Origin of the sequence: Streptomyces sp. DH12 (genome assembly GCF_020873895.1) — a bacterium.
GTDB lineage: Bacteria > Actinomycetota > Actinomycetes > Streptomycetales > Streptomycetaceae > Streptomyces.
On the sequence record NZ_JAHWGT010000002.1, the window covers coordinates 115343 to 230685 of the forward strand.

Here is a 115343-nt window from a genome sequence, read left to right on the forward strand (position 1 = left end):
TCCCGACCCGCGGAGACCAGGGCCTGCGCGCCGCCCCAGTCGTTCATCACCAGCGTGACGTCGCGCAGGTCGAGCCGGTCGAGGAACTCCGCGACCAGCCCCGCCACTCCCGCGATCGACAGGTCCGCGTCCGGCTTCATCGGCCGGCGGTGACCACCCAGCGGCAGCGTGGGCACCACGCACCGGAAGTCGGAACGCAGGGACGCCACCACGTTGCGCCACAGGGACCCGTCCATCGCGACCCCGTGCAGCAGGACCACGACCGGCTTCTCACCCCCGGTGTCCTGATACTCCACCGTGCCAGCCGAAAGGTCCACCTCAGCCATTTCACATCTCCTCGGAGCTGTACGGGTTCGGGGGGTCGCGAAGGGATGCGCGCACCGGACACCACACTCGACGCCCAGCTGGGCGGCGTCACTGCCACCCGGACGGGTGAGTGGGGGTAAGCAAAACACCTCGGGCTGCTTTTCGCCAGCAACGACCGCACCAGAAACGATCATTGCCCTTTGGGGCAATGGCCGGCCGGCAGCCGCCTGAGTACTGTGGCGACTTCCGTATCGCAGCCGTCCGCCGCGAGGTGAGCGGCGTGGGCGCGGACGAAGCGGAGAGTCGACGCCGTCCACCCGGACAGGGGTGTTCTCGAATGGCGATTCGACGGGAGCGACGCCGTGAGGCGCCGGAAATCGGCGGTATCCCGCGAGGAGTGCCCAGATGAACACCCACCGGACCGCCGCCCCTCGGCGCGGCGTCGAAACGGGAGCCGCCAGGGTCCCTCTCCGGCAATTCACCGACCGTGCCGTTTCTCCCCGCTTTTTCTCCCGCGTTCTCACCCGCGCCGGCATCGGTGGTGGTGACGGCGGTCTCCCGCGAATGCGGACCGCCGCGTCATTCCGCCGGGCGCATTTCGCGCGAGGCGCCTCCCGGCGAGCCGCGGGGCGTTTCACGTTCCACGGCCTCGACGCACCGGTTGAACACCCGGCGGCGTCCCGCGTCCCTTCCGCGCCGGGTGTCCCGGCGCGTGCGGTGGCCTTCGCGGCGCGCCCGTCGCCCCGGCCGGAAGGGGCCCCCTCATGAGGGCGCGGTCACGGCGTGTCCAGGCCCCGCGGTCCGCTCAGCGGGTGGTGCGCCCACTCCGCCGACAGCAGCGCGGCCTCCACCCGGGACCGCAGCCCGAGCTTCCGCGTGATGCTGGTCAGATGGGCCTTGACGGTCCGCTCCGCGATGCCGAGCCGGCGGGCGAGCTCCCGGTTCCCCTCGCCGTCCGGCAGCACGCTGAACACCTCCAGCTCCCGTGGCGTCAGCACCCGCAGGGCCGACCGTTCCACCGACGCCAGGCGGCCGCCGGCCCCCGTGCGTCTGTCGGCCCCTCCGCCGGTCTGCGGCCTCTCCCCGTGCATGCGTTCTCCCACTCCTTGAGGAAGTCGTCACCTCGGGAGGGGTCGGATCGTCTCGGCTCACCCGACCGGACGCCCCCCTTCGGCCCGACAGCGGACGAGGCGGCCTCCGGACAGTCGGCCGCCTCCGTGGCGTCTGTGACGTACGTCACTCGCACTGTACTCGCGCGGCGAGGGGGCGCCGGTCGAAACCCGGTTCGATCGCCCCGTGCTCCGGACCGCCCAGGGAGCGTAGGGCGCGGCGGTGGTTCCGATCAAGCCGTCGCCTGACTGGTTGACCGTTCAACTCCCGGCGCCCGCAGGGGAATTCCGCGCCCGTCGGGGTGCCGGCTCCATCGGCCTTCCGGCCGTCCACCGTCGCAGAGAGCTTGAGGTGACCGTATGTCCTCCCCTTCCTCCACGCCGACCGGCTCCTCCGCGCCGACCGGCTCCTCCGCGCCGACCGGTTCACGCGCCCCGGCCGGGGCCGGCGCCGTGGCCGGTTCCCGGATCGCGGCCGTCGCCGGCGTCCGCCCGCGACGGATCGTCGGCAACGAGGAGCTGGGCAGGGGACTGGGCGTCACCGCCGAGTGGATCGAGCGGCGGGTGGGCGTCCGTGAACGGCGGTTCGCCGGACCGGAGGAGACCGTCACGGGGATGGCGGCCGGTGCGGCCGCCAAGGCCCTCTCGGCGGCGGGCCTCGCCCCCGCCGACATCGACCTGCTGGTCCTGGCCACCTGCTCCATGCCCTCGCCCATGCCGAGCGGCGCGGCGTCCGTCGCCGCGCTCCTCGGCGTCCCGCACATCGCGGCCTTCGACGTCAACGCCGCCTGCGCGGGGTTCTGCTACGCCCTCGGCGTCGCCGACGGCCTCATCCGCTCACGCACCAGCCGCCGCGCCCTGGTCATCGGGGCCGAGCGGATGACCGACTGGGTGGACCCGGGCGACGTGGACACCGCCACCGTCTTCGCCGACGGGGCGGGCGCCGCGGTCGTCGTCGCCGCGGAACGGGCGGGCATCCACCCGGTGGAGTGGGGCGGGGACGGCGACAAGGCCGGGCTGATCGCCATCCCCGACCGGCACGGCAGCGTGACCATGCGGGGCCAGGCCGTCTACCGCTGGGTGACCTCGGAGCTGACCGCGGTGGCGGCGGCGGCCTGCGCGCGCGCCGGGATCACCCCCGCCGACCTCAGGGGCTTCGTGACGCACCAGGCGAACCTGCGGATGATCGAACGGCTCGCGGCGGACCTCGGTGCCACGAACGCCGCCGTGGCCCGGGACATCGTGGAGACCGGCAACACCTCCGCCGCGTCCGTGCCGTTGGCGCTGTCCCGGCTGATCGACCTCGGCCGGGTCCGCCCCGGGGACCCGGTCCTGCTGATGGGCTTCGGCGCGGGCCTCAGCTACGCCGCGCAGGTGGTCGTCTGCCCCTGACGGCACGGGGCGGGCCGGCGCGGGGTGCGCGCCGGCCCGCCACCGGGGCCGTGGTCAGGTCGGGGGCGCCAGGAGGCGGGCCGGCGTGACGTGGTGGAGGTGGAAGAGGAGGTCGTGGGAGGCCGTCGGGGCCACCTCGTGGGGGCGCTCCGGGTAGGAAGTGCCGATGTTGCGGGTGGGGCGGGGGGTGTTCAGCCACGTGTGGGCCGCGGCCGGGGCCGTCCGCAGGTCCACGAGGTAGTCGCCGGGGCGCACCCGGTTCAGGAAGCGTTCCGTGCTGCCGTTCGGCGGCGCGCCCACGGTGTGGACGCGCGCCCTGCCGTCGGTGCCCGTCGCGTTGAACGAGCCGGCGCCGAACGTCACGGCGGCGCTCACGTACCGCGCCCCCAGCCGCTCCCGCAGGAACGCGCCCTGCATGCGCGGGTAGCGCGGGTCCGAGGTCTGGTACGAGATGTGGCTGTTGTGCGCCGACAGCAGCACCTTGTGACCCGTCCGCTCCTGCCACCAGGCGACGTTGTCCGCCATCAGCCGGTCGCGGTAGCCCATGGACGCCCGCAGCTGCTCCGCGTCGTCGAAGTCGAACGCGTACCCCCGCGCGGTCTGCGCCAGGGCCCGCGCGTGCTGCACGGCCCAGGCGTGGGCGTCCTTCGTCGCGCCCGCCGGGACCGGCTGCCGGGCGAGCAGGGACAGGGCCTCCTCCGCGCGCTCGGCCAGCGCGCGGCGCTCGGCCAGGGGCCGGTCCAGGTACGCCTTCATGTACGCGCCCGCCGATGTGGTGGGCCGCATCCCCCGGTACAGGGCGGTGAGGCGCGGCAGCAGGTCGGGCCGGTACCGGGCCGCGTACCGCAGGACCCGGTCGTACTGCTCCGGCCCCGCGTACGCGAAGTCGTCGCCCATGAACCGCAGCGGGTCCTTCGGGTGCCGGACGTTGTACGCGCGCATCCACTCCACGAGGGCGAGGTACTCCTCGGTGTTCCACCACGCGTACGTGTCCTGGAACTCCTCCCGCATGATCCGCCGCGGGTCGCCCTCGCCGGTCCGCACGTACGCGTCCAGCCGCAGGCCGCTGCTCCAGCTCGTCTCCAGGGCGAAGGTGCGGAATCCCTCGTGCTCCACCAGGTAGCGCAGGACGCGGTGCTTCAGGGCGAAGAACTCGTGCGAGCTGTGCGTCGCCTCGCCGAGCCCGACCACCTTCGCATCGCCCACCATGCGCCCCAGGGGCCGCAGGTCGGCCAGGTCGCCGTCCGGCCCGGTGGTGCGCAGGGGGTGGGCGCCGCTCTCGGCGGCCCGCAGGGCGCGTTCCTCGGGTGGCGGGAGCGTGCCGGAGCCCAGGGCGCCCGCGCAGAGCAGCAGAAGCAGAAACAGGAGGGGTACGGACCGGTTTCGCGTCATACCGACCATGCTCCGCTCCGGCGCGCATCCGGAACATCCGACGCACCCCCGGCTTTTCCGGCGGGCTGACCCGACCGCCGGTATGCCGCTAAACCGGAAGAGGCCGCGCCGGTTCCATGGCGGCTCGGGCCACCCGCCCGACCGCCGGCACCAGGTAGAAGTGGTCGCCCTCCAGCACCGTGAGGGTGAAGGAACCCGAGGTCAGCGCGGACCACCCGGCCGCCTCCTCGGGGGTGACCTGCGGGTCGCGGTCGCCCGTCAGCGCGTGGACGTCGGCGTGCAGCGGGGGAGCGTCGGCCCGGCGGCGGTAGGCGTCGATCAGGTGGTAGTCGTTGCGGATGACGGGCAGCAGCAGCTCCCGCAGGTCGGGGTCGTCGAGCACGGCCGCGTGGGTGCCGCCCAGCGACCCGACCGCCTCGACCACCTCGTCGTCCGTCCGCAGGGCCGGCCCGGCGGCCCCGTCCGGTGACCGCCCGGAGACGCACAGGCGGGTGACGTGGGCGGCCCCCGCCCCTTCGAGGCGCAGCAGCGTCTCGTACGCCACGGCCGCGCCCATGCTGTGGCCGAAGAACACGGTGGGCAGCGGCGGCAGGGCCAGCAGCGCGTCGGCGACGGCCGCCGCGAGCGGGTCCATGGTCGGGACGAGCGGCTCGCGGAACCGGTTCTCGCGGCCCGGGTACTGCACCGCCAGAAGTTCCAGCGAGGGGTCCGCGTACCGGGCCCAGGGGCGGTAGAAGCTGGCCGCGCCGCCCGCGTGGGGGAAGCAGACCAGACGGCGGGCGGCCCGGTCGGGCCGGGTGTGGCGGGTCAGGTACGGCGAGGGGATGGAAGGGGGCATGCGGGGGTCCGATCGTCAGTCGAGGATGGCCTCGCCCAGCGGGGTGAGGCTGTGCACCGCCAGGTTCTGCCGGCGCTCCGTGGTCACGAATCCGGCACGGCGCAGAATGGTGAGGTGTTTGCTCGCGGAGGGGTTGGATATCCGTAGGCGGTCGGCCACCTGACCCGTCGACCGGGTCTCCCGCAGAGCCGCCAGGACGTCGGCCCGCGTACGGCCCAGCAGGGCGTGCAGGGCCTGTTCCCCCTCACCGCCCTGCCAGAGCGAGGCGGCGGCGTCCGCGTCCGGGGTGACGCCGTACACCAGGATCGGCAGGCCCTGCCAGCCCACGCGGTCGTCGATCAGGAGCGGCTGCGGCGCGAACAGGGACGGGACCAGCGTCATGCCCCGGCCGCCCAGGCAGGTGCGCCGGGACGGCTGCGCGTTGTCGACGCGGAGTACCGGGGCCTCCCACCGGATGGCGTCGTGCCGGCTGTTGAGGACCTGCTCCATGCCGCCGGCGAGCATCGCCCGGCCGGCGGCGTCGCGCTCCGCCTTCAGTAATCGCCGGACGCGCTCCCAGAACGGCTCGACGGCCACCGCGGCGAACGTGTCCGTCTCGCGGGGGAGGGGCGAGGTCAGCGTCTCCACGAGGGACGCGGAGGGCTCCGTCACCGGATGCGTGGCGGACGCCCTCCGCAGCCGGTGCCGGACCGCCCGCCGCCATTCGGCCAGCGCGTCACGGCGCTGTTCCCCCAGCCGCCCCCAGGCCATGTGCGTCTCGAACGCCATGCCCAGGGTGCTGATGACGCGCACCCGGGCCAAGTCCTCCACGTTGAGGCACAGTTCCAGCACGACGAAAGCTCCCCCCGGCAGTCGACCAAGATCATATGGACGGGGCGCGGATCAGCGCCAGTCCATGGAGACCCGCAGGCTGCCGTAGCCCTGGACCAGGTTGGACCGCATCCAGCGCACCTCCCCGGCCGCCTCCACGCCCCGCGCCTCGGCGGCCAACTCCTGAAGCAGCGCCCGCAGTTCGAGGCGCGCGAGGGCGGCGCCGAGGCAGTGGTGCGGGCCCGTCCCGAACCCCAGGTGGCGGTTGGGCGTACGGCCCGGGACGAAGCGGTGCGGGTCGGGGAAGAGCCGCTCGTCGCGGTTGGCGGCGGACAGCCACGCCACCACGGGCTGCCCCTTGAGGATCTCCTGACCGCCGATCTCGCAGTCCTCGGAGGCCACCCGCAGGACGTGCGCCGCCGGGGACGTCCAGCGGACCACCTCCTCCACGGCGGGCCCGGCGAGCTCCGGGTCCGCGTGCAGCGCGTCCAGCGTGCCGGGGAACGCCTGGAAGGCGTGGAAGGCGCCGGTGATCGAGTGCCGGGTGGTCTCGTTGCCGCCGATCAGCACGTTGTCGCAGTTGATCAGCACGTCCTCGGTGCTGAGCCGGCCGTCCTCCAGCAGCGCGCTGACCAGGTCGGAGCCGGGCTGCTTGCGGCGCCGCTCGATCAGTTCGTGGAAGTAGAACAGGATCTCCGTGTGCGCCTCGGCCGGCGTCATCTTGTCGAAGCTGCTCTCCTCGCCGCCGAAGGCGTGGTTGGTCAGCTCGATCAGGTGCTCCCGCTCGCTGAGCGGTACGCCGATGACCTCGCAGACGATCGCGGCGGGCAGCCGCGGGCCGATGACCAGGGCGACGTCGGTGGAGTCCTCCGAGCGCAGCCGGTCGACGATGTCCCGGACCTCCCGGTGCAGCACCGACTGCAGTTCGGGGGCGCGCAGCCGGGAGAGGAACGGGCCGATGAGCCGCTTGAGGAGGGAGTGCCAGCTGCCCTCGCTCACCACCAGCATCCGGCCGCCGGAGTTGTCGGGGTGCTCGGCGTCGAAGCCGATCATCATGCCGTACTCGGAGGTGAAGGGCGCCTTGGGGGAGAGGACGGCGGACACGTCGCGGTGGGAGAAGACCGACCAGAAGCCGGACGGGGAGAGGCCGGGGTCGCTCCAGACCTTGGCGTCCGCCTGGACGTACTCCCGCCACATGTCGAAGCGGGCGTCGGTGGTGTAGAGATCGGGGTTGGCCAGGTCGATGGTCATGGTGGGGTGTCTCTGCCTGTCTGTCAGCGGACGGGGGGAGGGGGCGCCGCGACCGGTTCCGCGGCGGGCGGGGCCGCGTCGCCCGCGGCGGGCGGGGCGTCGTCGGTCTCGGTGCCGGTGCCGGTGCCGGTTGCGGGCGGGGCGGTGTCGTGCGCCCCGGGGCGCGGTACGTCGCGCAGGGCCGGGCTCAGGGACGTCAGCAGGGCGATGACCGCCATCACGGCCGTGCAGCCGAGCAGCCCGGCGGACCGGCCCGCCAGGTCCAGCACGACGCCGCCCGCGAGCGGGGCGACGGCGCCGCCGCCGCCGCTCGCGATGGCCGCGACGCTCACCACCCGCCCGCGGTGGCTGTCCGGGGTGAGCAGCAGCTGGTAGCTGGTGAAGTAGGCGTTCGCCGTCGGCGCGGCGAAGGCGATCGCCCCCAGCAGCACGCCCGGCGTCCAGCTGCCCGGCAGGACCGCGATCCCCGCCGTGAGCACGACGAACGTCCACAGCACCACGTAGATGGGCCGGGCACCGGTCAGGACCCGCTGGAGGAGCGGCGCGGCGAGGGCGCCCAGCAGTCCGCCGACGCCGAGCAGCGCCGCCATCATCCCGATGAGCCCGGTGGCCATGCCGCTGGTCTGCGCGGACGCGATGACGACGAAGTAGATGACGCCGAAGAAGAAGTTCGTCGCCGTCGCGCAGACCAGCCCCACCCGCAGGAACGGGTGGGACGCGATCCAGCGGACCCCCTCCAGCAGGCCGCGCCCGCTGACCTCCGACCGGTCGGCCGGGGCGCCGGCGGCCGGCGGCTGCCGCTTCAGGAACAGCAGCAGCACCAGCCCGACCAGGTGCGCCAGGCACCCGACGACGAAGGGCAACGCGTGCTTCACCGCGAGCAGGAACCCGCCGGCGGACGTGCCGGCGAGCTGGCCCGCGTACGTGCGGGCCGCGTTCATCGCCACCGCGTCCGAGACCCGCTCCTCCGGCACCAGGCTCGGGATCATCGCCTCGCCGGCCGCCATCGTCAGCGCGGTCGCCACCCCGTTGACCAGGGCGAGCACCGCCAGCGCGGGCAGCGACACGGCGTCCGCCCACAGCAGCAGGGCGAGCGCGCCGAACACGGCGACCAGCGCCGCCTGGCACCACAGCATCACGGTCCGGCGGTCGTACCGGTCGGCGACGGCCCCGGCGGGCAGCCCCGCCAGGAGCATCGCCGCCGCGTCGACGAAGCCGATGATCCCCGCCTGGGAGGGCGAACCGGTCAGCGCCAGCACGATCAGCGGCAGCACGATCAGCGACGTGCTGTACGCGAACTCGCCGAACGCCGAGCTGACCCACAGCAGCGTGAAGCCGCCGCCCCGCCGCGTCTTCTCCGGCGGCATCAGCCGAGGAGCCGCGAACGCGACTTCGTCCGCACATAGGTGCGTCGCAGGTCGCGGACCAGGCTGGTGCGCTTGAGCCAGCGGTCCGTCCCGTCGTAGCGCGGTGTGAACGTGTCCCGCCCGTGGATGGCCCGGTGGTTGTCGATGAACACGGCGTCGCCGGGGCCGAGGACGACCCGCTCCGCGGCGGCGGCCAGCAGGTCGGCGGCCTCCGCCAGGGCGGCCGCCGCCTCGGTGTCGCCGGGCACCGCGTCCGTGAAGTCCGCGTCGATCCGCAGGTAGGGCGCCTCCTCGGGCCCGAAGAGCACCGACGCCACCTCGTACGGGCGGTCCTCCAGCGCCGAGGGGTTCTCCGCGCTGTGCTGCGGCACCACGTGGTGGGAGTCGTCGGGGAAGAACCGGAAGCGGTCCTGGTGCAGCACCCGCCGCACCGGCTCGGGGAACTCCACCGACTCCACCCGCGCCACCGTCGTGCCCACCGCGTCGGGGTTGCGCAGGCACATCAGGGCCACGTAGTCGCCGCGGCAGGGGTGGAACACGTCCTCCGTGTGGAGGGTGAGCTGCTGACGGCTGCTGGCGCTGGTCAGTGAGTTCTCCTGTCCCTTGGACGGGCACACGTCGTGCACGAGTCGGCCGTTCTGCTGGTTGGCCCAGCCGAACGGCTCGCCGAGCACGGACCCGACGAGCAGCAGCACCAGCTCCTCGCGGATCGCGGCGGCCTCCTTCTCCGCGATCCGCCAGCTCGGCGGGGTCGGTACCAGGCCGTCGTCGACGGGCAGGTTCCCCAGCACGATGACGGCGTCCTCGGCGGCGCGGGACGACACCAGGAACCGGCGCACCCCCACCGGGAGCCGCTCCGCCTCGGCGCGGATGTCGTCCGCGTACTCGAAGGGCGCCCAGACGGGACGGGCGGCGAGGAACCCGTCCGCGAGCGCGGCCAGGTCGTTCTTCTCGACGTCACTCAGCACGTAGCGAGCCACAGCAAAGCCTTCCGATGGGGAGTCAGTTACCGGCCGCGGCGGCGATCTGCCGCAGGGCGGTGGCGAAGTCGTCCGCGAGCCGGCGGACGGTGGCGGGGGTGTGGACGGACGGCGCGTACAGCCAGTCGACGCGCAGCTCGCCGTCGCTGACGGCGGCGACCACGTCGATCAGGTGTGGGCGGGCCTCGTCGGGCGCCTGGTCGGCGCCGAGGCCGTCCAGCCGGCCGCGGACCAGCCCCTCGCCGTCGTCCGCGCCGTCCCACTGCCCGAGGTAGTTGAAGCTGATCCGCGGGTGCGGTGCGGCGGCGAGGGCGGTGTGCGCGGCGCTGCCCGGCTCGGACAGGTAACGCAGCGCCCCGTAGCCGAGCCCGCGTCCCGGCAGCTTGCGCAGGGTCTTCTTGACGGCCTTCAGCGCCGCCTCCCAGGGGCCCTCGGGCACGTCGAGGGCGACGGGGTGGATGGTGGTGAACCAGCCGACCGTGCGGGACAGGTCGACGTCGTCGAACAGCTCCTCGCGGCCGTGGCCCTCCAGGGCGATCGTCACCGGCGCGCCCGCCCAGTCCCGCAGGACACGGCCCAGCGCGGCCAGCAGCACGTCGTTGATCCGGGTGCGGAACGTGCCGGGCACCCGCTGCAGCAGCGCCTCCGTCACGGACCGGTCCAGCACCGACGACGCGGTGGCGACCTCGCCGTACGTACTGGCCGGCGGCCCGTCGCTCGGCCCGTCGCAGGGGACGTCCACGGCACCGGAGACGGCCTTGGCCCAGTACGCCGTCTCGTGGTCGAGACCGCCGGAGCGCACCAGCTCCGTCAGGCGCCGGGCCCACCGCTGGTAGCTGCTGGACTTGGCCCCCAGGTCGGCCGGACCGCCCGCGGCGAGCTGCCGGTACGCCGTGGCCAGGTCCTCCAGGACGATGCGCCACGACACCCCGTCCATCACCAGGTGGTGCACGGCCAGGAACAGGCGGGGCGGCGCCGCGTCCGGCAGGCGCAGGAAGACGCCCCGCACCAGGGCGCCCCCGCGCAGGTCCAGCGCGCCCTGGGCCTCCGCCGCGGCCTCGTGCAGCGCCCGCCCGGTGTCGGGCACGGCCGTCAGGTCCCGGACGGCCAGCAGCTCGGCGGGGCGCTCTCCGTACTCCTGCACCCAGCCGCCCGTGCCGTCGGCCGTGTACCGCATGCGCAGCGCGTCGTGGTGGTCGACCACCGCCGCCAGGGCGCGCTCCAGCACGGCCGGGTCCGTGTCCGGGGCCAGGGAGACGTGGACGGACATCGCGTACCGGTCCGGGTGCGCCGTGTGCTCGGCGAAGAACCACCGCTGCACCGGCGTGAGGTCGACCCTGCCGGACGCCTCCGGCGCCTCGCCCCCGGCCGCCCCGGCGCCGGCGTCGGCGCGCTGCACGACGGCGGCCAGCTCGGCGATCGTCTGGTGGACGAACATCAGCTTGGAGGTCAGCCGCAGCCCCGCCTGGCGGGCGTGGGAGATGACCTGGATGGAGAGGATGGAGTCGCCGCCCAGCTCGAAGAAGTTGTCGTGGATGCCGACCTTCTCCACGCCGAGGACATCGGCCCAGATGCCTGCCAGGGCCTCCTCGGTCCCGTCACGGGGGGCCTCGTAGGCGGTGGAGAACCCTTCCGTCCGCACCTCCGGTTCCGGCAGGGAACGCCGGTCGACTTTGCCGCTGGGGGTGAGGGGGAGGTGGTCGAGGGGGACGAAGAGGGCGGGGACCATGTAGTCGGGGAGGGTGGCGGCGAGGTGGGTGCGTAGTTCGGTGACGGGGATGTGGGTGTCGGTGACGGTGTAGGCGATGAGTCGGCGGTGTCCGTCGGGGTCTTGGTGTGCGGTGACGACGGTTTCGTGGATGTGGGGGTGGGTGAGGAGGGTGGTTTCGATTTCGCCGAGTTCGATGCGGAAGCCGCGGATCTTGACTTGGTCGTCGGCGCGGCCGAGGTGTTCGAGGGTGCCGTCGGGGCGCCAGCGGGCGATGTCGCCGGAGCGGTACATGCGTTCGCCGGGCAGGCCGTGGGGGTCGAGGGGGAAGCGTTCGGCGGTGAGGGCGGGGCGGTTGAGGTAGCCGCGGGCGAGTCCGCCGCCGGCGACGTGGATTTCGCCGGGGACTCCGGTGGGGACGGGCTGGCCGTGGGGGTCGAGGAGGTAGAGGCGGTAGCCGGGGAGGGGCTTGCCGGCGGGCAGGCGGGTACTGCCGACGAGGTGCTGGGGGGTGATCTCCTGGAAGGTGACGTGGACGGTGGTCTCGGTGATGCCGTACATGTTCACCAGTCGGGTGCCGGTGGTGGCGTAGCGGTCGAACCAGGTCTTGACGTGCTTGGGTTCCAGCGCCTCCCCACCGAAGATCACCCAGCGGAGGTCGGGCAGAGCGGGAGCGGAGGACTGCGCGGCCTGCTCGACCAGCTCGCGGAACATGGACGGCGTCTGGTCGAGGACCGTCACCCGCTCCTCGCGCAGCAGGTCCCACATGGCCTCGGGGCTGCGGGCGGTGTCGTGCGGGACGATCACGGCACGGCCGCCGGTCATCAGGGCGCCCCAGAGCTCCCAGACGGAGAAGTCGAAGGCGTAGGAGTGGAACACCGTCCACACGTCGTCTGCCCCGAACCCGTACAGCGGCTGTGAGTTGGCGAGCAGGTGCATGACGGTGTGGTGCTCGACCGCCACACCCTTCGGACGGCCCGTGGAGCCAGAGGTGTAGATGACGTACGCCAGGTCGGTGGCGGCGGACGTCCTCGCCGGGGCCGTCGCCGGCCGGGCGGCGAGGGCGTCCTGTTCGGCGTCCAGATCGACGACCCGCACCCGTCCGGTCGGCAGCCCACCGCTCGACCCTCGGTGCGTCACGAGCACGTCGGCGCCGGAGTCCTCCAGCATGTAGGCGAGGCGGTCGGCGGGGTAGGCGGGGTCCAGCGGCACGTAGGCGGCGCCGGACTTGAGGATGCCCAGCAGCCCGATGACCATCTGCGGGCCGCGTTCCACGGACAGCGCCACCAGGCGTTCGGGTCCGGCGCCGAGCGCGATGAGGTGGTGGGCCAGGCGGTTGGCCGCCTCGTCCAACTCCCGGTAGGTGAGCGTTCCGTCCGCGCAGGACACGGCCACCGCGTCGGGCGTGAGGGCCGCGTGTGCGGCGACCCGCTCGTGGATGGTGCCCTCCCATGGGGCGGTGCCGGGCGTCACCGCCCACTCCCGCACCACCCGGTCCCACTCACCCGGCGCCAGGAGCGGCAGGGCGGAGACCGGTCGCGCGGGGTCGGCCACGGCGGCGGCGAGCAGCGTGTTCAGGTGCTCCCCGAACCGCGCGACGGTCGTCGCGTCGAACAGCTCGGCGCTGTACTCGACGAGCGCCCGCAACCCGCCCTCGTACTCCTCGAACTCGACCGTCAGGTCGAACAGCGCCGAGTCACGTTCCAGCGGGTAGTCGTCGACGCGGACCCCGCCGAGGCTGGGGTGCATACCGGGCGCGTTCTGGAGCACCACCATCGCCTGGACCAGCGGCGTACGGCTCGTGTCGCGCTCCGGCTGCACCGCTTCCACCAGGCGCTCGAACGGCACGTCCTCGTGGGCGAACGCGTCGAGGACCGTCTCCCGCACCTGCCCGAGCAGGGCGTCGAAGGGCGTGTCCGGGTCGATGTGCGAGCGCAGCACGACCGTGTTGACCAGGAAGCCCACCAGCTGCTCCAGTCCGGCACCGCCCCGGCCGGCGGACGCCGTGCCGACGGCGATGTCCCGCTGGCCCGTGTAGCGGGCGAAGACGGTCTTGACCGCCGCCGTCAGCGCCATGAAGAGCGTCGCACCGCGGGCGCGCGCCAGCTCCTTGAGCCCGTCGACCGTGGCCGCCGGGACGTCGAAGCCGTGCACACCGCCCTTCGACGAGCGCACGGTCGGGCGCGGCCGGTCGGTGGGCAGGTCCAGCGGCGTGATGCCGTCGAGCCGGGCGCGCCACCAGTCGAGCTGCTCCTCCAGCAGGCCGCCGTCCTCCAGCCGGGCGCGCTGCCAGGCCGCGAAGTCCGGGTACTGGACGGCGACCTCCGGCAGGCGCGGCTCGCGGCCCTCGGTGCGGGCCGCGTACAGCTCGCCCAGCTCCCGCGAGGCGACGCCCATGGACCAGCCGTCGGTGACGATGTGGTGCATCCCCAGGACGCAGACGTGCTCCTCCGCGCCGAGCCGGACGAGGAGCACCCGGACGAGCGGGCCCTCGCGCAGGTCGTACGGGCGGGCCAGCTCCTCCTGCGCCAGGTCGCGCACCCGCTGCTCGTCCGCGGCCTCCTCCGCGCGCCAGGCCGGCTCCAGCACCGGGTGGACGATCTGCACGCCGCGCCCGTCGACCACGTCGAAGGTCGTGCGCAGCGCCTCGTGCCGCCCGACGAGGTCCCCGACCGCGGCGCGCAGCGCGTCCGTGTCGAGGGGGCCGGTCAGCCGCAGACCGACGGCCGAGTGGTACTCGGTGCCGCCCCCGTTGAAGTCCTCCAGGAACCACAGCCGCTGCTGGCCGAAGGACATCGGCAGCAGACCGTCCCGCGGCACCGCCGGGATCACCGGGTCGTCCGCCGGCCCGTCGGGCGCCACGGCCGCCGCGAGTTCGGCGACCGTCGGCGCCTCGAAGAGCAGCCGCGGCGAGAGCCGTCCGCCGAGCGCCTGGCGGGCGTGGGAGACGACCTGGATGGAGAGGATGGAGTCGCCGCCCAGCTCGAAGAAGTCGTCGTGGACGCCGACCCTCTCCACGCCCAGCACCTCCGCCCAGATCGCCGCGAGCGTCTCCTCGGTCGCGGTGCGCGGGGCGGTGTACGGGGTGCCGAGCTGCTCGGCCCGCGTCTCGGGCTTCGGGAGCGCCCGCCGGTCGACTTTGCCGCTGGGGGTGAGGGGGAGGTGGTCGAGGGGGACGAAGAGGGCGGGGACCATGTAGTCGGGGAGGGTGGCGGCGAGGTGGGTGCGTAGTTCGGTGACGGGGATGTGGGTGTCGGTGACGGTGTAGGCGATGAGTCGGCGGTGTCCGTCGGGGTCTTGGTGTGCGGTGACGACGGTTTCGTGGATGTGGGGGTGGGTGAGGAGGGTGGTTTCGATTTCGCCGAGTTCGATGCGGAAGCCGCGGATCTTGACTTGGTCGTCGGCGCGGCCGAGGTGTTCGAGGGTGCCGTCGGGGCGCCAGCGGGCGATGTCGCCGGAGCGGTACATGCGTTCGCCGGGCTGGCCGTGGGGGTCGAGGGGGAAGCGTTCGGCGGTGAGGGCGGGGCGGTTGAGGTAGCCGCGGGCGAGTCCGCCGCCGGCGACGTGGATTTCGCCGGGGACTCCGGTGGGGACGGGCTGGCCGTGGGGGTCGAGGAGGTAGAGGCGGTAGCCGGGGAGGGGTTTGCCGGCGGGCAGGCGGAGGCTGTCGGTGAGGTGGTGGGGGGTGATCTCCTGGAAGGTGACGTGGACGGTGGTCTCGGTGATGCCGTACATGTTCACCAGTCGGGTGCCGGTGTTGACGTAGCGGTCGAACCAGGTCTTGACGTGCTTGGGTTCCAGCGCCTCCCCACCGAAGATCACCCAACGCAGCGCCGGAAGCCCCTCCTCACCCGACTCCGCCGCGTTCTCCACGAGTTCGCGGAACATCGACGGGGTCTGGTCGAGCACCGTCACCCCCTCCTGCCGCAGCAGCCGCCACATGGCCTCGGGGTTGCGGGCGGTGTCGTGCGGGACGACCACGGCGCGCCCGCCGGTCATCAGGGCGCCCCAGAGTTCCCAGACGGAGAAGTCGAAGGCGTAGGAGTGGAACACCGTCCACACGTCGTCCGCCCCGAACCCGTACAGCGGCTGGGAGTTGGCGAGCAGGTGCATGACGGTGTGGTGCTCGACCGCCACACCCTTCGGACGGCCGGTCGACCCCGACGTGTAGATCACATACGCCAGGTCCGAAGCCGACACACCCGTCTGCGGGGCCGTCACCGGCAGACCGGCGATCACCTCTGCCTCGGCGTCCAGGTCCACCACCCGCACACCGGCAACGGGCAGACCCGCGCTCAGGCCCCGGTGCGAGACCAGCAGCCCGGCGCCGGAGTCCTCCAGCATGTAGGCGAGGCGGTCGGCGGGGTAGGCGGGGTCCAGCGGCACGTAGGCGGCGCCGGACTTGAGGATGCCCAGCAGCCCGATGACCATCTGCGGGCCGCGTTCCACGGACAGCGCCACCAGGCGTTCGGGTCCGGCGCCCAGCGCGATGAGGTGGTGGGCCAGGCGGTTGGCCGCCTCGTCCAGCTCCCGGTAGGTGAGCGTTCCGTCCGCGCAGGACACGGCCACCGCGTCGGGCGTGAGGGCCGCGTGTGCGGCGACCCGCTCGTGGATGGTGCCCTCCCACGGGGCGGTGCCGGGCGTCACCGCCCACTCCCGCACCACCCGGTCCCACTCACCCGGGGCGAGCATGGACAGGGCCGACACCGGCTGCGCCGGGTCGTCGGCCATGCCGGTGAGCAGGGCGTCCAGGTGCCCGGCCATCCGCTCGACCGTGGCCGCGTCGAACAGCTCGGGGTCGTAGGCGAGGGCGTACGCCAGCTCGTCCCCCGCGTACGCCACGAGGTTCAACGGGAAGTTCGTGACGTCGGCGCCCTCCAGGCCGTGCAGCCGGACACCGTCGTCGTTCCTCCCGGTGTCGCCGTCCACGGGGAAGTTCTCGAACGCCACCAGGCTTTCGAAGAGGTTCGTGCCGCGTTCGGCACCGCTCCACCCCTGGATGCGGGGCAGCGGCACGTACTCGTACTGCCGCGCCTCGACCTGGGCCTCCTGCACACCTGCCAGCCACCGCGCGACCGGCGCGTCACCGTCCACGGCCACGCGCACCGGCAGCGTGTTGATGAGCATGCCCACCATGGAGTCGACCCCCGGCAGGTCCGCCGGCCGGCCCGAGACGGTGGCGCCGAACACGACGTCCCGCTCCCCCGAGTAGCGCGACAGCAGCAGCGCCCAGGCTCCCTGCACCACCGCGTTGACGGTGAGCCGGTGCGTGCGGGCGAACGCGTACAGGCGGCGGGAGGCGCCGGCGGAGAGCCGGGTCACCAGCCGCTCGCGGGACTGCGCGCGGTGGCTCGCGGTGGGACGGCGGTCGTACGGCAGCGACGTCGGCTCGTCGAACCCGTCCAGCAGGGTCCGCCAGTACGCCTCCGCCTCCGTGAGGTCCTGGCGCTCCAACCACTCCACGTACGCGCTGAACGGGCGCCGCGCGGGGAGCGCGGGCACCTCGCCGGCGGCCAGCGCCCGGTACGCCGTCGTCAGCTCGTCCAGCACCTGGAAGGTGCTCCAGCCGTCCAGCAGCACGTGGTGGGAGGTGCGCACCACCCGTACCGAGGTGTCCGAGGTACGGGCGACGGCGATCCGCGCCATCGGGGCGGCCGACAGGTCGATGCCGCGCTCACGGTCCTCCGCCAGGTACCGCTCCAGCGCGCGGGCCTGCCCGTCGGCGCTCAGGCCCCTCCAGTCGAGGTGGACGACCGGTGTCGTGACGTGCCGGCGCACCACCAGCAGCGGACGGTCGACGCCCTCCCACACGACGGCGCCGCGCAGGACCTCCAGGTGGTCGGTGACGTGCTGCCACGCCCGCTCCAGCAGGACCGGGTCGCCGACACCGTCCAGGACGAAGCTCATCTGCTCGAAGTAGGCGCCGGACCCGGGCTCGGCGAGGGTGTGGAACAGCATGCCGCTCTGCATGGGCGTGAGCGGGTACACGTCCTCGACGTCGCGGCCGTCGCCGGCGATCCGGTCCACGGCCGCCTGGTCGAGCCGGGCCAGCGGGAAGTCGGACGGGGTCGCGCCGCCGCTCTCCGGGTGCAGGCAGTGCTCCACCAGGGCGCGCAGCGCCGCGAGGTGCTCGCCGGCCACGCGCTCCACCGTCGACCGGTCGAAGACCTCGCCGGAGAAGATCCACGTGAAGCCGAGGGTGCCGTCCTCGACCATGCCGACGACGTCGAGGAGGTACGGGCGCGGCTCGTCCGGCGCGTGGTCGTGGCCCAGGGCCGGCAGGCGGTCGCGGACCAGCCCGTCCCGGGCGGTCGTACCGTCCCACTGGCCGAGGTAGTTGAAGCTGATCGGCGGCAGCCGGTCCGCGCGCAGCGCGTGGCCGGGCGTGCCCGGCTCGGAGAGGAAGCGCAGCGCGTCGTAGCCGAGGCCGCGGCCCGGCACGGCGCGCAGCTGCTCCTTCACGGACTTGACCGCCGCGCCCCAGTCCTGCCCGGCGGGGAGAGACAGGGCGACCGGGAAGTGGGTGGTGTACCAGCCGACGGTGCGGGACAGGTCGAGGTCGTCGAACAGCTCCTCGCGGCCGTGCCCCTCCAGGCCCAGGACGAGCCGGTCGGTGCCGGTCCAGTCGGCCAGGGCGCGGCCGAGCGCCGTGACCAGCACGTCGTTGATCTGCGTGCGGTACACCGACGGGACGCGGTGCAGCAGCGCCTCCGTCTCCTCCCGGCCGAGGCGCACCTCGACGGTCCGCTCGGCGGCGGTGACGTTGCGGCCGTCCGGGTGGTCCACGGGCAGCGGGGGAGCGCTGTCGGGGGCGACGGACCGCCAGTGGTCGATCTCGTGGTCGAGGGCGCCGGCGCGGACGTGGTCGGTGAGGCGCGTCGCCCACTGCTGGTAGCTGCTGGTCTTCGCGCCGAGGTCGGCGGGGCGGCCGGCGGTGAGCTGCGCGTAGGCGGTGGCCAGGTCGTCCAGGACGATCCGCCACGACACCCCGTCCATCACGATGTGGTGGACGGCGAGGAAGAGCCGGGGCGCGGCCCCGTCGGCGAAGCGGAACAGCACGCCCTTGACGAGGACGCCGCCGGACAGGTCGAGGGCGCGCTGCGCCTGGAGGGCCGCGCCGTGCAGCACGTCGTCGGCGCTCCCGCCGGCGGGGACGTCCCTGACCGCGAGCAGGCCGGAGGGCCGCTCGCCGTACTCCTGGATCCAGGTGTCGCCGTCGCGGGTGTAGCGCATCCGCAGCGCGTCGTGGTGGGCGACGACCGCGTCGAGTGCCCGCTCCAGCAGCGCGGGGTCCGTGTCGGGGGCGAGTTCCAGGTGCGCCGACATGGCGTAGTGGTCCGGGTCGACGGTGTGCTCGTCGAGGAACCAGCGCTGGATGGGGGTGAGGTCGACGCGGCCCGTGACCTCCCCCGGGGCCTGCGCGGAGGGGCGGGCGTCGGTGGGGGTGGCGGCGGTGGCGAGGGCGGCGATGGTCTGGTGGAGGAAGAGGAGGCGGGAGGTGAGGTGGAGTCCGGCTTGTCGGGCGCGGGAGACGACCTGGATGGAGAGGATGGAGTCGCCGCCGAGGTCGAAGAAGTTGTCGTGGACGCCGACGCGTTCGACGCCCAGGACGTCGGCCCAGACGGCGGCGAGGGTGGCTTCGGTGGTGTCGCGGGGTGCGGTGTACTCGGAGCCGGTGCGGGCGGCGGTGAGGTCGGGGGCGGGCAGGGAGCGCCGGTCGACCTTTCCGCTGGGGGTCAGGGGCAGGCGGTCGAGGGGGACGAACACCGCCGGCACCATGTAGTCCGGCAGCAGCCCCGACAGGTGCGCGCGCAGGTCGGACGTGTCCGCCCCGGCGTCGGCGCCGCCGGTCACGACGTACGCCGCGAGACGCCTGCGGCCGCTGTCGTCCTGCCAGGCCAGGACCACCGCGTCGCGCACGTCCGGGTGGGTCAGCAGGGCGCTCTCCACCTCGCCCAGCTCGATGCGGAAACCGCGGATCTTGACCTGGTCGTCCGCGCGGCCCAGGAACTCCAGGTCCCCCGACGCCAGCCAGCGCGCCCGGTCACCGGTGCGGTACAGCCGGTCGCCCGGCACGAAGGGACTGTCGACGAACCGCTCGGCCGTCAGCTCCGCGCGCCCGTGGTAGCCGCGGGCCACGCCGTCGCCGCCGATCCAGATCTCGCCCGGCACACCCGGCGGCACCAGGTTGCGGTGCGCGTCGAGCACGTACACGCGGGTGTTCGGCAGCGGACGGCCGATCGGCACGTACACGCGGCCGCGCAGGCTCTCCTCGGTCGGGGCGAAGACCGTCGAGTCGACGGTCGCCTCGGTGCCGCCGTACGCGTTGACGACGACGCAGTCGTGGCGGATGCGGCGCAGCAGGGCGCGGCAGTCCTCGACGCGCCAGGCCTCGGAGCCGACGGAGATCAGCCGCAGCGGCGGGAACGCCTCACCGCGCCGTTCGACCTCCTGGAGGACGGCGTTGAGCAGCGACGGGACGATCTCCAGACCGGTGGCGCCGGTCCGCGCGACCAGGTCCAGGAGGGCCGACGGCTCCGTGGTGACGTCCTTCGACGCGATGACCAGCGCCCCGCCGAAGGGCAGGGAGCGGATGAGGTCGGCGAAGAACAGGTCGACGGAGAGGCTGGACACCGACAGGAAGCGGAGCTTCAGCTCCGTGAGCCCGTACCGCTCGTCCCAGGCGGTCAGGATGTGCCGGACGTTGCGGTGCTCGACGGCGACGCCCTTCGGTTCGCCCGTCGACCCGGAGGTGTAGATGACGTACGCCAGGTCCCCGGCGGTGACGGCGGTGCGCGGCGGGGTGGCGGGCAGCCGCCCGATCGCGTCCCCCTCCGCGTCCAGGTCGACGATCCGCAGGCCGTCGCCGGCCGGCAGCCGGTCGCGGACCGCGGAGTGGCCGACGACGATCCGGGCGCCCGAGTCGGCGAGCATGTACGCGAGGCGGTCGGCCGGGAAGCCCGGGTCGAGCGGCACGTACGCGGCGCCCGCCCGGAGGATGCCGAGGACACCGACCGCCATCGCGGAGCCGCGCTCCACGCTGAGCCCCACCAGGGAGCCGGGGCCGGCGCCGAGGGACACCAGGTGGTGGGCGAGCCGGTTGGCGCGCTCGTCCAGCTCCCGGTGGGTGAGCGTGGCGTCCTCGGCGATCACGGCGACCGCGTCGGGGGTGCGCGCGGCCTGGGCGGCCAGCCGCTCGTGGACGAGGGCTCCGTCGCCGGCGGGCCGCCCGGTGGCGTTCCAGTCGAGGGCCACCTGCCGCCGTTCGTCGTCGGTGAGCAGCGGCAGCGCGGCGACGGGCCGGTCCGGGTCGGCGACCGCGCCGGCGAGGAGCACGCCCAGGTGGTCGGTGAGCCGGGTGATCGTGCGGGCGTCGAAGAGTTCGGTGCTGTACTCGACCAGGCCGTGCAGGCGCCCGTCGCGCTCCTCGAACTCGAAGGTGACGTCGAACAGCGAGGCGTCCCGGTCGAGCGGGTAGGGGGAGACGGTCGCGCCCGGCAGGGCCAGGGTGTCGGCCGGGGCGTTCTGCAGGACGACCATCGCCTGGACCAGCGCGGTGCGGCTGGGGTCGCGCTCCGGCTGGACCGCCTCGACGAGCTTGTCGAAGGGCACCTCCTCGTGGGCGAACGCGTCGAGGACGGTGTCCTTGACGCGGCCCAGCAGCTCGCCGAAGGTCAGCTCCGGGTCGACCTGCGTGCGCAGGACGACGGTGTTGACGAGGAAGCCGACGAGCTGCTCCAGCTCCTCGTGGCCGCGCCCGGCGGAGGACGTGCCGACGGCGATGTCCTCCTGGCCCGACCAGCGGGCGAAGACCGCCTTCACCGCGGCCGTCAGCGCCATGAAGAGCGTCGCGCCCCGCTCGCGGGCCAGCCCCTTGAGGCCCGCGACCGTGGCGGCGGGCAGTTCGAAGCCGTGCACCGCTCCGGCCGACGAGCGCACGGCGGGCCGGGGCCGGTCGGTGGGCAGCTCCAGCGGGGCGATGCCCGCCAACCGGTCCCGCCACCAGTCGAGCTGCTCCGCCAGCAGCCCGCCGTCCTCCAGCCGGGACCGCTGCCAGGCGGCGAAGTCCGGGTACTGGACGGCGACCCGGGGCAGCCGGTGCTCGCGGCCCTCGGTGCGGGCCGCGTACAGCTCGCCCAGCTCGCGGGCCACGATCCCCATGGACCAGCCGTCGGTGACGATGTGGTGCATCCCGAGGACGCAGACGTGCTCGTCCTCGGCGAGCCGCACCAGCAGCACGCGCACCAGCGGCCCCGCGGCCAGGTCGTAGGGGCGCGCCATCTCGGCCCGTACGGCCTCCCGGGCGCCCTCCTCGCCGTCGGCGTCGACCGTCACCCACTCCGGGTCGAGCCGGTCGTGGACGATCTGCACGCCCTGGCCGTCCCGGGCGGCGAACGTCGTCCGCAGCGCCTCGTGGCGGGCCACGAGGTCGCCGACGGCGGCGCGCAGCCCGTCCGGGTCGAGCGGCCCGCTGATCCGCAGCGGAAGCGCCGAGTGGTAGTCGGCGCCGCCCGGCGCGAAGTCCTCCAGGAACCACAGGCGCTGCTGCCCGAAGGACAGCCGCAGGTCGCCGTCGCGCCCCACCGCGGGGACCAGCGGCGCGGCCCCCGCCGCGGCACCCCCGCCCTGGCCCGCCAGGCGCTGGGCGAGCGCCTCGCGGAGTCGTTCGGGAAGGGCGGCTATCCGGTCCGCACGGGAAGACGGCGTGTTCATTGGCAGGATCCCCCAGGGAAGTGCAGGTCAACGGGTCGAGAAGACGGGCCCCGCGGTCGGGCGCCCCGCCGGGGTGGCGGCGGGGCGCCCGGGCGGCGGCCGGGTGTCAGGCGGTGGCGGCGCGCAGGGAGCGCGGGCGCATGTCGGTCCAGTTCGCCTCGACGTGGGCGAGGCACTCCTCGCGGGGCCGGTCGGCGAGGACGGTCTCCCAGCCGGCCGGGACGGCGGTGCCGGTGGGCCACAGCGAGTACTGGCCCTCCTCGTTGACGAGGACGTCGTACGAACGGTCGGACTGCTCGAAGGGGTTGGACACGGTGGGACCTCTCTCGGATGGGGGAGTGGGCAGGGTGGGGGTGGGGTGGGCGTCAGGAGGTGCCGGCGGCCGCTTCCAGCTCGGCCAGGATCAGCTCCTCGACGCCGGCGGCGGTCTGCGCGACCGTCGGCCGGTCGAAGAGCGCCCGCGGTGACAGGGCGGTGCCGAAGAGGCCGTTGATCCGCGACACCGTGCGCAGGGCGAGCAGCGAGTCGCCGCCCAGCGCGAAGAAGTCGTCGTGGACACCGACGCGTTCGGCGCCCAGCAGCTCCTGCCAGACCTCGGCGACCAGCTCCTCGGTCGGTGTCGCCGGCGCCTCGTAGGGCGTCCCGGTGGCGACGCGCGCCTCCGGGGCGGGGAGGGCCGCGCGGTCGACCTTGCCGTTGGCGGTCAGCGGCAGCGCCTCCAGCGTGCCGAACACCGCCGGGAGCATGTGCTCGGGCAGCGACGCCGCCAGGTGGGCGCGCAGCTCGGCCGCGCCGGGCACCGGCGCCCCGCCGGCCGGGACGACGTGGCCGACCAGGACGGTGCGGCCCGACGCGGGGTCGGTGTGCGGGACGACGGCCGCGCCGCCGACCGCCGGATGGGTCACGAGGGCGGCCTCGACCTCGCCCGTCTCGACGCGGAAGCCGCGGATCTTCACCTGGCCGTCGGTGCGGCCGAGGAACTCCAGCGTGCCGTCCGCCCGCCACGCCACCAGGTCCCCGGACCGGTACATCCGGCCGCCGGGGGCGCCGAACGGGTCGGCGACGAACCGTTCCGCCGTCAGCCCCGCCCGGCCCAGGTAGCCGTGGGCCAGGCCGTCACCGGCGATGTACAGCTCGCCCGGCACGCCGACCGGCGCGGGGGTGAGGGCCTCGGTGAGCACGTACACGCGGGTGTTGGGCAGCGGGGAGCCCAGCGGCACGGGACCGCCGTCCAGGGAGCCGCGCACGTCGTGGGTGGTGGTGAACGTGGTGGCCTCGGTGGGGCCGTAGCCGTTGGTGAGCCGCAGCGCGGGGTGGGCGTCCAGGACGCGGGCGCAGTGCTCAGGGGAGAGCCGGTCACCGCCCGCGACGAGCTGCCGCAGCCCCGAGAACGCCCCCGGGTCGTCGTCGGCGACCTGGTGGAACAGGCCCGCCGTGAGCCACAGGTGCGTGACGCCGCCCTCCTTGAGGAACCGGCCCAGCTCCGCCGTCGTGGGGAGCCCCCGCGGGTGCACGGCGAGCCGCGCCCCGCGCAGCAGGGCCGCCCACACCTCGAACGTCGACGCGTCGAAGGACAGCGAGGCGAACTGCGCGACCGTGTCACCCGGGCCGACGTCCGTGTACGCCGCCTCGTGCACCAGGCGGACCACGGCCCGGTGCGGGACGAGCACGCCCTTCGGAGTGCCCGTCGAACCGGAGGTGTACATCACGTACGCGACGTGCTCCGGGCCCGGACCCGGCGCGGGCGCCGTCGCCGGCCGCGCGGCGACCGCCGACGCGTCCCGGTCCAGGTCGATGGTCCGCGCCGCGGACTCGGGCAGCCGGTCGCGTGTCCCCTCCTCGGTGACCAGGAGCCCCACCGACGCGTCCTCGATCATGTAGGCGAGCCGGTCGGCCGGGTAGCCCGGGTCCAGCGGCACGTACGCGGCGCCCGCCTTCAGGGCGGCGAGCAGCGCGGTGACCGCGTGCGCGCCGCGCTCCAGGAACAGGCCGACGGACGCGCCGGGACCGGCGCCCAGGGACACCAGGTGGTGGGCGAGCCGGTCGGCGCGCTCGTCGAGCTCCCGGTACGTCACCTCCTCGTCTCCGTACGCCACGGCGACCGCGTCGGGGTGCGCGGCGGCGCGGGCGGCGAACAGCTCGGGCAGCGACGCCTCGGGCAGGTCGCGGGCGGTGTCGTTCCACACCCGTACGGTCAGGTCCTCCTCGGTGTCCGTCAGCATCGGCACCCCGGCCACCGGCGTGGTCCCGTCGGCGGCGGGCAGCGCGGTCAGCAGCGCCTCCAGGTGGCCGCAGAGCCGGGCGGCGGTCTCCTCGTCGTACAGCTCCGCGTCGTAGGCGAGGGTGTACGCCAGGTCGTCGCCGCCGTAGGCGATGAGGTTCAGCGGGTAGTTGGTCGCCTCGGTGCCGGTCAGGCCGCGCACGCGCAGCCCGTGCGCGGCGGCCGCCTCGTCGTCCATCGGGTAGTTCTCGAAGACGACCAGCGTGCGGAACAGGTCCTCGCCGCCCTCCACGTCCGCGCACCGCTGGACGCGCGGCAGCGGCACGTACTCGTACTGGCGCGCCTCCACCTGCGCCCGCTGCACCCGCGCCAGCCAGTCGGCGACCGGCGCGGCCCCGTCGAGGCGCACCCGCACCGGCAGCGTGTTGATCAGCATGCCGATCATCGACTCCGCGCCCGGCAGCTCCGCCGGACGGCCCGAGACGGTGGCGCCGAACACGACGTCGTCCACCCCGGCGTGCCGGGCCAGCAGCAGCGCCCAGGCGCCCTGGAGCACGGTGTTGACGGTGAGCCGGTGCCGGCGGGCGAAGTCGAACAGCTCGCGGGAGGACGCCGGCGACAGCCGGCGCGCGATCCGGCCGGTGGAGGCCGTGCGGTGGCCGGGCGCGCAGTGCCGGGCCACGGGGAGCGGGGTCGGCGCCCGGAAGCCGGCGAGGGTGTCCCGCCAGTACGCCTCGGCCCCCGCCAGGTCCTGCCGCTCCAGCCACTCCACGTACGCGCCGAAGGGCCGTCGGGCGGGCAGCGCGGGCTCCCGGCCGGCCACCAGGTCCGCGTACGCCGCGTGGGTCTGCGCGAGGACGTCGAAGGTGGACCAGCCGTCCAGCAGGACGTGGTGGAAGGCGCACACCAGCCGCACCGAGGTGTCGGTCAACCGGACGAGGGTGAGCCGCACCAGCGGGGCGCTCGTCAGGTCGACCGGCCGGGCACGGTCCTCGGCGAGGAGGCGGCGCACCGCCTCGGCCCGCTCCTCGGCGGGCAGGTCCCGCCAGTCGAGGTGGGTGACGGGCAGGTCGGCCCGGCGGTGCACCACCATCAGCGGCCGCTCGACGTCCCGCCACTCCAGCGAGGCGCGCAGCACGCCGACGCGGTCGACGACGGCCTGCCAGGCCCGGGCGAGGAGCCCGGGGTCGGTGACGCCGTCGAGCTCGAAGGACATCTGCTCCGCGTAGGCGCCCGGGTCGGACAGCGTGTGGAACAGCATGCCGCTCTGCAGGGGCGTCAGCGGGTGGACGTCCTCGATGTCGCGGCCGTCGCCGGCGATCCGGTCCACGGCCGCCTGGTCGAGCCGGGCGAGCGGGAAGTCGGACGGGGTCGCGCCGCCGTTGCCGGGCCGCAGGCAGTGCTCCACCAGCCCGCGCAGGGCGGCGAGGAACGCGTCGGCGAGCCGCCGCACCGTGGCGGTGCGGTGCACGGCGGGGGCGTGGATCCAGTCGACGCGCAGCTCGCCGTCGCCGACGGCGGCCACGACGTCGATGAGGTGCGGCCGGGGCTGCTCGGGCGCCTGGTCGGCGCCGAGCCCGGCCAGGCGGGCCCGTACGAGGCCGCCGTCACCGGTGGCGCCGTCCCACTGGCCGAGGTAGTTGAAGCTCAGCTCGGGGTGCGGTGCGGCGGCGAGGGCGGTGTGCGCGGCGCTGCCCGGCTCGGACAGGTGGCGCAGCGCCCCGTACCCGAGGCCGCGGCCCGGGACGGCCCGCAGCCGCTCCTTCACCGACTTCAGGGCCTGCCCCCAGTCGCCGTCGGGGACGTCCAGCGTGACGGGGTGGATGGTGGTGAACCAGCCGACCGTGCGGGACAGGTCGACGTCGTCGAACAGCTCCTCGCGGCCGTGGCCTTCGAGGGCGATCGTCACCGGCTCGTCCGCCCAGTCCCGCAGGACGCGGCCGAGCGCGGTGAGCAGCACGTCGTTGATGTGGGTGCGGTACGCGGCGGGGACCCGCTGGAGCAGCGCCTCCGTCTCGGCGCGGTCCAGCCGCACGGACGTGACGGCGGCCGCGCCGAACGTGGTGGCCCCGCCGTCCTCGCCGCGCCCGTCCCGCGGCAGCGGGCGGACGGCGGCGGCCGCCTCCTGCCAGTGGTCGATCTCGTGGTCGAGGGCGCCGGCGCGGACGTGGTCGGTGAGGCGCGTCGCCCACTGCTGGTAGCTGCTGGTCTTCGCGCCGAGGTCGACGGGGCGGCCGGCGGTGAGCTGCGCGTAGGCGGTGGCCAGGTCGTCCAGGACGATCCGCCACGACACCCCGTCCATCACCAGGTGGTGCACCGCCAGGAACAGCCGCGGCAGCCGCGACGAGCCGAGGCGGAAGAACACGCCCTTGACCACGGTGCCGCTCGCCAGGTCCAGGGAGCGCTGCGCGGCGAGGGCGGCCTCGTGGAGGGCGGCGTCCCGCTCGTCGTCGGCCAGGGCGGACAGGTCCCGCACGGTCAGCGGCCGCGCGCTGGCGTCGACGTCGCCGTACTCCTGGATCCAGGTGTCGCCGTCGCGGGTGTAGCGCATCCGCAGCGCGTCGTGGTGGGCGACGACCGCGTCGAGCGCCCGCTCCAGCAGCGCCGTGTCGGTGTCCGGGGCCAGCTCCACCTGCGCGGACATCCCGTAGTGGTCGGGAGCGACGGTGTGCTCCGCGAAGAACCAGTCCTGGATGGGGGTGAGCGCCACGCGCCCCGACACCTCCGCCGGCCCCCCGGCCGGCTCCTCGGTGGGGGTGGTGACGGTGGCGAGGGCGGCGATGGTCTGGTGGAGGAAGAGGAGGCGGGAGGTGAGGTGGAGTCCGGCTTGTCGGGCGCGGGAGACGACCTGGATGGAGAGGATGGAGTCGCCGCCGAGGTCGAAGAAGTTGTCGTGGACGCCGACGCGTTCGACGCCCAGGACGTCGGCCCAGACGGCGGCGAGGGTGGCTTCGGTGGTGTCGCGGGGCTCGGTGTACTCGGAGCCGGTGCGGGCGGCGGTGAGGTCGGGGGCGGGCAGGGAGCGCCGGTCGACCTTCCCGCTGGGGGTCAGGGGCAGGCGGTCGAGGGGGACGAACACCGCCGGCACCATGTAGTCCGGCAGCGAACCGGCCAGGTGGGCGCGGAGCTCACCGGTGGACAGCTCGCGGTCGGTCACCGGGTAGGCGACCAGCCGGCCCCGACCGGCCTCGTCGCGGTGGACGACGACCACCGCGTCCCGCACGTCCGGGTGGCTGCCCAGCGCCGTCTCGATCTCGCCCAGCTCGATGCGGAAACCGCGCAGCTTGACCTGGTCGTCGGCGCGCCCCAGGTACTCCAGGCTCCCGTCCGCCCGCCACCGGGCCACGTCGCCCGAACGGTACATCCGGTCGCCCGGCTCGCCGAAGGGGTCGGCCGTGAACCGCTCCGCGGTCAGACCCGGCCGCCCGTGGTAGCCGCGCGCCAGGTGCGGGCCGGCGATGTACAGCTCGCCGGGCACCCCGACGGGCACGGGCTGGAGCGCCGCGTCGAGGAGCCGTACGCGGGTGTTGGGCAGCGGCGTGCCGATCGGCGGCACCGTTCCGCCGGCGAGCGGCCCGCTCATGGTCGCGACGACGGTCGACTCGGTCGGCCCGTACGCGTTGACCATCCGCCGCCCGGCCGACCAGCGGGCCACCAGGTCGCCGGTGCTGGCCTCGCCGCCGACCACGAGCGTGCGCAGCGAGTCGAGCCCCTCCGGCGTCAGGGTGGCCACCGCGGAGGGCGCCAGCAGCGCGTGCGTGATGCGGCGCTCCCGCAGGAACGTCTGCAGCGCCTCGCCGACGAGCGGGCCGTGCGGCGGCAGGACGAGCGTGGCGCCCGCCGGGAGGGCCATCAGGACCTCCATGACGGCGCCGTCGAAGGACGACGAGGCGAACTGCAGGACCCGGCTGTCCTCGTCGACGTCCAGCCGCTCGATCTCCGCCGCGGCGAGGTTGCCGATGCCCCGGTGCGGGACGAGGACGCCCTTCGGGGCGCCGGTGGAACCGGAGGTGTAGATGACGTACGCGAGGTCGTCGGGGCGCGGGCCGGGCTCGGGCGCGGTGGCGGGGTGGGCGGCGAGCGCGTCGCCGTCGCGCGCCAGGTCCACGATCACGGCGCCGGTGTCCGGCAGGCGGCCCGCCGACTCGGTGCGGGTGACGACGACGCGGGCGCCGGAGTCCCGCAGCATGTAGGCGAGCCGGTCGGCCGGGTAGCCGGGGTCCAGCGGCAGGTAGGCGGCGCCGGCCTTCATGATGCCGAGGAGGCCGACGACCGTCTCCACGCCGCGCTCGACGCACAGGCCGACGAACGTGCCGGGGCCGGCGCCGAGGGACACCAGGTGGTGCGCGAGCCGGTTGGCCCGCTCGTCCAGCTCCCGGTAGCCGAGGACGGTGTGCGCGTCCTCCACGGCGGGCGCGTCCGGGCGGCGCCGCGCGGCCGCGGCGACCAGCTCGGGGAAGGTGCCGGCCGGTACGGGGCGCACGGGGCCGTTCCAGCCGGTGACGACCTGCTCGTACTCGCCCTCCGTGAGCATCGGCAGGGTGGCGAGGGGGCGGTCGGGGTCGGCCGTGGCGGCCGACAGCACCGTCGTCAGGTGCCCGGCGAAGCGCGCGATGGTCGCCTCGTCGAACAGGGCGGTGCTGTACCCCACCCGCGCGGTCAGGCCGTCGCCCATCTCGAAGAACTCGACGGTCAGGTCGAACGGCGCGGCCTCCCGGACCACCGGGTGCTCGGCGGTGCGCACGCCGGGCAGTCGGACCGGCTCGCTCGGGGCGTTCTGCAGGACCACCATGGCCTGCACGAGCGGGGTGCGGCTGGTGTCGCGCGCCGCGCCGACGGCGTCCACCAGCCGCTCGAAGGGCACGTCCTGGTGGGCGAAGGCCTCCAGGACGGTCTCCTTGAGCGCCGCGAGCAGCTGCGCGTATGACATGTCCGGGTCGACGCGGGAGCGCAGGACGACGGTGTTGACCAGGAAGCCGACGAGGTTCTCCAGGTCCCGGTGGTCGCGGCCGGAGGAGGCGGTGCCGACGGCGATGTCCTCCTGGCCCGACCAGCGGGCGAAGACGGTCTTCACGGCGGCGGTCAGCGCCATGAAGAGGGTCGCGCCGTGCCGCTGCGCCAGGTCCGCGAGGGCGGCGGTGGTGCCGGCGGGCACGGGGAAGGTGTACACGGCGCCGGCGGAGGAGCGCAGCGACGGGCGGGGCCGGTCGGTGGGCAGCTCCAGCGGGGCGATGCCGTCGAGGCGGCCGCGCCACCAGTCGAGCTGCCGGTCGAGGAGCCCGCCGCCCTCCAGGCGGCCGCGCTGCCAGGCGGCGAAGTCCGGGTACTGGACGGAGACCCGGGGCAGCCGGTGCTCGCGGCCCTCGGTGCGGGCCGCGTACAGCTCGCCCAGCTCGCGGGTGACGACGCCCATGGACCAGCCGTCGGTGACGATGTGGTGCATCCCGAGGACGCAGACGTGCTCGTCCTCGGCGAGCCGCACCAGCAGCACGCGCACCAGCGGCCCGGCCGTCAGGTCGTACGGGCGGTTCGTCTCGGCGCGCACCAGCTCCCGCAGCCGGTCCTCGCGCGGCCCCTCCGCGAGGCCGGCCAGGTCCTCGGTGCGCCACTCGGGGGCGAGCCGCGGGTGGACCACCTGGACACCGCGCCCGCCGACGGCGCCGAAGGTGGTGCGCAGCGCCTCGTGGCGGTCGGTCAGGTCCTCGACGGCAGCCCGGAGCGCCGCCGGGTCGAGGGCGCCGGAGAGGCGCAGCCCGGTCGCGGTGTGGTACTCGGCGCTGCCGGGGTCGAAGTCCTCCAGGAACCACAGGCGCTGCTGCCCGTACGACATGGGCAGGGCGCCGTCGCGGGGGGCGGCGGGGATGGCCGGGTCCTCGGCGGTCTCGTCCGGGGCGAGGGAGGCGGCGAGCCCGGCGATCGTCGGGGTGTCGAAGAGGATGCGCGGCGGCAGGGTCATGCCGAGCGCGGCACGCATCCGGGAGACGGCGCGGACGGAGAGGATCGAGTTGCCGCCGAGGGCGAAGAAGTCGTCGTGGACGCCGACCTCCTCGACGCCGAGGACCTCGCACCAGACGCCGGCGATGGTCTCCTCCAGGGCGGTGCGCGGGGCCGCCCGGTCGGCGGCGGCGCTCTCCTTCACGGTGGCCGGGTCGGGCAGCGCCTTCCGGTCGACCTTGCCGTTCGGGGTGAGCGGCAGCGTGTCGAGCACGACGATCGCGGCCGGGACCATGTGGTCGGGCAGGCAGTCGGCGAGGTGGGCGCGCAGCTCGTCGGGGGAGGGGCGGCGCGCGCCCGACGGCGACACGTAGGCCACCAGGTTGGTGTTGCGGGTGACGGCCACGGCCTGGGCGACGTCGGCGTGGAGCGCGAGTGCGCTCTCGATCTCGCCCAGCTCGATGCGGAAGCCGCGCACCTTGACCTGGTCGTCGGCGCGGCCCAGGTACTCCAACGTGCCGTCGGCGCGGCGGCGCGCCACGTCGCCGGAGCGGTACATGCGCTCGCCGGGCTCGCCGTACGGGTTGGCGACGAAGCGCTCCGCGGTGAGGCCGGGCCGCCCGTGGTAGCCGCGGGCGAGGCCGACGCCGGCGATGTACAGCTCGCCGCGCACGCCCACCGGGACCGGGCGCAGGGCGTCGTCGAGGACGTACACGCGGAAGTTGGCGATGGGCGCGCCGATCGGCGGGACGGTCGCGCCGGCGAGCGGGGCGCTCATGGTGGCGCAGACGGTCGTCTCGGTCGGGCCGTAGGCGTTGACCATGCGCCGGCCGCGGGACCAGCGGGCCACCAGGTCGGCGGTGCTGGCCTCGCCGGCGACGACGAGGGTGGCGCCGTCGGGCAGGCCGCGGCCCTCGGGGAGGACGGCGACGGTGGCCGGGGTGAGCGTGGCGTGGGTGACGCCGTGTTCGGCGGCGTACGCGGCGAGCGGCTCGCCGGGGGCGAGGGTCTCCTTGGCGCCCATGACCAGGGCGGCGCCGGTCAGCAGGCCCATGCAGACCTCCCAGAACGCCGCGTCGAAGCTGGCGGAGGCGAACTGCAGGACGCGGCTGTCGGGGGTCACGTCGAACGCCTCGGCCTGCACGGCCGCCAGGTTGCCGATGCCGCGGTGGGAGACGAGGACGCCCTTGGGCCGGCCGGTGGAGCCGGAGGTGTAGATGGCGTACGCCAGGTCGTCGGGCGAGAGCGCCACCTCGGGCGCGGTGGCCGGGTGGGCGTCGAGGGCGGCCCGGTCGTCGGTGAGGTCGACCAGGGCCGCGCCGGTGTCCGGCAGCCGGTCGCGCAGCTCGCGCTGGGTGACGACGAGGCGGGCGCCGGAGTCGCGGAGCATGTAGGCGAGCCGGTCGGCCGGGTAGGACGGGTCGAGCGGCAGGTAGGCGGCGCCGGCCTTCATGATGCCGAGCAGCCCGGCGGCCATGGCGGCGCCCCGCTCGACGCACAGCCCGACCAACCGGTCGCGTCCGGCGCCGCGTTCGACGAGGTGGTGGGCGATCCGGTTGGCCCGCTCGTCCAGTTCGCGGTAGGTGACGGGGCCGTGCTCGTCGATGACGGCGACGGCGTCGGGGCGGGCGGCGACCCGGGCGGCGTACAGCTCGGGGAAGGTGCCGGTCGGCACCTCGCGGGCGGTGTCGTTCCACACGCGTACGACCTGCTCGAACTCGCCGTCGGTGAGCAGCGGCAGCGTGGTGAGCGGCTGGTCCGGGCCCTCGGCGGCACCGGTCAGCAGGACCGCCAGGTGGCCCGCGAGGCGGGCGGCCGTGGCCTCGTCGAACAGGGCGGTGCTGTGCCGGACGTGCAGGATCCGTTCGGCGGCGCGGAGCTCGAAGGACAGGTCCAGCGGGTCGAAGTCGCGGTGCGCGGCGGGGAGTTCGTCGAGGTCGGCGACCATGGCCTGGACGTACGGGGTGGTGCTGGTGTCCCGGGCGGGGGAGAGCGCCTCGACGAGGTCGGCGAAGGGGATGCCGTCGTGGGCGAGGGCGCCGTCCACGGCCCGGTTCGTGTCCCGCAGGAGGGTGGTGAAGGGGGCCGACGCGTCGACGCCGGTGCGCAGGACGACCGTGTGCCCGGTCCGCGGCGAGACGGTGCCGAGGGCGATGTCCTCCTGCCCGGAGTAGCGGGTGAGCAGGGCGGTCACGGCGGCGGCGAGGACGGCCGTGCGGCTGGTGGCGTGGCGCTCGGCGAGGTCGGTCAGCGCCCGCGCGGCGGCGGCGGGCAGCTCGTGGGCGTGGAGGGCGGTGGTGGTCGACCGGATGACCGGGCGCGGCCGGTCGACCGGCAGCTCCAGGGGCGGGACGCCGTCCAGTCGCTCCCGCCAGAACTCGGTCTGGTCGGGGACTGCCCGGTTCACCGGCACGTCGGCGCGAGCCACGTTTGTACCTCCAGGGAAGGGCGGCTTCCGGGCGCGGGTGTGCCAGGGGCGGGGCGCGGAAGCCGGGTAAGTCGGAAAATGGGGCGGAGCGGAGAGGGGCCGTCGCGGACCCGGCCGGGGCGCGGTCAGGGGACCGGGCGGCGGCCGGGCGCGCGGGCGGGGTTACGCGGCCGTCGTCCGCCGGGCGGAGCGGCCGCCGAGCTGCATGAGGGTGACGTCGCCCGTGGCGGGGTCGGTGACGAACCGGCCGGTGTAGGGGGCGGTGTCGGTGTCGGTGCGCCGCGCGGTGAAGGCGAGGTCGCCGTGGAGCGTCAGGTCGGCGGTGAGGCCGGTGGCGTCCGTCAGGCGCAGGGCGGTGCCCTCGCGGTGGGCCCGGACGGCGAAGCGGGTGTCGCCGTTGCGGTAGTCGCCGGCGAAGCGGTCGAGGCCGGTGGTCACGGCGGGCGCGGTGGACGCCGCGGGGCGGTGGTCGCCCACGGGGACGCCGTGCTCCCGCAGCGCGTCGACCAGGTCGGCCCAGAGCAGGGTGCCGGTGGTGGCGTTGGCGGTGAGGGCCACGGCGGTGCCGGTGGCCGGGTGGAAGCGCAGGTGGGCGCTGGCGCCGTCGGCGGTGCCGTCGTGGCCGAGCCAGGGGCCGACGGGCGAGGCGTAGTGGGCGAGGCCGAGGCCCCACCCGTCGGCCATGCCGAAGGCGTCGGCGGCGGGTGCCGCGGCGCTCATCTCGGCGCGCTCCGCGGCCGGGAGCAGGGTGTCGGCGCCGGGGCGGGTGCCCAGGTGCAGGGTGGCGAGGGCGACCAGGTCGTCCGCGCTGCCGGCGAGTCCGCCCGCCGGGGCCCAGCCGGCCGGCAGGTACAGGCCGACGGGGTGCGCCGCGCGCTCCCGGCCGGGCCGGACGGCGTGGCCGTCGGCCACCTCGCGCAGGCCGGTCGCGGTACCGCCGCCGGGGAACACCGGGTCGATGCCGAGCGGCCGCAGGAGGGAGTTCTCCATGACGGCCTGCCACTTCATGTCGGCGGTCGCCTCGATGACGCGGCCGAGGACGTTGTAGCCGGTGTTCGAGTAGGAGAAGCAGTGCCCCGGAGCGTGCAGGGTGCGGGTGGTCGCGACGCTCGCCGCGTACCGCGCCAGGGAGGACTCCCCGGCGTCGTCGAGCTCGTGGTCGGCGACCAGTCCCGCGGTGTGGCTGAGCAGGTGCCGCAGGGTGACGGCGGACATCCTCCCGTCCACCGCCCCGTCGAACTCGGCCAGGCAGTCGGCGACCGGGTCGTCCCATTCGAGGTCGCCCTCGGCGACGAGCTGGGCGACCACCGTGGCCGTGAAGGCCTTGGTCACCGAACCCAGCGCGAAAGCGGTGTCCGCGGTCACCGGCGCGGTCGTGCCGGCCCGTCTCACGCCCGTGGCCACGGACAGGGTCTCCCCCGCCCGGTGGATGGTCAGCTGTGCGCCGGGGACCGAGTGGTCCTGCGCGAGCCCGCGCAGTCGGTCCACCGCGAAATGCGCTTCCACGTCTCCCCCTCGTCAAGCTCCGTCGGTACGGCTACCCGCACCACGGGGGGTGCGGGTAGCCGTACCCCCCCATCCTCGATCACGTGTTCAACGAAGGGCAAGAGCTTTCGATCTGAGGAAAAGACGCAGGTCAGATGGGGTGCACTGACCAGGGGAGAGTCGCGGTCACCGTGGTGGGTCCACCGGGCGGACTACTGATGTCCAACCGCCCGTTGAGCGCGGCGGCCCGGTCCTCCAACCCCCGCAGCCCGGTGCCCGCCGCCAGCGAGGCCCCGCCGGTGCCGTCGTCCGTCACCGCCACCACGAGCTGGTTGTCGTACTCCTCCAGCCGGACGTGGATGCGGGTCGCGGAGGCGTGCTTGACCGTGTTCGCCAGGCACTCGGCGACGATGTAGTACGCGGTCGACTCCACGCTCACGTCCGGGCGCCGGTCCAGGCCGCTGGAGACGACGACCGGTACGTGGAACCGCTCCGTCAGCGCCGTGACGGCCGCGTCGAGACCCCGGTCGCTCAGGATGGGCGGCTGGATGCCGTGGACCAGGTCCCGTATCTCGTCGAGCGCCTTGCCGATCTCCTGGTGGGTCTCGTCGATGAGCGCGGACAGGTACTCCGCGTCGTCCTTGCGGCGGTGCCTCGCGTGTGACAGGTGCATCAGCAGGACCGCCAGGCGCGCCTGCGCCCCGTCGTGCAGATCCCTCTCCAGCCGGCGGTAGTCGGCGTCGTTCACCCGCAGCGCCGCGATGCGCTGGCGCTCGGCCGCCTCCTCCCGCCGCTGGGCCTCCGCCTCGTCGATGCGGCTGAGGATGCGGCGCACCAGCCGGGCCCGCAACTTGCCCATCCAGAACAGCAGCCCGAGCAGCGCCGAGAAGAGCGCCACGGAAGCGGCGGCCACCGACACGCGCGTGGCGGCCCCCGTCACCGGCAGCGTCAGACCGGGCCCGAACGCGAGCTGCTCGGGCGGCCCGAGGGGCAGTGCCACGACGAACGCGACCACCGGGACGGCCAGCGCCGCCAGCGGCAGCAGCCACACCGTGCCGAACAGCAGCAGGCCCAGGTAGCCGATGTCGTCCCAACTCGCCTCGGCCGACCGGTGCTCCCGCTCCCGCTCCGCCTCCCGCTCCGCCGCGGCGGACCGGTGTGCCGGGTCGCCAAGGTCGCCGACGACCGAGTGGGCGAGCAGGCGCTCCAGGTCGGCGACGGCCCGCAGCAGGGGCAGGCTGAACGACATGCCGTCGCGCAGGGCCGCCATCCGGGCCGGCACCTGCCGCAGCACCTCGCTCAGGGCGCCGGCCGGCCGGGGCGTCCGCCGCCGCCTCGCCGGGACCGCCCAGCGCGCCACGGCCGCCGCGCCGCGCACGGCGGCGACGACCGCCGCCGGCAGGCCGGCGAGCAGCAGCCACGAGGCGGCGCGCAGCGCCAGGGAGGCCACCACGAGCGGGGCCAGCAGCAGGCCGACCAGGCTGCCCACGGAGAGGTAGATCAGGCCGGCGGCCACACGGTAGGGGGTCGGGAGTGTCACGGGACCACGGACCACGTACGTCAGTCGACCCTGTCCTGGAGCCTCTCCATGCCCCGCAGGTAATCCAGCACCGCCAGGACCCGGCGGTGGTTCTCACCCGAGTTCGGAATCCTCAACTTGCCCAGGATCGACGTCACGTGCTTTTCCACCGCGCGCTCGGATATCCCCAGCCGGTTCACGATCCCGCTGTTCGTCAGCCCGGTCGCCATGAGTTCCAGCACCTGGCGTTCGCGCGGCGTCAGCAATTCCGTGGCGCGCTTCTCGCGCGGACTGCCGACGAACTGCTTGAAGATGTCGGAGTCCAGGACGGTCTCGCCGCGCCGGACCCGGTGCAGGGCGGCGAGGAACTCCTCGAAGTCCCCGACGCGCTGCTTGAGCAGGTACCCCGTCCCCGCCGGCGCGTCCCGGACCAACTCCTCGGCGTACGTGGGCTCCACGTACTGGGAGAGGAGGAGCACCGCGGTGTCGCCGCAGAGCTTCTGGATCTCCAGGGCGGCGCGTATGCCCTCGTCGGTGAAGGTGGGCGGCATGCGGACATCCATGATCACGACGTGCGGCCGGGTGGCCCGGACGGCTTCCAGGACCCCCGTGGTGTCGCTCAGCGAAGCGACCACCTCGATGCCCTCGTCCGCCAGCAGCCTCGCCATTCCGGCTCGCAAGAGCGCGGAATCCTCGGCGATCGCGACGCGCATGGAGACTCCTGCTCGTTAGGATCGTGCCAACCAACCGGCGGGCATGCGCCCCCCAATGGTGAAGGGAAAGTGAAGCTGTGTGGGGGGCCATCAGCATAGGCGCGGCGCGACGCATGACGCTACGCCGAGCGCCGTGTGTCCACGGGGTGGATGGCCCTACTGGCGGGAAGTGACCGTAGCGACGCTCACGTGCCGGAGCAAACGGCCGGTCGCCGCGAGGCTCACCAGCACCCCCACCGCCACGCACGCCGCGGTGAGCGCGCCGAGCATCCCCCACTCCACCCGCAGCGGCGCCTCACCGCCGAACACCGTGAGCGCCCCCCGGTAGGCCCGCGCCCCCACCGCCACCACCGCGGCCGCGATCCCCACGCCCAGCAGCGAGGTGGACAGCGTCTCCCACAGCGCCATCCGGCGCACCTGCGCCGCGCTGACCCCGAGCATCCGCATGCCCGCGACCTCCCGGCCGCGCCGGCTGTAGGACATCACCAGCGTGCCCGCCACCGCGATCAGCGCGTACAGCGACGCGGGCACCGTCAGCACCGCGAGCACCAGCCGGTTGAGCCGGTCCTGATCGCTCGCCGCCCGCCCGAACCACTCCGCCGACGGCACCGCCCGCACCCGGTCGGCGCCGACGCGCGCGGTCAGGTCCGCGGCCACCTCCCGCGCCGAGCCGGCGGCCCCGGGGTCGAGCAGCACCGCGGCCCGCGCGGGGGCCGGCGCCGCGCCCCGCGCCCCGGGCGGCAGGAGCAGCGGCGGCACCGCCGACCCGCCGTCCAGCACCGCCACCACGCGGGCCTCGACCGGCTCGCCGCCGAACACCCCGTACGTCACCGTCGAACCCGCCCGGTGCCCGTACCAGTCGGCGAACTCCCGCGACACGGCGACCGTCCCCGGCCGGAGCGGCCCCAGGGACCCGCCCACCACGGTGATCCGGTGCGTACGGGCCAGCGCGGCCGGGTCGGCGACCGCGGCCTGCTCCTTCCACACCGAGTGCGGTCCGGCGACCGCCACCTCCAGCGGGGCCGGCGCCGAGACCGCCGCCACCCGCGGGTCGGCGCGCACGGCGGCCACGACGTCCGCGGGCAGCGCCCCGCCCCGGGCGGGCTCCACGACGAGCTGGGCGACGGTACGCGCCCGGTCGTCCGCCTCCGTCGCCGCGCCCGTGGTGGACAGCACCGTGGTGAAGACGCCGACGGTCGACAGGATCGCCAGCACCGGCCCCACCAGGGACGCCGTACGCCGCCGCGACGTGCGCACCGACTCCGCGGCCAGCCGCCCGGCCACCGGGTCGGCCCAGCGCAGCGGCAGCGCCATCAGCCGCAGCAGCGGCGGCAGGTAGACCGGTCCCAGCAGCGTGGCGGCGACGGCGAGCGCCATCGTCCCGAACAGCGCCAGCGGAGTGGCCGCCTCCGAACCCGCGCCGGGGGCCAGCGCCACCATCACCGCACCGGTCACCAGCGCCAGCACGCCCGTCACCCCGCGCCCCGCCGTCATCGTCCGGGCGTCCAGGTCCGCCTCGCGCAGCGCCTCCGTCGGGCGCACCCGGGCGGCCCTCCTCGACGCGGCCAGCATCCCCAGCACGGCCATCAGCAGACCGCTGCCCGCGGCGAACACCAGCGGCCACAGCAGCGGCCCCGGGCGCAGCGCGACCGGCGAAAGACCGGTGCCGTCGAGCGCCTCCACCGCCACCGGCGCCGACACCGCGGCGAGCACGCACCCCACGAGCGCGGCGGGCACCGCCACCGCCAGCGACTCGCCCAGCACCATCCGCCGCACCTGCGGCCCGCCCGCGCCGACCAGGCGCAGCAGCCCCATGTCGCGGCGGCGCAGCGCGATGCCGAACGCGCACGTACCGGCGATGACGAACACCGTCACGAACGCCGACACGACCCCCGCCATCGCCAGCACGCTCTGCACCCCGCCCATGTCCACGTCGCCGCCGGACAGGGTGCGCGCCGTGCCGGTGCCGTCGGTGAGCGTCACCGACGGGCCGCCGCCCGACGCGGGCACCGCCCAGGTCGCGGCCAGCGCCGAGGCCGACACCCCGATCAGCGCCACGCCGAGCGCCAGCGCCACGAACGTGCCGGCGAACAGGGCCCAGTAGTGCCGCACCGACCACAGCGAGATCCGCCACATCACCGCTCCCACAGGCTCAGCTGGTGGGCGACCGCGTCGGCCGTGGGATGGTCGAGCCGCCCGACGACCACGCCGTCCGACAGGAACACCACCCGGTCCGCGCACGCGGCGGCCGCCGGGTCGTGCGTCACCATGGCGACCGTGCGGCCGGCGCCGTCGACCACGGCCCGCAGCAGCTCCATGATCTGCCGACCGCTGCGCCGGTCCAGCGAGCCGGTCGGTTCGTCGGCGAAGACGATCTCCGGCTCGGCGACCAGCGTCCGCGCGATCGCGACCCGCTGCTGCTGACCGCCGGAGAGCTGCGCGGGCCGCCGGTCCGCCTGGTCCGCCAGACCCACCTGGCGCAGCGCCTCCATGACCCGGTCCCGCTTCACGCGGCCGCGCCGCAGCCGCAGCGGCAGGGCGACGTTCTCGTACGCGCTCAGCATCGGCAGCAGGTTGAACTGCTGGAAGACGAAGCCGATCCGGCTCCGGCGCACCGCCGTCAGCTCCCGCTCGCCGCAGGCCGCCAGGTCGGTGTCGCCGAGGAGGACCCGGCCGCTGTCGGGCTTGTCCAGTCCCGCGGCGCAGTTCAGCAGCGTCGTCTTGCCGGAGCCGGACGGGCCCATCACGGCGGTCAACGCCCGCTGCGGGAAGCCCAGGCTGACCTCGCGCAGCACGGGGACGCGCCCGGCGGCGCTCGCGTAGCCCTTGGAGACCGCGGCCAGCTGGACGGCGGGGAGCTGGATGTCGGTGAGCAGTGACATGCTCCCAGTCCAGCAGAACCGACCGCCCTGGTCAGTGGGCCTGCGGGGAGTCCTCGGGGGAGGGTTTTCCCTACCATCCGCCGCGGTCCGGCGGCCGGTTAGAGTACCCGTGGATCCACACGCCCCACGGCCCCGGAGGAACACGCACCATGACCGTCGCCGTCTGGGAGGCCATGCGGCGGCGCCCGCTGCGCTTCGCGCTCTCCACGTGGCCCCTGCGGTGCTGGGCGTTCCTGCTGAGCGGCACCGTCGTCGGCGGTGTGGTCCTGCTCCTGTGGGCCGCCCTCCTCCTCGTCGGTGTCGTCCTGTCCCCGGTCGGCGTCGGACTGCTCGCCCTCATGGCGGCCGCTGTCGCCGGCATCCCCGTCGCCGCCCTGGAGCGGCGGCGGTTGCGGCTGGTCGAACCGGAGGCGCTCCTCGACCCGCACGGCTCCCTGCCCGGCACGGGCGCCTGGCCGTGGCTGCGCACCCGGCTGCGCGAGCGGGCCACCTGGCGGGAGCTCGGGTACACGCTCGCCCTGGGCGTCGTCTTCACCGCCACGGGGATCGGCTTCACCGCCCTGCTCGGCCTGTCCGTGCTGCTGACGGCGACGCCCGCCATCGTGTGGGCGATCGCCCCCGACACGGTCATGCTGGTGCCCGGCGAGCCCCTCTCCGACCCCGTCGCCGCCCTGCCCGGCAGCGCGGTGGGCCTGCTCGGACTGCTCGTCTCGGCGTACGTGGGAGGGCTGCTCGCGGGCGCGCAGGTGTGGGTCGCCCAGTCCCTGCTGTCGGCGCGCGACGAGGACCTCAGCAGCCGGGTCATCGAACTGACCCGCTCCCGCGCCCGGTTGATCGACGCGTTCGAGGCGGAGCGGCGCCGGATCGAGCGGGACCTGCACGACGGCGCGCAGCAGCAGCTCGTGGCGCTCAGCATGACCCTGGGCCTGGCCGAGCTGGAGCTGCGCGGCCAGGACTCGCCCGCCTCCCCGCTCATCGCCCGCGCCCGCGGCGAGGCCCGCCAGGCCCTGGACCAGCTGCGCTCCCTGGTGCGCGGCATCCACCCCCAGGTCCTCACCGACCACGGCCTGCCCGCCGCCGTCGCCGAACTCGCCCTGCGCAACCCGATCCCGGTGACCGTCGACATCGAACTGCCGCACCGGCTGCCGTCCGCGGTCGAGACGACGGCGTACTTCACCGTCACCGAGGCGCTGACGAACGCCTCCAAGCACAGCGGCGCCGACGAGGTCGCCGTCGTCGGCCGCCTGCGCGACGACAGGCTGGTCCTGCTCATCACCGACAACGGGCACGGCGGTGCCGATCCGGCCGCCGGGGCCGGTCTGCAAGGATTGGCGGACCGGGTGGCCATCCTGAAGGGGAGACTCATCGTGACCAGTCCTGCCGGCGGTCCCACGCAGCTGCGGGTGGAGGTGCCGTGCTCCGCGTAGTGCTCGCCGAGGACGCCGTCCTGCTGCGCGCCGGACTGGTGGAGCTGCTGTCGCGCGTCGGACACGAGGTGACCGCCGCCGTCGGGGACGCCGGGGAACTGGCGCGGGCCGTGGACGCCGACCGGCCGGACGTGGTCATCACCGACGTGCGGATGCCGCCGGACTTCCGCGACGAGGGGCTGAAGGCGGCGTTGGAACTGCGCGGCCGCCACCCGGGCCTGCCGGTGCTGGTGCTCTCGCAGTACGTCGCCACCGCCTACGCCACCCAGTTGTTCAGCGGCGGCACGCCGGCCGACGGCGGGCTCGGCTACCTGCTGAAGGACCGGGTCGGGGAGGTCACCGACTTCCTGGACGCGCTGGACCGCGTCGCCGGCGGGCAGACCGTGATCGACCCGGAGGTCGTGCGGGTGCTGCTCCAGCAGCGGACCGCCGAGGAGCCGCTGCAACGCCTCACGCCCCGCGAGCGGGAGGTCCTGGGTCTCATGGCGGAGGGGCTCAACAACCAGGCCATCGCGCACCGGCTCACCATCACGGAGGCGTCCGTGGTCAAGCACTCCAGCAACATCTTCATGAAGCTGGAGCTCGACCCGGCCGAGGGCAACCGCCGGGTCCTGGCCGTCCTGGCCCACCTGCGCCGCGAGGCCCCGCCGGCCTGACCGGGGACCGGGCGGGCCGCCGCCCCGCGCGCGGCGCGGCCCCGAGGGGAGGGGCCGCGGCGGCCGGCAGGGCGGCGTGCGGGCAGGTCCGGCAGGGCGGCGGACGGGCGGGGCCGACGGCCCGTCAGCCCTTGGCGTCGCCCCGCTCGCACACCGCCGCCCGGAGGTCGGCGCCCGGGGTGAGCAGCCGCGTCAGCCGCTCCGCCGACGCGTCCCAGGACCACTCCTCGGCCGCCCACGCCCGGCCCGCCTCGCCCATCGCGGCGGCCCGCTCCGGGTCGCGCAGGATCCCCGCGACGGCGTCGGCCACGGCCCTGACGTCCGTGCCGTCCACGACGGTGCCCGTCACCCCGTCGACGACCGTGTCCGGCGCGCCGCCCGAGTCGCCGGCGACCACGGGCAGCCCGCTCGCGGCCGCCTCCAGGAACACGATGCCCAGCCCCTCCGCCTCCAGCCCGGCCTTCCGCGTCCGGCACGGCATCGCGAACACGTCCGCCGCCGCGTAGTACGGGGCCGTCGACGCGTGGTCCAGCCCCCCGGCGAACACGACATGCCCGTCGGCGTGCCGGCGGGCGAGCCCGCGCAGCCGCTCCTCGTCCGGACCGCCGCCCACGATCACCAGCACCGCGTCCGGCACGGCCCGCCGGATGGCCGGCAGCGCCCGTATCAGCGTGTCCTGGCCCTTGCGCGTCACCAGCCGCGAGACGCACAGCACGACCTTGCGGCCCACGATGCCGTGCCGCTCGCGGACCTCCCGCGCCCGCTCCGGCACGGGCCGGAACGCCGCCGCCTCCACCCCCGGCACCAGCCGCACCAGCTGCGCCCGCGGCCCCAGCGCCGGGGCGATGCGCCGCCGGGTGTACTCGCCGAGGTACGTGACGGCGTCCACGTGGTTCCCGATGCGCCGCATCACCTGCCGGGCACCCGGCGTGCGCGCCCACCAGATCTCGTGGCCGTGCGTGGTGGCGACCATCCGCCGTATCCCGCCGCGCCGCAGCGCCGGCGCCATCGCGGCCAGCGGCGCGGCCGCCCCGAACCAGGCGCGGTCGCACCCGTGCCGCCGGGCGATCTCCAGTGCGCGCCGGGTCACGCGGGGCGTGGGCAGCAGCATCCGGCTGGGGTCCCGCACCACCGGGAAGGGCAGGGTGGCGTCGTACGCGGCGGCGCCCGGCTCGCTGGACGTGTAGACGACCACGTCGTTGCCGGGGACGCGGGTCGCCATGGCGTGGACGAACGTCTCGATGCCCCCCTGGCGGGGCGGGAAGTCGTTGGTGACGATCAGGGTGCTGCCCATGGGTGGTCGCTGCCTTCGTGGGAGGGGGCGGTCAGGCGGTGAAGAGGTAGTTGCGGCAGTCGTCGGTGACGCGGGGCACGGGGATCCAGCGGCCGTGCCGCCGGCGGTGGGCCCGGTAGCCGAGGTCCCGCAGGTGCCCGAGGACGTCGGCCGGCCGCGCGCCGTACTTCGCCAGGTGCCGGTGCTCGATCTCCAGCAGGAGCGTGGGCCGGTGGCGGCGCAGGGCGGCCGACCCGCCCTCCAGCACGGCCAGTTCGGCGCCCTCGACGTCGGCTTTCACGAACGTCAGCCGATCCAGGCCGGCCTCGTGGACCAGGTCGTCGAGCGTGCGGACGGGGGCGCCCACGGCGCGGGCGGCGGCGAACTCGGCGTTGGGGCCGGGCCCGTCGGCCCCGTCGGTGAGGTAGGCCCGGCCGTGCACCGGCAGGCCGCGCCGGATCGGCAGGCTGAGCGTCCCCTGCCCGGGCCGGGCGGCCAGGGCGGCGCGGTGCACGGTCACGTTGCGGGCGCCGAGGAGCCCCGCCGCGGCGCGCAGCCAGCGGTGGGGGCCGGGCAGCGGCTCCACGCAGTGCACCCGGCCGGACGGCCCGGCCAGCGCGGACAGCACCCAGGTGTACAGCCCGTACTCGGCGCCCACGTCCACGCACACCGCCCCCGGCGGTACGAACGCGCGCAGCCCCGCCACCTCGTCCTCCACGAACGGGAACCGGTGGGCGCCCCAGCGCAGGGCGGCTGCCACCGCCGCGGTACGCCGGGCGCTCACCGCGCGCCCCAGGCGGCCGGCGCCGGGCGCGCCGGCCGGGAGGCCCGTACGACGGGGCTGCGCACGGGTTCCGCGCGGCGGGCGCCGTCCACCAGCCGGGCCAGCACGGCCAGCGCGACCGGCAGGGCCAGGTACCCGAACCGCCCGGCCGGGGCGAGGAGGAACGCCACGCACAGGCCGACGGCGAGCCGGTCGGCGGCGGACACGAGGTCGTACGGCTGTCGTACGGCGAGGGAGACGGCGACGGCCGCCCCGCCGATCAGCAGCAGGGCCACGGCCGCGTACCAGCCGGCCGGCCCCAGGTCGGCGAGGAGCCGCCCGGGCAGCGGACTGGCCGCCGGGGTCTCCCACGGCCCGCGCCCCGTCGGGAACGCGAACACCTGCTGCCACAGGGGCCCCGGCGACAGCAGCGCGCTCGGCAGCACCAGCAGCACGGTGCCCGCCACCGCAACGCCCGCCCCGCGCACGGCCGCCCGCGCCCCGCCCCGCTGGGCGAGCAGCGCCACGGCGACCGCGAGGGCGGGCCACGCCGTCCACTTCAGCGAGCAGGCCGCCGCGAGCGCCAGCCCGGCGGCCACCGGGCGCCGGCGGGCCGCGTAGGCCAGCGCCAGGAACAGCAGCCCGATCAGCGGCAGGTCGACACCGCTGACGCAGAGCGGCAACGCCGTCACGGGGGAGGCGACGAACGCCCCGACGGCGTCCCGGCGCGCGGTACCACGGCGGGCGGCACCCGTTCGACCGGAGCCGCGCCCACCGGGACCGCGCCCACCGGCCCCCTGCCCGGTCGTCCGGTGCGCCGCCCACAGGCAGCCGAGGAACGCCGCCGCGCACCAGAGCCGGGCGTCCCCCAGCAGCCCGGGCAGCCAACCGCTGTCGCCCAGCACCGCCCGCGGCAGCCCGAACGCCGCCATACCGGGCAGATAGGGGGTCACGTCGAGCACCGCGCGCGGGTCGGGGAGGTACGGGGTGGCCTGGTGCAGGGTCAGCACCCCGGACCGCTCGATGACCCCGACCTCGCTCTGTGCCCCGCCGCCGACCAGCAGCACCAGCAGCGGTACGGCCACCGCGCCGGCGAGGGCGAGGGCGACGGACGGCCCGCGCCCCCGCGGCCACAGCGCGGCGACGGCCGCGCAGAGGTAGCCGACGGCCGCGCAGGCCCCCCAGACCCGGTGCGGCGCGGGCGCCGCGACGAGCGGGAACACCCCGGCCCACACGGACGCCGCGAACCAGCCACCGGACCACGACAGCCGGTGCTTCCAGGGGAGTTGCGTCGGAGGAGTAAGCACCCCTCCATGAGACCGGACCCTTACCGCCAGGTCATGACGGCCAGGTCGAGACCTGAGGGTCGGGTTTACCCGACCACGCCGGGGCGCCGGGGCGCCCCGGCCCGCGGGTCACTTCGTCGCGCCCTGGGCGAAGCCGTTGTAGATCCACCGCTGGAGCAGCAGGAAGACCACGAGCGTCGGCACGATGACGAGGATCGCGCCCGCCGAGATGGCCTCCCAGTGCGCGCCGAAGGGGCCCTTGAAGCGGAACAGGGCCGTGGAGACGGTGCCGAGCTCCTCCGAGTGCAGATAGAGGAAGGGGATGTAGAAGTCGTTGTACGTGGTGATGCCCTTGATGATGACCACGGTGGCGACGGCCGGCTTCAGCAACGGGAAGATGATCTTCCGGTAGATCGTGAAGGCGTTGGCGCCGTCCAACCGGGCCGCCTCGTCCAGGGAGGTCGGGATGGAGCGGATGAACTGGAGGAAGATGTAGACCGACACGATGTCCGTGCCCATGTAGAGCAGGATCGGGGCCCAGCGCGAGTCCACCAGCCCGAAGCCGTCGACCAGTTGGAAGGTGGCGACCTGCGTCGTGACGCCGGGCACCAGGGTCGCGACGAGGAACAGCGCCATGACGGTCCTCCGGGCGCGGAAGTCGAAGCGGTCGATCGCGTAGGCGGTCATCGAGCCGATCAGGACGGTCCCGCCGATGGAGAAGAACAGGATGAACGCCGTGTTGCCGAAGGCGGCCGGCATCCTGCCCTCGGTGAAGGCCGTGACGTAGTTGTCGGTGTTGAGCCAGTTCCCCGGCAGGGACAGGGCGTTCCCTTCCGCGACCTCCTCCGACGTCTTGAGGGACGTCAGGAACACGACGGTGAGCGGCAGCAGCACCACCACCGAGGCGGCGACCAGCGACAGGTAGGTCAGCACGGCCCCGACCCGCGGGCGGCGACGGCCGCGGCGGTGGGGGCCCTGCGGGCCGGGTCCGCCGCGCGGCGCGGACGGTGCGGGCGGTGCGGGCGGTGCGGGGCGCGCGGGTGCCGAGGCGGTGAGGTCAGGGGGTGTCATGTGAGGTCCACCTTGTCGTCGGGCACGAGCCGGCGCTGGATCCACGTGATCAACAGGATGATCACGAGCAGCACCACCGCGGCGGCGGAGGCGAGGCCGGTCTTGTTGAACTGGAAGGCGAGCTTGACCGTCTGGATGACGAAGGTCGACGTGCCGGTCGCGCCGCCGGTCATGATGTACGGGATCTCGAACACCGACAGCGAGCCCGAGATCGCCAGGATGAGGCTCAGGCCGAGGACGGGCCTGATGCCGGGGGCGATGATGTACCGGAACTGCTGCCACCGGCTGGCGCCGTCCAGTTGGGCCGCCTCGTACAGCTCGCCGGGGATGGACTGGATGGCGCCGAGGAAGAGGACGAAGTTCAACCCGGTGAAGCGCCACAGGGACACGCCCGCGAGGGAGGCGTTGGCGGAGGTCGGGTCGCCGAGCCAGGCGTGGTCGGTGGTGACGCCCAGCCAGGACAGGACGGAGTCCAGCGTGCCGCCGTCCTGGAAGAAGTAGAGGAAGACGAAGCCGATCGCGACGCCGTTGATCAGGTAGGGGAAGAAGAGGATCCCCTTGAAGAGGTTGCGGAACCGCAGGTCGAAGCTGAGGACGGTGGCGAAGTACAGCGCCACGGCGATCTGGACGGCGGACGCCGCCAGGTAGTAGCCGCTGACGAAGAAGACGCGGAACAGCTCCGGGCGGGTGAAGATCTGCACGTAGTTGTCGACGCCGGTGAAGTTCCGGTCCGGGCTGACGCCGTCCCAGTCGGTGAAGCCGTAGTAGACCATGCTGACCACGGGGACGTACGTGAACGTGATCAGCAGGACCAGCGGCGGCAGCAGGAAGAGCCACGGGGTGAGCCGCCGCGCGGGGCTGTCGCGCCAGGAGCGCGGCCGGCCGGCGGGGCCGTGGGACGCGTACTCGGACGGGTCGTCGGCGGGGCGGCCGGAGCGGTGGCGCGGGCCGGGGTCGGAGGTGGCGCCGCGTCGCAGGACGCGCCGGCCGGGCATCCCGCGCGGGGGCTGCGGCGGCGGTACCGCGGGCGCCCGGTCGGTGTGGCCTGGGCCCGCCGTGCGGGTCTTCCCCGGCGCGGGCCGTCGGCCGGCGGCGCGTCCGGTGGTGGTGTCGGGCGTGTCGGTCATCTCGGCCTTTCGTGTCCGCTTCCGCGGCAGGAGGCGGGGGTCGGGGCGGGGTGGAAACCCGGGGGCGGAGGCCGGGAGGCGGAAGCCCCTGAGCCGGAGCCGCGGGAGGCGGCAGCCCGGAAGCCCGTACTCCGGGATGGTCGGGGAGGGGAGGGCCCCGGCCGGTGTCGTACGGCCGGGGCCCCGTTCCGCCGGGTCAGGACCCGGCGGTCGCCGCCGCCTCGTTCCACCGCTTGTCGAGGTCGGCGAAGAACGCGTCGGCGTCGCCCTTCCGGGCGCCGCGGGCGAGGTCGACGAGCTGCTGCCGGTAGTCCGGCTTGGCCAGGCCGATCTCTGCGGCGTTGTCGATGGCGTTGACCCGGCCCGTCTCGGCCTCCGACCGCTCCACCACCTTGACATCGTTGTCAGCGAAGTCGGCGAGGGTGTCGGGCATCGCGGCGCCCTTCACCGTCGAGATGGCGCCCTCCTTCGCGGAGTAACCCGACTTCTCGGTGAACCAGTCGATCCAGGCGCGCGCCGCCGCCTTGTTCCGCGAGTGGGCGCTGACCGCCTGCTGGTAGTCCGTCGTGGCGGTCGCGCAGAACACCCCGCCCTGTTGGGAGGGGAACGGCATGAAGCCGATGTCCGCCGGGTCGGTGCCCGCCTTCCTCGCCGCGTCCCGCATCTGCGTGATCGCCCACGAGCCCAGGTGCATGGTGGCGATCCGGCCCTGGGCGATCATGCCCTTGGAGGCCTCCCAGTTGGTGGTGTTGGGGTCCTTCTCCGACAGGCCGCCCTTCACGATGTCGTGCAGCAGCGAGTCGATGACGCGCAGTTCGCCCCCCTCCTTCCAGGGCGAGACGGGGCCGGCCAGCTTGTCGTTGGCCTTCGCGTCGCAGCTGACGGAGCCGACGTCGTTGCTCCAGGCGGTCAGCGGCCAGCCGTCCTTGAAGTTCGTGTAGTACGGGACGGCGTCGGTCCTCGCCTTGATCGCCCGGAGGTCGGCGAGGAACTCCTGCGGGGTGGTCGGCCAGTCGGTGACGCCGGCCTTCCGCCAGACCGCCTTGTTGTAGACGAAGCCGTTGGCGGTGCCGAACTGGGCGATGCCGTAGACCTTGCCGCCGACGGCCGTCTTGTCGCTGAACCGGTACGTGGAGCCCAGTTCCCCGGTGCCGCCCAGGGGGGCGAAGAACTTCGGGTAGTCGTTCTTGGCGACGGCGGCCGGGATCATGAGGACGTCACCGTAGTCGTCGGTGTTCATCCGGATCCTGACCTCGCCCTCGTAGTCGGTGAGGGCCTCGAACGTCACCTTCACCTTGGGGTGGGTCCTGGCGAACTCGGCGGCGTACCGGGCCATCGTCCCGTCCTGGACGAGGTCCGTGCGGTGCGTGAGGACCTTGATCGTGCCGGTGGCGTCGCCCGGGTCGGAGGGGGCGGTCGCCGGCTCGCCGGAGGGGGCGCCTCCGCCGGCGCACCCCGCGACGGTCAGCACCGCGCCGGCGAGGAGCACCCCCGTGAGCGTCTTCTTCTTCCCCATGTGCCCAGCTCCTATCGGATCGCGGCTCAGCTCTGCGAGTGGGATGTCGGCACTATGTCAGCCGCTGGTGAACCGGTAAAGCTCCGGTTTCCCGCGTGATGCCCAATCGTTACCCGATTCCGTGACTCAGGCCCGGCGTACGCCGGAACTTAACGGCGTTCCGCTGAGTCGATTCGTCACTAGACCGGTTTATGGACACGCTTCGTTCGGCGGGTTACGTTGTGCGCCGTCGTACATCCCTCCCGGCCTGAGTCAGGCGATTGGAGACGCACCATGAAGGACATCACGCAGCTCACCGAGGGCTGGCGCCTGCGCCACGGCGAGGAGCTCCTCGACGCCCGTGTCCCCGGCTGCGTCCACAGCGACCTGCTGGCCGCCGGTGTCATCCCCGATCCGTTCGTCGGCCGCAACGAGACGGAGGTCGCCTGGGTCGGCCGCCGGGGGTGGACGTACACCACGCACCTGGCCCACGACAGCGCCCACGAGCGCACCCACCTCGTCTTCGACGGCCTCGACACCGCCGCCCGCATCGCCCTGGCCGGCGAACCGGTCGGCGCCACCCGCAACATGCACCGCCGCTACCGGTTCGACGTCACCGGCCGCACCGGCGAGCTGGAGGTCCGCTTCGCCTCCGCCTACGACGAGGCCGCGGCCGTCCGGGCCGTCACGGGCGAGCGGCCCAACGTCTACCCGGAGCCCTCCCAGTACGTGCGCAAGATGGCGTGCGCCTTCGGCTGGGACTGGGGCCCGACCCTGGTCACCGCCGGGATCTGGCGCGGCGTGCGGCTGGAGCACTGGTCGACCGCGCGCGTCGCCGAGGTGCGGCCCCTGGTGACGGTGGACGGCTCCACGGGCCGGGTGGAGGTGCGCGTCGACGTCGAGCGGACCGCGCGGGGCGAGGGGCGGCCCCTGCACGTCCGCGCCCGCGTCCGCGGCGCCGGTGCCGACGCGGGCACCGACGCCGGCGCGGAGGCCGTCGTCACCGGTGACGAGGTGGTCCTGCGGCTGGAGGTGCCCGACGTGCGCCTGTGGTGGCCCCGCGGGTACGGCGACCAGCCCCTGTACGACCTGGAGGTCGCCCTGGCGGACGGCGACGGGCCGCTCGACACCTGGCACCGCCGGATCGGCTTCCGCACCGTCGAGCTGGACCGCTCCGCCGACGCGAACGGCACCGGCTTCACCCTCGTCGTCAACGGCGTCCGCGTCTTCGCCCGGGGCGTCAACTGGATCCCCGACGACGCCCTGCCCTCCCGCGTCACCCCCGAGCGGTACCGCGCCCGCCTCACCCAGGCCGCCGACGCCAACGTCGACCTCGTCCGGGTCTGGGGCGGCGGGATCTACGAGGACGACGCGTTCTACGACGTCTGCGACGAGCTGGGCCTCATGGTCTGGCAGGACTTCCTCTTCGCCTGCTCCGCCTACCCGGAGGAGCAGCCGCTGCGCGGCGAGGTCGAGGCGGAGGCGCGGGACAACGTCGTCCGCCTCATGCCGCACCCCAGCCTCGTCCTGTGGAACGGCAACAACGAGAACCTGTGGGGCTTCCGCGACTGGGGCTGGGAACCCGAGCTGGCCGGCGACTCCTGGGGCGAGGGCTACTACCTGGGCCTGCTGCCCCGCGTGGTCGCCGAACTCGACCCCACCCGCCCGTACGCCGCCGGCAGCCCCTGGTCCGGCTCGTGGGACCACCACCCCAACGACCCGGCGCACGGCACCCACCACTCGTGGGAGGTGTGGAACCGCCGGGACTACGCCGAGTACCGGGCGAACGTCCCCCGCTTCGTCGCCGAGTTCGGCTGGCAGGCCCCGCCCGCCCTGGCCACCCTCCACCGGGCCCTGCCCGGCGAGCGGCTGGCGCCCGACTCGCCCGGCATGCTGCACCACCAGAAGGCCGAGGACGGCAACGGCAAGCTGGACCGGGGCGTCGCCCGCCACTTCCCCCTCCCGGCGGGGGACTTCGACCGCTGGCACTACCTCACCCAGCTCGTCCAGGCCCGCGCCGTCGCCGCCGGCATCGAGCACTGGCGGGCCCACTGGCCGGTCTGCGCCGGCACCGTCGTGTGGCAGCTCAACGACTGCTGGCCGGTCACCTCGTGGTCCGCGATCGACGGCGACGGCCGGCCGAAGCCGCTCCACCACGAGCTGCGCCGCGTGTACGCCGACCGGCTCCTCGCCCTGCTGCCGGGCGGCCCGGGAGCCGGCCCGACGCTGGCCGTGATCAACCAGTCGGCCGAGCCCTGGCACGCCTCCGTCACCCTGCGGCGCCTCACCGCGGACGGCACCGCCGTGCACCGCGCCGCCCTCGACGCGGCCGTCGCGCCGCGCTCCGTCGTCCGCGTCCCCGTACCGGAGGCGGCCGCGCCGGGCGAGGGGTCCGCCAAGGAGTTCCTCGTGGCCGACGCGGACGGCCTGCGCGCCGTCCACTTCCCGGTGCCGGACAAGGACTTCGCGTACGTGCCGCCCCGCTTCGACGTCGCGGTGGAGCCGGTGCCGGGCCGGGGGGATAGAGTCGACGTCGTGGTGAGCGCGCACACTCCTGTCCGAGACCTCCTGCTCCAGGCCGACCGGCTCGGGCCGGCGGCCGCCGCCGACCGCGGCCCGCAGACGCTGCTGCCCGGCGAGGTGACGCGCATCCGGCTGACCGGCTGCGGAACCCCGGACGCCGCGGCCGTCCGGGCCGCCCTGTTCTGCGTGGACGTGGTGTGAGCGGCTCGCCCGCACGCGTCACCATCAAGGACGTCGCCGCCAGGGCGGGGGTGTCCAAGGGTGCGGTGTCGCTCGCCTTCAACCACAAGCCGGGCGTGTCGGACGCCACCCGCGAGCGGATCTTCGAAGCCGCCCGGCAGCTGGGCTGGGCGCCCAGCGCGACGGCGCGCAGCCTCTCCAACCAGCGGGTCGACGTCGTCGGGCTGGCCCTGTGCCGGCCCGCGCGGCTGCTGGGCATCGAGCCGTTCTACATGGACTTCGTCTCCGGCATCGAGAGCGTGCTCGTGGAGCGCTCCTGCTCGCTGCTGCTGCGCCTGGTCCGCGACGTCGACGAGGAGATCGCCGTCCACCGCGACTGGTGGCGCGGACGCATGGTCGCCGGCGCGGTCCTGGTCGACTTCCGGCGGGAGGACCCCCGCGTCCCGGCCCTCCAGGCCATCGGGCTGCCCGCCGTCGCCGTCGGCCACCCGTCGCTGACCGGGGGCTTTCCCGCCGTGTGGACCGACGACGCCACCGCCGTCGGCGAGGCCGTCCGCTACCTGGCGGCCCTCGGGCACCGCCGGATCGCCCGTGTCGGCGGCCCGGCGGAGCTCGGCCACAGCGCGATCCGCGCGGAGGCGTTCCGCTCGACGGTCCGCGGGCTGGGCCTGGACGAGGGCCGGCAGGTCGCGACGGGCTTCGACGAGGAGGAGGGCGCCCGCGCCACCCGCTCGCTGCTGCTCTCCGCCGACCGCCCCACGGCGATCGTGTACGACAACGACATCATGGCCGTCGCGGGCGCGGGCGTCGCCGCCGAGATGGGCCTCGTCGTCCCCGACGACCTGTCGCTGCTGGCGTGGGACGACTCGCAGCTGTGCCGGATCACCCATCCGACGCTCTCCGCGATGAGTCACGACGTGCACCACTTCGGCGCGGAGGTGGCGCGGATCCTGTTCGAGGTGATCGACGGTACGCACACCGGGCCGCACCAGGCGCCGACCCCGAAGCTCACCCCGCGGGGCTCCACCGCGCCGGCGCCCGGGTACGGCCGGCCCGCCTGATCCGGCGGGCACGCCGAAGGGCCGCACCCCCCCCGCTCGGGGGAGTGCGGCCCTCCGCCGTACCGCGGCTCCGGGAGGGGGCGGGCCGGCGCGCCGGTCCCGGCGGGGCCCGTCAGCCCTTCGCGCAGGGGGCGCCGTCGAGGGTGAAGGCGGCCGGGGCGCCGTTCGCGCCGGTGAAGGAGGCGCTGAGGCCGAAGCCGACGCTGCCGCCCGCCGGGATGGTCGCGGTCCACGGCTCGGGGGTGGCCCGGACCTGGGAGCCCTCCTGGACGACCTTGGCGTTCCAGGCGGAGCGCACCGTCTGGTCGCCCGGGAACGCGAAGTCCAGGCGCCAGCCGCTGACGGCCGCGGTACCGGTGTTGCGGACGGTCACGTCGGCGTTGAAGCCGCCGTTCCACTCCTGGACGCGGTAGGCGACCGTGCAGGCGCCCGTCGGTTGCGCCGGCGCGGTGGTGACGGTGACCGGGGCGGACCGCGCGGAGCGGTTGCCGGCGGCGTCGCGGGCGTACACGGCGAAGGCGTACGCGGTGGCGGGGGTCAGGCCCGTGACGGTCGCGCGGTTCGCCGCCGAGGTGGCGACACGGGTCTCGGCGGTGCCGTCGAGGCGCACCACGTCGTACGCGGTGACCGCCGTGTCGTCGGTGGAGGCGGCCCAGCCGAGCGTCACGCGGTCGGAGCGGACGTCGGAGGCGGTCGGTGCGCCCGGCGCCGTGGGCGGCCTGGTGTCGCCCCCGCCGCCGGAGTAAACGCTGGCCTCGCGGGAGGTCGCCTTGATGCCGTGCGCGCCGTGGAAGATCCGCTCACCCCACGGGGAGAGCCGGGACGGGTCGAAGCCGACGGCCATGTCGAGGTACTCCACACCGCCGCCGTTGCCGCTCCACGACCAGCCCAGGTAGCCGAGGCCGAGCTGCTCGGCGGTCGCCATGATGGCGTCCTCGTCGGGGTTGCCGTCGGAGTGGTCGTGTCCGAATTCGCCGACGACGATCGGGAGTCCGGCCGTGACGAACCGGTTCAGGTAGTCCCGCACCTCGGCGGCCGTGTCGAAGACGCCGTACATGTGGATGGAGAACACCGTGTTCCGCGCCGGGTCGGCGGAGAACACCTTCTGCGCGTTGTCCCGCATGGTGAAGGACCAGTCCTGGCCCCAGTTGGGGGCGTCCACCATCAGTGTGTGGGTGAATCCGGCGGTGCGGAGCCGGCCGATCGCGCCGGACGTGTCGGCGGTCCACGCCTGGTACCCGGTATTTCCGTGCGGCTCGTTCCCGATGTTGAGGACGACGTACTTCTCCTGGCCCTTCAGGGCGCTCTGCACGTCGATCCAGTAGTCGACGGCGCGGTCCAGGGTCACGGCGCCGGCCTGCTCGCCGTAGCCGGTCGTGTCGTGTGCCTCCAGGACGCAGACGAGCCGGTTGAGCTTGCACTGCTCGACGACGGCCGCCACGTCGGCGGTGTCGTTCCTCGTCCAGCGGTCACCGGTGGCGAGGACGACGCGGACGGTGTTCGCGCCGAGCGCCTTTACGTCCTTCAGGGCCTTCGGCGTGGTGCTCGTGTACCAGGTGTGGGCGTGGTTGACGCCGCGCATGACGAAGTCGCCGCCGTTCGCGTCCAGCAGCCGGCCGTCCCTCACCTGGAACCCCGCCGCCGCCCTCTCCGCTCCCGCCGCCGGTGTCGACGTCACCCCCGGGTCGGCCGCCCGGGCGGCGTGCGGGGCGGTGAGCGCCGTGGCCGCCATGGCCAGCAGCGCTCCCGCGGCGGTGGCCAGTCTCTTTCGCATCTGCTGCTCCCAACGTGGTCGCTCGTACGCCGGGGCGTGGGCGTCCCGGCGCACGGCTGGTCTGTGTCGTGGCTCGTGTGCTCGGTACCGGTACGGGCGGGAAATTCCCGGAAATCCGCCTCCGGGCGTGCTTGTCCCGCCGGTCCGCGCCCTGCGTGAAGGGCGCGCCGGAATGGTGGAGTGCGTTCCCGCTGTCCGGCCCGAGATTGCGGCTCCAAGGCCGGCAGCGGGAGATCGGGCGCCGGTGGACGGCACCGCGCTTTCCCCGGTGGGGGAGCGTGTGCACGGCGGTGTTCGGCATTCCGTCCGGCGACTTGAGGAGAGGCTAGAACGAGACCGTGAACGTGACAACCGTTGGGGCGAAACCGGTTAAGTTTAGTGCGAGTTCAGCTGCTGTCGGGGTGGGCGGCATCCGGTGGGCACGCTTTCTCTGCGTGCCGCTTCCCGCCCCACGGTGGCCCGGAAGACCGTTCCGCTTCCGGTGACCGCGACCTCCTCGCCCGCAGGCGCGTACGCCGACTCACCGGCACGCAGCGCCAGTTCGCCCCGCCGTCCGGCCAGCCGGGCGCGGCCGCCCGTGCACACCAGGACCTGCGGTCCGGAGCCGTCGAGACGGTAGGCGGCGCGGGCGGCGCCCGGCCGCAGCCGGGAGAGCCGGAAGTCGTCGACCGGTGCCCGGTAGAGCTCCTCGCCGCCCGGCAGCACCTCGGGACGTACGGCCCCGGCCCGGCCGGGGGCGAACCGCACGATCCGCAGCAGCTCCGCCACGTCCACGTGCTTGGCCGTCAGCCCGCAGCGCAGCACGTTGTCCGAACCGGCCATCACCTCCACGCCCAGGCCCCGCAGGTACGCGTGGGGGACGCCCGGCCCGAGGAACAGCGCCTCGCCCGGAGCGAGCCGCACCGGCCGCACCAGCAGCGCCGCGAGCAGCCCCGGATCCCCCGGGTGGGCCCGCGCCACCCCGGCGTACACCGCGCGGTCCCGCGCCCACTCGCCGCCGCTCCCCGCCCCCCGCGCCAGCGCCCGCGCGACCCGGGCGACGAGGTCCGGCGCGGGGGAGGCGAGGAACGCGGAGAACACCTCGCGCAGGGCGTCCGCCTCCGGCCGCGAGCGCAGGACCTCCGCGTACGGGGCGAGGCCGGCCACCTCAAGGGCGTCGAGGAGCCGGGCGCACTCCCGCGCGGGACGGAAGCCGCACAGGCCCTCGAACGGGCTCAACGCCACGATCATCTCCGGTTTGTGGTGGGCGTCCCGGTAGGTGCGGTGCGGCGCGTCGAGGGGGATGCCCGCGGCGTCCTCGCGCGCGTACCCGGCGGCCGCCTGCGCCGCGTCGGGGTGGACCTGGAGGGAGAGGGGCGCGTCGGCGGCGAGGAGCTTCAGCAGGAACGGCAGGCGCGGCCCGAACCGGCGCACGGCGGCGGCGCCCAACTCCCCGGCGGGGTCGGAGGCGACGACCGCGTCGAGCGGCCGGAGGTGGCCCCCGCGCTCCACGAGGGACGGGGCGGCGGGGTGGGCGCCCATCCACAACTCCGCCTGCGGCGTGCCGTCCGGGGCGACGCCCAGCAGCTCGGGCAGCGCGGTGGGGGAGCCCCAGTCGTAGCGGCGGATGGTGGTGCGGAGGCGGTCCACGGCGGATTCCTTTCACCCGGCCGACCGAGGGACGTGCCACCCGGGGCGCCGGGGGGAGAGGGGGAGTGGCGGAGGGGTGTCGGGGTGGACGAGGCGGAGTTGCGGCGTGCGGAGGGGAGCGGGGCGGGGCGTACGCCGTTCAGGCCGCCGGCACCGGCGCGGTGGGCGAGGTCGGTGCGGTGGGCGGGGCGGGCGCGGCGCCGGTGTGGGCGGCCGCGGCGGCGGCCGCGCCGATGAGCCCGGCGTCGAGGGCCAGTCGCGCGGGCACGACGGGCACGCCCCGGGCGAAGCCCAGCACCGCGTACGCGTCCAGCCACCGCCGCAGCGGCGTGAACAGCGTGTCACCGGCCTGCGCCACACCCCCGCCGACGACCACCACGTCCAGCTCCACGAGGGTGATCGCCGCCGCGATACCGGCGGCGAGGGCCTGCGCCGCCCGGTCGTACGCGGCCCGCGCCGTGGCGTCCCCGGCGCGGGCCGCCTCCGCGACCGCGGCGGCGGTGGCGTCGGCGCCGGGCGGGGGCGTCCACCCGGCGGCCAGCGCGCGGGCGGCGATGGCCGTACCGCTCGCCAGGCCCTCCACACATCCGCGCGCACCACACGGGCACGGCTCCCCGTCGAGGTCCACGGAGATGTGACCGATGTGCCCGGCGTTGCCGGAACGACCCGTGTGCAGGCGCCCGCCGAGGACCATGCCGCCGCCGACACCCGTCGACACCACCATGCACAGGGCGTTGTCGACGCCCCGCGCGGCGCCCAGCCAGTGTTCGGCGGCGGCCATCGCGACCGCGTCGCCGACGAGGACCGGTACGGTGCCGGCCGGCATCCGCGGATGGGCCCGCACCCGCGCGACCAGCGGGAACCCGCGCCAGGCGGAGATGTTGACGGGACTGACGGTCCCGGCGGCCGTGTCGACCGGTCCGGCACTGGCGATGCCGAAACGGTCCAGCGACGCCCACGCGGGGTGCGCCGACAACTCGTCCAGGACGGCGGTGACGGCCCCCATCAGCGCCTCCGCCGAACCCCGGGCGGGCGTCGGCCGCTGCGCGCGGGCCACCAGGCGGCCGCCGGGGTCGACGAGCGCCCCGGCGATCTTCGTACCGCCGATGTCCAGAGCCCCGTACACCATCGCGTCAGCCTTTCGTCGCGGGTAGCGCGGGACCGGGCGTCCCGTCGCGGGATCACTGTGCCCGGAGGCTGACAACGTTGTCTAGTCAGGGAGCCCGGTTGAGTCCTGGTTTAGTAAAATCCATGGTTGCCGCTCCTGAGCGCCCATATTTATCCACTGAAGCGGTTCAGTAGCGTGTGGCAGCTGCCCCCCCCCGCCCCGCCGCCAGTCGACCACGCACCCGGCGCCGCACCCCCGAAGGACGGCTCCGACTGGTACCGGCGCCTGATCGCCGCCCACCGCCAGGACCACGGGCGGGCGTCCGGGCAGGTGGCGGGGCGGTAGCGGCGGGATCTTCCGGGTACCCGTCACCTCCCCCGCCCCGGACGGAGCGGGCACGGAGCGCGGAGGCACGACCATGAGCGACACGTGGGACTACCCGACCCCTTCCCAGGCGGAGGGCGAACGGGACCCGGACACCGACGAGCACCCCGACGTGGCCCGGTCCACCCCGTCCCAGGCCGAGGGGGAGCGGACCGCCGACACACCCGTCGAGATGCGGATCGACCCCGACCCCGAGGAGCGCTAGCCGTTCCCGTCCACCGGGCCCGACCCCCGGCCCGCGAAGGCGGTCGTACGGTCACCGCGGCATCCCGCCGCCCCCGCTCCGACCGGCCGTGACCGCCCCGCGCAGGGGGAAGGTGGCAAGGAGGGCGACCAGGACCAGGCACCCGCTTGCCCAGAGCGGCCCGACGGGCCCGACGGCGGCGCGGAGGGCGGCCGCGCCGGCGAGGGGGCCGGCGGCGGCGCCGACGTTGAACGCGGCGGTCGCGTACGAGCCGCCCATGGTGGGAGCTCCCGCCGCCTCGTGGAGGACCCCCGCGATCAGCGTGCCGCCGAGCGCGAACGACAGTGCGCCGAGGACGAACGCCAGGCACAGGAAGGCGCCCGGCTCGTCGGCCAGCACGGCCGAGGCGGGCCAGCCGACGACCAGCAGTGGACCGGACCGCCGACCGCGATCACCGTGCCGGGGCGCCGGTCGGACAGCCGGCCGGCGACCGTCACCCCGGCGAAGGACCCGACGCCGAAGAGCACCAGCGTGACGGGGACCCACAGCTCGCCGAGCCCGGCCACGTCGGTCACGACGGGGGAGAGGAAGGTGAAACCGGCGAAGGTGGCGGCGTTCACCAGGGCACCGACCGACATCACCAGGAGCAGTCGACCCTTCCTCAGCTGTGCGAGTTCGGCACGCAGCGCCACCGGCGCGTCAGAGGTGTCCGTCCGCGGGCGCGCGGGTACTCCCCCGAGGATGCCGACGGCCGCGGGCAGGCAGAGCGCGGCGACCGCCCAGAACGTGGCCCGCCAGCCGAACAGTGCGCCCAGGACCGACCCCCCTGGGACGCCGACGACCGTCGCCACCGTGGTGCCGGCCAGCAGCACGGCGAGCGCCCGCCCCTTCTTGTCGGCCGGGACCAGCGTGGTGGCGGTCGTCAGCGCCACGGCGAGGAACCCGGCGTTCGCCAGTGCCGCGACCACCCGGGTGGCGAACAGGACCGGGAAGCTACCGGTGGCCGCGCCCACGACGTGGGCCGCGAGGAAGAGCAGGACGCAGCCCAGCAGGCCGGACCGCCCGGGCCGGTTCCGGGCGAGCCCGGCCATGATCGGCGCGCCGACGACCATGCCGATCGCGAACGCCGTGGTGAGCGTGGCCGCCGTCCCGACGGTGACGCCGAGGTCCGAGGCGATGTCCGGCAGGAGTCCGGCGAGCATGAACTCCGAGGTGCCCATGGCGAAGGCAGCCAGGGCGAGCAGATACAGGGGGAGGGGCAGGGGCATCGAGTGGCTCCGAGGCGAGGAGAGGCACGAGGAGGTCATCTCGTCACCGCGGTCAGCACCCACCGGCGCACGCGCCCGGCCGCGGAACGCGGTGGGGCGGCGGCTGCGAACTCAGTCGTTCAGGGGGCTGACGGCGTGACCGAAAGCCCCCACCTCGTCTGACTCAGGACTCGACACGGTCCGCACGGTACCGGACCGGCCCCGCGGGGACCGCCCGGTTTTCCGTGCGGATGGAGCCGACCGCCGGGTCGTCGGACCGGGTCCGCGGGCGCTCCGGACCCCCGGCCGGGTCGTCGGACCGGGTCCGCGGGCGCTCCGGACCCTTCGGCGGCCGGCCGTCCCGCCGACTTGGAGAGGGGCCCGGGCGGGCCCGTGGCGGCCCTCACGACCCTCCCGGTCGATGAGGCGGCCCTCCCGTGTCGCCGGGAGTCCGCCACGCGCCGGGGCAGCCCCGCCTCATTGACCGGCCCGGCGTCGCCGTTCTAGTTTCGGTCCGGACCGCAAGTGCGCCCCGACCGGAGAGGACGGCCCCGATGCCCCCATGCGAAGGGCCGCGGGCCGCCCCCCTCCCCGCCGCGACCGCCCCGGCACCGACCGCCCCGGCACCGAGCGCGTCCGCGTCGGGTGGCGCGTATCCGTGGCTGGAGACCGCGCCGGAGGAGTACGTCGGCTGGGACGTCGACGTGCTGTACGGCCCCTGGCCGCGCCACGACCGCGACACCGGCCTCGCCGAGCTCCGCGCGCACCTCGCCGCCTCGCCCGTCGCCGGGGCGCTCGCCCTCTCCACGCGCGGCGCCCTCTACGACGACGCCGGCGGGAACGCCGAGACGGTCCGCGACCTCGCGGACTGCCCCGAGCTGCGCCCCGTGGGCACCGTGGACCTGCGGGACGCGCTCACCGCCGAGGCGAGGCTGGACGAGCTGGGCGCCGCGGGCGTGCGGTTCCTGCGCCTGTTCACCGTCGACCAGGGTGCCGAGCCGGACTTCCCCGGATACCGCAGGGTCGTGGGCCTCGCCGTCGAACGGGGCATGGTGCTCCTCCACGACGGCGACCCGCGCCGCTTCGGCCCGCCCCTCACCGGGTGCGGCGCGGACGTCGTCTTCCTCGACCTCCACGCGTACCTGCTCGCCGACTTCCTCCTCCTCGCCCGTGACGAGCCCGGCTTCCGGGCGACCACCCGGCTGCTGTCCGGGCCCGATTCGATCGAACGGGCCGTGGAGTCGGTGGGCGCCCGCCACCTCGTCTTCGGCTCCCGCACGCCCTTCATGGACCTCTCGCCCCAGACACTGAGGCTGCGGTACGCGCGGATCCCGGGCGACGACCGCGCCGCGATCGCCACGAGGAACGTCGAGGAGCTGCTCGCCTGATGCCGATCATCGATGTGCACGCCCACGTGGGCCGCTGGCAGTTCCACCTGACGGCCGGTGACGCGGACGCGAACCTGCGGCTGATGGACCGGTACGGCATCGACCACCAGCTGGTGTCCGCGTCCGAGGCCGTGGTGTACGACGCGGTGGCGGGCAACGCCGCCCTGTACAAGGCGCTCGCCACCCGGCCGAGGCTCCACGGGTACGCCGTGGTCAACCCCAACCGCATCGACGAGAGCGCCGCCGACCTGCGGCGCTGCCTCGACACCGGGCGGTTCGTCGGGGTGAAGATCCACACGCACTACCCGGGCCGGCTGCCCGGGTCGCCGGAGATGGCCGCGGCGTTCGACCTGGTCGCCGAGGCGGGCGTACCGCTGCTGCTGCACACGTGGGGTGACGAGGTCGCCCTGCTGCCGGAGCTCGTCGAGGCCCGGCCCGGCCTGCGCGTCATCGTGGGCCACGCCGGCGGCGACGCCTGGCGGGAGGCCGCACGGGCGGCGGCGGCCTGTGACCGGCTGTACCTGGAGCACTGCCGCACCGCCACCGACGCGGGCCGGATCGCGTACGCCCGGGAGGTCGGGGTGCCCGTCGAGCGCATCCTCTTCGGGACGGACTCCACGCTCATCGACCCCTGCGTCTCCCTCGGCGTGATCCGCGACGCCCACTTCGCGCCGGCCGAGCTGGAACGCGTCCTGTGGCGCAACGCGGCCGAGCTGTTCGATCTGAGAGTCCAAGAGTCCGAAGACTCCTGACGACCGAAGGCCCTCGACGGTCGAAGGCGGCAGAAGGCGGCAGAAGGCGGTCGAAGACGGCCGAAGGTCTGCACCAATCCTGCGGCCTTTCCGTACGGCCCGTAATCGGTACGCGCGGGCGGAGTGACTCATTCCGTTGACACCTTCTCCAATAGCGCGACGCCTTATCTCGATTTGATCACGACATCACCGGACAGGACTGGACCACTCGCGTTCGACGCGCGTAACTCCCTTGTTGCGCAAGGCCGTTGACGGTTCGTCAATTCGCGCTACCCGATTACGGAATGGACTCGTTCCGCTGGTCTCGTTTGCCGGAATTCTCCTCTGGCAGGCTTCCGCGCACCGTCCTCTGACCAAGGACCAAGGAAAGGTGCACGAACGTGTCCGCACGACGAAGAATGAAGAAGAGTCCGGCCCGGAAGCCACGCCGCCTCATATTCGCGACCGCCGCCGTCGCCCTCCTGGCGACCGTCGGAGTGGTCGCGTACCAGGGGGTGTACGAGCCCGGCGGCACGGCGGCGGGGGGCGTCGCCGCCCCCGCTCCCGCGGCGCCCGCGGCGGCCTCCCCGAGCGCCGCCCCCGAGCCGGCCGCCGAGCCGACCCGTGACGAGGAGCCGGAGCCGATCACCGAGGTCCCCGAGGACGAGCCCGCGAAGGGCCTCGTCTACAAGGGACTCAAGCCCGCCCCGAAGGACGACACCTGCGAGGGCGTCTACCGCACGGCGAGCGGCCACTGCACGCACGGCCCCGACGCCCCGCCGCCCGGTGTCGACATCAAGAAGGACACCCCGCCGGCGGTGAAGCCCGCCGCCCCCGCCGAGGACCCGGCCACCACCGAGGACCCCGCCCCCGCCCCGGACCAGGCTCCGGCCGGTGAGAGGGCCGTGACCACCCCGGCCCTGGACGCGTCCGCGCTGCCGCGCAAGGCGAACCCGCAGCCGCCCGCCGCCACCCCCGCCGCCACCGACCGCGCCGCCGCCCAGGGACCCGCCGGGCAGACCGTCCAGTGCGACGGCGACGGCGCCACCGGCAACCGCGTCCAGGTCGTCTACGTCCACGCCCCCGGCCAGGACCGGTACGCCCGGTACCTGCCGTCCTTCCGCAAGTGGGCCGCCGACGCCGACGTCATCTACTCCGAGAGCGCCCGGGACACCGGCGGCGTCCGCCACATCCGCTACGTGACGGCAGCCGACTGCACCCCCACCGTCCTCAACATCGAGGTACCGGCTTCCGCCCTCGCCGAGTTCGGCGCCACCAACCGCGCGCTGGCCGCCAAGGGCCTGGACCGCCGCGACCGCAAGTACATGATCTTCGCGGACTCGCAGGTCTACTGCGGCATCGGCACCTTCGCCGGTGACGAGCGCCCCGGCCAGAACAACCTGAGCAACTTCGGTCCCTCCTACGGCCGTACCGACTCCGGCTGCTGGGGCGGCCACACCGCCGCCCACGAACTGGGCCACAACCTCGGCGCGGTGAACAACAGCGCGCCCAACACCAGCCGCGGCGCCCACTGCACCGACGAGTGGGACGTCATGTGCTACTCGGACACCCCGTACTACCCGAAGATGCGCACGGTGTGCGGCGACCGGGCGTACGAGAACCGGCTCGACTGCAACCACGACGACTACTTCCACACCAACCCCAGGCCCGGCAGCTACCTCGCCACCCACTGGAACGTCGCCGACAACCAGTTCCTCATGGGTCACAAGGGCAACGGCCCCGGCCCGACGCCCAACCCGAACCCCACCCCGACCCCGACGCCGTCCCCGACCGGCGGCACCGGCGGGACGACCGGCCCGGACGTCACCGTCGGCCAGATCGCGCAGGACTCCGCCGTCGTCAGCTGGCGCGCGGTCGCCGGCGCCGCCTGGTACCAGGTGCACCTCGACGGCCGCCCCATCGGCTGGGTGAACACGCCCAGCGCCCGCCTGTACAACCTGAAGCCGGACACCGCCCACACGGTCGCCGTCTCCGTGCGTGACGCCTCCGGCCGCGACACCGCCCCCGGCAGGGCCGCGTCGTTCCGCACCGCCGGCGGCGGGGGCGCCACCCCGGTGCCGGGCACCCGCTACGTCCTCGCCAATGGCGCCACCGGCAACGCCGCCGAGGTCTGGGGCGGCCGCACCGCCGACGGCACCGTCCTGGTCGGCTCGCCGCGCAACGGCTACGCGCAGCAGCAGTGGTACTTCGACGACGCGGGCGCCGGGTACACCCGGATCCGCTCGGCCGTCTCCGGCAAGTGCCTCCAACTCGGCGGCACGGCCTCCGCCGGGATGTGGGTGGCCCAGCAGCCCTGCCGCGCGGTCGCGTCGCAGCAGTGGCGGATCGCCCGCGGCGGCAACGGCAGCGGTGTCACGGTGTCCGCGGGCGACAGCCGGTACGTCCTGGGCGTCAGCAACCGGCCCTACCACGGCTCCTGGCTGATCGAGCTCCAGCACGCGGCGGGCGCCGCCGCCCAGGTGTGGACGGTGCAGCAGCCGTGACCCGCACCCGTACCGCCCGCACCCGTACCGCCCGCACCCGCACGGCCCGCACCCGCGCCCCGCTCGCCGCCGTGGTCGCCGCGCTGGCCGGGTCCGCCCTGTGGCTGACCGGCGCGGGCGCCGCCCTCGCGCACGGCGGCGCCCTGGAGGTCGACGTCACCGCGCAGCCGTCCGGGCACGTCACCGCGGACGTCACCTGGGCGGGCGACGGAGACCCCGTCGACGAGCGGGTCGGCGCGACCGTCAACGCCGTCAGCGGCGACGGTCGGACCGCGCTCGGCCCGTGGCGGCTCGTCCGCGCCACCGGCACCCCCACCGGGTACACGACGGTCGAGGCGCTGCCGCCGGGCCGGTGGCAGGTCACGGTCGAGGTGGGGCACCCCGGACTGGGCCGAGCCCAGCGGGAGGTCACCGTGCCCGCGGGCACCCCGGCCTCTCCTGCGGCGCCCGCCGCGCCGGCCGCGGCGAGCGGGGATCGGGTCGTACCCGCGACCCCGGCCGCGTCCGTGGCCGCCGCGTCCCCGCAGAGGGGCACGGCCGCGTCGCGTGCGACCGCGTCCGACACGGCCGGGTCCGGTGGGTCCGGTGCGACCGGTGGGTTCGGCGGGGTCGCCGGGGCGGCCGCCGGGGCCGCCGCGGTGGCGGGTGCCGTGGCGGTCGGCGCCGTCGTGGTGCGCCGCCGCGGGGCCGCGACCGGCGGCACCGGCCGCTGATCCGGCCGGTACCCGTGCCCCGGAGCCGAGCGGCTCCGGGGCACGGGGAAGCGGCCCGTCCCGCCCGCCCCCGCCGCGGTGCTCGGCGCCGCACGCGGCGTTCAGACGTAGTTGATGCCCGCCTGCCGTACCAGCGGGTCGTCGAGCATCGACCACAGCGGTACCGCGTAGTTGCCGAACCCGTACCGGCCGCCGAAGTGCAGGCCGAGGACGCGGTGGTCGGCCAGGTCGAAGACCGGCGAGCCGCTGTTGCCGCCCAGCGTCGAGCAGTCGTGCGTCAGCACGTTCCGCTCCGTCGCCAACGCGTTCGCCGTGCCCGGCTGGAGCCGCTTCACGTTGTAGACGTCCATGAAGATCCGGCGCATCGACTCGGGCTCGTTGCGCCGGCCGTCCCACGCCGGGTGGCCCACCACGTACACCGGGCGGCCCGGCAGATCGGCCGGGGCGTCCGCCGCGACGGCCAGCGGCGCCGGCAGCGGCGCGCCGCCCGGCCCCGGTTCGACCCTCAGCAGCGCCAGGTCGACGTCCGGGTGGACGCCCAGGACGTCCGTGACCGTGTACGCCGGACCGCCGGCGCCCGGCAGCGCGCCGTACTCGCGCGCCAGGTCCAGCGCCGCGCCCAGGCCCGGCCGGAACGTCCACGCGTCCCGCCGGTCGCCGGCCGCGGCGAACTCCAGGGCGACGTGCCGGTTCGTCATGACGACGTCGGGCCCGACGAGGAAGGCGGTGCCCACCCAGTCGAGGCTGACGTGCCCGGACACGTCGACCCTGCCCACGCGCGACAGCGAGGCGCGGATCGCCGCCCGGTGACCGTTCAGCACCGCCCAGTCGCCCTCCTGCGGCGGGAAGTCCGCGCCCTGCACGAGGATCGCCGGACGGCCCTCCAGCAGGACGATCGCCTCCATGCCGAACGACTCGTCGTCGCCGATCTCGTCGTCCCGGCCCGCGGCGAGCTTCTCCAGCCCCCGCGCCCCCGCCTCCAGTACCCGCTCCCGCTCCCGCTCGGCGAACCGGGCGACGTGCTCGCCCGGCGCCTCGTCCGCCGGCGGCTCGTACGCCGACTCCGGCACCTCCCGCGCCAGACGCCGCCGCACCCGCTCCGCCACGGCCCCCGGGTCGGCGAAGATCTGTCCGGGTCCGGCCGCGACCGGTGACCCGCTACGGCTGCCCATGTCGTCCTCCTCTCGTCTCCGGCCCCTCTCGTCTCCGCTCCTTCCGCCCGCCCCGGCTCCCTTCCGCCTCGACGCGCCCCCTTCTCGAGCCGGTCTCCCGCCAGGTGGCGCGCTCAGCCGTGCTGGGCCGCGCCGATCTCTCCGTGCACCGCCGGGGCGTGTTCCGCGAGGTGCGCCATGACGGCCGTCATCTGCGTGCCGACGTTGACGAACGCGGTGTCCCGGCCCTGGAAGCGGACGTTCTCCACGCGGCGGGCGCCCCGGTGCAGCGCCACCACCCGCCAGTCGTCCGTCAGTACCGGGGAGCCGGACGACCCGCCGCGCGTGTCCGTGAAGTAGCGCAGGTCCCGGTCGTCCGCGTCGAACACGAGGTTGTTGCGGAGCGCGACCCGCTTCGGCGCGCCCCCCGGGTGCTGGATGATGTTGACGGCCACCACCTCGCCCGCCGCGACCCGCAGCGTCCGGCCCGCGAGCCGCAGCAGCGGCCGCGCCGGGGCCTCCGCCAGCCGCAGCACCGCGTAGTCCAGGTCGGCGTCGGCGGCGACCAGTTCCCGTACGGCGACCTCCGCCGTCTCGGTGTCCTCGCTCTCGTAGTCGAACCTCGCCCGCGCGTGGCGGGCCTGCGCCAGCAGGTCGTCGGGGCCTGCCACGACCCGCCCGCCGCCCGCGGCCGACCGGGCGTTGACGACGTGGTGGTTGGTGACCAGCAGGTCCGGCGCGACCAGCCAGCCCGTGCCCGCGTGGGGGAAGCCGTTCGGCTGGAGCGGCTGCCCGCCTTCGTACGGCGGTACCTTCAACCGCGCCACCGCCGCGCCCGCCGCGTCGCCGCCGCGCAGGAACCCGAACGGCACGGTGTCGTCCCGGTGGACGATCTCCTCCTTGACCTCCGGGACGGGCCGGTCCGCCAGGACGTCCGGCTCGCCGTTCGCGCCGCGCGCCACGTCGTCCAGGGCCCGCTGGAACACGGCGACCGGCGCCGCCGCCGCGGTCTGCGCGACCGCGTTGCGCAACCAGGTCTCCAACGGCACCGAACCGTCCACCAGCCGCTCGACGCGGTTCATCTCCGCCAGGTCGGACTGCACCTGGAGCCCCGGCGCGGCCAGCAGCGGCAGGGTGCTCCGGTAGCGCGGCATGATCCCCTGGAAGAGCAGCGGGCGCACCGCCGGGTCGGCGAGCCCGGCGTCCACGGCCGCGTCCCGCAGGGCGAGCAGTTCCTCCGGCGACAGGTACGCGGTCACGCTCCTCCACCACCCTCCGCGCCGACCCGCAGGGCGGCGGCCACGCAGGCCGCTATCTCGCCGCCCTCGTCACGCAGCACCAGCAGCCGCCGCGCCAGGTCGTCCAGCGCGCCCCGCTCCCGCACCAGCCGGAGGATGCCGGTGACGTCCATCGGAGACGGAGACGGAGACGGCGGCGGTGACCCCAGCGGTGACGGTGACGGCGGCGGCGGTGGCGACAGCGGCGGCGGCGGTGGCGGTGGATCTCCGGTCCCGGTGCCCGCCGCGGGCCCGGACGCGGCCGCGGGCGCCCGGCCGGTGGTCCCCCGGGCGTCCGGGGCGCCCGCCGCCGTCCGCAGCACCTCCATCAGCGCGGGCAGCAGCCCCGGGTCGCGCCGGGCGGCGCGCCGCAGCCCGGTGCCGAGGACCCGCACCACCTCGTCGCCCTCCGGCAGCCCCACCAGCTCCAGGGCGTGGTGCAGGACCCGTTCGTCCAGCCCGTACACCTGGGACGCCGCCTCCCGCACCAGCGTCGGCTGGTGGGCCAGCACCTCGTCCGGCACCTGGCGCAGCCGGCGCGCCAGCCGCGCGTCCGCGTCCCGGCCCGGCAGGTCCGCCGCCTCGGCGAGCCGCGCGCGGGCGAGCAGCGTGCCCACGGCCTCCAGGTCGTGGCCGAGCCCGATCGCCACGTCCTCCGCCGACCGCAGCTCCCGGTCGGCGCTGTCGAGGTCGCCGTCGCGCTCGGCGAGCCGCGCCGAGAGGAGCAGCAGTTCCAGTTCCCGTTCCGGGCAGCCCGCCCCGTGCGCCGCGTCCGCCGCGTCGGACGCGGCGCGCCGGGCCTCGGCGCGCCGCCCCGCCGCCTCCAGGGCCTCGGCGAGCAGCGGGTGCAGCGTGCTGCACGCCGTCCACGGGCGGCGCTCGGCCAGCCGCGCCAGCGCCGCGTCGGTGAACCCCTGCGACAGCAGATCACCCACCTCCCGGGCGGCCATCCGCTCCCAGTCCTCCTGGTCGGCCTCGGCCATCACCAGCTCCGACGCCCCGCCGCGGTCCCGGTGCGCGCCGAGCAGCGCCGCCGCGCGCGGACCCAGCTCGTCCTGCGCCCCCTCCAGCAGCCGCTCGACACCCGGCAGCCACCGCTCCTCCACGGCCCGCGGGTCCTCGTCGAGCCGCAGCCGGTGGTAGATCTCCTCGGCCCGCGCCTCCACCCCCTCCCGCCCGGCGTAGTACGCCACGGCCCGCCGCTCCACCTCCCGCGCGACGGACGCCGGGTCGTCCGCGGCCAGCCGCAGCATGATGGCCCGTACGTCCGACCGCACCCGCAGCGCCGACGGGCCCGCCGGCTCCACAAGGTCCAGCCGGGACAGGGCCGCGAACAGGCGCCGCGCCTCCTCCGGTCCGGCGACCCGGACCCCGCACGGTCCGGCCAGCACCTCCCGCACGACGTCCGGCGTGACGAGCCGCAGCACGAGCGCGCCGCGGGCCAGGCGCCGCACGTCGGCGTCGGGGACGTGCTGGAGGATCCGCTCGTACAGGACGCCCTGCACGAGCAGCCGGTCCACGCGGCGGAAGAAGTCCCGCCGCCGCGCCGGCAGACTGCCGATCAGCTCCCGCGCGCCGGCGGCGTCGCCGCCGGCCAGCGCGGCGGCCCGCGCCGCCAGCCGCAGGCTGAGCGGGTGCCCGCCCACCCGCTCGGCGAGGACCCGGGCCAGCTCCGGGTCGCGGACCCCGCAGGCCAGGAGCAGGTCGACGGAGGCACCGGGGTCGAGGTCCCCCAGCTCGATCTCCCGCGGCCGCGCCCCGGCCGCCGGGTGCGCTACGGGCGCCCGGCCCGAGACGACGGCCCGTACGCGCGGATAGGCCCCGTGCATCGCGAGGAACACCGCCCACATCCGGCCCAGCGCCGGCGACCCGCGGTACTGGGCCGCCTCGAAGGACTCGACGACCAGCACGAACGGCGGGTCGGCCGGCGCCACCGCCCGCCGCAGCACCTCCGCGACCCGGCGGGCCAGCCCGCTCTCGCGTTCGCTCGCCGTGAGCATGAACTGCTGCGAGGAGCGGCGTCCCGCCCCCGCCCGGGTGGCCGCCAGCCGGTTCAGCTCGACGACCCGCTCCTCCTCCACCCGCTGCCCGCGCGCGGCCTCCTGGCACTCGTCGGCGATCGCGTCCAGCGCCGCCCGGTGCGCCGGGTACTGCACGCCCAGCTGGCGGGCCACCTCCCCGACCAGCGTCACCGGCTCGTGCACCGACAGCGTCGGCCGCTCGAAGTCCACGTACGCGAACGGGAACGGGAAGTCCCGCACTCCGCCGCCCGCGCCGCCCCCCGTGCCGCCGCCGGCCGTCCCGGCGCGCAGGCCGTCCGTCAGGAACCGGGCGAGGAGCGTGCTCTTGCCCGCCCCGCCCGGCCCGTGCACCACCAGCGGCGGCGGTACGGACGCCCCGCCGTCCGGCCCGCCCGCCGGCTCGCGCACGTACCGGCGCAGCTCCTCCAGCTCCTGCGTCCGCCCGACGAACGGCACGGCCGCCAGGCGTTCCAGCGGCTGGAGGAGCCGGGCGAGTTCCAGCTCCCGCCGCACGACGCGCGCGTCCGGCAGCCCGCTCACGCCGGGCACCTCCGACAGCCACAGCACCGCCTGGAGCACGTCGGCGAGTTCGTCCGGCCCCACCCCGGTCGTGCGCGGCGCCCGACCGCGCAGCACGTCCCGGCAGACCGCCTCGGGCCCGGGCTCCCCCGAAGCGGCCGGCAGGTTGTCCTCCAGCGCGCGCAGCGCCTCGGCCGGCCCGGTGAAGGAGCGCAGCGCCGCCTCCCGCACCTCCGGCTTCAGCGACCACTCGGGGCTGTCGGCCACACCGGTCGCCGTGCAGTCCGCGGTCAGCTCCGTCAGGGCCCGGCCGGTCGGTTCGGGCATCCCCGGCAGCCGCAGCCGCCTCGGGTCGAACGAGGTGAGCAGGCAGGCCGCCCGGCGGTAGCCGAGCCGGGCGTCCGCCACGGCGTCCGGGGGGCCGGCGGCGGGCCGCAGCTCCTCCCGCAGCCGCGAGCGGAACACCTCGGCGAGCGCGGCGGCGGCGCCGGCGTCCACGGCCGACCGGCCGGGGCCGTCAGAGGGATTGGCAGACACGGACCGCTCCCTCCACCGCCGTGCCGAGCCGGCGCATGTAGCTCTCGCCCGCCGCGCCGCCCCCGCCTCCCTGCGCCGCACCGCCGTCCCCGACGCCCGCGCCGCTCCCGTCACTCCCGACGCCCGCGCCGTTCCCGCCGGCCGCCGCGAGGACCTCCTCCACGGCCACGTCGACCAGCCCGGCCAGGGCGGCGTCCCGCTCCCCGGCGGCGAGACCGGCCAGCGAGGGCGGCGGCTGCTCGCGCAGGTACCGGTCGAAGAAGGCCCGCACGTCGGCCGGTCCGGCGGGCCGGGCCCGGTCCACGCACAGGCTGTGGCGCAGGTCGTGCGGGAGCTGGCGCATGGCGGGGCCGTAGCCGAGGAGGACCAGCCGGGGGGCCTGTTCGCGCCGCACCGGCTCGTGCTCGTAGATGGCGAGCGCCAGTTGCCCGATGAGGTCCCACACGTCGGAACCCGGATCGAGCCGGTCGCAGTCGTCCAGCACGAACCAGAACAGGTCCTCCGCGCCGGTGGCCTGGCACACCACCCAGTGCACCGCCTCGTCCAGCGCGGGCAGCGGGTCGTCCAGCCCCGTCGGGACGGGCGGCGCGGCCCCGGCGCGGGGGTCGGCGACGAACGCGGCGAGGCGCCGCACCACCTTGGTCGCGGTCGTCGTCGGCCCCAGCATGATGCGGGCCGGGCGGAAGCCGCGGTGCTGCGCGACGTACCGGATGAGGGAGTACGTGTACGAGCGGCCGCTGTCCGGCTCGCCGTCGACGAGGAGCACCGACTTGTGCGCGTCCGCCACGAACGCCCGCAGCGTCTCCCGCAGGCCGTCGCGGTCGAGGAACACCTCGCCGCCGCCGCGCAGCACGCAGGTGCGGAACACGTCCTGCGCGTCGTGGAGCGCGGCGTCCCGCTCCAGCTGCGCCAGGAACTTCTCGGCGACCGTGACGTCCGGCAGGTTGCGCAGCCGGTCGTCCCGGACCAGTGCCCGCAGGAGCCGCACCTGCCCGGTGATGGTCCGGCGCGAGGCGTACACCAGCGCGCGGGCGTTGTGCGAGCTGACGGAGGTGAGGGGCAGGTCGGCGACGAAGTCGGCCGGGAGACCGGCCCTGCGGAGCTGCGCGTGCGGGTCGGTGGAGTCGAGCAGGTACTCACGCGCCCACTCGGTGACCTCGTCCCACTCGGGGGTCTCCAACGGCATTCAGCACCTGCCAGGTCTCGCCGCCCGCCGGTCGCCCTCCCGTTCGCCGTGCCTCCCTCCGGCCCCTATCGTCATGGTCACACCAGGGCGGGGGTCATGCAATCCGGTCGAGGACCCGGCGGACCGGCTCCCGCACGAGCGGGTCGGCGAGGTACTCGCACGCACCGTGGTGGTTCTCGCTGCCGTTGACGACCAGCAGGTCGGTGACCCGGCCGGGCGGGCCGTACTCGGGCCGCATGGTGTGGTCCAGCGCCACCAGGTCGCGGGCGTCGGAGGCGTTCAGCCACAGCCGTACCCCCGGTGGGACCGCGGGCGGCGCGTCCAGCAGGTCCTGCACCTCCCGGACCGCGAGGGGCGAGCCGAGCGTCACGAACAGGTCGACGGGGATGTCCCGCGAGGCCAGCACCTCGTACGCCGCGATGCTGCCCAGGCTGTGCCCGACCACGACGAGCGGCCCGCCGCCGTCCCGGTCGCGGGCGTCGGCGGCGGCGTCCAGCGTGTCCGACACGACCTGCCGCACCGCGGGTCCGGCGCCGCCGAAGAAGTACGCGTGCACGTCCTCGAAGGAGTGCCGGACCAGCTGCCGGAACAGCGCCGTGCGGGCGGGCCGGGGCAGGGGCAAAGCCCGCGGCAGCGGCTCGGCGCCCCGCCCGGGGCGCGGCTCCTCGGCGAGGGCGAGCGCCTCGGCCAGGTACGTCATGCCGTGCAGCCACCCGCCGAGCGGCGCCCCGCCGCGGGCACCGGCCGGCGCGGGACCGGCCCCGGCGGCCGGGACCGTGCCGGCGGCCCGGGTGCGGGCCGTCCGCGCGGCGGCCCCCGAGGCGGTGCGGGCCGCGAAGTGGGCGGGGTCCTCCAGGGCCGGCTGCCGCGCCGGCGGCCCAGCGTCCGCCGCCGCTTCCGCTTCCGCTTCCGCTTCCGCTTCGGCTTCGGCCCCGGCCTCCGCTTCGGCCTCGGCGACCGCGCCGGGCCGGCCCTCCAGCGGGTCACAGACGGCGTCGGGAAGGGTGTCGGGCCGCAGCACCGGCGCCCAGTACGCCAGGTGCGACACGCTCCCCGCGTCGTGCCCGAACAGCGCCCGGTCCCACTGCGACCTGAGCAGTTCGGCACGCGGCTTGGGGCCGCTGCCGTGGACGTACACGATCCGGGGTCGCATCGGGCCTCCCGCGCCTCAGATGTCCATCACGGTCTCGTCGGGTGCCTCCAGCCGCCGCCACCGCGACTCCGGGGAGCGCGCCGCCGGCATCAGGTCGGCGCCCGGCAGGGGCCCGAGGTCCAGTCCGGTCAGCAGGGCCACGTCCGCGACCGGCACCTGGTACGTCCGGAAGGCGCCCAGCGGCGGAGGGGCGCCGGGCACCGCGCCGGCCAGCGCCCGGTCCGCGTCGCGCGTCAGGTCGGGGCTCTGGTCGAGGACGTACGCCGTCGCCGCGAGCCGCCCCTCGTGGACGAAGGCGGCGACCTTCCAGAAGCGCAGCGGCACCTGCACACCCCGGTAGGGCGGGTCCGCGTCGTGCAGCACCGGACCGGTCAGCACGGTGAGCTTGCGGTCGTGCCGCGCGGCGTGGTCGAGGAGGTGGTTCTCCAGCCCCTGCCACACCTGCTTGCCCTGGTTGAACACGTCGGCCTGCGGCGCGGCGTTCGTGTAGTGGAACGTGTCGGCGTCGGCGCGGTGGGCCACGGCGACGGCGCCCCACACCGGGTCGAGGCGGCGCACGAGATGGCCCCGGTCCAGGGAGTTGTCCCGGTACACCTCCGGTCCCGCCTGCCAGTCCTCCGCGACGCGCGGGTCGTACCGCCACACGTCGTCGCGCGGCACGTCCTCCACCAGCCGCCCGCCGTCGACGCACACGGCGGTGGCCGCCGCGAGCCGCCGGTCCGGCCGCAGCACCACGCTGAAGTGCGTGTACGGCAGGACGACCGTCTCCACGCCGGCCGCTGCCAGGCGCGGCAGCGGCACCAGGGGCCCGAGGAACGCCTCGTCGTACCCGCTGCGGTCGGCGAGCGCCCCGGCCCGGCCCTCCGGTTCCGCCCCGCCGTCCGGCCCGCGGCGGCGGCCCTCGGGACCGGCTCCGTCGCCCGGCTCGCCGCGGCCCACAGGCCCGTCCCGATCATCGGATGGGGTCATGATCTGACCAGTACCGCGCGCTCGCCTGCCCCCAACGGCACGGCCCCCCACGCCACCCCATCAGCGCACCCCCGGGGCGGGCCGTTCAGGCGGATTCGCGGTCCGGCCGCCGTACGCGAGGTTGGCCCGGCCGCCGCGCACGGAAGGCATGCGGACGACCGGTGCCAGACGACCGGTGCCAGACGACTGGTGCCAGACGACTGGTGCCTGACGACCGGTGCCAGACGACTGGTGCCTGACGACCGGTGCCTGACGACCGGCGACCGATCGGCCGGCGACCGATCGGCCGACGTCCGCAGCCCCCGCGAGGAGCCCCCCATGGCCGCTGCCGGCCTTTCCCTGCACATCGGCCTCAACACCGTCGACCCCGCCCGCTACGACGGCTGGGACGGGCGGCTGGCCGCCTGCGAGAACGACGCCCGCGACATGGCGGCCCTCGCCCGCGCCGCCGGCTTCTCCGACACGGTGCTGCTCGGCGCCGACGGCACCGTCGAGAACGTCACCGCCGCCCTGCGCGCCGCGGCGGACCGGCTCCGCGACGGCGACGCGCTGCTCGTCACGTACTCCGGCCACGGCGGGCAGGTACCCGACGACACGGGCGCGGGCGACGAGCCGGACGCCCTGGACGAGACGCTGGTGCTGTACGACCGGCAGCTCCTGGACGACGAGCTCAACCGCGAGCTCGCCCGGTGCGCCACGGGCGTGCGGATCCTGGTCGTGCTCGACTGCTGCCACAGCGGCACCGGCATCGAGGTGCGGGAGCTGCTGAGGCCCGAGGCCCTGGACGCCCAGTTCGGCACGGCGGACCCCGAGGGCGTCGAGGCGGCGTCCCGCCTCATGCCCCTCGCCCGGCAGGGCGCCCTCTACCAGCGGGACAAGGACTTCTTCCACGGCCTCCGACGGGAGTTGCGCACCGGCGGCGTCCGCCCGGCCGACGCGGTGCTGATCTCCGCCTGCCAGGACAACCAGCTCGCCTCCGACGGCCGGGTGAACGGCGCCTTCACCGGGACGCTGCTGGACGTGTGGGACCGGGGCGCCTTCCGCGGCGACCACCGCGCCTTCCACCGGGCGATCCTGCGCCGGATGCCGGCGAACCAGAGCCCGAACCTCCACGTGTCCGGCCACCCGCCGGAGGCGTTCCTCGCCGAACGCCCCTTCACCGTCTGAGCCCCGGCCGGCCGGCGGGGAGGCGCCGGGCCGGCGGCCGTCAGCCGAAGAGGGACCGGACCCGGATCGTCCGTACGGGCCGCTCCCGCCATGACGACGCCGCTCGCCCGGTCCGCGTGCCGCTCCCCGCCCCGTGCGCGGGCAGCCGCCCACCGGCGGTGCCGCCGCGCCCGCCGGCCGCCGGGCCGGGCTTCACCCCGGGCCGTCCGGCCGTGCGCGGGGTGCCGGTGGTCTCCTCTGCGCGCTCGCGTCCGGGCCGTCCGGTCCGTTCGGGCCGCCCGGTCCGTCCCGGCCGTTCGGGCCTTCTGGTCTCCTCGGGCCGCCCGGCCTGCCCGGTCCGCTCCGGCTCGGGTCCTGGTGTCCTCGTCACCGCGCCACCTCCTTCGCCCCCGTGTCGTCCGTCCCCCGCGTCCTTCGTCCCCACCCGCTCGGGGTCCACCCACGCGGGTCTCATCTGTTCGGGCCCCGGAACCTGTGCGCGCGTCGGCCGTTCACGGCACCGGCGACACCCGCTCGGTGTCCCGCCGGGGCGCCAGTCCGGGCAGCACCGGGTACGGGGCCGGCGGCGCCGGGGCCGTGCCGGGTGGCGGTGCGGCCCGGCGGCCGGCCAGCGCGGCCACCACGTCGGCCGCCGTCAGCAGCCCGGCCAGCGTCCCGCCGTCCGTCACCACCGGCAGCGCGTCGCAGTCGTTGGCGTCCAGCACGTCCACCGCGCGGCGCACCGGGTCCCGCTCGCGCAGCACCACGCACCGCCGGCAGCGCGCGAGGTCGCCCGCGTACCGCCGCGACAGCGACACCGCGGGCGCCGCGCACACCGCCGCCACCTCGGCCCGGTCCAGCACACCGGCGCAGCGGCCGTCGGGCAGGACCACGGGCAGGTGCCGCTCGCCGGTCCGTTCGAACAGCTCCCAGCAGACGAGCAGCGTCTCCTCGGCCGCGACCGCGACGAGCCGGGTGCGCATCACGTCTCCGACCCGCCGGTCGAGCAACGGTATCGACCCGGCCCCCGTCGGCGGCTCCCCGCCCGGGCCCGGCACCTCGACGGGGGCGGGGGCGCCGGGGGCGTCCCGTGCCGGCGCGTGCATCGTCATGACGGCCTCCCGGGCTGTGACCGCCGGAAGGAGCCTCCCGGCGTCGCCTTCCCTTCCACTGTGGGCCCTTTCCGGGGTGGTGCAAGAGGGCCGCCGCACCTCCCCCTTCCGGTGCTCATCCCGCACCCCGGGGCGCGGATCGCGGGAGGTGGCCCAGGAACCAGGCGGCGGCCGACCGCTCGACCCGCTCCATGGCCCCCGGCTCCTCGAACAGGTGCGTCGCGCCCGGCACCACCTCCAGCGCGTGCTCGCAGCGCAGCCGACCGGCGGCCCACCGGTTCAGCGGCAGTACCGACGTGTCCGCCCCGCCCACGATCAGCAGCACCGGCGCCCGTACGTCGCCGAGCCGGTCTCCGGCGAGGTCCGGACGGCCACCGCGGCTGACGACGGCCGCGACGTCCGCGCCGGGCTCCGCGGCGGCGGCCAGCGCGGCCGCCGCGCCGGTGCTGGCACCGAAGTAGCAGACCGGCGGGGTCCCGGCGCTGCGGAGCCAGGCCGTCGCCCCGGCCAGCCGCCGGGCCAGCAGCGGGACGTCGAAGACCCGCTCGCGGTCCCTCCCCTCGTCCTCGGTGAGCAGGTCGAACAGCAGCGTGCCCAGGCCCTCCCGCCGCAGCGCCCGGGCGACGGCGCGGTTGCGGGGGCTGAGACGGCCGCTGCCGCTGCCGTGCGCGAAGACCACGACGCCCGCGGCGCGGTCGGGCAGCACCAGGTCACCGGCGAGGCGTACGCCGTCGGCCACCACCTCGACCGGTCCGTCCGCCACCTCCGTGCCCGCCCCCCGCCCGGCTCCGCCGAGGGTGCGGGACGCGCCTTCGCTCCTGCCCTCGCCCCCGTCACCGCCGCCGCTCCCGGTTCCGCCCGCCGTTCCGGTTCCGGTTCCGTTCTCCGGCGCGGGCGGGTCGTGCCGGGCGAGCAGTTCGGCGACCTCCTCGTCACTCGTCTGCGTGAAGTCGTCGTACCACTGGCCGACCGAGCCGAACCCGTCGGGCGACGCCAGGCACACCACCTCGTCCGCCTCCCGCCGCAGCAGCGCCACCGCCTCGCGCGGGGCCACCGGCACGGCCAGCACCACCCGGACCGCGCCGTGCGCCCGCGCCACCCGGCAGGCGGCCAGCGCGGTCGACCCCGTCGCCACCCCGTCGTCCACCAGCACGGCGGTACGCCCCCGCAGCGGCACCGCGCCGCGGTCGCGCCGGTACCGGCGCAGCCGCGCCTCCAGGACCGCCCGCTCGGCCTCCTCCACCCGCGTCCGGTCGTGCTCGCCGACCGCGGCGGCCCGTACGACGGAGTCGTTGACGATCCGTACGCCGTCCTCGCCGATCGCGCCGAAGCCCACCTCCGGACGGGACGGCACCCCCAGCTTCCGCACCACCAGGACGTCCAGCGGCGCGCCGAGCGCCTCCGCCACCCGGTGGGCGACGGGGACCCCGCCGCGCGGCAGCCCGAGGACGACGGGGTCGCGCGGGTCCCGCGCCGCCACGGCGGCGGCCAGCCGCCTACCGGCGTCCGCACGGTCCGTGAACCGCATGCCGCCTCCCGCCCGTTCTGCCGGGATGCCGTCGGAGTGCGTGGTTCCTCCGCCTTCCATCGTAGGCACGCCGTGCGGGCCGGGCAGCAGGGAGCCTGAGCGGCGTCCGTCGCCGAACCGGTATGCCGACACGCCGTACACGCGCCGTGTCGCAGTTGGGCCGAACGGGTGAGGGAGGCGAGGATGGGTCCATGAGTAGGTACGAGAGGTACGACGTCACCGACGAACAGTGGGAGGGCCTGGCGCAGGTCGTCCCGCTGCGGGGGCGCGACGAATGGCCGTCGAGGGTCGACCACCGCATGTTCCCCGAGGACTCCGAGGCCGTCGCGCAGCGCCGCATGGTGGTGCTGCGCGTCCAGGTCTTCGCGGACGCGCGGGAGGTCGCCGAGTACCTCGTCGCGCAGGTCCCGGTGCTGCTGGACCTGACCAGCGCCGAGACCGACGTCGCCAAGCGCATCCTGGACTTCAGCAGCGGCGTCGTCTTCGGTCTCGGCAGCGCCATGCACCGGGTCGACCGGAACGTCTTCCTCCTCGCCCCGGCGGGTACGGAGGTCGAGGGCGCGGCGGCCGCGGCCGTCCCCCACGCGTAGCTCGTTCGTAGGAAGCCTGTTCGGGCGGAACGGTTCCCCTCGGGGCGCCCCCGGGACGCCCTCGTACGGTGGCCGACCATGGACTCCACCACGACGCGCGACCGCGCCGGCGGGGACGCCGCGCGCGACGCCCGGCACGCCGTGCGCGCCGCCCGCCCCACCCGCCCGTTACCCGGGGCGCGCCGCCCGGACGGCGCCGTGCCCGCCGCGCGCCCCGTGCGCCCGGTCGTCACCGAACTGCGGCTGTCCGCCTTCCGGTCGCACCGGGGCGCGGTGTTCCCGATCGGCCCGCTGACGCTGTTCACCGGCCCGAGCGGAAGCGGCAAGTCCGCGGCGCTCCAGGCGTACGAGGCGCTGGCCGGGCTCGGCGCGGGCGCCGCGCTGGACACGGTCTTCCCGGACCCCGGGGCCTGTGTGCCCGAGGGCGCTCCCGCGGACGCGCAGGGGCGGCGCGGCTTCCGCGTCGGCTGCACCACCGACGGGCCGGCCGGGCCGGTGCGGCTCGACCTCGCCGTCCAGGCCGAGCCGCGGCTGCGCGTGGTGGGCGAGCGGCTGACGGGTGGCGACGGGCGCACCCTGCTGGCCACGGCGCTGCGCGACCCGGGGCGCCGCTCGGTGCACGCCGAGTGGTACACCTCCGGCCCCGCCCCGGCGACCCGCGCGCCGCTGCCCGACGACCGGCTGGCCACCGCCCTGCTGCCGCTGCGCGTGGCGGGGAAGGACGACGGCCAGCTGCGGGTGCTCGCGGCGGCCGAGCAGACGCTGATGGCGCTGCGGTCGGTCTTCGCCTGCGACCCGCGCCCCTCGCTCATGCGCGCCCCCGTCGCGCCCGTCGAGGGCCGGCTGCGGCGCGGCTGCGACAACCTCGCCGAGGTGCTGCACCGCACCCGCGCCGACTGCGCCCGGCGGCACGCGCGGCTGGTGGCGCTGGCGCGGGCCGGGTGCGCTGGCCCCGTCCGGGGCGTGGACGCCGAGACGCTGCCGGACGGGACGGTACGCGCGCTGCTGGTGCGGCACGCGGCGGGCGACGGCGGACCCGGTCCGGGCGCGGGGCGGGGCGCGGGCAGGCCGCCCGGTGCCGGTACCGGCGCGGTCGGGGGATTCGGCGGGGCCGCGGCCGGGGGCGTCGGCGGCGGTGCCGTCAGGGGTGTCGGCGGCGGTGCGGTGGGCGGTCGGATCGCCGGCACGCCGCTGGACCGGCTCGGGGACGGCGAACTGCGCTACCTGGCCCTCGGACTGGTGCTGCTGACGGGGCCCGGCGTCCTCGCCGTCGACCAACCCGCCGAGGTGCCCGGACCGATGCAGGCGCTCACGGTCCTCGCGGACGGTTTCGACCGGGGCCTCGACGCCCGCCAGGCGCACGAGTTGACCGCCCTCGCCGCCGCGATCTGCGCCGACGGCCACATGCGGCTGATCGGCGCGGTGGGGGAGACGGGCGCGGGGGCCGCCCGCGCGTGCCCCGGGGCGACGGTGGTAGACCTGACCCCGTGACGGAACTGGACGTAGCGGGACTGCAGCGCAGGCTGGCCGAGTTCGCGGCCTCGCGCGAGTGGCAGCCCTACCACACCCCGAAGAACCTGGCGGCGGCGCTGAGCGTCGAGGCGGCCGAACTGCTGGAGATCTTCCAGTGGTTGACGCCCGAGGAGGCGGCCCGGGTCATGGACGACCCGGAGACCGCCCACCGGGTCGCCGACGAGGTCGCCGACGTGCTGGCCTACCTGCTCCAGTTCTGCGGGGCGCTCGGCGTCGACCCGCTGGCAGCGCTCTCCGCCAAGATCGACAGGAACGAGCGGCGCTTCCCGGTGGGACGGCCGCCGGGGCGGTCCGCGAGGGCGGATCGTCACTCTTCGGAGTGATCCACTTATTCAAACTGAGCTTCGTGTCCACAGATTTCCGAATTCCCCTGGTGTTTCGGCTCGGATGGCCTCACTCTGGGTAGTGAGTCAGTGAGCGGAAAGTCGTACGAACGGGGGCGGCGTACATGGATGCGGAGCGGCTCATCTCCCTCAGCCGGAGTGACCTCGCGGAGAGCCGGGGGGCGTTGGACGTCATGGCGTCCGTCTGGCAGGCGCAGAGCCTCGCCCAGGCGATCGGCGACCACCTGGCCCTCTTCGGGCCGCAGGAGCTGAAGGGCGACGCGCGCGGGCTCGGCGAGATCGGCGGCCGCGGCGTGCCCGGACCGGACCACCCGGTGCGGCGGGGCGCGGCGCGCGCGGCGCAGCTGTCCGGGATCTCCGACCCGCACGGCGCGTTACTCGCGCTGGGCGTGCTGCTGGGGGAGGTGGGCATCGCCCTCGTCGGGGTGGCCTGCGCCACCGACGAGGAAGGGCTCTACTGGCAGTGCATCGACGCGATCGACGCCGCCGACGAGTCCAGCGACCGGGTCCGCGTCATGCTCCGCCGGCTCACGGTCGGCGACCGCGCGAGACCTCCCGGAGGGGCGGCCGGCCAGCCGGGCAGGCGCGCGGGCCGGCCGGGGTGCACGGAGTGCGGCGGCGCGCCGCCCAGGGCGTCCGCGCCGCGGCCCGCGACGGGCGAGCGCCCGATCGACGGGGCGCGCCCGGAGCGGGTGGACGTCGCGGACCCGGCGGACTCGGCGGCGGGTTCGTGACCGTCGGGTGGAGGCGGGGGAGGGCGTCAGGCCGTCGGGCCCCCGCCGGCCCCGCCGCCCCCGTGGGTCCGGTCGCCCGCGCCGGTCCGGTCCGCCGAGGACTGCAACTCGGCGTCGAGCTGCGACAGGTCGGCCGTCAGCGCCGCCATCAGCTCCTCCATCTGCCGCAGCAGACCCGCGGGGGCGCCCGCGCCCTGCTCGGCGGGCTCACCCGGCGCGGACACGGTTCCGTCGTACAGGGCCTGTTCCGGCACGGCTTCCTGGGACATCACGGCCTCCTCGGCCAAGGCCCTCCCGGCGGAGGGCGGCACGTCGGCGACGCGCCGGCGGCTGCCGCCGGCACGCGGGCCGGGCGGTCCGGCACCGCCGGGCCAACGACCGGCCCGGCGAAGCGGTCACGGTACGTCACGGCGTGGTTGACGGTGTTCGAAGGTGCAGGATGGGCGCATGGACCTTCGCATCTTCACCGAACCGCAGCAGGGCGCCGACTACGACACCCTGCTGACCGTCGCCAAGGCCACCGAGGACCTCGGGTTCGACGCCTTCTTCAGAACCGGTATCGAATCTACCCAGTGAGCCACTAGGCTCCGTCCATGGAGCTCATCGCCCTGGGGGACAGGGATCATCAGGACATGGTCAGGGCAGTCACGTACGGGCGGCAGAGCCACAAAAGCGAGACGGACAGCCAGGCGTCACCGAAGATGCAGCGGGACACGGGGATCGCATACATCAACTCCCAGACCAACTGGCGCCACGTCGGGCACTACGAAGACGTGGGCCTCTCAGGATACGACCCCAACGTCTTCCGGCCCGACTTCGAGCGACTCATGGAAGATGCGCGCAAGAAGAAGTTCGACGTCGTGGTTATCTACATGCTGTCCCGACTCACGCGCCAGGGGGCGGCGGAAGCGCTGAAGATTCAACAGGAGCTTGCTCGACACGGGGTGGCGCTGGTGTCGACGCAGGAGCCATTCATCAACACGTCGGACGATAACCCGTTCGGCGTCGCCTTCTTTGCGCTCATCGCCGGCCTGGCGCACCAGGAGTCGAAGAACAAGAGCAAGTTCATTCGGGACACCTTCGCCAAGCTGAAGGCGAAGGGGTCGCACTCGTCGGGACCGGTCCCGTTCGGATTCGATGTGGACACCGTGAACGTCGACGGGATCACCATCCGCACACTCCGGCCCGGGAAGATGTCTTCGGCTGCGGGGGATGCTGTTGGTCCGGAATCCACGCCAGCCGACACCGTGGATTTCATCCTCCGCCAGGCTGAGGATGGGACCAACCCCTCCGCCATCGCCGACAAGCTAGTTCGGAAGCAGGCGCGGACGCCCATGGCACATCTCGGAGAGGAGGAGGGGAAGGCACTCAGGGCGTCGGCCGCGAAGCGTCGCAAGCGTACTGGAGATGACGCCGAATACGACTGGTCGGCGACGGTGGTAACGCGGATCCTCCGTGATCCCCGAATCGCGGGATTCGCCATCGGAGCTGTGAATCAGCACACGAAGCGGCGCGAGATCCTCCGCGACGAGGAGGGGCAGCCTGTACAGCCGCACACAGGGTTCCGGACGCCCGCGCAGTGGTATTCGATTCAGAAGTTCCTGGATGGCCGCGCACCCGCGGAACGTCGAGACCGGACCGGCGAGCGCACGTTCCTCGGGTCGTGGAACGTCCTTCGCTGTGGGCTGTGCGACGCCGGCATGACCGTGGCCAGGACCGCCCAGTCGTACGTTTGCAACCTCCGCCGTCGTGTCGGGGATCAGGAGCGCCACGTCCTGCGCATCTCGCAGGAGTTCGCGGACGCGATCGTCGCTGAGCGCGTGTGGGCCCGTCTGAGCGCACTAGACCCGTCGGACCCCGACGACCTGGAACTCCTCGCAGCAGCCGCGGAGCGGTTCGCGGTACAGGGGGCGAGCCCGGAGGCCGCGGAGGAGCTCGCAGAGCAAGAGGCGCAGTTGGAGCACGTGCAGGAGAGCATCAAGGCACTTACAGAGGACCGTGACGCCTACGTCGGGCCCACCGCCAGGGCGGCATTCCGGACCACGATGGCGAAGTATGCGGCGCACGAGGCCCGGTGTATGGAGCGCATCGCCGAACTGACAGCGCAAGCGTCGACGTCGACACGGCTGCCCCTCGATGAGTGGCTGGAGGACGACGACCCGTTTGCCGCGAACGGTCTCTGGGCCCGGTGGGGCGTCGACGACCGACGCGCGTTCTTGGCCCTCTTCGTCGACCACATCCGCGTAGCACCGGCCGGCGGCAAGAGTGGGTCAGCGCGAGAGCGCGCAGAGCGACGCATCGAGATCGAGTGGGTGAAGCCCGCCATCGAAGAGGCGGAGGAGCTGACTTTGGTCACGAGTTGATAACAACAACTCGGAGCCTCCGCAGAAGTCGGGAGCCGTCGACAGGCTGGGCGCGGCGGCTCCGATCGTCGGACGCCCCGCCTCCTCGTCCACAGCGAGCCTGTGGATAACTGCGCAGCGTCACGGAGATGCCGAGAGCTGCCACTCTGGGTACTCGAAGGTGGCCGATCGGGTGCCAAAGTGCCAAACTAACCCCTAATTTCATTTCTCTCTAACGCGCGTTAGAAGGAAAGGAAAAAGGGGGTTAGTTTGGCTTTTTGGCCTCAGTCTGTCTCCGCGGCACACTCACCCCGCACCCGAGACTGTCACACCCTGGCAATAACTAAGGTGAGGGAGGACGAGGCGGCGCCGGCGAATGGCGCGGCGCCCCGCTCCCTCCGACGGTCGGCAGCGCTCCCGCGGCTCCCCGCACTCTCCTCCGGGTAGAGCCGTGGTCGCAGCGCGCCGGCCGTCCTTGATCCCGTAGCTCAGTTGGACAGAGCGCCGGCCTACGGAGCCGGGTGCGGAGGTTCGAGTCCTCCCGGGATCGCTGCTGACGTGTGCGGGGACCGTGTGAGCGGACCAGGATCCGGGCGTCAGAGGACGTGGGGCGATGCCCGCGACGGCCAACACCCGGGCCTCACGGTCCGGAGGGGCGGACGGTCATATATCCCGGGGCGTCGGGCATATCCGGCCGACGCCGGGCGGACGTAGCTCAGTGGTAGAGCAACGGTCTCCAAAACCGTGCGCGGAGGTTCGATCCCTCCCGTCTGTGCAGAGTTGCCGCGCGATCACTGCCCCACAGCCGTTGCGGGCACATCACGGCAACACCCACCCTGGCGCCATGGAGGTGGGCGGACGGACGACGGTCCGCAGAAATCGGCGCGCACCCACGTGACGTCAGGTCGGCTCTGACGGTGGGTGGCTACGGGACGTAGCTCAGCGGTCAGAGCGCCCGGTTTGGGACCGGGGAGCCGCAGGTTCGAATCCTGCCGTCCCGACGTAGACCATGCCCCGCCGGAGGCCCGGAGGAGGGCCGAACCGACGGAGGCACCATGCCGAGAGTTAACGTTCCAGTGACCACGGCCACGCGCGCGGGCGCCGCCCTTGCGACGACGACCGGCGACGCGACGAGCCACCACGTGATGATCAACGACGGCCGGACCGGGATCATCGTCAAGAACACGGGCTCCACCGTCGCCCGTACCGTGACCTTCCGTATCGCCCAGACCGTCGACGGCCAGGCTGTGGCGCCGCGCACGGCGACGCTCGCAGCCGGCGAACAGAGGCTCTTCGGTCCCTTCGACGTGAACAGCTACGGCGGGAAGCTGGAGGTCGACGTCGACCACACCGAACTGACGCTGACGCCCGTGCGGATGGGCTAGCCCTTCGGCAGCGCAATACTGAACGCGGGGACCTCGCTCGCGCTGTCCCAATACGTCAGCGTCCCGCCCTTGCGCGCGACGTCCAGGACGACGGACCCAGTCACCGCCTGCCCCGGCTTGTACTCCGTATCGAGCTCCGGTCCGTCAAGGAGGTGCAGCGTCGTCGCGTCCTGCGCGGCCGTCGTCGCGTCCTCCCACTTGATTGCGCCGTAGCCGGCGAAGCTACCGTTCGCCTTGCCGACGTTCTTCAGCGTCAGCGTGAGGCGGACGTACTGCCCGTGCTCGGCGGGCGTGCCCACGTCGACGGCAGCAGCGTCCACGTACGCGGCTTCCTTGACCGTGATGGCGAACCGCGTGACCTCCTTCGGGTTCTCCCCGTACTCGTCCGTCTCGATGTCCGCGAACTGTCCCGTCTTGCCGACCTGCAGCACGGGCCCCGCGGATGCGGATGCGGATGGCGACGGCGACGGATCCGCTGGCGCTGCCTGGCTGGCCGCCTCCTTGAGCTCTTCCACCGTGACCGCCGGCTCCCGCTGCGACGAGCACCCGACGAGGGCACTGGCCACCACGGCGAGCGCCACGCACGTACCGATCTTGTTCATTTCCCCACCCCTGTGCATCGCGGCACTGTGCCGCATGGGCGCACAGCGTAGGGCACTCGCGCGCACCGTGGAGGCATCATGGCGTGGGAAGGAAGCACCCGACGTCAGCGTCTCCCGCGCGACTGGCCGCGCATCGTGCGCCGCATCAAGCGCCGCGACAAGGGCGTATGTGTGGCGAGGTACAGCGACGGCCGACAGTGTGGCCTGCCTGGCACAGACGTCGACCACATCGCCCCAGGAGACGACCACAGCGACGCGAACTTGCAGCTCCTGTGCTCCTGGCACCACCGACGTAAGAGCGCCGCAGAGGGCGGCACAGCAGCCGGCCTCACGCGCGTGCGTACTGCGCGCCCGACGCCCACACACCCGGCCCTGGAGGACTAGCCATGAGTGGTGCACACGTGGTGCTGGAGGAGGCAGACGACACGGGCGAAGAGGGTGTGATCGTCACGCGCGTCCTCGTCAACGGCGTCGACGTCGGGAAGATCACTGAGACTCCGAAGATCAGCGTCGGAACCAAGTCAAGCGGTTCGCTGACGACGATCACGCTGACGCTCGCGCCGAGTCGGCTGGAGATCCGCGGCGAGCACGCCGACGGAGAGCGTCGAGCGCCGCGCGCTGGCTTCGCAGCCAAGATCGACTGACTCAAGATCACCGGCACAAGATCATTGCTTCAAGATCACCAGGGGGGTGATCTTGAAGCCGAAGATCAGTTGACCGTACAGGTGCTGGTGTTCGCTGTCTGTACGGGTCTGGGGATCTGGCGCGAGGCGCCCACAGGAGCCCGCTGGAGGCCCGACCGCCGGCCCGCTGGGCTGATCCGGCCCCGGAAACGGGAGTCGGGCGCAAGGCGACTCAGTCTCACAGTAGCTTGCGTTTCCGCAGGTCAGACTATGGATTACCGTAACCGGCCGCGCTAGACTGGACCCCATGAACACACCCACTTGCGAGTGGTGCCCCAACAGGCTGGGGGCGCGACACTCGCACCGCGCGCGGTTCTGTTCTACGCGCTGCCGCATGGCAGCGCACCGCGCGGCGAAGAAGAACGTGATTCCAACGGAGCTGACGACCCGCGACAGGTGGGTCCGACGCGCCGCGGACAAGCGCCCGCTGACGACCGCCGGCATGGCGGCTTCATCGACGGACCCGCGGACCTGGAGCACGTACAAGGACGCCACCGCTTCGACGGCCGGCGTCGGTCTGGGCTTCGTCCTCTCCGACGAAGACGACATTGTCTGTCTGGACCTGGACCACTGCTTGAACCCGCTCACGGGCCGTCTGGCTCCGTGGGCCGCAGCCATCCTCCGCGACGCGGGCGCCACCTACGTAGAGGTGTCCCCGTCCGGAGACGGACTGCATGTCTGGGGCCGCGCCGACGTCCGACAGGGACGGCGCATTCGACGCCCCGACGGCACGGCCGTGGAGGTCTACGGCACGGGCCGGTACATCGCAATGACGGGGCGCCGACATGGCTCCTCCCCGTCCATCCTCGCGGACCTCTCCGCGGTGGTTTCCAAGCTGACGGCTCGCTAGCTCCCGACAGGGGACGGCGTCGACCGTTCCTTACCCGGGAGGTACCTCATGGCTCGTCTTCAAGTGATGCACCTGCCTGCGACGCCCGATGATCCCGCGCCGTTCCTGTTCGTGCTCGACGAGGTCGAGCCTCTGGACTTCGACTTCACCGACCCCGCGAACGCTGACCTCTTTGAGCATATGAAGGAAGCGACGGGTGCGCGGTACGTGCTGACCACCACGGCAACCCTGGAGGTGGTCTAGTGGCTGGCCGCGGACCCGCCCCCAAGGACCCGTCCAAGCGCCGCCGGCGCAACACCAGCGAGCCGGAGACGGTCATCGTCCCTGACGACGAACTCCGCGGCCCGGAGCTCCCGGAGGGCGTGCTAGGTGTCGACGACGACGGAGACCCCGTCGACTGGCACCCTATGACTAGGCTTATGTGGGACGAATGGCGCGCCTCTCCGCAGGCGCAGACATTCCTGGGATCCGACTGGACGTTCCTCATCGACACTGCCCTGATGCATCACACGATGTGGGCCAAGGGTCGATGGGAATTCGCCTCGGAGGTACGGCTTAGAGTGGCCAAATTCGGCGCTACGCCGGAGGACAGGGCCCGGCTGAAGCTCAAGGTCGACGACCCCACGAACGCCCGCCAGGCGCCCGTACAGCGCCCCGACGGAGTGACGGACATAAATTCCCGTCGCGCTCGCCTGACCGGTTAGGAGATCGCGTGCCGCACGCAATCGTGCGGGCCCCCGGTCATGACCGTAACGCCTCCATCGGGTGGCTATCGGTTGCATGGATGGAGTTTTTCGTCGTACACGGCCCTGGTGACGTTCAGGGAATGCCGGTACGCCACGGAGACGAGTACACAGGATTTGTCGTCGACTGTTACGGACTGGACAGCTCAGGCGGAAGCGAGGACGGGCGACGGCTGTACGATAGCGCGTTCTTCTCCCGCCCCAAGGGCTGTGACAAATCTGGTCTCGGTGCCCGCTTGGCGCTCTTTGAGGCGCTTGGACCCGCTCGATTCGATGGTTGGGCAGCGGGCGGAGAGGTCTACTGCGACCCGTGGGGGTTGGGGTTCGAGTACGTATACGCGACCGGAGAGCCGATGGGACGGCCGGTGTCCGTCCCGTACATCCGGTGTATGGCCACCGAGGAAGGCCAGACCGGGAATGTCTTCGACACCATCCACTTCAATCTGACTGAGGGCTTGCTAAGCCACGTTCCGGGGATCGACCCGGGACTTACCAGGATCAACCTTCCCGACGGCGGAGAGATCACCCCGACCACGGCGTCAAGCGCGTCGAAGGACGGCAAGAAAGAGACCTTCGTCGTTTTCGATGAAACACACCTGTATAACACACCCGAGCTTCGGCGCATGTACGCGACGGTGACCCGAAATCTACGCAAGCGGAAGAAGCTCGCGGAGCCGTGGTACCTCGAAACCACCACCATGTTCGCGCCCGGACAAGACAGCATGGCGGAGAAGACCTACGAGGAAGCGGAAGCGATTCGTGAGGGTCGCAAAAAGCGTGGCCGGTCCCGCCTCCTCTACGACCACCGCTGGGGCGAGTGCGTCAACCTGAAGGACGAGACTCAGCTCCGCGCCGCTCTTATCGACGCCTACGGCGACGCTATGGAGTGGATGGATCTGGAGTCGCTTGTCGATGATTTCTATGACACGCGAAACGACAGCTCCGACGGCCGACGTTACTTCTTGAACTCCCGGACCGTCGCCTCTGACGCGTGGATGGACCCCGATGCATGGGCCCTTTGTCGACGCGCGGAAGAGATAGCGGAAGGCGAACTCGTCACGCTCGGCTTTGACGGATCCATCCGCGACGACGCGACGGCGCTCACAGCCTGTCGTGTTTCCGACGGCCACCTGATGCTCCTCGGCGTCTGGGAGAAGCCGGAGGGCCCGGAGGGCGACGGCTGGCAGGTCGACCGCGAGTCCGTCGACGCCGCTGTTGCCCGCGCCTTCGAGCGCTTCGACGTCTGCGGCTTCTACGCCGACCCCCCGCACTGGCAAGACTACGTCGACCGGTGGACCGCGGACTTCGGCGACCGGCTCCAGGTGCGCGCCACGCAGGCTCGCCCGCTGGAGTGGTGGACGAATCGCCCGACGGCCATGGAGAGCGCGCTAGATCGCTTCATGGAGGCCGTAGAGGACAAGGGTTTGAGCCACGCGGAGTCGCTGGACCCCGACGAGGCGAGCCACTTCCTCCGTCTGGGCGCCACGCTGTCTCGTCACGTGAAGAACGCACGTCGTCGGCCGATGGGCCGCAACCACATGGGCATCGGTAAGGAGCACGCGAAGTCTCCAAAGAAGATCGACGCCGCAATGTCGGCCGTCCTCGCCTACGAATGCCGGGCCGACGCCGTCGCTGCCGGCATTACCAAGCGCAAGAAGCGCTCTTCTCGTCTCGTCGCTTTCTAGGAAGGGGGCCCCGTGCCTATTGATGCGTCACAGGTGGAGTCCCCTGGCTGGTGGCTCCAGCGACTGGGGAAGCAACTCCTTGACGAGCGTGAGGATTCCCGCGGCAGCGACGGAGAGGTAACGCCAGGTCTTGACACGCTGAGAGCCTACGCCGAAGGCCGTCCCCCACTGCCGACCGTGCCAGGAATCGACCCGCGGGAAGTCGCGGAGTGGATGAAAGACGCGCGGACGAACTGGACGTCCCTGGTTATTGACTCTCCCGTCGAGCGCATGGGCGTGGACGGGTTCCGATTCGGTGTCGACGGTGAGGACAAGGAGAGGTCCGCGAAGACGGCGGATGACGCCGCCAACCGCATCTGGCAGGAAAACCAGATGGACGCGGACTCGGACCTCATCCACTACGGCGCACTGTCGCAGCGCCGCGCATTTGTGCTCGTCGAGCGCGGCGAGGACGGGCGTCCTGTGCTCACGCACGAGACACCGCGTCAGGTGGCCGTAGAGCACGTCCAGGGCAGTCGACGCAAGCTCGCTGCCGGTCTGAAGTTGTGGCGCGACGACTGGACGGGAAACACGCGCGCGACGCTCTGGACCCCGACGGAGACACATCACTTCACAACGCGGAGCGAATACCCCGTCTTCACCGGCCGCGGATTCCGTCCGGGGTCGTGGGACGCGATGGCACTACCGAACGCCCGTGACGGTCGCGAGCCCAACGACCTGGGCGTTGTACCGCTGGTTCCGTTCATCAACCGTCGGTCGCGACGTCCAGCCGGCTTCGCTGAGCATGAGGACGTTCTGAGCAACCAGAACCGGATCAACCTTTCGCTGATCTACCTCATAGCGGCCATGCGCTACGGAGCTTTCCGGCAGCGCTGGGCCGCCGGCCTGGAAGTTGACGAGGATCCGATCACGGGTAAGCCGATTCAGCCGTTCCAGCTCGATATTCGGAGGCTGTGGACCACGGCGGACCCCGAAGTGAAGTTTGGGGAATTCTCGGCGACAGACCTCGTGCCGTACGTCCGCGCCGTCGAATCTGCTGTCCAGGATCTCGCGGCCATCAGCCGCACGCCTCCGCACTACCTCCTTGGCCAGGTCGTCAACGTCAGTGGCGACGCACTGAAAGCCGCGGAAACCGGCCTCGTTTCGAAGGTCCGGGACCGTCAGCGGGCCTTTGGCGAGAGCTGGGAACAGACGATGCGGCTTGCGTTCCGCGTGCTGGGCGACGAGGCGCGTGCCAACGCCTACAGCGCCGAAACCCTTTGGCGCGACCCGGAGTCCCGCAGCTTGGCAGAACTCGCGGATGCCGCCGTGAAGAAGCAGGCGGCCGGCGTTCCGTGGCGGCAGCGCATGGAGGATATGGGCTACACGCCGCAGGAGATCGACCGTATGGAGATCGACCGTGCGGCCGACGCACTTAACGCGACGCCGGTGGAGCCGACGTCTCTTCAGGGCGCCCGCGAGGCTCGCCAGCAGCGCGACCCGCGACCCGTGATCGGACGTGGCAGTGTCCCTGACGCGGCTTGACCGGCAGTACGGGCGGGCCGTCCGCGGCGTCTGGACGTCAGTCCTGGGGCGCACTGACCGGGCGTGGCGCGAGCTAGGGTCCTGGCGCGACGCCGACGCCCGCCGCTTCCAGCGCACGACCCTGCCGGTGATTCTTGCGGGACAGCGCCAGGTGGCCAGCCTGACGGCCACGTACCTGGAGACGCTCTACCGCGAGATCGCCGACGAGCCGTCGCGCGTCCGCCTCGACCTGGACGACGTGACCGGCCGCGCCCTGCGGGGCGTGGAGCCGGCGGAGGTCTACAGCCGCCCCTTCGTGGAGATGCGTACCGCACTCGCGGCCGGCGAGTCGCTGGACGCTGCCGTCGTCCGCGGTGCAAGGCGGCTGGAGACGATCACCAAGACGGACTTGCAGCTCGCTCGCACGCACACGGTCCGAGAGGTCACCGCAGAGCAGCCGGGCGTGGAGTACACCGTCCGTGAGCTCCAGGGCGAGTACGACTGTGCGCTTTGCATGATCGCTTCAACACAGCGCTACCACAAGCGCGAGTTGGCGCCGATCCATCCCGGCTGCGACTGCCTCGTGAAAACGGTCCGCGCCGACTACGACCCAGGCCAGATCATCGACGAGGAGCGCCTAGAGCGCATTCACGAGCTCGTAGAAGAGGCCATCGGACAGGCGGACCGCGGAGGACGAGCGGTCGACTACCGAAAGATCATCATCGCCAACGAGCACGGCGAGATTGGGCCCGTCTTGGGCTTCCGGGGCCAGCGGTTCACCGGCCCCGACGACATCAACCTTCCGACCTGACGCCCGCCATGGGCTGACGACTCCCGACAGGGGAACACCATGAGCACGCCTCCCGAGCCGGTCACTCCTCCGGCCCCGCAGACTCCGCAGGTCAACGAGCACGGCTATCCGGACAACACTCCGACGGCCGACATGACGCCGGAACATCAGGTCGCCTACTGGAAGCACCACGCGCGCAAGCACGAGGCCGCTGCCAAGTCGGCCCCCGACGCCGCGGAGCTGGAGCGCCTGCGCGCCGCTGAGGCAGAGCTCGCGACCCGCAAGGCCGCCGAGATGACCGACGCACAGCGAATCCAGGCGGAGAAGGATGCGGCGGAGGCCGCGCGCCAGGCCGCCGAGCGTGAGCGCGACGAGGCCCGCGCGGAGACTCTCCGCATCCGGGTTGCGGCCGACAAGGGCCTGACGCCCGCACAGGCTGAGCGGCTCCGCGGCTCCACCAAGGAGGAGCTGGAGGCGGACGCCGAGGCGCTGCTGACGGCGTTCGGTGTTGTCCAGGGCGGCACTCCAACGCCCCCTCCCCGTGTCGGCGGTCCCCGCGGGAACGACGTCAAGCCGACCACGACCGTGACGGCCGGCGCTGAGCGCTACCGCCAGAAGCACGGCAAGTAACCACCCACTTCTACGGAGGGAATCCGTATGGACCTCAGCCTCAAGACTGAGAGCTTCACGCAGGACCGTCGGGATTGGCTGGGGTCCGCCCACGGCACCGACGCCCCTGTGTCCGTAACGCTGGACGTCACCAAGTTCACGAGCGGCACGCACTACCCGGGCGGATTCATCAAGTCGGGCATCCCGCTCGGCAAGGTGACTGCGACCGGGCTCTACGGGCCGTACGACAACGCGGCCACCGATGGCCGTGAGGTCTGCGTGGGCTTCCTGTTCACCGCGCAGGACGTCAACGCCCGGGGCGTCACGTCGACGAAGGCCGTTGGCTCGATGCTCCTGCACTGCTTCATCCGTGAGGCGAAGCTCCCCGTCGCCATTGACTCCGCTGGCAAGGCCGACCTTGGCGCCCGCGTCGTCTTCGTCTGAGAGGCCCTGATACATGCAGCTCATCACTGAGTACGCGACTCCGGCGGAGCTCACGGGCTACGCCCGCGAAGCGCTGCGGGATCGGGAAGAGAACACTTTCTCCCTCAACCGATGGCTCCCGAACGACACGATCAACGATCTTGTCTATCGCTTCAACAAGGGGGGCGGCGGCCTCGTGGAGGCGGCCGTCTTCCGGGCCTTCGACGCTGAGTCGGACATCGGGACGCGCTCCGGTGCCGCACGGGTGACCGGCGAACTTCCTCCGATCAGCCGCAAGATGCCTGTGGGCGAGTACGAGCAGATCAAGCTTCGTAACGTCGACTCTCAGGGTGCGGAGATTCGTGACGCGATGGAGGCGGACAGCGTCAAGCTTGTCAACGCCATCGCGGCCCGCATCGAGCTCGCGCGTGGTGACGCCCTGTTCAACGGCGCCGTCACGATCAACGAGAACGGCGTCTCTGCCGGTGTCGACTTCGGCCGCAAGGCTGAGCACTCCGTCACGGCCGCCATCGCATGGAACAACACCGAAACGTCGCTGGCCTACGACTACTTCATGTCGTGGCTTGACGTCTACAATGACACGAACGGCGACCTCCCCGCCGCGACGCTGATGTCTCGCAAGGCGTACAACCTCCTGCGGCGCAACAAGCAGGTCAGGGAGCTCGCATACCGTGGCGCCTCGACGTCCCCGACCGTGCTGACGCGCGATGACCTAAACAACATTCTCGGCGATTTCGACATTCCGCCCGTCGTCATCTATGACGCGAAGGTCTCCGTGGCTGGCGTAGCCACGCGAGTGACCCCCGAGGACAAGATTTGCTTCCTGCCGGCGCAGGGCGACGCGGCCGGTAAGACCCTGTGGGGTGTGCCGGTGGAGGCCACTGACCCGCGCTACGGGCTCCAGGGCGACGCCGCTGGTGTGGCGGTGGGCGGCTACAAGAGCGAGGACCCGCAGACCGTGTGGACCCGCGCGACCGCTATTGCGCTTCCGGTCCTTGCGGCCCCGGACCTGACCTTCGTCGCTGACGTCCTGTCCGCCTGATTAGACACGTAAGGAGCTCGCGCATGGCCAAGCTAGCGACGGTCGTCCACGTCACGGACGACAAGGGAGTGAGCCACGTACTCACCCCCGCTGACGAGGTCCCAGCGTGGGCCGCGTCGCAGATCACCAACCCGAAGGCGTGGGCGGTGCCGCCGGCCTCCGTGAGTCGACTCGCGGAGCCTGATTCCACCCCCTCGAAGTCGCCGGCCAAGCGTGCGGCGCCCCGTCGAAAGGCGGGGTGACGATGGCGCTGTTCAGCGCGGCGGAGCTTCGCGTCCTCCTGCCCCGGCTGACTGACGCGCAGTATGACCTGGCGCATGAGCTGACAGAGGACGCCATCCGCGGGGAGGTGGGGGACCGGCTGACGGACCCCATGCCGCCTGGCGTCAAGAGCGTCGCCGTTGCGGTCGCAGCTCGGGTACTGGCAAACCCACAGGGTGTCCGGTCGGAGCAGGCGGGCGGCATGCTCGTCACCTACGCGGACACGCAGACTGGCGTAGTCCTGTCAGACGACGAGCGGCGCCGGCTCCGGCGGGCCGTAGGGCTGTCCGGTGGTGCCTCGATGTTGGACATTGCACCAGCGGACGTGGCCCCGCACCCCACCGTGTGGCGGCCGACGTGAACCTGATCGACGCCCTACATGACGACAGCGTCGTCATCGAGCGCGACGGGCCGCCGGTCCGCGACTCAACGGGAAGCGTCGTTCCAGGCCCGCCCGTGCATATCACGGTGGGTGGCGCCACGGTGCTGAGCGCCTACGGCGTGACGGTCGGCTCCTCGTCGGAGGAGGTCGACGCCCGGATGACCGTGACCACGCGCCGGATCCTGAGCGTGCCCCTCGGTACGGACATCCGCCCGGCGGACCGGGTCCTCCACGGTGGCCGGCGCTACCAGGTAATCGGCGCTCCACTCGACCTAGCGCACACATCCCTTGCCCGCACTGAGGCAGCCGTGGAGGAGGTGACCGGCTGATGGCGCAGTACAGATCCAAGTACACCGGCCGATACTCCGGCATCGGCACGATGCTCAGCCGGCCATGGCTGCAGGCCCCGTGTGTGGCCAAGGCTGCGGAGATTCAGGCCCTGGCACAGGCTGCGGCCCCGGTCGGTGATCCGACGGAGGACGCGCACCCGGGGCTCTACAAGGCAAGCTTCGTCACGGTGCCGATCTTCAAGGACGTGCCGTTCCGTGGCCGGCCCCGGCAGCGTGCCAGCGCCCGCGTGATGAACCGCGCCCCGCACGCCTGGCGCGTGGAGCACGGCGACGGACGCGTCCCGCGGTATGCGCCGCTTCAGAAGGCGGTCGACGCACTGAAGGCGGCTCACCGTGGCTGACGTGGAAGCCGTCATCGCGCCGTGGATTGAGTCAACGTTCGGCGCGTTCACTGCCTCCGTTGTGCCGGCCGACCTGGAGGACCGGCTCCCTGTCGTCCGCGTGGAGCGGATGGGGGGTGCTGACGACCGGTTCGCCGCGCATCCGCGGGTAGCCGTGGACGTGTTCGCCGCCACGGCGGACGAGGCGCGGACGCTCGCCAACAACATTTGCGACGCCCTCGTCTTCCTCCGCGGCCCGGTGGGCGGCGCCGTGGTGCGCGGTGTCCGCTGCGACGCCGGCCCTTCGCGTCAGCCCTGGAGCAACCCGGGCGTTCATCGACGTGGCGCGACCTACACCGTGAGCCTCCGGGCCGCGTAAATCCCTCATTCTCCGACCCGATGCCGGCGGCATTCGGGTCTTTCGCATGCCCTGGAGGGCTCATGGCGGATACCCGCAATGCCGATCTGACCTTTGGTGCGAGTGACTATCTCGTTTACGTCGCGCCCCTGAACACTGCCAGCCCGACCGGATTCGCCGACCCCAGCACCGCATGGCAGTGCATGGGATGGGTGACCACGGACGGCGGCACTTTCTCCATTGAGGACGAGTCCACGGACGTCCAGGCGGCCGGCTCGCTGGAGCCGATTCGCACCCTGATGACCCGCTCCACGAAGACGATGCAGGTCACGTTCCAGGAGGCTATTAACCCTCTGGTGCGAGCCCTGTACGACAACGTGCCGGTTTCTTCGCTTGAGCCGACGTCGGGCGCCGTGACGTACGGCCTCCCGGACAAGCCAAACGATCTCCGCTACGCGTTCCTCTACGACACGATCGACGGCGACAAGCGGAATCGGTACTACATGCCGAACGGGAAGGTCACGGCCCGCGGGGAGGAGCAGCCGCAGACCACCGACGTGTGGGCAGTTCAGATGACCTTCACTTTCTACAAGGGCCTCACCCTGCCCGCCGTTACGCGCTCCATCGATTACGGCGGTGTGGACGTGAGCGGATTCTTCCCGACTCCGTAATGACCAGCGGAGCCCTGTACCGCGCGGGTCCGGGGCTCCGCTTTCCTCCCGCACGACCGACCCGCGCAGCCATTCACTGACTTTAGGAGACCCGCGCGCATGACTGAGATTACCCCCGCTGAGGCGCAGGAGACGGAGGCCCTGGAGGGCTTCGGCGTCGCGTCGCTCTGCGGAACTGACCTGCGCATCAAGAGCGTCGACCAGTGGCGCCCGTCCTACCTGCGAGCCCTCCGCCAGGGCGACTACGACACCTGGGCAGCCGGCGTACTGCACGAGGACGACGTTCAGACGTTCGTGGACCTGGACGCCACTTTCGCGGAGATCAACGACTTCACGTCGGCCGCCATGGAAGCCGTCGGAGAGACCCCGGGAAAGTCTGGCGGACGTTCCACGTCGCGACGGAGCACGCGGAAGCGCTAGAGGCGGATCTCGCATTCCGCGGTATCGACCTCTTGGATTGGTACCGCGGACGCCTGTCTATCCGGCGACTCCGGATACTGATCGACCATCTTCCGCCGGAGTCGGCGACGAAGACAGCTATCCGGAACTCGATCCCTCCCGAGCAGCTTGCATCCTCTCAGGGGGAGAGCCACCCCGAAAAGGCTCCGTGGAGCACTCTTGAAATGCTCGTCGCCGCTATGCGGGACGAGATGCGGATAAACACGATCGTCACCATTGCGGCAGCCGGCGGAAAGCCGCCGAAGTTCGTGCCGACTCCACGACCTGGCATCACCCCGACGTCCGGCGGCCGTAAGCGGCTCAGCGACGAGCAGCGCCGCGCCATTGACCCGCGGCTGAGAAACCAGCCGAAGGAGGCGTAATGGCGGACCTGGACATCGTCGGTGGTGCAGCCGTTGACGTCGTGCCGATCGTCCCCAATTTCCACCGCAAGCTTCGTCAAGCGGTCCTTCCAATCGCCGACGAGGTGGGCGCGGAGGCTGGCCGGCGAATGGGCGAGCGCATGGGGGACACCCTGCGCGCATCGCTCGCCGGACAGGGGCAGCGCATCGGGAACGACCTGGGTGACGCCATCGGCGACGCTATGGCCCGCCGCATCGTCACCGCCATCCCGAACGCCATCAACCAGGGCGGCCGTACGGCTCGCGTCGCTGCCACCCGGCAGGGGGCCGACACGGGCGGCGCGTTCGCGCGCTCGCTGCGGACGAAGCTGGAAGCAGCGTTCCGCGCTATGCCCCGGCTGGACGTCCGGCTCGGTGACACTGGCGTTGACGCCGAGCTCTCCCGCATCCGCGCGAAGCTCGAAGCACTCTCCAACAAGCGCATCGGCATCGATGTCAGCGCGGAGGCCGCTGCCGCGGAGGTCGAGCGGCTGGAGGAGCAACTCCGGGAACTCGGAGCGCAGCACCCAAACGTTGCAGTGCGGGCGGACACAGCGACGGCGCGGGCGGCACTCGCGCAGTTCCGCGCTGAGATCGATGCCGTGGGTGACCGCAGGACCGTGCGCCTGGAGGTGGATGGCTCTTTCGGCGCCCGGATGCGCACGGTCATCGAGGCTGCGCAGGCTTCCATTCCGGAGATCAACGTCGACGCGGATACGTCGCCGGCCCGCGCGGAGGTACAGGAGCTGCGCGCACAGCTCGCGGCGTTGGCTGATCAGCGTATTGGCATCGACGTCGACTCGCGCGAGGCGCTCGCGCAGATTAACCGGATCCAGGAGCGACTGGCAATCCTGAGTATCCAGCGCAACGACATTGACGTACGTGTGGATGCCGGCCGCGCGGCGGCTCAGCTTGCCGCGCTGCAGGCCATGGCGGACGACACAAAGATCTTCCGCATCAAGGCACTGGCCGACACGTCGCAGGCCACCAGCGCACTGATGCATCTCGGCATCCAAATGGCCGTCCTGACAGCTATCCCGCTGGGCCCCGTCCTGGCGGCTGGCGTCGGCTCCATCCTCGCGATGGTGACGGCAGCCGGCGCCGGTGTCGGCGCGCTCGGCATCGCGGCAGTCGGCGCCATCAAGGGCGTCACGAAGGCCCTGCAGGCGAAGACGGCCGCTGACGAGGACGCAGCGAAAGCGGCTGCCCGCAGCGAGCGCGCAGGCGTGCAGTCAGCGCAGCGTGCCCTTCAGATGGCCGGCGCTCAGCAGGCTCTCTCCGCGGCTCACCGCACCGCGGCCCGTCAGATCGCGCAGGCGAATCGACAGGTGGAGGACGCCGAACGAGCCGTCGCCCAAGTTGCGCAGCGTGCAGCCGAGCAGCGGCGCCAGGCAGCGGAGGCCGTGGAGCGGGCGGAGGAATCCCTCGTCGACGCCAAGCGTGCGGCCCGGGGTGCGGAAGAAGATCTCACCCGTGCCCGCGCTGACGCCGCTCGTCAGCTCCTGGAGCTGAACGACAGGCTCGCGCAAGGCGCACTAGACCAGCGCGACGCCACCCTTCGCGTCCGTGAGGCACAGGAGCGGCTTGCGGAGGTCACGAAGAAGGGTTCCAAGGCGTCGGAGCTGGACCGTGAGCGGGCCCTCCTCGACCTGGACCGAGCCAAGCAGGCTGCGAAGGAACAGGCGCAGGACTACGCCGAACTTCAGAAGTCGGCCGCCGCCCAGCGCAAGGCAGGCGTGGCCGGCAGCGAGCAAGTCAAGACCGCTTCCGAGCGCCTGGCCGACGCCCAGCGCGAAGTGGTCGACCGGACGGAGGCTGTAGCCGACGCTCAGCGCGACGCCGCGCGGGTCCAGGCGAAGGCCGCTCAGGACATGGTCGACGCGCAGCGACGCGTAGCCGACGCCGTGCAGGCCGTGGCCGACGCTCAGGTGTCCGCGGCCGACTCAGTCGCCTCCGCCGAGCGCGGCGTAGCAGCGGCCCGCATGTCGGGCGCCGCCGCGTCAGCGACTGCTGTGACGAAGGCAGACCAATACCGCGACGCGCTGGCCAAACTGACGCCCGCGCAGCGTGAACTTTTCAATTCCATAGCGGGCCCCCGTGGACTCACGGAGGCTTTCTCCGACTGGCAGAAGAGCCTACAGCCGCACACACTCCCGATATTCACGCGAGGCGTACACGCGGCTAAGCGCGCTCTCCCCGGCCTGACGCCGCTTGTCGTATCCTCCTCGTCGGCAATTCAGACGCTAATGGACAAGGCGTCGGCGCAGCTTAAGAACCCCTTCTGGGTCGACTTTAAGAAGGGCCTCCGGGAAAGCGCTGAACCTGCTGTCGTCGGGTTTGGCGTTTCTTTCGGCAACGTCATCAAGGGGATGGCGGGAGTCATCAATGCTTTTTTCCCGCATATGGACGGGATCGTCGCCCGGTCCGACCGCATCACGGCTCGGTTTGCGAAGTGGGGGACGAGCCTTAAGGGTAGCCCCCAGTTCGAGCGGTTCCTAGAGTATGTCAAGGACACGTCTCCTGGTTTGGCCGCCTTCATTGGCGACATATTCCGGGCCGTCTTCGACGTCACCAAGGCACTGGCGCCGCTCTCGAAGACTCTCTTCAGCGTCCTGACGCCCGTGTTCGAGGCTGTCTCATGGCTCTCGAAGAACTTCCCCGGGCTCATCCAGCTCCTGTGGGGGATGTACTTCGCGACGAAGGCAATCGCTCTCGGTATGGCTGCCTTTGGCGCGGCAATGGCGCTGTACGAGATTGCCGTAGCCGGCGCCATTCTGGTCACGTCCGGGTGGGCGGCAGCCATCAACGCAACAGGAATCGTGCCGGTCATCCGGGCCATTGTCCTGATAGTCGCGCTCCTGGTCGCTGGTCTGGTTTACGCCTACAAAAACTGGGGATGGTTCCGCACCGCAGTTGACACCACCGTCGCCGCTATCGGCAAGGGCATGTCCTGGCTTTGGGCGACGATCCTCAAGCCTGTCCTCCTGGCCATCTGGAAGGGCCTGAAGGCAGCTGGCGACATCGCCCTGTGGCTGTGGGACGCCGCAATACGGCCAGCCTTCAATTTTATCGGGATGGCGGCGAAGTTCCTGGTCACGGCGCTGATCACGCTTCTCCTCCTGCCCGCCTATCTAGCGTTCAAGTTGCTAGGCGCTATCGCGCTTTGGCTGTGGGAAAAGGCAATCGGCCCGGCTTTCCGGTTCATCGGAAACGTAGCCTTGTGGCTCTGGAACGTCGTACTGAAGCCCGTGTTCAAGTTCATGGGCGACGCGGCGATCTGGCTGTACGACAAGGCCATCAAGCCAGCCTTCACCGAGGCGAAGAAGAAGTTCGACGTCCTGGGCGCAGCGGCCAAATGGCTCTGGGATAAGGTGCTCCGTCCGGTCTTCGGCTTCATAGGCGACAAGGCCGGTTGGCTGTACGACAAGGCCATCAAGCCTGCGTTTGATCAGATCCGCGCCGCCGTGGGGCTCGTCAGTAAGTCTTTCGAGTCCGGAAAGAACGCGATCGGCAAGGCGTGGAATGAAGTCGAGCGCATCGCGAAGAAGCCCGTCCGATTCATCATCGATCATGTCTACAACCAGGGAATTGTCCCGCTGTGGAACAAGGTCGCTGAAATTACCGGCGCGGACACGCTCAAGACCATGAAATTGAAGGGCTGGGCGCGTGGTGGAATTCTCCCCGGCCAGTCCTCTTGGAGGGACGGGGACGATCAGCTAGTCCCCATGCGACGTGGCGAAGGCGTGTATGTCTCCGAGGCGATGCGCAATCCCTACGAGCGTGCCCGCCTTCACGCCGTCAACAGAGCCGCCATGCGTGGCGAAAGCCTCAGTCCGTTCCAGGGCTACGCCGGCGGCGGAATCGTCGGGTGGTTCGAAGACAAGGCCAAGGCAGTCGGCAACTGGGCGGCCGGTAAGGCGGAGGCAGTCGGGAACTTCGTTTCCGGTGCCGCCGACGTCCTGGACCCGGGCGCCGTGTTCGACGCTGCGAAGGTATACGTAAAGAGCCAGCTCAAGCCGCTCATGACCAACAAGTGGGCGCGTTCTGTCGGCGAGATCCCGGGCCGCACGCTTACGGACCTGAAGGCGAAGGCGCTCGACTTCTTCGGCTTCGGCGGTGGCGCTGGTGGTGGCGCGTGGATCAATCCCGTAGCCGCTCCGTACGGAACTCCGTACGGCAAGGCGGGGAAGATGTGGGCGTCGGGCCGACACACCGGCCTGGACTTCCCCGCTGCGACGGGTACTCCCATCAAGGCCGTAGCTGACGGACGTGTTGCGTACACCCGCAGTTCGGGGCCGTATGGCATCCACGCTCTGATCAACCACGGCAAGGGCCTGGCCTCCCTGTACGCGCATATGTCTGCCACCGTGACGGAGGCTGGCAAGGCGGTTCAGCAAGGCCAGCAGATCGGCCGCGTCGGCGCCACCGGCAACGTCACGGGCCCGCACCTCCACCTTGAGGCGCGGCGCAACGGCAACCCGGTCGACCCGATGACGTACCTCTCTGCCGGGGGCGGCAGCGGAGGCAAGGGCGTTGAGCGCTGGCGGGGCACGGTGCGTCAGGCGCTCAGCATGACGGGCAATCCCTCGTCGTACGCGGACCTCACACTCCGGCGAATGAATCAGGAGTCAGGCGGCAACCCCAAGGCCGTCAACCTCTGGGACATCAACGCTAAGAAGGGCACGCCGTCGGTCGGTCTCATGCAGGTCATCAAGCCGACGTTCGAGGCGCATGCGGGCCGGCTCAAGAAATTGGGTCCGTTCCTGCACGGCGTCAGCACGAACCCGCTGGCGAACATCTTCGCGTCGATGAACTACGCGATGTCCCGCTACGGCTCTCTCCCGCTCGCGTACAACCGCCCTGGTGGCTACGCGGGCGGCGGGTTCCCGCAAGTCGGTGAGCTCTCGTGGGTCGGCGAGCACGGCCCGGAGCTCGTGCGGTGGCTCCACCCGGCGCAGGTCTACAGCCACACCGACTCCATGGCCATGACCCGAGAGGCGGGGCGTTTGTCCGACGTGGACGGACGAGGCACGACCACCCTCACCGCGGACGTGCACGTGTACGTCGGGGACCGCGAGATCACCGACATCGTCGACACCCGCATCGAGCTACACGACACAGCAGCAGCATCCGCCATCGAGACCGGAAGGGTATTCCTCTGATGACTGACGAGACCCTGCCTCCCGTCCCCGAGCAGGGCGGGGAGGCCCCGGTCTACGAGGCTCCCGCCGTGGAGGCGCCCCCGAGACCAGAGGCGCGCCCCTCACGGGGTGAGCCAACGCTCGGGGGCCGCTCATGAGCGTCGCAACGAACCTGCTGTCGGCCAATGTCAGCAGCATGGAGACGGACGCGTCCGGGTGGGCGCCCGGTACGAACACGTCCGTCGCTCGGACGACCGCCCGCGCCTACGCTGGCGTGGCGTCTTTGCAGCTCACGGCATCGGCCGCGGGTACCGTCCGGGCGACCACGTCAGGTCGTGTCGCTGTGACGGCCGGCGCCCCGTACCTCTGCTACGCCTACGTCGCCAATGCGTCCGCAGCGACCGGCCGCACGGCCACGGTGACCGTGACGTGGTACGGCGCAGGACTCGCCGGCCCCCTTATCGGGTCGACGACGAGTCAAGCCGTCACCGTCCCGTCCACGGGGTGGCTGACACCTCCGCCTATCCTCCTCGCCACGGCGCCGGCGACTGCTGCGACCGCCACTGTGACCGTCACGGTGACTGGCATGTCCGCTGGGTCCGCGGTGTCCGTCGACGCCGTGGCGTTGGGCCCGCCCGCACTGCTGGAGGGCAGCCTCCTCAGCTACAACGTGCAGGGCTGCGAGGTCGACGCGTCCGGATGGCAGCCGATATGGAACTGCGGCGTCTCCCGCACGAGCACACGCTCCTACGAGGGCTGGTGGTCGCTGACGATGACTGCCACGGCAGCCGGCGCCATGCGCGCGGGCACCGTGGCGGCCGTGCCCGTGACGGCGGGGGAGGAGTACTACGCATCCGCGTGGATCTACCCGCCCGCCGGCGGAACGGAACTGCGGGCACAGGTGCGCTGGCTGGACTCCTCCGGGGCCGTCCTGACCACGAGCTCCCACCCCTGGACGGGGCTGGCAGCCTCGACGTGGACGCGCTGCGTCGTCATCGACACGGCACCCGCGGAAGCCACTCATGCTCGTGTGGTCCTGGAGGCCGTGGCCACCGCCTCGGGGCAGGTGTGGACGGCGGATCAGATCGCCCTACGCCCTACACCCGTACTCCCCGGCTCGATGATCGGCTACGCCGCGCAGAGCATGGAGGCAGGCGTCTCGGCGTGGACGGCGGAAAGTGGATGCGCCGTCGACCGCTCGACGGCACTCGCGTATGAGGGTGTCGCGTCGCTCGCGGTGACTGCCACGGGCGGCCAGGACGCCGTCATCACGCTGGCGCAGGATCTACCCGTCGCGCCACGTCAGGCGTACCAAGTGGTCCCGCACGTCTACCACGCGCAGGCGGAGGCTCCCGTCATCGTAGACATGCTGTTCACCTGGAAGGCCGCTGACGGCACCCTGATCACGTCGACGTTCTACCGCTGGTCGATGGCGGCGCAGGGCGGCTGGTATCTGCCCCGCGGGAGTGGCGTTGCGCCGGCTGGGGCGGCCCTCCTCACGGTGGGCATGCGCTTCCTGGCGCCCGCTGCAGGCGACGTCTTCTATGTGGACGAGGTCCTCGTAGCCGTCGGCGGTATCGCGGCCATCCCCGACCCGATCGACGGCGTATACGGCGCCGCCATCAGTGTCCAGGGCCTCACCACGGGCGGATACACCTACTGGGGCCTGTGGAGGATGGGCCCGGACGGCGCACTGACGCCGGTCCGCGGCCCACATGGTGACCTGACACAGTCGGAGATCACCGGCGACATCGACATCGCGCACGATTTCGAGGCGCCGCTAGGCGTGCGGATCCGGTACTACCTGAAGCTCTGGACGGGCTCGGCCTACGCTGCCTTCACGTCCGACTCGATCGTCATCCCCGAACCTGACCCGACCATGGTCGTCATTAAGGATCCGGGGCAGCCAGCTCGGCAGACGACGGCCGTAGTCGCAACACTGCCCGACTGGTCGCGCAGCGCACGCCAGGGTGTCAACCCGATCCGCGGACGCGCCCGCCCGATCGTCATCGCCGACGTCCGCACCAGCCGCACTGGCACCCTGACGCTCGTCACGGAGACGGCGGCCGACGCCGACCAGCTGTGGTGGGTGCTCGAAACGGGGGCCACCTTGCTACTCCAGTGGCCTCCCTTCTGGGGCGAACGTGACATCTACGTGCAGGTAGGCGACGTGACGGAGGCGCACATCGTCGCCTACGCCGAGCACGGCGACCGGACATGGTCGCTACCTCTGACGGAGGTGGACCGACCTATCGGCGGTATTGCCGGCTCGGCTACGCGCACCTGGCAGACGGTCATTGACGAGCACGCCGACTGGCTGGCTGCCCTGCAGTCCACGGAGACCTGGCTCGGCGTCTACTCGGGGGTGTCCTGATGTACCCGTTCACTGCCGCATTCGGCCAGGCGCTCACGCAGTCGCACACGATGGTGTCTCGCGTGGACGCCCATTACGCCGGGGCCGTGACGATGACGGATCTTCCCATCGCGGACGGATCCGTCATCGTGGACCGTGGGAGCAAGGCGCGGCGGACGCTCTCCCTGACCGTGGCGGATCCGTCGCTTCTCCCGTGGGACGCGGCAGACCCCCTCGCGGTCTACGGTCAGCAGCTCGTGGTGTCACGCGGAATTCGGTTTACCAGCGGTGCCGTCGAAATGATCCCGCTCGGGACGTTCCGCATCAACGAACCGTCGGGCGACACGCTTTACGGCCCCGTGACGATTTCCGGGCAGTCCATGGAATGCGCCGTTATCGACGACGTATTCGACGTGCCGACGTCGACAAAAGGCGTCGGCACGTGCGTAGCGGCTATCGAATGGCTCATCCATCAAACGCTACCGGGCGCCGTGGTCGTCAATCTGACGGCCGGCGCTCGGAATCCGGCATGTGCCGTTGTCGCGTGGGACGCGGGGGCGAATCGCTGGGACGCAGTTGTTCAGGTCGCCACCGCCATGCAGGCCGAAGTCTACGTAGACGCTCTGGGGCGTTTCGTTATCACGGATATGCCCAACGTCCTCTCAAGCGCTGCCGTATGGGACATCGCGGAGGGCGAGGGAGGAACGCTGATGGCGTCGGCGCGCACGATGTCGAGAACAGCGGTCTACAACAGCGTTGTTGCGAGCGGAGAAAACACCTCTGGCAACACGCCGCCGGTCAGCGCATTTGCGCGTGACACCAACCCGATAAGCCCGACCCGCTGGGGTGGTCCTTTCGGTAAAGTGACCAAGCACATTTCGTCAGGGCTGTGGACTACTACTGCCGCCTGCCAAGCAGCCGCTAACGCCGCCCTTTTCGACGCCGTCGCGCCGAACATTCAGACTTCGATTGATGCCGCGCCTAATCCCGCTCTTGAGGGTGGAGACGTAATCAGGGTGGCTCACGCCGGGCGAAAGGAATTGTTCCTCGTGCAGTCGCTGACGATCCCGTTGACGGCTGACGGCGACTTCTCCATCTCCCTGCGCGGAGGCAAGGAGGACTTGACGTGAAGCGCACATCTCCGCTGGTAGACGCCATGATCCGCGCCGTTGATCGGGCCGTTGAGCAGCGCGCGCCCGCGTGGATGCTGGCCACCGTGACGGCTGTGTACGGGGACGGGACCGTCGACATAACCACTGCCCGCGGACCCGTGGAAAGCGTGCGCCGGCTGCTCTCGTATTCCTCTCCGACGGTCGGCGATGTCGTCAAGGTGGACCGGAACGCGGATGGCAATTGGATAGTCGTCGGAAAGCTTGCTTCGTAGGAATGGGAGAGCTGGAATATGCCCGATGTAGATAGGTACGGCCAGCAGATCCCGCGGCCAGTCCTGTCCGACACTCCGAATATCGAATTGGCCATGAAGGACATGCTGGACGAGGCTGTAAAGCATGTCGTCCTTCATTTCGCCACCGCTAACGCGCGTGCTGCGGCATTGAGCGGGAGCAGCGCGCCTGTTCCGGGAATGCTGACGTGGCTAAACGACTCGCGGCGCTACGAGTACTGGAACGGAACGGCTTGGGTGCGGCTTGTTCCGCACAAGCAGCGTGGCTCCACTCTGGTGTCATTCTCGTCGCGCACCTCGTTTACGCGGGACATCACGTTCCCGACGCCGTTTGCGACGGACCCTTTCGTGTCTGTGTGGATCCACTCCGGCGCGGGTGAAACTGCACAGTGGCACGCCCGTCCGATCAACGCGACGAAGACCGGATTCACTCTCTTCCTCTTCTCGACAACGGCGTCCGCGTGGAGCGAAGTGTCGGTGAGATGGGAAGCCGAAGAGTAAACATGCGCCACACACAGACTTTCCGCCCCGAAGCGTCGGGGCTTTTTCTATGCCCGGGAGGGGAACACGCATGGCTATCCCAATGACCGCTACGCAGATAATCCGGAGCCTTCAGGACGAGGGCGTTGACGTCCGCGAGTACCGGAGCTGGAGGACGCACAACCGGAACCACCGGGGCGCGTGGGGCCCAGTGCACGGTGTCGTCATCCACCACACCGCCGGGACGAGCTCCCTCGCACTCTGCTACGAGGGGACGAGCGCGCTCCCCGGCCCGCTCTGCCACACGCACCTGAGCAAGAGCGGGGTGGCGACGATGGTTGGCCACGGCCGCGCGAACCACGCGGGCGGCTTCGCCGAGAACGCGCACTCCGCCGTGCTCAACGAAAGCTCCACGCACCCGCGGCCCGCCAAGGCGGAGCCCGTCGACGGGAACAGGTACTACTACGGCATCGAGATCGAGAACCGGGGCGACGGCAAGGACTGGTACCCGGCCGCCCAGTACGACGCCGCCGTCCGATGGGCTGCCGCCATCTGCCGCTACCACGGCTGGACGGCTGACTCCGTGATCGGCCACAAGGAGGGGACGACGCGGAAGATCGACCCGCGCGGCCCGGTCGGAAAGAAGGACGGCCCCGCGTGGGACATGGACGCTTTCCGCGCCGACGTGGCAAAGCGCCTGACGGTGCGGCCGGCCACCCCGGCACCGAAGCCGACCGTCAAGCGGATCGTCTCCCTCGCGGCCGTGGTCTTCGCTGCCACGCACTCCGAGGCGGAGGAGCGCGCGTACAGCAAGTCGCTGGACGACGTCCGCGCCGTGCAGCACGCGCTCATCGCTGAGGGGCGGCTCGCGCCAGGCACCTACGAGGGCGGGATCTTCGACATCCCGACGAAGAACGCCTACGCGGCCTATCAGAGGACGCTTGGCTACGACGGCGTGGACGCGGACGGCGTGCCGGGTGAGTCCAGCCTGAAGCGCCTCGGCGCCAAGCGTGGCTTCACGGTTGTGGCGTGATCGTGTGGAACTTCTCGTCGCCATCGTCGGCGCGCTCGCCGTCATCGGTGCCGCCGGCATTACCGCCCTGGCCCCGGTTTTCATGCGTCGCACCCGCGGCGCCGTAGCGGCGGAGGGCGAGACAACCCGGGCCGTCACCCTCGACGCCCTCGACGTCGTCAGTCGGACCATGACCGACCAAGTCAGCGCGCTCGGCGCCCGGCTGGACTCCCGCGTCGACGACGTGCGCGACGACCTGGACGAGGTCCGGGAGTCCATCGCGCGCGTCCGCGAGTGGCAGGCGGGACACGACGCCGAACACCTGCTTATCCCTCGCCCTGGAGGAGACGCCTAAATGCCCATGCCACCTGGAATCGCGACCGTCACACTGACGGGCCGCTACATCCGCCCCGACGGAACGCCGCTCCAGGGGACGGTCAGCATCACGGCGCCCGGCCTGATCACGCTGTCCGGCGCCGACTCGCTGGTGAACGGCTCCGCGTCGGTCGCGCTGAACGCCTCCGGCGCGTTCTCCGTGGTCCTCGTGGCCACCGACAACGCCGACATGCAGCCGACCGGCTGGGCGTACAACGTCGTGGAGTCGATGAGCGGCTTCCCCTCCCGCTCATACTCCATCATGCTTCCGCAGGCGACTCCCGTCGTCGACCTGGCGGACATCGCGCCAGCCAACCCGGCTAACGGGGACTACGTTCTGATCACCGGCCCCGCGGGGGCGGACGGGCGGACGATCCTCTCCGGCACGGTCGACCCGACGTCGGGCGACGGCGCGAACGGCGACTTCTACATCAACACGACGAGCTGGACCATTTTCGGCCCGAAGGCGGCCGGCGCGTGGGGGAGCGGGACGACGCTCGGGGGCGGTGGCGGAGCCATCACGTCGGTGAACGGCGAGACAGGCACCGTCGTCCTCGACGCTGCCGACGTCGGCGCTGACCCTGCCGGCGCCGCGAGTGCCGCGCAGACGGCTGCAGAGGGCACGGCGCAGGCATACACGGACGCTGCGATAGCCGACGAGGTGACCCGCGCTGACGCTGCCTACGTCGCCCTTACAGATCCGCGGCTGACCGACGACCGGAATCCAAGCGCGCACGCCACCGCACATGCCGCCGGCGGTACCGACGAGCTGACACCCGCCGCCATTGGCGCCGCCAGTGCGTCAGCCCTGACGTCGCTGACGAGCCGCGTAACGACGGCAGAGGGCACCCTCGCTTCCCGCCAGCGGACGGCGATCAGGCGCGGAGACATCGCGGATCTGGCGCTCGCTGACCCGCTGTACTCCGGCGCCGCTCCGACGATCACGACGACGCAGACGACCACGAGCAGCATCACGAGCGCCGTCAAGCACGCGCCTCCGCTGGTGGCTCTGAGTGGCTCCGACGTCCGCGGGGACTTCCTGTTCCTGGGCGCTACAGACTTTGCCATCGGGTCGACGAGCCCGGACACGAACTATGCGCTTCCGACTAGCAAGATCCCGCACACGTACGCGAGCGGCCAGAGCTCGTGGGCGTTCGAGTTCGTGACGGACGCGGACGTCTTCGAGCTGCGTTTCAAGTACATCAGCTCCGCGAGCTCCTACAAGCTCAGCATCGACGGCCGCCCGCTCACCACCTACCCGGTGGGCGTGGGCGGGACGACGGCGGGCAGCGGGCACATGCTGAAGGTCGCGTTCTCTGGAGCTGCTGTCCGGCGCATCCGGATCGACCTCTACAACGTCCCCTTCGGCGGCATCTACATCGGGCCGTCCTACTCCCTCTGGCGCCCCGTGACGGCCGGCGGACGGCTGATGGTGCTGGGGGACAGCATCACCGACGGCAGCTCGCAGAACGCAGGCCAGGGCGTCGGTACCTGGCTGTACCGCGCGGCGCGGATGCTCGGCGTAACGGACGTGTGGGACCAGGCGCGGGGCGGCACGGGCTTTATCACAGCCGGCGCTTACGCGACGTTCGGCGACCGGCTGTCGGCCGACGTCGTGGCGTACAGCCCGGACGTGCTGATCATCAAGGGCGGGTACAACGACGCGAGCGGCTCACAGTCTGCCATCGCGACGGCAGCCGCGTCCCTTCTCTCCGCGGCAAAGGCGGCGCTGCCGAACGCGCAAATCATCGTGGCAGGCCCGATCTCCCCGACGGCCTCCCCGGCGACGTCGATCACCAACACGGACACCACGCTCCGGACGGAGGCGACGGCCGCCGGCCTCCCGTACGTCTCCCTCGTCACGGGTGAGACCCGCACGGGCGCCGGCACTGTCGTCAGCACGCAGTCCCCGTACGTGACCTCAGGGAACGTGTCGACGGTCATCGGCGCTGACGGCGTGCACCCGACAGATGTCGGACACCTGCACCTGGCCCGGTGGATGGTGCGGGCCCTGGCGCCGATTCTGCCGCTTTGAAAACTCGGTGTCACAAAGCCTGTTCTCCTGTCCATAACAAGGACACCGGAACAAGGAGGGGCCATGGGCAACATCGGCATCATCGGGCGGGCGCGCACGGGTAAGGACACGGCGGGCACGTGGCTCGTGGAGAACCGCGGGTACCGCAGGATCGCCTTCGCCGACCCGCTGAAGGAAGCGGCGCTGAAGCTGGACCCGATCATCAACTACATCGACATGGGCCAAGTCCCGGGGAAGCCGCGAACCTGGCTTCCGGACCGGCTGAGCGAGCTCGTCGCGTGCGACGGTTGGGAGCGGGCGAAGGACGAGTACCCAGAGGTCCGTCGCGTCCTCCAGGAGCTCGGCGCCGCCATCCGCGCCATCGACCCCGAGTTCTGGATCCGCACCGCCCTGACGCGGGTCCAGGAGGCGAACGAATCCGGCGTCCCTGCGGTGATCACCGACGTCAGGTATCCCAACGAGGTGGCGAGCCTGAAGCGGGCAGGCTTCCATCTGATCCACATTTCGCGTCCCGGCGCCGCACTGCTCACCCACGAATCCGAGGGTGCCGTCAGCATGAGCGACGCAGACCACCTGATCACCAACGACGGGGCCATTACGGATCTTCGTCATCGAATCGAGCGGGTGTGGGAGGACGTGGAGCGCGCCGAGTCCCGTCGCCACTTCGCCCGCCTCTGACCACGAAAGGCACTCATGAAGTCCCTCAACGCTCTGGCCCTCCGCGCCTACGTCTGGCTGCAGCTCTTCGCCGCGCAGGAGCCGGTACGACTCCGTGCCGCCCTGACGTCCGCCCTCCTGGCGCTCGCCGTCCTGTTCCCCGCGCTGGCAGCGGACGGCGTCGCGGACAAGGTGACGGCCGTCAGTGTCGTGGTCCTCCCGATCCTCTTCGGGGAGTCCGCGCGCCGGAAGGTGTCGCCAACCGGCAAGTAACCAACCTTGACCGAATCTTAGCCAAAGCTTAGGGCAACCTAAGTGCACCACGCATCTAGCCCCCGTATTCCCAGGTCAGCCGGGAGTACGGGGGCTTTTTGCGTTTCCGGGGCTCCGTGAGTCGACTCGCGGAGGGGGTGCGGAGGTGATCGTTTCGGTTTGGTGCGGGCGCTGCACAGGACTAGATTCCGGGGTATGCCGACCTCACCGGGCGCCCTCGTCCAGGTGCTCGTCACTACATGGGACCGCATCCGGTCCGACGTAGCCGACCTACCGCCTGTGCAGCCCGTCATTACCACCGCTTCCCTAGCCGCTGACCACGGCCCCACTAGATGGCGATGGGAGGGGGATGTCGTCGCAGGTCTCGTGATCAGCGCGGACACCCTCCGCCTAGGCCCTGACGCCGTCCTCACCGCCCTTCTCCACGACGCTGCGCACGTCCTGTGTTGGACCCGTGGGGTAAGTGACACCACCATGCGTGGCACGTACCACAATCAGAGCTTTTTGGCTGCTGCGGAGGAGGTAGGGCTCACCTGGCCTGCCGACCGACCACGCGCAGCGCTCGGATATCCGGACCCAGAGGTGTCGCCCGGAGCCTCGAAGCGCCACACCGCCGACTGCAAACAGCTGGCGGCCATACTCCCTGACGTGCTGCCGCACCTGATTCCGCCTGCGCCAACACGTCCAGCGCGGACAGACCCGCGGGTGGCCGCCGAGTGCGAGTGCCCAAAGCCACGCAAGATCCGCGTAGCCGCCACGGTGCTGGATCTAGGACCGATCACCTGCGGGGTGTGCGGGCGCGCTTTCACCCGCGTGTGAACACGCGCCGGCCACGCGCCCTAGACAAGGCATGTGCCACTCGCGGTACTCTCCTCTGACCACCCACCCCAGGAGCTTTCGCATGTCTGCATCTAAGGCCGTAACAAAGCGAGAGGGCCAGCAGCCCGCCCCCAGTGGCGCCGCTCTGCCGGCTCTCAGCGCGGACATGGTGGCGACCGAGAGTGACGAGGAGCTCGTAGCCCGGGGCGCAGCTCTGGTACGTGAGCACGCGCGAGTGGAGCACCAGCCAGCCATCATCCTTCGCAGCCTGGCCGTTGTCCTCGTGGAGCTGCGGACTCGCTGCACCACGTCGGACGGCGAGATGGATCTACTTGGGAGGTCGCAGCGGTACCGCGACGAGGCGCGTCGGATCTACGCAGGCGCAGGCATCGCACCTGACAGTGAGGACCGGGTCCAAGCAGCTGTGCGGTGGCACATCGGCAACCACATTCGCGAGAGGTTCGATGTTGACACGTTGCGGCAACACGGTCTCCTCGTCGACGGCCCGCGGAAGCGGGTGGAGCGAGGTCGCAAGGCGCGGGCGGCGCTGGTGACGGCCGCATCCGCTGAGCGTGACCTATCTGCGGCGCCTGCCAAGAAGGCGACCAAGAAGGCACGCGGCAAGGCTGCGGATGCGGCGACGGCCACCGCACCGCCCGTCGACGAGACTGCTGGGGCACGTGTCAAGCTGACCGCGGACCACCTCCGCTTCGGCCAGGCCCTCGCCACCATCGCCGGTCAGATGCGCCCCGACGTGATCGACAACGAGATGACACCGGGCCAGGCGGCCAAACTGGACGACCTCCTTGCCGAGACGCAGACCGCGTTGGCTGCACTGCGTCGACACACGAAGAAGCGCAGGTCAGCGACGTCGTAGAGCCTCCTCGTCGGCCGCCGACTCCGCCCTTCCGGGTGTCAAAGTGCCAAACTAGACCCTAATTTCCTTTCTCTCTAACGCGCGTTAAGAGGGAAGGGAAAATAGGGTCTAGTTTGGCATTTTGGCGCCAGTCTGGCCCGTCACAAGATTCTTTGAGGTCGCTGTCACAACCGGGCTCCCCCTGTCCATAACTAGGGCAGGAGACGAGGACGAGGACGAGGACGAGGACGAGGGAGCACAGATGGCCGGCGTAGCAACGATCAAGAGGGGTAGCAGCCGCTTCTACATCGATCCCGGGGACGCGGACGTCAAGGTCCCCGGTGTGACGAGCGTCGTCGGGATGCTGCCGAAGGACTTCCTGACCTTCTGGGCGGCGAAGCAGTCCGCGGAAGCGGCGGTGACCAACTGGGACATCGTGTCGCAGCTCATCAAGCGTGACGAGGCAGGCGCGATCGACTACCTGAAGGGGGCGCACCGCCGGACGTCGAAGGCGGCGACCGACCTGGGCAGCGCGGCACACGACCTCTTCGAGCGCCTGGCGCGCGGGGAGGAGGTCAAGGACCGTCACGTGCACTCCGATGTTCGGCAGCACGTGAGGCACTTTCGCGAGTTCCTCGATGAGGTGCAGCCCCGGTTCCTCCACCTGGAGGAGACGGTCTGGAGCGACACCCACCAGTACGCCGGCAGCTTCGATGCCATAGCCGAGATAGACGGCGGGCTTGTGATCGTCGACTGGAAGACGTCGAAAGCCATCTACGACTCGGTGGCCCTCCAGCTCTCCGCCTACCGGTACGCCGACCGCATCATCCGCGCGTCCGACGGCGAGAGCATCCCGGTCCCCGACGTGATGGGCGGGGCAGCTCTCCACGTCCGCCCGGAGGGATGGAGCCTGCACCCGGTCGACTGTGGGCCGCAGGTCTTCGAGGCGTTCTGCGCGCTGCGCAGGGTCTTCGACTGGGAGAGCGAGGGGAAGAAGCGCGTGATCAGGAAGCCGGTCGCGAGCGGCGGGGAGTTCGTCAGCGGCACGCAGAGGAGAGCGGCGTGAGATTCGAGATCAGACACGAGGCCCACGGAACCGTGGACTTGGCGCTCGACGGTGTCACGCTCCTCGGCGCCTCCAGCAGCAGCAATGAGGACGTACTCAACTATGTTGCCATCAGGATGACGCACGCGGACTTTGAGTCGCTCGTGTCGGCGATGACCACCACCCGTGTCCGAGAGCTTCACCGTTCCCTCGACGACACCCTGGAGCTGGTCAAGACGCTCAGCGACGAACGTGACGCGTGGAAGGAACGAGCCGAAGGTGGGCTGTCCCGGGCAGGCGTCAACGCCCTGTCTGGCGTCCACCGTGCGGCGCGCGTTGAGCACGCCAAGTACCCGGACGAGGCGCGAGAGTTCCACAAGAGCATTGACGCTCTGGAGCGGGTGGCCGTGTCGGCTGTCTACGAGGAGAACGAGTCTGGAGGCCACGCCCGACAGGTTGTCGCCGACGTCGCCCGCGTCTTGGGCGTCGACCTGGACGAGGGTCCCGGGCGCCGCTGGGACCCGGATCACATGGCGCGGGTGGTTGGGAGTGCGAAGGCGACCTGCGACGAGCGCGACGATCTCCGCGAGCAAGTGGCGCTGTGGAAGACCTTGGCAGAGCGCCAGGACAACACGGCTCCGCTCCGTCGCGAGCTTCTCCTCGTCAAGAGCGAGCGCGACGAACTGAAGGGCCGGCTGGACTACCTGAAGTACCAGGTGGACGCACTCCCGACGAGCGACGGCGCCGACGAACTCCGTGCCGTCATCGTCAGCCAGGCTCGGGAGATCGCGCGGTTGAAGGGGGAGAGCGAGTGAGCAAGTACGGCAAGGAGGTCGAAGAGCCCTACGCCCATGGCGGGCTCGTGATGCTGGACATCCGTGACTACGACGCTCGGGCCGTGACATCCATCTCCCCCGACGAGGCGCGGCTCCTGGCGCTGCGCCTGATCAAGACGGCCGACGAGGCGGAAGGGCAGGAGGAATGGTGAGCGGCGTCCCCCAGACCCCCGCCGAGTACCGCGCCGCGGAGCGCGAGCGGAAGCAGCGCGAAGCCTTCATGCAGTCAGCTACGAAGTTCGTTGTCAGCCTGGCGTTCCTCCCCCTGGAGGCATGGGTCGTCATGCTCGCGCTCGGTGCGCTTCACGGGGCGGTGGCTGCCGTACCGGCGATCGGATACGGCGCCGCGCTGCTGATCCTCCTGGGCATCAACATCCTGGCCGGCAAGGTCCGCAAGTAGCCACGCAAGTCATACACGTAGCGGGGTGTCCTTCACCGGGCGCCCCGCCCTTACGCATGCGAGGAGAGAGATGCACGAGTTCACGCCCTGGCCGAAGACGGCACGCCTGTTCCGCGACGTCGTGTTGACGAGAAGCTGGACGGTACGAATAGCGCGGTCCACATCACGGCCGTCACCGGAGGCGTCGACCCCGGCGAGTACCCGAGCGGTGCGGCGTCCGTTGTCGTCGACGGCAGTCAGTACATCCTCACCGCCCAGTCTCGAAAGCGCGTCATCACCCCCGGCAAGACGACGGATAACTTCGGCTTCGCCGGCTGGGTGCACGACAACGCCGCGGACCTCGTGCGCATCCTTGGCGAGGGCCTGCACTTCGGTGAGTGGTGGGGCCGCGGAATCCAGCGCGGGTACGGGCTGGAGGAGCGGCGATTCTCGCTCTTCAACACGGCGCGCTGGTACGAGACGGGTGAAGACGGGCTCGACTCCATGTCGACGCGGGCCGGCCTGACGGCGCTCGTCGACGAAATCGGCGCAGTCCCGGTGCTGTACGAGGGCCCGTTCAGCGAGGGGGCCGTCCTGTGGGCCCTACAGAACCTGGCGTCGGATGGCTCCGTTGCCGCCCCCGGCTTCATGAACCCCGAAGGCATCTGCGTCTACCACACGCAGACCCGAAGCGTCTTCAAGGTGACCCTCGACAACAACGACGCCGGGAAGTGGGAAGCCGCGTGAGCGACGAACGTGATCCGTACTACTGCTACACGCACGGCCGCATCTGCCGGCCGTGTCCGCCGTCGATCGTCTAGCGCACGACCCTTCGCCCCCGGCTGCTTCGGCACCGGGGGCTTTGGGCGTAGGAGAGGAGATCACATGAGCACCCCTGCACAGCGAGAGTTGCATCACTGGATCACTCAGGCCGGCCGTTCGGACGCTGACATCGTCGCCGCGAGGCTGTATGCGGCCATCGCGAAAGAGGCTGTCGACGTCGAGCACCTTAAGCAGCGCGCGGAGGTCACGAACGCCGCCCTCGTCGACGAGTACCGCGGAGAAGCGGACGCCCGCCGCGCGGTCCTGCGAGTGCTCCAGTCGTTCACTAGCGGCCGTAACGACGACACCGCCCGCCGCGTCTACGCCACGATCAGCCGCTTCAACCTGGGCGAGATGTTCCGCCCCGGAGGCGGTGCCGACCGCTACCTGATCCCTGCCGAGCTGACGAACGAGGAGAGCCCCGCATGAAGCGCTCATTCACTGTTTACACCGCCAGCGGCTACGCCGTGAGCGTCCGACCGCTGGGCGGGGACATGTACGACCTCGACGTGAAGGACGCGGCTGGCGAGACGATCGCCACCGTGGAGATGTCCGGCGACGCGCTCCGTGTGCTGCAGGCGGGAATGGAGGCCGTGGCATGAGCCGCTTGCAGCGCGAGTCGCTGGCGAAGTACCCGACTCCGCCGACGACACCCCTGGAGGCGCTGGCGCACGTACTGGCGATCTACGAGGACTCGCCGGATGACATGGTCATCCTGACGGCAACGCGGAACATCTACCCGGAGGCACCGTTCACGGGCCTTCGACTCGGCGACCTCCGGCGCCTGCTGGACGACCACGCCCACGAGCTCGCGGAGAAGATCCGCAGCCAGCCCATGGCGGTCGGCTTCGAGGATGGCGCATGGGAAGCCGCCAGCCTGATCGACCCGGAGGTGACGTCATGAGCGCGTGGGCGGAGCTTGTCAGTCGCGACGGATCCGATGAATGGCTGGAGCTGTGCAGTCGAGCGCTGGAGGAGGTACAGCGCGAGACGTCGCGGAGGAACGCGGAGAAGATCCGGGAAAGCACCTTGCACCTCGCCGGAACGGTCACCGGGGATTCGGTCCGGAGGGTTGTCAACGAGCTGGCCGCCGACCTCATCGACCCGGAGGTGTCGAAGTGACCGGACTCACCGAATGTGAACACGACTGGTTCACGTCCGAGGGCTGGAACGCCCGGTGCCAGAAGTGCCAGGGAGCGGGAGCGGTCATCCCGACAAGCGACGGGGACGTGATCGTGGAGGTGTCCGAGTGAGTGACCACATTGGCCGTAGCTGGGCGGGCACTGACCTAGAGGACTGCTGCCCGTGCCCCAAGCAGCTGTGCGGGCTCGTCGCACGGGACAACGTCGTTGACGAGTGCGAGCAGCACCCGCCGACGCGTGCGAAGACGATCCGGCAGAGCCACACGGCTGACGACTGCCCTGGCCGTCGCGTCCACCCTGCCGGCGAGGGGCCCGCGGCGTACGCGGCGCGGCTGCGCGTGATGGCTGAGGCAGCGGAGGAGGAGAAGGGCTACGTCTCCGTGGGCCTCTTCGACGCCCTCGACGACTACCGCCGGGCGGTACAGCGGGAGTACGCCCACGAGCTGGCGGAGCGGATCCGCGTGAACGCTCGGGAGCGACACGAT

General features: G+C 72.7%; 93 protein-coding genes, 3 tRNA genes and 3 pseudogenes (2 of these 99 running past the window's edge). 62 read left to right on the forward strand and 37 right to left on the reverse strand.

Features of this window, described 5'->3' with window-relative positions; genetic code table 11:
- Together LPA54_RS02160 and LPA54_RS02165 are read right to left on the reverse strand one after the other, a co-directional pair.
- Positions 1 to 326, reverse strand: the start of a protein-coding gene (locus LPA54_RS02160; protein ID WP_228973335.1) for an alpha/beta fold hydrolase. 526 nt of this gene lie to the left of the window's left edge; 326 of the gene's 852 nt are visible here — the first part of the coding sequence; it begins with the start codon at positions 324 to 326; its stop codon lies off the left edge, out of view.
- A 756-nt stretch (positions 327 to 1082) separates the two neighbouring features.
- On the reverse strand, positions 1083 to 1397 hold the full coding sequence (locus LPA54_RS02165) for a response regulator transcription factor (protein WP_228973336.1): 315 nt from the start codon (positions 1395 to 1397) through the stop codon (positions 1083 to 1085).
- Between the two features lie 471 nt (positions 1398 to 1868).
- Between LPA54_RS02165 and LPA54_RS02170 the strand changes: the two genes are divergently transcribed.
- Positions 1869 to 2807 (forward strand): beta-ketoacyl-ACP synthase 3, encoded by a 939-nt coding sequence (locus LPA54_RS02170; RefSeq protein ID WP_228973527.1) that lies wholly within the window; start codon positions 1869 to 1871, stop codon positions 2805 to 2807.
- A 54-nt stretch (positions 2808 to 2861) separates the two neighbouring features.
- Here LPA54_RS02170 and LPA54_RS02175 read toward each other — a convergent pair whose 3' ends face one another.
- From LPA54_RS02175 to LPA54_RS02240, 14 genes are all read right to left on the reverse strand, one after another.
- Complete coding sequence (locus LPA54_RS02175; RefSeq protein WP_228973337.1) at positions 2862 to 4199, reverse strand: erythromycin esterase family protein; 1338 nt, start codon at positions 4197 to 4199, stop codon at positions 2862 to 2864.
- An 88-nt stretch (positions 4200 to 4287) separates the two neighbouring features.
- Complete coding sequence (locus LPA54_RS02180; protein WP_228973338.1) at positions 4288 to 5037, reverse strand: thioesterase domain-containing protein; 750 nt, start codon at positions 5035 to 5037, stop codon at positions 4288 to 4290.
- Between the two features lie 15 nt (positions 5038 to 5052).
- Positions 5053 to 5868: a winged helix-turn-helix domain-containing protein gene (locus LPA54_RS02185; protein ID WP_228973339.1), complete on the reverse strand. Its 816-nt coding sequence runs from the start codon at positions 5866 to 5868 to the stop codon at positions 5053 to 5055.
- Between the two features lie 51 nt (positions 5869 to 5919).
- The gene (locus tag LPA54_RS02190) at positions 5920 to 7098 is read right to left on the reverse strand and encodes a cytochrome P450 (RefSeq protein ID WP_228973340.1); all 1179 of its coding nucleotides are present in this window, start codon (positions 7096 to 7098) and stop codon (positions 5920 to 5922) included.
- Between the two features lie 23 nt (positions 7099 to 7121).
- The gene (locus tag LPA54_RS02195; protein ID WP_228973341.1) at positions 7122 to 8465 is read right to left on the reverse strand and encodes an MFS transporter; all 1344 of its coding nucleotides are present in this window, start codon (positions 8463 to 8465) and stop codon (positions 7122 to 7124) included.
- Positions 8465 to 9445 (reverse strand): TauD/TfdA family dioxygenase, encoded by a 981-nt coding sequence (locus LPA54_RS02200; protein WP_228973342.1) that lies wholly within the window; start codon positions 9443 to 9445, stop codon positions 8465 to 8467. Before LPA54_RS02200 ends, LPA54_RS02195 begins: the two co-directional genes overlap by 1 nt.
- Before the next feature lie 22 nt (positions 9446 to 9467).
- Positions 9468 to 21866 (reverse strand): non-ribosomal peptide synthetase, encoded by a 12399-nt coding sequence (locus LPA54_RS02205; protein WP_228973343.1) that lies wholly within the window; start codon positions 21864 to 21866, stop codon positions 9468 to 9470.
- Positions 21867 to 21972: 106 nt separating this feature from the next.
- Positions 21973 to 22179, reverse strand: coding sequence for an MbtH family protein (locus LPA54_RS02210; RefSeq protein WP_228973344.1), 207 nt, complete (start codon positions 22177 to 22179; stop codon positions 21973 to 21975).
- Positions 22180 to 22231: 52 nt separating this feature from the next.
- Complete coding sequence (locus LPA54_RS02215) at positions 22232 to 32449, reverse strand: non-ribosomal peptide synthetase (RefSeq protein WP_228973345.1); 10218 nt, start codon at positions 32447 to 32449, stop codon at positions 22232 to 22234.
- Between the two features lie 162 nt (positions 32450 to 32611).
- Positions 32612 to 33955 (reverse strand): serine hydrolase, encoded by a 1344-nt coding sequence (locus LPA54_RS02220; RefSeq protein WP_228973346.1) that lies wholly within the window; start codon positions 33953 to 33955, stop codon positions 32612 to 32614.
- 130 nt (positions 33956 to 34085) lie between these two features.
- Positions 34086 to 35474, reverse strand: a complete 1389-nt coding sequence (locus LPA54_RS02225; RefSeq protein ID WP_228973347.1) for a sensor histidine kinase — start codon at positions 35472 to 35474, stop codon at positions 34086 to 34088.
- A gap of 20 nt (positions 35475 to 35494) precedes the next feature.
- A complete protein-coding gene (locus tag LPA54_RS02230) occupies positions 35495 to 36166 on the reverse strand; it encodes a response regulator transcription factor (RefSeq protein ID WP_228973348.1) in 672 nt (223 codons plus the stop codon).
- Positions 36167 to 36322: 156 nt separating this feature from the next.
- Complete coding sequence (locus LPA54_RS02235) at positions 36323 to 38302, reverse strand: FtsX-like permease family protein (protein ID WP_228973349.1); 1980 nt, start codon at positions 38300 to 38302, stop codon at positions 36323 to 36325.
- The gene (locus LPA54_RS02240) at positions 38302 to 39048 is read right to left on the reverse strand and encodes an ABC transporter ATP-binding protein (RefSeq protein WP_228973350.1); all 747 of its coding nucleotides are present in this window, start codon (positions 39046 to 39048) and stop codon (positions 38302 to 38304) included. The genes LPA54_RS02235 and LPA54_RS02240 overlap by 1 nt, the downstream gene beginning before the upstream one ends.
- A 149-nt stretch (positions 39049 to 39197) precedes the next feature.
- Here LPA54_RS02240 and LPA54_RS02245 point away from each other — a divergent pair, with 149 nt between their 5' ends.
- Both LPA54_RS02245 and LPA54_RS02250 read left to right on the forward strand, forming a co-directional pair.
- Positions 39198 to 40475 carry a sensor histidine kinase gene (locus tag LPA54_RS02245; protein ID WP_228973351.1) on the forward strand — a complete coding sequence of 426 codons (1278 nt, stop codon included), beginning with the start codon at positions 39198 to 39200 and terminating at the stop codon, positions 40473 to 40475.
- On the forward strand, positions 40463 to 41131 hold the full coding sequence (locus LPA54_RS02250) for a response regulator transcription factor (RefSeq protein WP_170814960.1): 669 nt from the start codon (positions 40463 to 40465) through the stop codon (positions 41129 to 41131). Before LPA54_RS02245 ends, LPA54_RS02250 begins: the two co-directional genes overlap by 13 nt.
- Before the next feature lie 124 nt (positions 41132 to 41255).
- Here the strand turns inward: LPA54_RS02250 and LPA54_RS02255 are convergent, their stop codons facing one another.
- The 6 genes from LPA54_RS02255 to LPA54_RS02280 form a co-directional block, all read right to left on the reverse strand.
- On the reverse strand, positions 41256 to 42425 hold the full coding sequence (locus tag LPA54_RS02255) for a glycosyltransferase family 4 protein (RefSeq protein WP_228973352.1): 1170 nt from the start codon (positions 42423 to 42425) through the stop codon (positions 41256 to 41258).
- 31 nt (positions 42426 to 42456) lie between these two features.
- Complete coding sequence (locus LPA54_RS02260; RefSeq protein WP_228973353.1) at positions 42457 to 43188, reverse strand: FkbM family methyltransferase; 732 nt, start codon at positions 43186 to 43188, stop codon at positions 42457 to 42459.
- Positions 43185 to 44474, reverse strand: a complete 1290-nt coding sequence (locus LPA54_RS02265; protein WP_228973354.1) for a glycosyltransferase 87 family protein — start codon at positions 44472 to 44474, stop codon at positions 43185 to 43187. The genes LPA54_RS02260 and LPA54_RS02265 overlap by 4 nt, the downstream gene beginning before the upstream one ends.
- Before the next feature lie 108 nt (positions 44475 to 44582).
- Positions 44583 to 45524: a carbohydrate ABC transporter permease gene (locus LPA54_RS02270; protein WP_228973355.1), complete on the reverse strand. Its 942-nt coding sequence runs from the start codon at positions 45522 to 45524 to the stop codon at positions 44583 to 44585.
- On the reverse strand, positions 45521 to 46651 hold the full coding sequence (locus LPA54_RS02275; protein WP_228973356.1) for a carbohydrate ABC transporter permease: 1131 nt from the start codon (positions 46649 to 46651) through the stop codon (positions 45521 to 45523). The genes LPA54_RS02270 and LPA54_RS02275 overlap by 4 nt, the downstream gene beginning before the upstream one ends.
- Positions 46652 to 46847: 196 nt before the next feature.
- Positions 46848 to 48167 carry an ABC transporter substrate-binding protein gene (locus LPA54_RS02280; protein ID WP_228973357.1) on the reverse strand — a complete coding sequence of 440 codons (1320 nt, stop codon included), beginning with the start codon at positions 48165 to 48167 and terminating at the stop codon, positions 46848 to 46850.
- Positions 48168 to 48440: 273 nt separating this feature from the next.
- Here LPA54_RS02280 and LPA54_RS02285 point away from each other — a divergent pair, with 273 nt between their 5' ends.
- Positions 48441 to 50870: a glycoside hydrolase family 2 protein gene (locus tag LPA54_RS02285; RefSeq protein WP_228973358.1), complete on the forward strand. Its 2430-nt coding sequence runs from the start codon at positions 48441 to 48443 to the stop codon at positions 50868 to 50870.
- On the forward strand, positions 50867 to 51910 hold the full coding sequence (locus LPA54_RS02290) for a LacI family DNA-binding transcriptional regulator (protein ID WP_228973359.1): 1044 nt from the start codon (positions 50867 to 50869) through the stop codon (positions 51908 to 51910). Before LPA54_RS02285 ends, LPA54_RS02290 begins: the two co-directional genes overlap by 4 nt.
- Before the next feature lie 112 nt (positions 51911 to 52022).
- Here the strand turns inward: LPA54_RS02290 and LPA54_RS02295 are convergent, their stop codons facing one another.
- From LPA54_RS02295 to LPA54_RS02305, 3 genes are all read right to left on the reverse strand, one after another.
- Positions 52023 to 53684 carry a cellulase family glycosylhydrolase gene (locus LPA54_RS02295; protein ID WP_228973360.1) on the reverse strand — a complete coding sequence of 554 codons (1662 nt, stop codon included), beginning with the start codon at positions 53682 to 53684 and terminating at the stop codon, positions 52023 to 52025.
- A 375-nt stretch (positions 53685 to 54059) separates the two neighbouring features.
- Positions 54060 to 55313, reverse strand: coding sequence for a mannose-6-phosphate isomerase, class I (gene manA, locus LPA54_RS02300; protein WP_228973361.1), 1254 nt, complete (start codon positions 55311 to 55313; stop codon positions 54060 to 54062).
- A 139-nt stretch (positions 55314 to 55452) separates the two neighbouring features.
- Positions 55453 to 56442 carry an ROK family protein gene (locus LPA54_RS02305; protein WP_228973362.1) on the reverse strand — a complete coding sequence of 330 codons (990 nt, stop codon included), beginning with the start codon at positions 56440 to 56442 and terminating at the stop codon, positions 55453 to 55455.
- Positions 56443 to 56568: 126 nt separating this feature from the next.
- Between LPA54_RS02305 and LPA54_RS02310 the strand changes: the two genes are divergently transcribed.
- The gene (locus tag LPA54_RS02310; RefSeq protein WP_228973363.1) at positions 56569 to 56766 is read left to right on the forward strand and encodes a hypothetical protein; all 198 of its coding nucleotides are present in this window, start codon (positions 56569 to 56571) and stop codon (positions 56764 to 56766) included.
- 73 nt (positions 56767 to 56839) lie between these two features.
- Positions 56840 to 57010 (forward strand): hypothetical protein, encoded by a 171-nt coding sequence (locus LPA54_RS02315; RefSeq protein ID WP_228973364.1) that lies wholly within the window; start codon positions 56840 to 56842, stop codon positions 57008 to 57010.
- A gap of 51 nt (positions 57011 to 57061) precedes the next feature.
- Here LPA54_RS02315 and LPA54_RS02320 read toward each other — a convergent pair.
- Positions 57062 to 58251, reverse strand: a pseudogene (locus LPA54_RS02320) (Cmx/CmrA family chloramphenicol efflux MFS transporter).
- A 539-nt stretch (positions 58252 to 58790) separates the two neighbouring features.
- Here LPA54_RS02320 and LPA54_RS02325 point away from each other — a divergent pair.
- From LPA54_RS02325 to LPA54_RS02345, 4 genes are all read left to right on the forward strand, one after another.
- On the forward strand, positions 58791 to 59624 hold the full coding sequence (locus LPA54_RS02325) for an amidohydrolase family protein (RefSeq protein ID WP_228973365.1): 834 nt from the start codon (positions 58791 to 58793) through the stop codon (positions 59622 to 59624).
- Positions 59624 to 60376 (forward strand): amidohydrolase family protein, encoded by a 753-nt coding sequence (locus LPA54_RS02330; protein WP_228973366.1) that lies wholly within the window; start codon positions 59624 to 59626, stop codon positions 60374 to 60376. The genes LPA54_RS02325 and LPA54_RS02330 overlap by 1 nt, the downstream gene beginning before the upstream one ends.
- Before the next feature lie 398 nt (positions 60377 to 60774).
- Complete coding sequence (locus LPA54_RS42160) at positions 60775 to 62859, forward strand: RICIN domain-containing protein (protein ID WP_267486661.1); 2085 nt, start codon at positions 60775 to 60777, stop codon at positions 62857 to 62859.
- Positions 62856 to 63572 carry a hypothetical protein gene (locus LPA54_RS02345; protein ID WP_228973367.1) on the forward strand — a complete coding sequence of 239 codons (717 nt, stop codon included), beginning with the start codon at positions 62856 to 62858 and terminating at the stop codon, positions 63570 to 63572. The genes LPA54_RS42160 and LPA54_RS02345 overlap by 4 nt, the downstream gene beginning before the upstream one ends.
- Before the next feature lie 101 nt (positions 63573 to 63673).
- On the opposite strand, the gene LPA54_RS02350 is transcribed toward LPA54_RS02345, so the two are convergent.
- The 6 genes from LPA54_RS02350 to LPA54_RS02380 all read right to left on the reverse strand — a co-directional run bounded on the left by LPA54_RS02350 (position 63674) and on the right by LPA54_RS02380 (position 72385).
- A complete protein-coding gene (locus LPA54_RS02350; RefSeq protein WP_228973368.1) occupies positions 63674 to 64744 on the reverse strand; it encodes a serine protease in 1071 nt (356 codons plus the stop codon).
- Between the two features lie 113 nt (positions 64745 to 64857).
- Positions 64858 to 65982 (reverse strand): trypsin-like peptidase domain-containing protein, encoded by a 1125-nt coding sequence (locus tag LPA54_RS02355; RefSeq protein ID WP_228973369.1) that lies wholly within the window; start codon positions 65980 to 65982, stop codon positions 64858 to 64860.
- Positions 65979 to 69077, reverse strand: coding sequence for an ATP-binding protein (locus tag LPA54_RS02360; RefSeq protein ID WP_308112787.1), 3099 nt, complete (start codon positions 69075 to 69077; stop codon positions 65979 to 65981). The genes LPA54_RS02355 and LPA54_RS02360 overlap by 4 nt, the downstream gene beginning before the upstream one ends.
- Positions 69058 to 70263, reverse strand: coding sequence for a hypothetical protein (locus LPA54_RS02370; RefSeq protein ID WP_228973370.1), 1206 nt, complete (start codon positions 70261 to 70263; stop codon positions 69058 to 69060). The genes LPA54_RS02360 and LPA54_RS02370 overlap by 20 nt, the downstream gene beginning before the upstream one ends.
- 94 nt (positions 70264 to 70357) lie before the next feature.
- Positions 70358 to 71416 carry a hypothetical protein gene (locus LPA54_RS02375; RefSeq protein ID WP_228973371.1) on the reverse strand — a complete coding sequence of 353 codons (1059 nt, stop codon included), beginning with the start codon at positions 71414 to 71416 and terminating at the stop codon, positions 70358 to 70360.
- Between the two features lie 15 nt (positions 71417 to 71431).
- Positions 71432 to 72385: a DNA/RNA non-specific endonuclease gene (locus LPA54_RS02380; RefSeq protein ID WP_228973372.1), complete on the reverse strand. Its 954-nt coding sequence runs from the start codon at positions 72383 to 72385 to the stop codon at positions 71432 to 71434.
- 318 nt (positions 72386 to 72703) lie between these two features.
- Here LPA54_RS02380 and LPA54_RS02385 point away from each other — a divergent pair, with 318 nt between their 5' ends.
- The gene (locus LPA54_RS02385) at positions 72704 to 73552 is read left to right on the forward strand and encodes a caspase family protein (RefSeq protein WP_228973373.1); all 849 of its coding nucleotides are present in this window, start codon (positions 72704 to 72706) and stop codon (positions 73550 to 73552) included.
- A 40-nt stretch (positions 73553 to 73592) separates the two neighbouring features.
- Here the strand turns inward: LPA54_RS02385 and LPA54_RS02390 are convergent, their stop codons facing one another.
- The 3 genes from LPA54_RS02390 to LPA54_RS02400 form a co-directional block, all read right to left on the reverse strand.
- On the reverse strand, positions 73593 to 73922 hold the full coding sequence (locus LPA54_RS02390; protein ID WP_228973374.1) for a hypothetical protein: 330 nt from the start codon (positions 73920 to 73922) through the stop codon (positions 73593 to 73595).
- A gap of 121 nt (positions 73923 to 74043) precedes the next feature.
- On the reverse strand, positions 74044 to 74643 hold the full coding sequence (locus LPA54_RS02395; RefSeq protein ID WP_228973375.1) for an HPP family protein: 600 nt from the start codon (positions 74641 to 74643) through the stop codon (positions 74044 to 74046).
- A gap of 115 nt (positions 74644 to 74758) precedes the next feature.
- Positions 74759 to 76171 (reverse strand): phosphoribosyltransferase family protein, encoded by a 1413-nt coding sequence (locus tag LPA54_RS02400; protein WP_228973376.1) that lies wholly within the window; start codon positions 76169 to 76171, stop codon positions 74759 to 74761.
- 191 nt (positions 76172 to 76362) lie between these two features.
- On the opposite strand from LPA54_RS02400, the gene LPA54_RS02405 reads away from it, so the two are divergent.
- The 4 genes and pseudogenes from LPA54_RS02405 to LPA54_RS02420 all read left to right on the forward strand — a co-directional run.
- Complete coding sequence (locus tag LPA54_RS02405) at positions 76363 to 76761, forward strand: cell division protein SepF (RefSeq protein ID WP_228973377.1); 399 nt, start codon at positions 76363 to 76365, stop codon at positions 76759 to 76761.
- Positions 76762 to 76839: 78 nt separating this feature from the next.
- Positions 76840 to 78252: an ATP-binding protein gene (locus tag LPA54_RS02410; RefSeq protein WP_228973378.1), complete on the forward strand. Its 1413-nt coding sequence runs from the start codon at positions 76840 to 76842 to the stop codon at positions 78250 to 78252.
- Complete coding sequence (locus tag LPA54_RS02415; RefSeq protein WP_228973379.1) at positions 78249 to 78617, forward strand: nucleotide pyrophosphohydrolase; 369 nt, start codon at positions 78249 to 78251, stop codon at positions 78615 to 78617. Before LPA54_RS02410 ends, LPA54_RS02415 begins: the two co-directional genes overlap by 4 nt.
- A 125-nt stretch (positions 78618 to 78742) precedes the next feature.
- Positions 78743 to 79168 (forward strand): annotated as a pseudogene (locus tag LPA54_RS02420) (DUF6099 family protein); the annotation flags it as partial.
- Positions 79169 to 79398: 230 nt separating this feature from the next.
- On the opposite strand, the gene LPA54_RS02425 reads toward LPA54_RS02420, so the two are convergent.
- Positions 79399 to 79641 (reverse strand): hypothetical protein, encoded by a 243-nt coding sequence (locus LPA54_RS02425; RefSeq protein ID WP_228973380.1) that lies wholly within the window; start codon positions 79639 to 79641, stop codon positions 79399 to 79401.
- Between the two features lie 178 nt (positions 79642 to 79819).
- Between LPA54_RS02425 and LPA54_RS02430 the strand changes: the two are divergent.
- The 6 genes and pseudogenes from LPA54_RS02430 to LPA54_RS02455 form a co-directional block, all read left to right on the forward strand.
- A pseudogene (locus LPA54_RS02430) lies at positions 79820 to 79927 on the forward strand (LLM class F420-dependent oxidoreductase); the annotation flags it as partial.
- Between the two features lie 38 nt (positions 79928 to 79965).
- Entirely contained in the window at positions 79966 to 81735 is a 1770-nt protein-coding gene (locus tag LPA54_RS02435) for a recombinase family protein (RefSeq protein ID WP_228973381.1), read from the forward strand.
- A gap of 456 nt (positions 81736 to 82191) precedes the next feature.
- A tRNA-Arg gene (locus LPA54_RS02440) sits at positions 82192 to 82264 on the forward strand.
- Between the two features lie 154 nt (positions 82265 to 82418).
- A tRNA-Trp gene (locus LPA54_RS02445) sits at positions 82419 to 82489 on the forward strand.
- Between the two features lie 153 nt (positions 82490 to 82642).
- Positions 82643 to 82715: transfer RNA gene (locus LPA54_RS02450), tRNA-Pro, on the forward strand.
- Between the two features lie 75 nt (positions 82716 to 82790).
- Positions 82791 to 83099, forward strand: a complete 309-nt coding sequence (locus tag LPA54_RS02455) for a hypothetical protein (protein WP_228973382.1) — start codon at positions 82791 to 82793, stop codon at positions 83097 to 83099.
- On the opposite strand, the gene LPA54_RS02460 is transcribed toward LPA54_RS02455, so the two are convergent.
- Positions 83096 to 83701, reverse strand: a complete 606-nt coding sequence (locus LPA54_RS02460; protein ID WP_228973383.1) for a hypothetical protein — start codon at positions 83699 to 83701, stop codon at positions 83096 to 83098. The two genes, LPA54_RS02455 and LPA54_RS02460, sit on opposite strands and share 4 nt — an antisense overlap.
- 401 nt (positions 83702 to 84102) lie before the next feature.
- Here LPA54_RS02460 and LPA54_RS02465 point away from each other — a divergent pair, with 401 nt between their 5' ends.
- The 40 genes from LPA54_RS02465 to LPA54_RS02655 all read left to right on the forward strand — a co-directional run.
- Positions 84103 to 84345 carry a hypothetical protein gene (locus LPA54_RS02465; RefSeq protein ID WP_228973384.1) on the forward strand — a complete coding sequence of 81 codons (243 nt, stop codon included), beginning with the start codon at positions 84103 to 84105 and terminating at the stop codon, positions 84343 to 84345.
- Between the two features lie 373 nt (positions 84346 to 84718).
- A complete protein-coding gene (locus LPA54_RS02470) occupies positions 84719 to 85234 on the forward strand; it encodes a bifunctional DNA primase/polymerase (RefSeq protein WP_228973385.1) in 516 nt (171 codons plus the stop codon).
- Positions 85235 to 85282: 48 nt separating this feature from the next.
- Positions 85283 to 85477: a hypothetical protein gene (locus tag LPA54_RS02475; RefSeq protein WP_228973386.1), complete on the forward strand. Its 195-nt coding sequence runs from the start codon at positions 85283 to 85285 to the stop codon at positions 85475 to 85477.
- A complete protein-coding gene (locus LPA54_RS02480) occupies positions 85477 to 85938 on the forward strand; it encodes a hypothetical protein (RefSeq protein WP_228973387.1) in 462 nt (153 codons plus the stop codon). Before LPA54_RS02475 ends, LPA54_RS02480 begins: the two co-directional genes overlap by 1 nt.
- Before the next feature lie 80 nt (positions 85939 to 86018).
- The gene (locus LPA54_RS02485; protein ID WP_228973388.1) at positions 86019 to 87662 is read left to right on the forward strand and encodes a terminase large subunit; all 1644 of its coding nucleotides are present in this window, start codon (positions 86019 to 86021) and stop codon (positions 87660 to 87662) included.
- A 177-nt stretch (positions 87663 to 87839) separates the two neighbouring features.
- Complete coding sequence (locus LPA54_RS02490; protein WP_228973389.1) at positions 87840 to 89186, forward strand: phage portal protein; 1347 nt, start codon at positions 87840 to 87842, stop codon at positions 89184 to 89186.
- Positions 89187 to 89337: 151 nt separating this feature from the next.
- Complete coding sequence (locus LPA54_RS02495; RefSeq protein ID WP_228973390.1) at positions 89338 to 89976, forward strand: hypothetical protein; 639 nt, start codon at positions 89338 to 89340, stop codon at positions 89974 to 89976.
- 39 nt (positions 89977 to 90015) lie between these two features.
- Complete coding sequence (locus tag LPA54_RS02500) at positions 90016 to 90585, forward strand: hypothetical protein (protein WP_228973391.1); 570 nt, start codon at positions 90016 to 90018, stop codon at positions 90583 to 90585.
- A 27-nt stretch (positions 90586 to 90612) separates the two neighbouring features.
- Positions 90613 to 91008, forward strand: coding sequence for a head decoration protein (locus LPA54_RS02505; protein ID WP_228973392.1), 396 nt, complete (start codon positions 90613 to 90615; stop codon positions 91006 to 91008).
- Between the two features lie 13 nt (positions 91009 to 91021).
- Positions 91022 to 92050 carry a major capsid protein gene (locus tag LPA54_RS02510; RefSeq protein ID WP_228973393.1) on the forward strand — a complete coding sequence of 343 codons (1029 nt, stop codon included), beginning with the start codon at positions 91022 to 91024 and terminating at the stop codon, positions 92048 to 92050.
- 23 nt (positions 92051 to 92073) lie between these two features.
- Entirely contained in the window at positions 92074 to 92292 is a 219-nt protein-coding gene (locus LPA54_RS02515) for a hypothetical protein (protein WP_228973394.1), read from the forward strand.
- Positions 92293 to 92294: 2 nt separating this feature from the next.
- The gene (locus LPA54_RS02520; protein ID WP_228973395.1) at positions 92295 to 92672 is read left to right on the forward strand and encodes a hypothetical protein; all 378 of its coding nucleotides are present in this window, start codon (positions 92295 to 92297) and stop codon (positions 92670 to 92672) included.
- Complete coding sequence (locus LPA54_RS02525) at positions 92669 to 93022, forward strand: hypothetical protein (RefSeq protein WP_228973396.1); 354 nt, start codon at positions 92669 to 92671, stop codon at positions 93020 to 93022. Before LPA54_RS02520 ends, LPA54_RS02525 begins: the two co-directional genes overlap by 4 nt.
- Positions 93022 to 93384, forward strand: a complete 363-nt coding sequence (locus LPA54_RS02530; protein ID WP_228973397.1) for a hypothetical protein — start codon at positions 93022 to 93024, stop codon at positions 93382 to 93384. The genes LPA54_RS02525 and LPA54_RS02530 overlap by 1 nt, the downstream gene beginning before the upstream one ends.
- Before the next feature lies 1 nt (position 93385).
- Complete coding sequence (locus LPA54_RS02535; protein ID WP_228973398.1) at positions 93386 to 93742, forward strand: hypothetical protein; 357 nt, start codon at positions 93386 to 93388, stop codon at positions 93740 to 93742.
- Positions 93743 to 93804: 62 nt separating this feature from the next.
- Entirely contained in the window at positions 93805 to 94392 is a 588-nt protein-coding gene (locus tag LPA54_RS02540) for a phage tail protein (protein WP_228973399.1), read from the forward strand.
- 99 nt (positions 94393 to 94491) lie between these two features.
- A complete protein-coding gene (locus tag LPA54_RS02545) occupies positions 94492 to 94812 on the forward strand; it encodes a hypothetical protein (RefSeq protein WP_228973400.1) in 321 nt (106 codons plus the stop codon).
- A 203-nt stretch (positions 94813 to 95015) separates the two neighbouring features.
- Positions 95016 to 95213: a hypothetical protein gene (locus LPA54_RS02550; RefSeq protein WP_228973401.1), complete on the forward strand. Its 198-nt coding sequence runs from the start codon at positions 95016 to 95018 to the stop codon at positions 95211 to 95213.
- Positions 95213 to 100393, forward strand: a complete 5181-nt coding sequence (locus tag LPA54_RS02555; protein ID WP_228973402.1) for a peptidoglycan DD-metalloendopeptidase family protein — start codon at positions 95213 to 95215, stop codon at positions 100391 to 100393. The genes LPA54_RS02550 and LPA54_RS02555 overlap by 1 nt, the downstream gene beginning before the upstream one ends.
- A gap of 133 nt (positions 100394 to 100526) precedes the next feature.
- Positions 100527 to 102746, forward strand: a complete 2220-nt coding sequence (locus tag LPA54_RS02560; protein WP_228973403.1) for a hypothetical protein — start codon at positions 100527 to 100529, stop codon at positions 102744 to 102746.
- Positions 102746 to 103855, forward strand: coding sequence for a DUF5047 domain-containing protein (locus tag LPA54_RS02565; protein ID WP_228973404.1), 1110 nt, complete (start codon positions 102746 to 102748; stop codon positions 103853 to 103855). Before LPA54_RS02560 ends, LPA54_RS02565 begins: the two co-directional genes overlap by 1 nt.
- Positions 103852 to 104109, forward strand: a complete 258-nt coding sequence (locus LPA54_RS02570) for a hypothetical protein (RefSeq protein ID WP_228973405.1) — start codon at positions 103852 to 103854, stop codon at positions 104107 to 104109. Before LPA54_RS02565 ends, LPA54_RS02570 begins: the two co-directional genes overlap by 4 nt.
- 93 nt (positions 104110 to 104202) lie before the next feature.
- Positions 104203 to 104628 carry an H-type lectin domain-containing protein gene (locus LPA54_RS02575; RefSeq protein ID WP_228973406.1) on the forward strand — a complete coding sequence of 142 codons (426 nt, stop codon included), beginning with the start codon at positions 104203 to 104205 and terminating at the stop codon, positions 104626 to 104628.
- 190 nt (positions 104629 to 104818) lie between these two features.
- Entirely contained in the window at positions 104819 to 105640 is an 822-nt protein-coding gene (locus LPA54_RS02580; RefSeq protein WP_228973407.1) for an N-acetylmuramoyl-L-alanine amidase, read from the forward strand.
- A 4-nt stretch (positions 105641 to 105644) separates the two neighbouring features.
- A complete protein-coding gene (locus LPA54_RS02585; protein WP_228973408.1) occupies positions 105645 to 105974 on the forward strand; it encodes a hypothetical protein in 330 nt (109 codons plus the stop codon).
- Entirely contained in the window at positions 105975 to 108029 is a 2055-nt protein-coding gene (locus tag LPA54_RS02590) for an SGNH/GDSL hydrolase family protein (protein ID WP_228973409.1), read from the forward strand.
- 63 nt (positions 108030 to 108092) lie between these two features.
- Positions 108093 to 108707 (forward strand): hypothetical protein, encoded by a 615-nt coding sequence (locus tag LPA54_RS02595; RefSeq protein WP_228973410.1) that lies wholly within the window; start codon positions 108093 to 108095, stop codon positions 108705 to 108707.
- A 15-nt stretch (positions 108708 to 108722) separates the two neighbouring features.
- On the forward strand, positions 108723 to 108959 hold the full coding sequence (locus LPA54_RS02600; RefSeq protein ID WP_228973411.1) for a hypothetical protein: 237 nt from the start codon (positions 108723 to 108725) through the stop codon (positions 108957 to 108959).
- A gap of 985 nt (positions 108960 to 109944) precedes the next feature.
- Complete coding sequence (locus LPA54_RS02605; protein WP_228973412.1) at positions 109945 to 110655, forward strand: hypothetical protein; 711 nt, start codon at positions 109945 to 109947, stop codon at positions 110653 to 110655.
- 241 nt (positions 110656 to 110896) lie between these two features.
- Entirely contained in the window at positions 110897 to 111700 is an 804-nt protein-coding gene (locus tag LPA54_RS02610) for a PD-(D/E)XK nuclease family protein (protein ID WP_228973413.1), read from the forward strand.
- Positions 111697 to 112494 (forward strand): hypothetical protein, encoded by a 798-nt coding sequence (locus LPA54_RS02615; RefSeq protein ID WP_228973414.1) that lies wholly within the window; start codon positions 111697 to 111699, stop codon positions 112492 to 112494. Before LPA54_RS02610 ends, LPA54_RS02615 begins: the two co-directional genes overlap by 4 nt.
- Entirely contained in the window at positions 112491 to 112667 is a 177-nt protein-coding gene (locus LPA54_RS02620) for a hypothetical protein (RefSeq protein WP_228973415.1), read from the forward strand. The genes LPA54_RS02615 and LPA54_RS02620 overlap by 4 nt, the downstream gene beginning before the upstream one ends.
- Positions 112664 to 112915 (forward strand): hypothetical protein, encoded by a 252-nt coding sequence (locus LPA54_RS02625; RefSeq protein ID WP_228973416.1) that lies wholly within the window; start codon positions 112664 to 112666, stop codon positions 112913 to 112915. Before LPA54_RS02620 ends, LPA54_RS02625 begins: the two co-directional genes overlap by 4 nt.
- A gap of 135 nt (positions 112916 to 113050) precedes the next feature.
- Positions 113051 to 113641, forward strand: coding sequence for an RNA ligase family protein (locus tag LPA54_RS02630; RefSeq protein WP_267486699.1), 591 nt, complete (start codon positions 113051 to 113053; stop codon positions 113639 to 113641).
- A gap of 138 nt (positions 113642 to 113779) precedes the next feature.
- On the forward strand, positions 113780 to 114145 hold the full coding sequence (locus tag LPA54_RS02635) for a hypothetical protein (protein ID WP_228973417.1): 366 nt from the start codon (positions 113780 to 113782) through the stop codon (positions 114143 to 114145).
- Positions 114142 to 114318, forward strand: coding sequence for a hypothetical protein (locus LPA54_RS02640; protein WP_228973418.1), 177 nt, complete (start codon positions 114142 to 114144; stop codon positions 114316 to 114318). Before LPA54_RS02635 ends, LPA54_RS02640 begins: the two co-directional genes overlap by 4 nt.
- Positions 114315 to 114620, forward strand: coding sequence for a hypothetical protein (locus LPA54_RS02645; protein WP_228973419.1), 306 nt, complete (start codon positions 114315 to 114317; stop codon positions 114618 to 114620). The genes LPA54_RS02640 and LPA54_RS02645 overlap by 4 nt, the downstream gene beginning before the upstream one ends.
- The gene (locus LPA54_RS02650; RefSeq protein ID WP_228973420.1) at positions 114617 to 114838 is read left to right on the forward strand and encodes a hypothetical protein; all 222 of its coding nucleotides are present in this window, start codon (positions 114617 to 114619) and stop codon (positions 114836 to 114838) included. The genes LPA54_RS02645 and LPA54_RS02650 overlap by 4 nt, the downstream gene beginning before the upstream one ends.
- Positions 114835 to 114969, forward strand: coding sequence for a hypothetical protein (locus LPA54_RS42165; protein ID WP_267486664.1), 135 nt, complete (start codon positions 114835 to 114837; stop codon positions 114967 to 114969). Before LPA54_RS02650 ends, LPA54_RS42165 begins: the two co-directional genes overlap by 4 nt.
- Positions 114966 to 115343, forward strand: partial view of a hypothetical protein gene (locus LPA54_RS02655; RefSeq protein WP_228973421.1) — the 5' portion only. Its footprint extends 93 nt past the window's final position; the window shows 378 of its 471 coding nt (coding positions 1-378); its start codon is at positions 114966 to 114968; its stop codon lies off the right edge, out of view. The genes LPA54_RS42165 and LPA54_RS02655 overlap by 4 nt, the downstream gene beginning before the upstream one ends.

What these genes read in the sequence shown, in the direction of transcription:
- LPA54_RS02395 (WP_228973375.1), bottom strand. Translation starts at nt 74,643, where the DNA reads ATGACGATGCACGCGCCGGCACGGGACGCCCCCGGCGCCCCCGCCCCC.
- LPA54_RS02590 (WP_228973409.1), top strand. Translation starts at nt 105,975, where the DNA reads ATGCCCATGCCACCTGGAATCGCGACCGTCACACTGACGGGCCGCTAC.
- LPA54_RS02280 (WP_228973357.1), bottom strand. Translation starts at nt 48,167, where the DNA reads ATGGGGAAGAAGAAGACGCTCACGGGGGTGCTCCTCGCCGGCGCGGTG.
- LPA54_RS02555 (WP_228973402.1), top strand. Translation starts at nt 95,213, where the DNA reads ATGGCGGACCTGGACATCGTCGGTGGTGCAGCCGTTGACGTCGTGCCG.
- LPA54_RS02515 (WP_228973394.1), top strand. Translation starts at nt 92,074, where the DNA reads ATGGCCAAGCTAGCGACGGTCGTCCACGTCACGGACGACAAGGGAGTG.
- LPA54_RS02235 (WP_228973349.1), bottom strand. Translation starts at nt 38,302, where the DNA reads ATGTGGCGGATCTCGCTGTGGTCGGTGCGGCACTACTGGGCCCTGTTC.
- LPA54_RS02295 (WP_228973360.1), bottom strand. Translation starts at nt 53,684, where the DNA reads ATGCGAAAGAGACTGGCCACCGCCGCGGGAGCGCTGCTGGCCATGGCG.
- LPA54_RS02245 (WP_228973351.1), top strand. Translation starts at nt 39,198, where the DNA reads ATGACCGTCGCCGTCTGGGAGGCCATGCGGCGGCGCCCGCTGCGCTTC.
- LPA54_RS02285 (WP_228973358.1), top strand. Translation starts at nt 48,441, where the DNA reads ATGAAGGACATCACGCAGCTCACCGAGGGCTGGCGCCTGCGCCACGGC.
- LPA54_RS02425 (WP_228973380.1), bottom strand. Translation starts at nt 79,641, where the DNA reads ATGTCCCAGGAAGCCGTGCCGGAACAGGCCCTGTACGACGGAACCGTG.
- LPA54_RS02470 (WP_228973385.1), top strand. Translation starts at nt 84,719, where the DNA reads ATGGCAGCGCACCGCGCGGCGAAGAAGAACGTGATTCCAACGGAGCTG.
- LPA54_RS02305 (WP_228973362.1), bottom strand. Translation starts at nt 56,442, where the DNA reads ATGGTGTACGGGGCTCTGGACATCGGCGGTACGAAGATCGCCGGGGCG.
- LPA54_RS02180 (WP_228973338.1), bottom strand. Translation starts at nt 5,037, where the DNA reads ATGCCCCCTTCCATCCCCTCGCCGTACCTGACCCGCCACACCCGGCCC.
- LPA54_RS02230 (WP_228973348.1), bottom strand. Translation starts at nt 36,166, where the DNA reads ATGCGCGTCGCGATCGCCGAGGATTCCGCGCTCTTGCGAGCCGGAATG.
- LPA54_RS02195 (WP_228973341.1), bottom strand. Translation starts at nt 8,465, where the DNA reads ATGCCGCCGGAGAAGACGCGGCGGGGCGGCGGCTTCACGCTGCTGTGG.
- LPA54_RS02530 (WP_228973397.1), top strand. Translation starts at nt 93,022, where the DNA reads ATGGCGCAGTACAGATCCAAGTACACCGGCCGATACTCCGGCATCGGC.
- LPA54_RS02650 (WP_228973420.1), top strand. Translation starts at nt 114,617, where the DNA reads ATGAGCGCGTGGGCGGAGCTTGTCAGTCGCGACGGATCCGATGAATGG.
- LPA54_RS02375 (WP_228973371.1), bottom strand. Translation starts at nt 71,416, where the DNA reads ATGCGACCCCGGATCGTGTACGTCCACGGCAGCGGCCCCAAGCCGCGT.
- LPA54_RS02640 (WP_228973418.1), top strand. Translation starts at nt 114,142, where the DNA reads ATGAAGCGCTCATTCACTGTTTACACCGCCAGCGGCTACGCCGTGAGC.
- LPA54_RS02645 (WP_228973419.1), top strand. Translation starts at nt 114,315, where the DNA reads ATGAGCCGCTTGCAGCGCGAGTCGCTGGCGAAGTACCCGACTCCGCCG.
- LPA54_RS02330 (WP_228973366.1), top strand. Translation starts at nt 59,624, where the DNA reads ATGCCGATCATCGATGTGCACGCCCACGTGGGCCGCTGGCAGTTCCAC.
- LPA54_RS02350 (WP_228973368.1), bottom strand. Translation starts at nt 64,744, where the DNA reads ATGGGCAGCCGTAGCGGGTCACCGGTCGCGGCCGGACCCGGACAGATC.
- LPA54_RS02240 (WP_228973350.1), bottom strand. Translation starts at nt 39,048, where the DNA reads ATGTCACTGCTCACCGACATCCAGCTCCCCGCCGTCCAGCTGGCCGCG.
- LPA54_RS02635 (WP_228973417.1), top strand. Translation starts at nt 113,780, where the DNA reads ATGAGCACCCCTGCACAGCGAGAGTTGCATCACTGGATCACTCAGGCC.
- LPA54_RS02380 (WP_228973372.1), bottom strand. Translation starts at nt 72,385, where the DNA reads ATGACCCCATCCGATGATCGGGACGGGCCTGTGGGCCGCGGCGAGCCG.
- LPA54_RS02595 (WP_228973410.1), top strand. Translation starts at nt 108,093, where the DNA reads ATGGGCAACATCGGCATCATCGGGCGGGCGCGCACGGGTAAGGACACG.
- LPA54_RS02565 (WP_228973404.1), top strand. Translation starts at nt 102,746, where the DNA reads ATGTACCCGTTCACTGCCGCATTCGGCCAGGCGCTCACGCAGTCGCAC.
- LPA54_RS02520 (WP_228973395.1), top strand. Translation starts at nt 92,295, where the DNA reads ATGGCGCTGTTCAGCGCGGCGGAGCTTCGCGTCCTCCTGCCCCGGCTG.
- LPA54_RS02410 (WP_228973378.1), top strand. Translation starts at nt 76,840, where the DNA reads ATGGACTCCACCACGACGCGCGACCGCGCCGGCGGGGACGCCGCGCGC.
- LPA54_RS02405 (WP_228973377.1), top strand. Translation starts at nt 76,363, where the DNA reads ATGAGTAGGTACGAGAGGTACGACGTCACCGACGAACAGTGGGAGGGC.
- LPA54_RS02540 (WP_228973399.1), top strand. Translation starts at nt 93,805, where the DNA reads ATGGCGGATACCCGCAATGCCGATCTGACCTTTGGTGCGAGTGACTAT.
- LPA54_RS02510 (WP_228973393.1), top strand. Translation starts at nt 91,022, where the DNA reads ATGCAGCTCATCACTGAGTACGCGACTCCGGCGGAGCTCACGGGCTAC.
- LPA54_RS02275 (WP_228973356.1), bottom strand. Translation starts at nt 46,651, where the DNA reads ATGACCGACACGCCCGACACCACCACCGGACGCGCCGCCGGCCGACGG.
- LPA54_RS02325 (WP_228973365.1), top strand. Translation starts at nt 58,791, where the DNA reads ATGCCCCCATGCGAAGGGCCGCGGGCCGCCCCCCTCCCCGCCGCGACC.
- LPA54_RS02560 (WP_228973403.1), top strand. Translation starts at nt 100,527, where the DNA reads ATGAGCGTCGCAACGAACCTGCTGTCGGCCAATGTCAGCAGCATGGAG.
- LPA54_RS02505 (WP_228973392.1), top strand. Translation starts at nt 90,613, where the DNA reads ATGGACCTCAGCCTCAAGACTGAGAGCTTCACGCAGGACCGTCGGGAT.
- LPA54_RS02610 (WP_228973413.1), top strand. Translation starts at nt 110,897, where the DNA reads ATGGCCGGCGTAGCAACGATCAAGAGGGGTAGCAGCCGCTTCTACATC.
- LPA54_RS02545 (WP_228973400.1), top strand. Translation starts at nt 94,492, where the DNA reads ATGACTGAGATTACCCCCGCTGAGGCGCAGGAGACGGAGGCCCTGGAG.
- LPA54_RS02385 (WP_228973373.1), top strand. Translation starts at nt 72,704, where the DNA reads ATGGCCGCTGCCGGCCTTTCCCTGCACATCGGCCTCAACACCGTCGAC.
- LPA54_RS02255 (WP_228973352.1), bottom strand. Translation starts at nt 42,425, where the DNA reads ATGGGCAGCACCCTGATCGTCACCAACGACTTCCCGCCCCGCCAGGGG.
- LPA54_RS02400 (WP_228973376.1), bottom strand. Translation starts at nt 76,171, where the DNA reads ATGCGGTTCACGGACCGTGCGGACGCCGGTAGGCGGCTGGCCGCCGCC.
- LPA54_RS02460 (WP_228973383.1), bottom strand. Translation starts at nt 83,701, where the DNA reads ATGAACAAGATCGGTACGTGCGTGGCGCTCGCCGTGGTGGCCAGTGCC.
- LPA54_RS02175 (WP_228973337.1), bottom strand. Translation starts at nt 4,199, where the DNA reads ATGACGCGAAACCGGTCCGTACCCCTCCTGTTTCTGCTTCTGCTGCTC.
- LPA54_RS02270 (WP_228973355.1), bottom strand. Translation starts at nt 45,524, where the DNA reads ATGACACCCCCTGACCTCACCGCCTCGGCACCCGCGCGCCCCGCACCG.
- LPA54_RS02575 (WP_228973406.1), top strand. Translation starts at nt 104,203, where the DNA reads ATGAAGGACATGCTGGACGAGGCTGTAAAGCATGTCGTCCTTCATTTC.
- LPA54_RS02205 (WP_228973343.1), bottom strand. Translation starts at nt 21,866, where the DNA reads ATGAACACGCCGTCTTCCCGTGCGGACCGGATAGCCGCCCTTCCCGAA.
- LPA54_RS02165 (WP_228973336.1), bottom strand. Translation starts at nt 1,397, where the DNA reads ATGCACGGGGAGAGGCCGCAGACCGGCGGAGGGGCCGACAGACGCACG.
- LPA54_RS02370 (WP_228973370.1), bottom strand. Translation starts at nt 70,263, where the DNA reads ATGCCGTTGGAGACCCCCGAGTGGGACGAGGTCACCGAGTGGGCGCGT.
- LPA54_RS02315 (WP_228973364.1), top strand. Translation starts at nt 56,840, where the DNA reads ATGAGCGACACGTGGGACTACCCGACCCCTTCCCAGGCGGAGGGCGAA.
- LPA54_RS02190 (WP_228973340.1), bottom strand. Translation starts at nt 7,098, where the DNA reads ATGACCATCGACCTGGCCAACCCCGATCTCTACACCACCGACGCCCGC.
- LPA54_RS02600 (WP_228973411.1), top strand. Translation starts at nt 108,723, where the DNA reads ATGAAGTCCCTCAACGCTCTGGCCCTCCGCGCCTACGTCTGGCTGCAG.
- LPA54_RS02475 (WP_228973386.1), top strand. Translation starts at nt 85,283, where the DNA reads ATGGCTCGTCTTCAAGTGATGCACCTGCCTGCGACGCCCGATGATCCC.
- LPA54_RS02485 (WP_228973388.1), top strand. Translation starts at nt 86,019, where the DNA reads ATGGAGTTTTTCGTCGTACACGGCCCTGGTGACGTTCAGGGAATGCCG.
- LPA54_RS02550 (WP_228973401.1), top strand. Translation starts at nt 95,016, where the DNA reads ATGCTCGTCGCCGCTATGCGGGACGAGATGCGGATAAACACGATCGTC.
- LPA54_RS02500 (WP_228973391.1), top strand. Translation starts at nt 90,016, where the DNA reads ATGAGCACGCCTCCCGAGCCGGTCACTCCTCCGGCCCCGCAGACTCCG.
- LPA54_RS42160 (WP_267486661.1), top strand. Translation starts at nt 60,775, where the DNA reads ATGAAGAAGAGTCCGGCCCGGAAGCCACGCCGCCTCATATTCGCGACC.
- LPA54_RS02605 (WP_228973412.1), top strand. Translation starts at nt 109,945, where the DNA reads ATGGTGGCGACCGAGAGTGACGAGGAGCTCGTAGCCCGGGGCGCAGCT.
- LPA54_RS02435 (WP_228973381.1), top strand. Translation starts at nt 79,966, where the DNA reads ATGGAGCTCATCGCCCTGGGGGACAGGGATCATCAGGACATGGTCAGG.